The 113,255-nt window shown below is 64.5% G+C and carries 97 protein-coding genes and 1 tRNA gene (1 of these 98 running past the window's edge); 55 read left to right on the top strand and 43 right to left on the bottom strand.

Going from position 1 to position 113,255, the window contains the following annotated elements; genetic code table 11:
* On the top strand, positions 1 to 423 hold the 3' end of the coding sequence (locus JJ918_RS09140; protein WP_291886150.1) for a mechanosensitive ion channel domain-containing protein. It extends 921 nt beyond the left edge of the window; the window shows 423 of its 1,344 coding nt (coding positions 922-1,344); the start codon falls outside the window, past its left edge; the stop codon is at positions 421 to 423.
* Between the two features lie 6 nt (positions 424 to 429).
* On the opposite strand, the gene JJ918_RS09135 is transcribed toward JJ918_RS09140, so the two are convergent.
* On the bottom strand, positions 430 to 1,338 hold the full coding sequence (locus tag JJ918_RS09135; RefSeq protein WP_291886149.1) for a lipase family protein: 909 nt from the start codon (positions 1,336 to 1,338) through the stop codon (positions 430 to 432).
* Positions 1,339 to 1,736: 398 nt separating this feature from the next.
* Between JJ918_RS09135 and JJ918_RS09130 the strand changes: the two genes are divergently transcribed.
* The 6 genes from JJ918_RS09130 to JJ918_RS09105 are packed head-to-tail and all read left to right on the top strand — an operon-like array spanning position 1,737 to position 4,685.
* The gene (locus JJ918_RS09130; RefSeq protein WP_291886146.1) at positions 1,737 to 2,093 is read left to right on the top strand and encodes a helix-turn-helix transcriptional regulator; all 357 of its coding nucleotides are present in this window, start codon (positions 1,737 to 1,739) and stop codon (positions 2,091 to 2,093) included.
* A complete protein-coding gene (locus JJ918_RS09125; RefSeq protein ID WP_291886143.1) occupies positions 2,077 to 2,595 on the top strand; it encodes an SRPBCC family protein in 519 nt (172 codons plus the stop codon). The genes JJ918_RS09130 and JJ918_RS09125 overlap by 17 nt, the downstream gene beginning before the upstream one ends.
* Positions 2,592 to 3,062: an SRPBCC domain-containing protein gene (locus tag JJ918_RS09120; RefSeq protein WP_291886141.1), complete on the top strand. Its 471-nt coding sequence runs from the start codon at positions 2,592 to 2,594 to the stop codon at positions 3,060 to 3,062. The genes JJ918_RS09125 and JJ918_RS09120 overlap by 4 nt, the downstream gene beginning before the upstream one ends.
* The gene (locus JJ918_RS09115) at positions 3,059 to 3,550 is read left to right on the top strand and encodes an SRPBCC domain-containing protein (protein ID WP_291886139.1); all 492 of its coding nucleotides are present in this window, start codon (positions 3,059 to 3,061) and stop codon (positions 3,548 to 3,550) included. The genes JJ918_RS09120 and JJ918_RS09115 overlap by 4 nt, the downstream gene beginning before the upstream one ends.
* Entirely contained in the window at positions 3,547 to 4,023 is a 477-nt protein-coding gene (locus JJ918_RS09110; protein ID WP_291886137.1) for an SRPBCC family protein, read from the top strand. Before JJ918_RS09115 ends, JJ918_RS09110 begins: the two co-directional genes overlap by 4 nt.
* Before the next feature lie 2 nt (positions 4,024 to 4,025).
* On the top strand, positions 4,026 to 4,685 hold the full coding sequence (locus JJ918_RS09105) for a YceI family protein (protein ID WP_291886134.1): 660 nt from the start codon (positions 4,026 to 4,028) through the stop codon (positions 4,683 to 4,685).
* Between the two features lie 7 nt (positions 4,686 to 4,692).
* Here the strand turns inward: JJ918_RS09105 and JJ918_RS09100 are convergent, their stop codons facing one another.
* Positions 4,693 to 5,649, bottom strand: a complete 957-nt coding sequence (locus JJ918_RS09100) for a 2-oxoglutarate and iron-dependent oxygenase domain-containing protein (protein ID WP_291886130.1) — start codon at positions 5,647 to 5,649, stop codon at positions 4,693 to 4,695.
* Positions 5,650 to 5,807: 158 nt separating this feature from the next.
* Here JJ918_RS09100 and JJ918_RS09095 point away from each other — a divergent pair, with 158 nt between their 5' ends.
* The 3 genes from JJ918_RS09095 (at position 5,808) to JJ918_RS09085 (ending at position 8,674) form a co-directional block, all read left to right on the top strand.
* Positions 5,808 to 6,533 carry a glutathione S-transferase N-terminal domain-containing protein gene (locus tag JJ918_RS09095; protein ID WP_291886129.1) on the top strand — a complete coding sequence of 242 codons (726 nt, stop codon included), beginning with the start codon at positions 5,808 to 5,810 and terminating at the stop codon, positions 6,531 to 6,533.
* A 104-nt stretch (positions 6,534 to 6,637) separates the two neighbouring features.
* Entirely contained in the window at positions 6,638 to 8,236 is a 1,599-nt protein-coding gene (locus JJ918_RS09090; protein ID WP_291886126.1) for a hypothetical protein, read from the top strand.
* Between the two features lie 165 nt (positions 8,237 to 8,401).
* Positions 8,402 to 8,674, top strand: coding sequence for a hypothetical protein (locus tag JJ918_RS09085; protein ID WP_271185406.1), 273 nt, complete (start codon positions 8,402 to 8,404; stop codon positions 8,672 to 8,674).
* 316 nt (positions 8,675 to 8,990) lie between these two features.
* Here JJ918_RS09085 and JJ918_RS09080 read toward each other — a convergent pair whose 3' ends face one another.
* Entirely contained in the window at positions 8,991 to 9,728 is a 738-nt protein-coding gene (locus JJ918_RS09080; RefSeq protein ID WP_291886123.1) for a polysaccharide biosynthesis/export family protein, read from the bottom strand.
* A gap of 87 nt (positions 9,729 to 9,815) precedes the next feature.
* On the opposite strand from JJ918_RS09080, the gene JJ918_RS09075 reads away from it, so the two are divergent.
* The 5 genes from JJ918_RS09075 (at position 9,816) to JJ918_RS09055 (ending at position 15,143) form a co-directional block, all read left to right on the top strand.
* Positions 9,816 to 11,321, top strand: coding sequence for a hypothetical protein (locus tag JJ918_RS09075; RefSeq protein WP_291886120.1), 1,506 nt, complete (start codon positions 9,816 to 9,818; stop codon positions 11,319 to 11,321).
* A 59-nt stretch (positions 11,322 to 11,380) separates the two neighbouring features.
* On the top strand, positions 11,381 to 12,013 hold the full coding sequence (locus JJ918_RS09070; protein WP_291886117.1) for a hypothetical protein: 633 nt from the start codon (positions 11,381 to 11,383) through the stop codon (positions 12,011 to 12,013).
* Complete coding sequence (locus JJ918_RS09065) at positions 12,010 to 13,284, top strand: O-antigen ligase (protein WP_291886113.1); 1,275 nt, start codon at positions 12,010 to 12,012, stop codon at positions 13,282 to 13,284. The genes JJ918_RS09070 and JJ918_RS09065 overlap by 4 nt, the downstream gene beginning before the upstream one ends.
* A gap of 315 nt (positions 13,285 to 13,599) precedes the next feature.
* Positions 13,600 to 13,902 (top strand): helix-turn-helix transcriptional regulator, encoded by a 303-nt coding sequence (locus JJ918_RS09060; protein WP_291886111.1) that lies wholly within the window; start codon positions 13,600 to 13,602, stop codon positions 13,900 to 13,902.
* A complete protein-coding gene (locus JJ918_RS09055; protein WP_291886109.1) occupies positions 13,899 to 15,143 on the top strand; it encodes a type II toxin-antitoxin system HipA family toxin in 1,245 nt (414 codons plus the stop codon). The genes JJ918_RS09060 and JJ918_RS09055 overlap by 4 nt, the downstream gene beginning before the upstream one ends.
* Before the next feature lie 199 nt (positions 15,144 to 15,342).
* Here JJ918_RS09055 and JJ918_RS09050 read toward each other — a convergent pair whose 3' ends face one another.
* From JJ918_RS09050 to JJ918_RS09035, 4 genes are read right to left on the bottom strand one after another with little or no spacing between them, the layout of a single operon-like run.
* The gene (locus JJ918_RS09050; RefSeq protein ID WP_291886104.1) at positions 15,343 to 16,254 is read right to left on the bottom strand and encodes a glycosyltransferase family 2 protein; all 912 of its coding nucleotides are present in this window, start codon (positions 16,252 to 16,254) and stop codon (positions 15,343 to 15,345) included.
* Positions 16,251 to 17,018, bottom strand: a complete 768-nt coding sequence (locus JJ918_RS09045; RefSeq protein ID WP_291886102.1) for a polysaccharide deacetylase family protein — start codon at positions 17,016 to 17,018, stop codon at positions 16,251 to 16,253. The genes JJ918_RS09050 and JJ918_RS09045 overlap by 4 nt, the downstream gene beginning before the upstream one ends.
* The gene (locus JJ918_RS09040; protein WP_291886099.1) at positions 17,015 to 17,956 is read right to left on the bottom strand and encodes a glycosyltransferase family A protein; all 942 of its coding nucleotides are present in this window, start codon (positions 17,954 to 17,956) and stop codon (positions 17,015 to 17,017) included. The genes JJ918_RS09045 and JJ918_RS09040 overlap by 4 nt, the downstream gene beginning before the upstream one ends.
* Entirely contained in the window at positions 17,953 to 19,410 is a 1,458-nt protein-coding gene (locus JJ918_RS09035; protein ID WP_291886096.1) for a lipopolysaccharide biosynthesis protein, read from the bottom strand. Before JJ918_RS09035 ends, JJ918_RS09040 begins: the two co-directional genes overlap by 4 nt.
* 138 nt (positions 19,411 to 19,548) lie before the next feature.
* Between JJ918_RS09035 and JJ918_RS09030 the strand changes: the two genes are divergently transcribed.
* Complete coding sequence (locus JJ918_RS09030; RefSeq protein ID WP_291886094.1) at positions 19,549 to 20,628, top strand: GNAT family N-acetyltransferase; 1,080 nt, start codon at positions 19,549 to 19,551, stop codon at positions 20,626 to 20,628.
* Between the two features lie 357 nt (positions 20,629 to 20,985).
* Here the strand turns inward: JJ918_RS09030 and JJ918_RS09025 are convergent, their stop codons facing one another.
* Positions 20,986 to 22,518 (bottom strand): exopolysaccharide biosynthesis polyprenyl glycosylphosphotransferase, encoded by a 1,533-nt coding sequence (locus tag JJ918_RS09025; protein ID WP_291886092.1) that lies wholly within the window; start codon positions 22,516 to 22,518, stop codon positions 20,986 to 20,988.
* 208 nt (positions 22,519 to 22,726) lie between these two features.
* Between JJ918_RS09025 and JJ918_RS09020 the strand changes: the two genes are divergently transcribed.
* Positions 22,727 to 24,337, top strand: a complete 1,611-nt coding sequence (locus tag JJ918_RS09020; RefSeq protein WP_291886089.1) for a SulP family inorganic anion transporter — start codon at positions 22,727 to 22,729, stop codon at positions 24,335 to 24,337.
* A 237-nt stretch (positions 24,338 to 24,574) separates the two neighbouring features.
* Here JJ918_RS09020 and JJ918_RS09015 read toward each other — a convergent pair whose 3' ends face one another.
* Positions 24,575 to 24,901 (bottom strand): GIY-YIG nuclease family protein, encoded by a 327-nt coding sequence (locus JJ918_RS09015; RefSeq protein ID WP_291886086.1) that lies wholly within the window; start codon positions 24,899 to 24,901, stop codon positions 24,575 to 24,577.
* 350 nt (positions 24,902 to 25,251) lie between these two features.
* Between JJ918_RS09015 and JJ918_RS09010 the strand changes: the two genes are divergently transcribed.
* A complete protein-coding gene (locus JJ918_RS09010) occupies positions 25,252 to 28,443 on the top strand; it encodes an amidohydrolase family protein (protein ID WP_291886085.1) in 3,192 nt (1,063 codons plus the stop codon).
* A 57-nt stretch (positions 28,444 to 28,500) separates the two neighbouring features.
* On the opposite strand, the gene JJ918_RS09005 is transcribed toward JJ918_RS09010, so the two are convergent.
* The 6 genes from JJ918_RS09005 to JJ918_RS08980 form a co-directional block, all read right to left on the bottom strand.
* On the bottom strand, positions 28,501 to 29,235 hold the full coding sequence (locus JJ918_RS09005; protein ID WP_291886083.1) for a carbonic anhydrase: 735 nt from the start codon (positions 29,233 to 29,235) through the stop codon (positions 28,501 to 28,503).
* A 308-nt stretch (positions 29,236 to 29,543) separates the two neighbouring features.
* Complete coding sequence (locus tag JJ918_RS09000; protein ID WP_291886081.1) at positions 29,544 to 30,170, bottom strand: glutathione S-transferase; 627 nt, start codon at positions 30,168 to 30,170, stop codon at positions 29,544 to 29,546.
* The gene (locus tag JJ918_RS08995; protein WP_291886079.1) at positions 30,167 to 31,090 is read right to left on the bottom strand and encodes a rhodanese-related sulfurtransferase; all 924 of its coding nucleotides are present in this window, start codon (positions 31,088 to 31,090) and stop codon (positions 30,167 to 30,169) included. Before JJ918_RS08995 ends, JJ918_RS09000 begins: the two co-directional genes overlap by 4 nt.
* A 91-nt stretch (positions 31,091 to 31,181) precedes the next feature.
* The gene (locus JJ918_RS08990) at positions 31,182 to 32,858 is read right to left on the bottom strand and encodes an ATP-binding protein (protein WP_291886077.1); all 1,677 of its coding nucleotides are present in this window, start codon (positions 32,856 to 32,858) and stop codon (positions 31,182 to 31,184) included.
* Entirely contained in the window at positions 32,855 to 33,250 is a 396-nt protein-coding gene (locus JJ918_RS08985) for a hypothetical protein (protein ID WP_291886074.1), read from the bottom strand. The genes JJ918_RS08990 and JJ918_RS08985 overlap by 4 nt, the downstream gene beginning before the upstream one ends.
* Before the next feature lie 226 nt (positions 33,251 to 33,476).
* Entirely contained in the window at positions 33,477 to 34,373 is an 897-nt protein-coding gene (locus tag JJ918_RS08980) for a hypothetical protein (RefSeq protein WP_291886071.1), read from the bottom strand.
* Between the two features lie 98 nt (positions 34,374 to 34,471).
* Here JJ918_RS08980 and JJ918_RS08975 point away from each other — a divergent pair, with 98 nt between their 5' ends.
* Positions 34,472 to 35,131: a Fe2+-dependent dioxygenase gene (locus JJ918_RS08975; protein WP_291886069.1), complete on the top strand. Its 660-nt coding sequence runs from the start codon at positions 34,472 to 34,474 to the stop codon at positions 35,129 to 35,131.
* Positions 35,132 to 35,278: 147 nt separating this feature from the next.
* Here the strand turns inward: JJ918_RS08975 and JJ918_RS08970 are convergent, their stop codons facing one another.
* From JJ918_RS08970 to JJ918_RS08955, 4 genes are all read right to left on the bottom strand, one after another.
* Positions 35,279 to 35,575 (bottom strand): GNAT family N-acetyltransferase, encoded by a 297-nt coding sequence (locus tag JJ918_RS08970; RefSeq protein WP_367277683.1) that lies wholly within the window; start codon positions 35,573 to 35,575, stop codon positions 35,279 to 35,281.
* Positions 35,576 to 35,597: 22 nt separating this feature from the next.
* Complete coding sequence (locus JJ918_RS08965) at positions 35,598 to 35,750, bottom strand: hypothetical protein (protein ID WP_291886065.1); 153 nt, start codon at positions 35,748 to 35,750, stop codon at positions 35,598 to 35,600.
* A 165-nt stretch (positions 35,751 to 35,915) separates the two neighbouring features.
* The gene (locus JJ918_RS08960) at positions 35,916 to 39,647 is read right to left on the bottom strand and encodes an autotransporter domain-containing protein (protein ID WP_291886062.1); all 3,732 of its coding nucleotides are present in this window, start codon (positions 39,645 to 39,647) and stop codon (positions 35,916 to 35,918) included.
* Between the two features lie 102 nt (positions 39,648 to 39,749).
* Positions 39,750 to 41,120: a sensor histidine kinase KdpD gene (locus tag JJ918_RS08955; protein ID WP_291886059.1), complete on the bottom strand. Its 1,371-nt coding sequence runs from the start codon at positions 41,118 to 41,120 to the stop codon at positions 39,750 to 39,752.
* A 94-nt stretch (positions 41,121 to 41,214) separates the two neighbouring features.
* Here JJ918_RS08955 and JJ918_RS08950 point away from each other — a divergent pair, with 94 nt between their 5' ends.
* Complete coding sequence (locus JJ918_RS08950) at positions 41,215 to 41,853, top strand: response regulator transcription factor (RefSeq protein ID WP_291886057.1); 639 nt, start codon at positions 41,215 to 41,217, stop codon at positions 41,851 to 41,853.
* On the opposite strand, the gene JJ918_RS08945 is transcribed toward JJ918_RS08950, so the two are convergent.
* The 4 genes from JJ918_RS08945 to JJ918_RS08930 all read right to left on the bottom strand — a co-directional run bounded on the left by JJ918_RS08945 (position 41,844) and on the right by JJ918_RS08930 (position 46,212).
* Complete coding sequence (locus JJ918_RS08945) at positions 41,844 to 42,638, bottom strand: metallophosphoesterase (RefSeq protein WP_291886055.1); 795 nt, start codon at positions 42,636 to 42,638, stop codon at positions 41,844 to 41,846. The two genes, JJ918_RS08950 and JJ918_RS08945, sit on opposite strands and share 10 nt — an antisense overlap.
* Positions 42,635 to 43,486 carry a diacylglycerol kinase family protein gene (locus tag JJ918_RS08940; RefSeq protein ID WP_291886053.1) on the bottom strand — a complete coding sequence of 284 codons (852 nt, stop codon included), beginning with the start codon at positions 43,484 to 43,486 and terminating at the stop codon, positions 42,635 to 42,637. Before JJ918_RS08940 ends, JJ918_RS08945 begins: the two co-directional genes overlap by 4 nt.
* Positions 43,487 to 43,617: 131 nt before the next feature.
* On the bottom strand, positions 43,618 to 45,699 hold the full coding sequence (locus JJ918_RS08935) for an amidohydrolase family protein (protein ID WP_291886050.1): 2,082 nt from the start codon (positions 45,697 to 45,699) through the stop codon (positions 43,618 to 43,620).
* A gap of 171 nt (positions 45,700 to 45,870) precedes the next feature.
* On the bottom strand, positions 45,871 to 46,212 hold the full coding sequence (locus tag JJ918_RS08930; protein ID WP_291886046.1) for a UrcA family protein: 342 nt from the start codon (positions 46,210 to 46,212) through the stop codon (positions 45,871 to 45,873).
* 259 nt (positions 46,213 to 46,471) lie between these two features.
* Between JJ918_RS08930 and JJ918_RS08925 the strand changes: the two genes are divergently transcribed.
* On the top strand, positions 46,472 to 48,322 hold the full coding sequence (locus tag JJ918_RS08925) for a winged helix-turn-helix domain-containing protein (RefSeq protein ID WP_291886043.1): 1,851 nt from the start codon (positions 46,472 to 46,474) through the stop codon (positions 48,320 to 48,322).
* An 8-nt stretch (positions 48,323 to 48,330) separates the two neighbouring features.
* Here the strand turns inward: JJ918_RS08925 and JJ918_RS08920 are convergent, their stop codons facing one another.
* Positions 48,331 to 49,386: an SMP-30/gluconolactonase/LRE family protein gene (locus tag JJ918_RS08920; protein WP_291886040.1), complete on the bottom strand. Its 1,056-nt coding sequence runs from the start codon at positions 49,384 to 49,386 to the stop codon at positions 48,331 to 48,333.
* 64 nt (positions 49,387 to 49,450) lie between these two features.
* Positions 49,451 to 50,575 carry a class I SAM-dependent RNA methyltransferase gene (locus JJ918_RS08915; protein WP_291886037.1) on the bottom strand — a complete coding sequence of 375 codons (1,125 nt, stop codon included), beginning with the start codon at positions 50,573 to 50,575 and terminating at the stop codon, positions 49,451 to 49,453.
* A 243-nt stretch (positions 50,576 to 50,818) separates the two neighbouring features.
* Between JJ918_RS08915 and egtB the strand changes: the two genes are divergently transcribed.
* The 3 genes from egtB (at position 50,819) to JJ918_RS08900 (ending at position 53,625) form a co-directional block, all read left to right on the top strand.
* The gene (gene egtB / locus JJ918_RS08910) at positions 50,819 to 52,096 is read left to right on the top strand and encodes an ergothioneine biosynthesis protein EgtB (protein ID WP_291886034.1); all 1,278 of its coding nucleotides are present in this window, start codon (positions 50,819 to 50,821) and stop codon (positions 52,094 to 52,096) included.
* Positions 52,097 to 52,150: 54 nt separating this feature from the next.
* Entirely contained in the window at positions 52,151 to 53,062 is a 912-nt protein-coding gene (egtD, locus tag JJ918_RS08905) for an L-histidine N(alpha)-methyltransferase (RefSeq protein WP_291886031.1), read from the top strand.
* A 134-nt stretch (positions 53,063 to 53,196) separates the two neighbouring features.
* Positions 53,197 to 53,625 (top strand): CBS domain-containing protein, encoded by a 429-nt coding sequence (locus JJ918_RS08900; RefSeq protein WP_291886029.1) that lies wholly within the window; start codon positions 53,197 to 53,199, stop codon positions 53,623 to 53,625.
* Positions 53,626 to 53,657: 32 nt separating this feature from the next.
* On the opposite strand, the gene JJ918_RS08895 is transcribed toward JJ918_RS08900, so the two are convergent.
* Positions 53,658 to 53,831, bottom strand: a complete 174-nt coding sequence (locus JJ918_RS08895) for a hypothetical protein (RefSeq protein WP_291886025.1) — start codon at positions 53,829 to 53,831, stop codon at positions 53,658 to 53,660.
* Positions 53,832 to 54,072: 241 nt separating this feature from the next.
* Between JJ918_RS08895 and JJ918_RS08890 the strand changes: the two genes are divergently transcribed.
* The 6 genes from JJ918_RS08890 to JJ918_RS08865 all read left to right on the top strand — a co-directional run bounded on the left by JJ918_RS08890 (position 54,073) and on the right by JJ918_RS08865 (position 63,576).
* Entirely contained in the window at positions 54,073 to 54,495 is a 423-nt protein-coding gene (locus tag JJ918_RS08890) for a hypothetical protein (RefSeq protein WP_291886022.1), read from the top strand.
* Between the two features lie 70 nt (positions 54,496 to 54,565).
* Positions 54,566 to 55,255, top strand: a complete 690-nt coding sequence (locus JJ918_RS08885) for a hypothetical protein (protein ID WP_291886019.1) — start codon at positions 54,566 to 54,568, stop codon at positions 55,253 to 55,255.
* A gap of 149 nt (positions 55,256 to 55,404) precedes the next feature.
* The gene (locus tag JJ918_RS08880) at positions 55,405 to 57,420 is read left to right on the top strand and encodes a class I SAM-dependent DNA methyltransferase (RefSeq protein WP_291886016.1); all 2,016 of its coding nucleotides are present in this window, start codon (positions 55,405 to 55,407) and stop codon (positions 57,418 to 57,420) included.
* A 110-nt stretch (positions 57,421 to 57,530) separates the two neighbouring features.
* Entirely contained in the window at positions 57,531 to 58,727 is a 1,197-nt protein-coding gene (locus JJ918_RS08875; RefSeq protein ID WP_291886013.1) for a hypothetical protein, read from the top strand.
* A complete protein-coding gene (locus tag JJ918_RS08870; protein WP_291886010.1) occupies positions 58,724 to 60,574 on the top strand; it encodes a DUF262 domain-containing protein in 1,851 nt (616 codons plus the stop codon). The genes JJ918_RS08875 and JJ918_RS08870 overlap by 4 nt, the downstream gene beginning before the upstream one ends.
* On the top strand, positions 60,571 to 63,576 hold the full coding sequence (locus JJ918_RS08865) for a type I restriction endonuclease (protein ID WP_291886008.1): 3,006 nt from the start codon (positions 60,571 to 60,573) through the stop codon (positions 63,574 to 63,576). Before JJ918_RS08870 ends, JJ918_RS08865 begins: the two co-directional genes overlap by 4 nt.
* On the opposite strand, the gene JJ918_RS08860 is transcribed toward JJ918_RS08865, so the two are convergent.
* The 4 genes from JJ918_RS08860 to JJ918_RS08845 form a co-directional block, all read right to left on the bottom strand.
* Positions 63,573 to 65,300 carry a site-specific integrase gene (locus JJ918_RS08860; RefSeq protein WP_291886005.1) on the bottom strand — a complete coding sequence of 576 codons (1,728 nt, stop codon included), beginning with the start codon at positions 65,298 to 65,300 and terminating at the stop codon, positions 63,573 to 63,575. The genes JJ918_RS08865 and JJ918_RS08860 overlap by 4 nt on opposite strands.
* A gap of 88 nt (positions 65,301 to 65,388) precedes the next feature.
* Positions 65,389 to 65,479 (bottom strand) — tRNA-Ser (locus JJ918_RS08855).
* 180 nt (positions 65,480 to 65,659) lie between these two features.
* Positions 65,660 to 66,880 (bottom strand): acyl-CoA dehydrogenase, encoded by a 1,221-nt coding sequence (locus JJ918_RS08850; RefSeq protein ID WP_291886000.1) that lies wholly within the window; start codon positions 66,878 to 66,880, stop codon positions 65,660 to 65,662.
* Positions 66,877 to 67,686, bottom strand: coding sequence for an enoyl-CoA hydratase-related protein (locus tag JJ918_RS08845; RefSeq protein ID WP_291885997.1), 810 nt, complete (start codon positions 67,684 to 67,686; stop codon positions 66,877 to 66,879). The genes JJ918_RS08850 and JJ918_RS08845 overlap by 4 nt, the downstream gene beginning before the upstream one ends.
* Positions 67,687 to 67,830: 144 nt before the next feature.
* Between JJ918_RS08845 and JJ918_RS08840 the strand changes: the two genes are divergently transcribed.
* A complete protein-coding gene (locus tag JJ918_RS08840) occupies positions 67,831 to 69,291 on the top strand; it encodes a sodium/proline symporter (protein WP_291885994.1) in 1,461 nt (486 codons plus the stop codon).
* A 19-nt stretch (positions 69,292 to 69,310) separates the two neighbouring features.
* Here JJ918_RS08840 and JJ918_RS08835 read toward each other — a convergent pair whose 3' ends face one another.
* Positions 69,311 to 70,537 (bottom strand): type ISP restriction/modification enzyme, encoded by a 1,227-nt coding sequence (locus tag JJ918_RS08835; protein WP_291885991.1) that lies wholly within the window; start codon positions 70,535 to 70,537, stop codon positions 69,311 to 69,313.
* 208 nt (positions 70,538 to 70,745) lie between these two features.
* Here JJ918_RS08835 and JJ918_RS08830 point away from each other — a divergent pair, with 208 nt between their 5' ends.
* Complete coding sequence (locus tag JJ918_RS08830; RefSeq protein WP_291885988.1) at positions 70,746 to 71,006, top strand: hypothetical protein; 261 nt, start codon at positions 70,746 to 70,748, stop codon at positions 71,004 to 71,006.
* Between the two features lie 41 nt (positions 71,007 to 71,047).
* Here the strand turns inward: JJ918_RS08830 and JJ918_RS08825 are convergent, their stop codons facing one another.
* Positions 71,048 to 72,625 (bottom strand): N-6 DNA methylase, encoded by a 1,578-nt coding sequence (locus JJ918_RS08825; protein WP_291885985.1) that lies wholly within the window; start codon positions 72,623 to 72,625, stop codon positions 71,048 to 71,050.
* Positions 72,626 to 72,723: 98 nt separating this feature from the next.
* Between JJ918_RS08825 and JJ918_RS08820 the strand changes: the two genes are divergently transcribed.
* Genes JJ918_RS08820 through ccmI form a run of 5 tightly spaced genes read left to right on the top strand, consistent with a single transcriptional unit; the run spans position 72,724 to position 76,869 of the window.
* Positions 72,724 to 72,981, top strand: a complete 258-nt coding sequence (locus tag JJ918_RS08820) for a hypothetical protein (protein WP_291885982.1) — start codon at positions 72,724 to 72,726, stop codon at positions 72,979 to 72,981.
* A 60-nt stretch (positions 72,982 to 73,041) separates the two neighbouring features.
* Positions 73,042 to 75,030 (top strand): heme lyase CcmF/NrfE family subunit, encoded by a 1,989-nt coding sequence (locus tag JJ918_RS08815; protein ID WP_291885979.1) that lies wholly within the window; start codon positions 73,042 to 73,044, stop codon positions 75,028 to 75,030.
* On the top strand, positions 75,027 to 75,569 hold the full coding sequence (locus tag JJ918_RS08810) for a DsbE family thiol:disulfide interchange protein (protein ID WP_291885976.1): 543 nt from the start codon (positions 75,027 to 75,029) through the stop codon (positions 75,567 to 75,569). Before JJ918_RS08815 ends, JJ918_RS08810 begins: the two co-directional genes overlap by 4 nt.
* Positions 75,566 to 76,039, top strand: coding sequence for a cytochrome c-type biogenesis protein (locus tag JJ918_RS08805; protein ID WP_291885973.1), 474 nt, complete (start codon positions 75,566 to 75,568; stop codon positions 76,037 to 76,039). The genes JJ918_RS08810 and JJ918_RS08805 overlap by 4 nt, the downstream gene beginning before the upstream one ends.
* Positions 76,036 to 76,869 carry a c-type cytochrome biogenesis protein CcmI gene (gene ccmI / locus JJ918_RS08800; RefSeq protein WP_291885970.1) on the top strand — a complete coding sequence of 278 codons (834 nt, stop codon included), beginning with the start codon at positions 76,036 to 76,038 and terminating at the stop codon, positions 76,867 to 76,869. Before JJ918_RS08805 ends, ccmI begins: the two co-directional genes overlap by 4 nt.
* Here ccmI and JJ918_RS08795 read toward each other — a convergent pair.
* A complete protein-coding gene (locus JJ918_RS08795) occupies positions 76,866 to 77,117 on the bottom strand; it encodes a hypothetical protein (protein ID WP_291885967.1) in 252 nt (83 codons plus the stop codon). The genes ccmI and JJ918_RS08795 overlap by 4 nt on opposite strands.
* A gap of 258 nt (positions 77,118 to 77,375) precedes the next feature.
* Between JJ918_RS08795 and JJ918_RS08790 the strand changes: the two genes are divergently transcribed.
* From JJ918_RS08790 to JJ918_RS08740, 11 genes are all read left to right on the top strand, one after another.
* On the top strand, positions 77,376 to 78,977 hold the full coding sequence (locus JJ918_RS08790; protein ID WP_291885965.1) for an ATP-binding protein: 1,602 nt from the start codon (positions 77,376 to 77,378) through the stop codon (positions 78,975 to 78,977).
* Between the two features lie 107 nt (positions 78,978 to 79,084).
* A complete protein-coding gene (locus tag JJ918_RS08785; RefSeq protein WP_291885962.1) occupies positions 79,085 to 79,993 on the top strand; it encodes an acyl-CoA desaturase in 909 nt (302 codons plus the stop codon).
* A 206-nt stretch (positions 79,994 to 80,199) separates the two neighbouring features.
* Positions 80,200 to 81,366, top strand: coding sequence for an acyl-CoA dehydrogenase family protein (locus JJ918_RS08780; protein ID WP_291885959.1), 1,167 nt, complete (start codon positions 80,200 to 80,202; stop codon positions 81,364 to 81,366).
* 26 nt (positions 81,367 to 81,392) lie between these two features.
* Positions 81,393 to 82,532 carry an acyl-CoA dehydrogenase family protein gene (locus JJ918_RS08775; protein ID WP_291885957.1) on the top strand — a complete coding sequence of 380 codons (1,140 nt, stop codon included), beginning with the start codon at positions 81,393 to 81,395 and terminating at the stop codon, positions 82,530 to 82,532.
* Between the two features lie 23 nt (positions 82,533 to 82,555).
* Complete coding sequence (locus JJ918_RS08770; RefSeq protein WP_271185460.1) at positions 82,556 to 83,350, top strand: SDR family oxidoreductase; 795 nt, start codon at positions 82,556 to 82,558, stop codon at positions 83,348 to 83,350.
* Positions 83,351 to 83,398: 48 nt separating this feature from the next.
* Positions 83,399 to 84,637: an acyl-CoA dehydrogenase family protein gene (locus JJ918_RS08765; RefSeq protein WP_367277682.1), complete on the top strand. Its 1,239-nt coding sequence runs from the start codon at positions 83,399 to 83,401 to the stop codon at positions 84,635 to 84,637.
* Between the two features lie 2 nt (positions 84,638 to 84,639).
* The gene (locus JJ918_RS08760) at positions 84,640 to 86,352 is read left to right on the top strand and encodes a class I adenylate-forming enzyme family protein (RefSeq protein WP_291885950.1); all 1,713 of its coding nucleotides are present in this window, start codon (positions 84,640 to 84,642) and stop codon (positions 86,350 to 86,352) included.
* Positions 86,352 to 86,813 carry a MaoC family dehydratase gene (locus tag JJ918_RS08755; protein ID WP_291885947.1) on the top strand — a complete coding sequence of 154 codons (462 nt, stop codon included), beginning with the start codon at positions 86,352 to 86,354 and terminating at the stop codon, positions 86,811 to 86,813. Before JJ918_RS08760 ends, JJ918_RS08755 begins: the two co-directional genes overlap by 1 nt.
* Positions 86,814 to 86,843: 30 nt before the next feature.
* Positions 86,844 to 87,764, top strand: a complete 921-nt coding sequence (locus tag JJ918_RS08750) for an SDR family NAD(P)-dependent oxidoreductase (protein ID WP_291885944.1) — start codon at positions 86,844 to 86,846, stop codon at positions 87,762 to 87,764.
* A 37-nt stretch (positions 87,765 to 87,801) separates the two neighbouring features.
* A complete protein-coding gene (locus JJ918_RS08745; RefSeq protein ID WP_291885941.1) occupies positions 87,802 to 88,776 on the top strand; it encodes an NADPH:quinone oxidoreductase family protein in 975 nt (324 codons plus the stop codon).
* Positions 88,777 to 88,871: 95 nt separating this feature from the next.
* Positions 88,872 to 90,245 (top strand): M28 family metallopeptidase, encoded by a 1,374-nt coding sequence (locus JJ918_RS08740; RefSeq protein WP_291885937.1) that lies wholly within the window; start codon positions 88,872 to 88,874, stop codon positions 90,243 to 90,245.
* An 82-nt stretch (positions 90,246 to 90,327) separates the two neighbouring features.
* Here JJ918_RS08740 and JJ918_RS08735 read toward each other — a convergent pair whose 3' ends face one another.
* The 4 genes from JJ918_RS08735 to JJ918_RS08720 form a co-directional block, all read right to left on the bottom strand.
* Positions 90,328 to 90,639, bottom strand: a complete 312-nt coding sequence (locus JJ918_RS08735) for a hypothetical protein (RefSeq protein WP_291885934.1) — start codon at positions 90,637 to 90,639, stop codon at positions 90,328 to 90,330.
* 130 nt (positions 90,640 to 90,769) lie between these two features.
* Positions 90,770 to 91,900 (bottom strand): SO2930 family diheme c-type cytochrome, encoded by a 1,131-nt coding sequence (locus JJ918_RS08730; RefSeq protein WP_291885931.1) that lies wholly within the window; start codon positions 91,898 to 91,900, stop codon positions 90,770 to 90,772.
* 7 nt (positions 91,901 to 91,907) lie between these two features.
* On the bottom strand, positions 91,908 to 93,146 hold the full coding sequence (locus tag JJ918_RS08725; protein WP_291885929.1) for a parallel beta-helix domain-containing protein: 1,239 nt from the start codon (positions 93,144 to 93,146) through the stop codon (positions 91,908 to 91,910).
* Positions 93,147 to 93,234: 88 nt separating this feature from the next.
* Positions 93,235 to 93,699, bottom strand: coding sequence for a helix-turn-helix domain-containing protein (locus JJ918_RS08720; protein WP_291885926.1), 465 nt, complete (start codon positions 93,697 to 93,699; stop codon positions 93,235 to 93,237).
* Between the two features lie 335 nt (positions 93,700 to 94,034).
* Here JJ918_RS08720 and JJ918_RS08715 point away from each other — a divergent pair, with 335 nt between their 5' ends.
* The 4 genes from JJ918_RS08715 to JJ918_RS08700 all read left to right on the top strand — a co-directional run bounded on the left by JJ918_RS08715 (position 94,035) and on the right by JJ918_RS08700 (position 99,693).
* Positions 94,035 to 94,910 (top strand): bile acid:sodium symporter family protein, encoded by an 876-nt coding sequence (locus tag JJ918_RS08715; protein WP_291885923.1) that lies wholly within the window; start codon positions 94,035 to 94,037, stop codon positions 94,908 to 94,910.
* A 24-nt stretch (positions 94,911 to 94,934) separates the two neighbouring features.
* Positions 94,935 to 96,707: an amidohydrolase family protein gene (locus JJ918_RS08710; protein WP_291885921.1), complete on the top strand. Its 1,773-nt coding sequence runs from the start codon at positions 94,935 to 94,937 to the stop codon at positions 96,705 to 96,707.
* Between the two features lie 98 nt (positions 96,708 to 96,805).
* The gene (locus tag JJ918_RS08705) at positions 96,806 to 98,530 is read left to right on the top strand and encodes a serine hydrolase (protein ID WP_291885920.1); all 1,725 of its coding nucleotides are present in this window, start codon (positions 96,806 to 96,808) and stop codon (positions 98,528 to 98,530) included.
* 89 nt (positions 98,531 to 98,619) lie between these two features.
* Complete coding sequence (locus JJ918_RS08700) at positions 98,620 to 99,693, top strand: CNNM domain-containing protein (RefSeq protein WP_291885917.1); 1,074 nt, start codon at positions 98,620 to 98,622, stop codon at positions 99,691 to 99,693.
* On the opposite strand, the gene JJ918_RS08695 is transcribed toward JJ918_RS08700, so the two are convergent.
* The 6 genes from JJ918_RS08695 to JJ918_RS08670 form a co-directional block, all read right to left on the bottom strand.
* Entirely contained in the window at positions 99,690 to 100,469 is a 780-nt protein-coding gene (locus tag JJ918_RS08695; RefSeq protein ID WP_291885915.1) for an isocitrate lyase/phosphoenolpyruvate mutase family protein, read from the bottom strand. The two genes, JJ918_RS08700 and JJ918_RS08695, sit on opposite strands and share 4 nt — an antisense overlap.
* Positions 100,470 to 100,556: 87 nt before the next feature.
* Complete coding sequence (locus JJ918_RS08690) at positions 100,557 to 102,713, bottom strand: beta-propeller domain-containing protein (protein ID WP_291885912.1); 2,157 nt, start codon at positions 102,711 to 102,713, stop codon at positions 100,557 to 100,559.
* 34 nt (positions 102,714 to 102,747) lie between these two features.
* A complete protein-coding gene (locus JJ918_RS08685) occupies positions 102,748 to 103,506 on the bottom strand; it encodes an SDR family NAD(P)-dependent oxidoreductase (protein WP_271185476.1) in 759 nt (252 codons plus the stop codon).
* Between the two features lie 232 nt (positions 103,507 to 103,738).
* Positions 103,739 to 105,160, bottom strand: a complete 1,422-nt coding sequence (locus JJ918_RS08680; protein ID WP_291885906.1) for a coniferyl aldehyde dehydrogenase — start codon at positions 105,158 to 105,160, stop codon at positions 103,739 to 103,741.
* Positions 105,161 to 105,192: 32 nt separating this feature from the next.
* A complete protein-coding gene (locus JJ918_RS08675; protein WP_291885904.1) occupies positions 105,193 to 106,797 on the bottom strand; it encodes a GMC family oxidoreductase in 1,605 nt (534 codons plus the stop codon).
* Positions 106,790 to 108,064 (bottom strand): serine hydrolase, encoded by a 1,275-nt coding sequence (locus tag JJ918_RS08670; RefSeq protein ID WP_291885901.1) that lies wholly within the window; start codon positions 108,062 to 108,064, stop codon positions 106,790 to 106,792. Before JJ918_RS08670 ends, JJ918_RS08675 begins: the two co-directional genes overlap by 8 nt.
* A gap of 251 nt (positions 108,065 to 108,315) precedes the next feature.
* Between JJ918_RS08670 and JJ918_RS08665 the strand changes: the two genes are divergently transcribed.
* From JJ918_RS08665 to JJ918_RS08655, 3 genes are all read left to right on the top strand, one after another.
* Positions 108,316 to 111,015, top strand: a complete 2,700-nt coding sequence (locus tag JJ918_RS08665; RefSeq protein ID WP_291885898.1) for a TonB-dependent receptor — start codon at positions 108,316 to 108,318, stop codon at positions 111,013 to 111,015.
* Positions 111,016 to 111,296: 281 nt separating this feature from the next.
* Positions 111,297 to 111,713: a hypothetical protein gene (locus tag JJ918_RS08660; RefSeq protein WP_291885896.1), complete on the top strand. Its 417-nt coding sequence runs from the start codon at positions 111,297 to 111,299 to the stop codon at positions 111,711 to 111,713.
* Between the two features lie 3 nt (positions 111,714 to 111,716).
* Entirely contained in the window at positions 111,717 to 112,658 is a 942-nt protein-coding gene (locus tag JJ918_RS08655) for a sterol desaturase family protein (RefSeq protein WP_291885894.1), read from the top strand.
* The last annotated feature ends 597 nt before the right edge of the window (positions 112,659 to 113,255 follow it).

The raw sequence follows: 113,255 nt of genomic DNA, 5'->3' as shown, positions 1-113,255 counted from the left end.
CGCTATGTCTCCATGCGCACGCGCGACGGCACCGAGCACCTCATCCCGAACGAGCACTTCATCGCCAATGGCGTGATCAACTGGTCCAAATCCGACCGGGTGGTGCGCCAGCACGCCCCCTTCGGCGTGTCCTACGGGACTGTGGACATGGAGAAGGTGCAGCAGCTTGCCATCGCCGCCGCCCAGACCGTTGACCGTGTCGTGCCGGACAAGACGCCGGTCTGCAATCTGATGGAGTTCGGCGACAGCTCGGTCAATTTCGACCTGCGCTTCTGGATCTCCGACCCGCAGAACGGGCTCTCCAATGTCCGCAGCGATGTCTACATGGCGATCTGGAAGAGCTTCCACGAGCACGGCATCGAATTCCCCTTCCCGCAGATGGATGTCCACGTGAAGGAAATGCCCGGCCCGTCCGACACCTGATCCGCCTCAGCAGATGCAGGTGCAATAGCGGCCGGACGCGGAATGGGCCTCCGCGATCTCGCGGAAGTCGCCCGCATCGATCGCCTGCCAGAGCGCGGCCCAGGCGTCGTTCTCGGCCTTCGTGCCATACTCGATCAGACAATCGGGACCGATATAGCGCAGGATGCCGACCGGCTTGTAGAGATTGTCTGACGCACTATTGCCGGGCTCCGGCCAGGCTTCCGGCGCCATCTGCACCGCTTCGCCACGCTCGCGCCGCTCGGCGCTGGCGGCCAGCGTCAGGGCCGGCCACCAGGGCAGGAAGGGGACGATGTCGTACTCATTCTGGTAGCGCACGGTGAAGGGACGCAGGCCCAGCGCATCATAATTGCTCTGGAAGGTCGCATCGCAGGTCATCGGCGCGGCGAAGCAGCAGTTCTGCACCAGCATGTGCGGGTGTTCGGACTTGATCAGCGAGGTCGCCAGGAAGGTCATCGCGGCGCCCTTGGAGTGACCGGTAACCAGAATGCCGCGCTTGCCGGTCAGGTCGATGGCGTCGATCGCGGCCTTGGCCATGGGCCAGATGCTGAGCATGCCGGTGGCAAAACCAGTCTCCACGCGCCCGAAGACACGTCCGCCAATTGTCCAGTCGGTCGGGCCGGCTTCGAAATCCTGCAACCAGTCTCGGATCCACGCCCACAGATCGCCCTTGAAGGGTGGCAGCGTGCCGCGCAGCGCGAGCACAACCCAGTCATCCGAGGTTTCCGCGACGAAGCCGGCATTGATGTGCTCGGGCCCGTTCACGAAGACGGTGGGCTTGGTGCCCGGCTTCAGGCCGAGCTTTGCGAGGTTGGGATTGGCGGGATCGAGCGCCCCGCTCTTGATCGCATAACAGGCGATCGAGGCATTGATCAGCCGGCATTCGAGCGTGGCCATGACGTCCTCCCTGGCAGTCGAATGGGCCGTCAGTATCCATGGGGAGAGGGAGGGCGAGTGTGCGCGTCATCACACTTTGTCTGGCCGGACAAAAAGAGGACGCGGACGAGAGTCCGCGTCCTTCAGTTTGCTGAGTGGCGGCGGGCCGGGTCAGTCCGAAATGGCTCGCCGCCGGCGCAAAACCGGTCAGATCCGTCGCGTCTTGTCGCTGATTCCAGACTACGTCCGCCTGCGCGCGAAAGATAATCAATTGAAACTATGGAAATTATCGAGGCGAGTAATATCGCACCCGCGAGATCACAGGCTGTTTTCGTTTTGGATCAGTCGGTTGGGGGAAAGTTAGGCGAATATATAAGTTTTGGGTTGACGGCGCGGCTTGTCGCTGAAAACCTAGGCATATGCCTAACTATCAGACGCATCTCGATTCCACCTTTCATGCCCTGGCGGACCCGACCCGCCGGGCCGTTATCGCCCGTCTTATCGAGGGGCCGGCCTCGGTGTCCGAGCTTGCCGAACCGTTCGAAATGGCTCTGCCGTCCCTGATGCAGCACCTCAAAGTGCTGGAGACGGGCGGGCTGATCCGCACGCAGAAGACCGGACGGGTGAGGACCTGCCGGCTGGAAACCGCGCGTCTGGGCGAGGCACAGGACTGGCTGTCGAAGCAGAAAGCGCTGTGGGAGACCCGGCTCGACCGGCTCGACGCCTATCTCAGGGACATGGCTGCAAAGGAAACCCCCGATGACCCGCAAACGTGACTGGGCCCGCTTCAACCCCGAAACCGACCTGGCCATCGATCGCCGTATCGATGCGCCCGTCGATCTGGTCTGGTCGGCCTGGACCGATCCGGAACGCCTGAAGCAATGGTGGGTGCCGCGCCCCTGGACGACGCCGGAGGTCGAGATGGACCTGCGTCCGGGCGGCATGTTCCGCACCGTGATGCAATCGCCCGAAAGCGAGCGCTTCGACAATGCCGGCATCTTCGTCGCGGTCGAGCCGAAAGCCTGGATTGCCTGGACCAGCGCGCTGCTGCCGGGCTACCGGCCGGCGGGCGATGCCGAGCATTGCGGCGGCATTCACATGACCGCCGGGATTGAATTCAGGCCGGACGGTGCGGGAACGCATTACATCGCCACGGTGTTGCACCCGGACAGGGCGTCCCGCGAACGCCATGAAGCCATGGGCTTCCATGATGGCTGGGGCACCGTGATCGAGCAGCTCGTCGAGATCGTGACGGCGATGAAGGCAGATGCCAGATGACTGACCGGATCACCCATGAACGCTTCACGCTGGAGCGGCGCTACGACGCCACGCCGGCGCAGATATTCGCGGCCTGGAAGGACGTGGAGGGGCGGACACAGTGGCAAAAGCCGGCGGACCATCTTCATCTCGTCTATGACGCGGATGATTTCCGGGTTGGCGGCTGCGACATCAGCCGCTGCTGGGCCGATGGCGATGCCAACGCCTATGAGGCGGTGGTCGTCTACCAGGACATTGTGCCGGACCGCCGCATCATCATGTCCGAGACCGTCAGCCTTGCAGGGCGCAACCTGTCCTCCGCGCTGGCGACGGTCGAGATCGATCCGGACGGGGCCGGCGCCCGCATGCGCCTGACGCTGCAGATCGCGGCGGAGACCGGTTCGGACATCTTCGCGGGCTATCGCGAGGGCTGGGGCGCCCTGCTGGAAAACCTCGTTTCACACCTGACGCGGGAGACCATCCCATGACAGACCAACCGAGCATCACGGAAACGCGACATCTGGAAGCCGATCCGGAGGACGTATTCCGCGCCTGGCTCGATCCGGAACTGGCCCGCCTCTGGCTCTTCGTCCGCTCGGGCCGTCCGGCCGAACGGTGCGAGATCGATGCCCGTGACGGCGGACGCTTTGTGATCCTCGACCGGCGCGATGACGGCGATGCCTATTTTGTCGGCATTTATGAAGAGATCGATCCGCCGCACCGTCTGATCTTCCGTTTCGCAACCGGGCGCAGCGCGGACATCGACCCGGCCGAGGGTGGCCGTGTGACGGTGACCGTCGTGCCGGAAAAGACCGGCGCCAGCCTGACCCTCGTCCAGGACATACCGCCTGCCTATGCCGAATACGCCGACCGGATGCGCGACGGCTGGAAGACCCTGCTCGCCGCTCTGGCCTCGCATCTGGGTGTGTGGGTGGAGAAGCCCGACACCAAACCCTTCAGGGGAGATATTGCATGACCGACCGCCGCGTCGACCACGACACGTTCACGCTCAGCCGGCGCTATGAGTTTCCGCCGCGCACGGTCTTTGCCGCCTGGGCAGAGCCGGCCGCCAAACGCCGCTGGTTCGCCGAGACCGAAGGCTTCACCGAAATCGAGCACGCGCTCGACTTCCGCGTCGGCGGTCTGGAGAGCGCCTCCGGGCGCGCGCCTGACGGTGGACGCTTCACCTATGATGCCGTGATCCATGACATCGAAGAGGGTGCGCGGATCATCCTGGCCTATCGCATGACGATGGACGGCACACCGATCTCGGTCTCGCTGGCGACGGTCACGTTCGAGGCGGACAAGGACGGCACCAGGCTGACCTATGTCGAGCAGGACGCCTTCCTCGACGGTCTCGACAATGCCGGTCCGCGCCGTGAGGGTGTCGCCTGGCAGCTGGAACAATTGGCGCTGGAACTCGCCGAAACCCGCGAAGGGGTACACTGACCATGAAGTCTCTTTTCAAAGCCCTTGGCGCAGCCGCCCTGATGACCGCCCCGGTCCTGGCCCAGGATATCGCGCCGCCGCCGATGGATCCGCCGCCGGCCGGTGCCTACCGGCTCGACACGGCCCATGGCAGCCTCATCGTCCATGTCGACCATATGGGCTTCTCGCGCTACCCGGTCCGCTTCACGCGCTTCGATGTCGAGATGGAGTTCGATCCGCAGGCGCCGGAGACGATGTCCGTGACGGCCGAGATCGACCCGGCTTCGCTGGAAACCCATTATCCGCTCGACGATGTGGATTTCGACGCCGAACTGACCGGTGCGCAATGGCTCGATGTCGAGAACCATCCGGTTATCCGCTTCGTGTCGAGCGATGTGACGCTGACCGGGGAGAATACGGCGCAGGTGGCCGGCACGCTCACCCTGATGGGCATCGAGCAGCCGCTGACACTCGATGTCACCTATAATGGCGGCTATGCCGGCATGGTGCCCTACGACCCGCAGGCCCGGATCGGGTTTTCGGCGACAGCTGCATTCGACCGTTCCGCTTTCGGCCTTGTCTACGGCATCCCGGCCGAAGGCTCCTCGTTCGGCGTGGCCGACCGGGTGACGGTGAATATCGAGGCCGAACTTCTGGGTCCGCCGCTCGAGGCGGCAGATTAGAAGCGTCCTATTTCAAAAGACCGATCTCGCGCAGGCGCTGGTTGAGATAATCGTTGGCGCGGATCGGTTCGAGATACTTGTCCGGATTGTCCGGTCCGGCACAGCCGGGCAGGGTCTCGATCATGTAGTCCGGCCGGTAGTGCAGGAAGAAGGGCAAGGAATAGCGCGAGAATTCCGTGCGCGCACCGGCCGGATTGATCACGCGGTGCTGGGTCGAGGGCAGGATGTCATTGGTCGAGCGGGCCAGCATGTCGCCCATATTCACAACGAGACAGCCCGGCGGCGGGTTCATGTCGACCCATTCGCCCGAGCGCGTCTTTACCTGCAGGCCCGGTTCCTCGGCGCCCAGCAGCAGGGTGATCGTGTTGATATCGCCATGGGCTTCCGCGCGGATCGAACCGCCCGGATCGCCGGTCACCGGCGGATAGTGAAGCAGACGCATCACCGAATTGCCGTCCTTCACCGTGTCGTCGAAGAAGGTTTCTTCCAGGCCCAGATCGAGTGCGATGGCGCGCAGCACTTTCACACCCATCGCGTCGAAGGCGGCATAGAGACCGTGCACGGTCTCCTGCCAGCCGGCAATCTCGCCGGGGACGAGGTTCGGCGCCATGTCGGCTTCATAGGGGTGACCGGCAGGCAGGTCGCGGCCGACATGCCAGAATTCCTTCAGGTCGACATGCTTGGCGTCCTTGGCGATCTCCTTGCCGAAGGGCGTATAGCCGCGTGCACCGCCACCGCCCTCGACGAAGTATTTCATCTTGGTCGCTTCCGGCAGGGCAAAGAATTCGGCGGCCTTGGCGTAGGCGCCGGCGATCAGGGCCTCGTCCAAACCGTGGTCGGAAATGGCGGCGAAACCGTATTCCCGGAAGCTGCGGCCCAGTTCGCGGGCAAAGCGTGCCTTGTCGGTCTCCAGCAGGGTCATCGAGACCGGCGGGAAGCGGGACAGGATATCTTGATCGGGCATGGTTCGGCCTGTTGTCTGTTCGCGCCGACAGATACGGCTTTGGCCGTGTCCTGCCAAGCGCCCGAAGGTCGCACACGCGGCCGTGATTGCAGCATCCCCTTGAACGGGTGACGTCGGGGGCCAATCTGGCAGGGACCGGATTTTTTGAGGAGAGCGCCATGACGGCCCCGATCGAACTCTATTACTGGCCCACGCCGAACGGGTGGAAAGTGTCCATCGCGCTCGAGGAGATGGGCCTGCCCTACGAACTCAAGCCGGTGAATATCGGTGTGGGCGAGCAGTTCGAGCCGGCCTTCCTGAAGATCAGCCCCAATAACCGCATGCCGGCGATCGTCGACCCGGACGGACCAGGCGGCCAGCCGATCTCCGTCTTCGAGAGTGCGGCCATCCTGCAATATCTCGGCCGCAAGACCGGCCAGTTCTATCCTGCCGACGAACGCGCCCGCGTCGAGGTCGAGCAATGGCTGTTCTGGCAGATGGGCGGTCTCGGTCCGATGGCCGGCCAGGCGCACCATTTCCGCTCCTATGCGCAGAAGATCGAGCCGGACGAGAGCAAGCTGGAATACGGCAAGCAGCGTTATACCAATGAGGTGAACCGGCTCTACGGCGTTCTGGAACGGGCCCTCTCCGACGGGCGCGACTATATCGCCGGCGAGTATTCGATTGCCGACATGGCGATCTGGCCGTGGATCCTGCCGGAAGGGCAGGGCCAGAATCTCGACGACTTCCCGAAGCTGAAAGCCTGGGTCGAGCGCGTCGGCGCGCGTCCGGCGGTGAAAGCAGGCCGGGCCGTCGGCAATGATCTGCGCAGCAATCTGGCCGATGACAGCGAACAGATGAAGAAGGCGCGCGCCGTGCTGTTCGGGCAGACGGCGAAGACCTGACCGCATCCTGCTCCGCTGTTGCCGCGATTTCTCGCGTCTGACGTGCAAGGCCTTGCCAGGCGCGCCCCGAACCGGAAGATTGCGGCCGGGATCAAGGGGGCGTCATGGCGGAGACCGTCCATGCGGATACGGATCGTGCGGAGCCGCGCCGGCGGCCGGACGCCGAAGCCTATTGGCGCAGCGGCTTGACCCATGCCGAAGCCACCCGCCGCGAACGCGCGGAAACCTGGCGCGAGGAAACCCGCTCGCCCTGGGAGGCCTCGCCGCCGGGACTGGTCGTGTGGCTGGTGTGGCGGGCGCTCTACAAGGGTTTCCAGCCGGTCTGGCTGATCCTCTCTCTTCTGGCCGCGGGCTGGTTCGGCGGGCAGTGGCTGATCGCCCGTGGCGATCTCGACCCGGCGCCGGCGGATGAGAGCGTATCCGGCCGCCTGCCTGTTGCGATCGCGTCCGCAGTTCCGCCGGGCATGGATGCGCGGGCGTTCTGGGAAGAGCGTCTCGATGCGGCGCTTGACGGCGACCGGCGCCGGCGGGCGGATATCGACCGTTTCCGCGCCTGGGCTGCGCTCGGGCCCGATCTGATAGGCCGCGATCGTCTGGCGCTCGAGCATCTTGCCGGCGATGGCAATACCACTGCACTGGACGCGCAATTGCGCGCCGGCCCGCCCTGGGAGCGCCAGGCCCTGATGGACCGCGCCCTTGCCGACAGGCTGGCTGCGGGGCGTGCGGCCGGGCTGGAACCGCCGGAGCTGATCCTGGCCCCCGAGCGCCTGCGTCAGCGTCATGAGCGGGCACTCTTCCTCTGGTCGATTGCCGATACCAGCGCCCGGGCCTTTTTCCAGGGCCGTGCCCGCGGCGAGTTCGAAATGCGCAGCCTGCCGGGCCTGGTTTCGGACGACGTGGCGGGAGACACGCGGCTTTACGGCGGTGTGCGCCACTTTGTCATTCAGGCCTGCGCGCATCGTGCGGCGGCCTTCGAGGGCTGTGATGCGGCCATTATTCCGGATGCGCCGGCCGATATGCTCGCATTCTCGCTTGCGGCGATCGAGGCGGGACTGGTCCAGCTGCAGATCTCGCCGAGCGTTGCGATGCCGGGTGCGGAAGTCCTGCAGGCGGCCAGCCGGGCCGGGCGGCTGACGGAAGGTTTCCGGACAGCGCTCGAGGCCGATCTGGCTGCGGTGCTTTCGTCCGGCGAGGCGCTGGTGGCATTGAGCGCGACAGGCCTGCGGGCGGATATCGCCTTTGCGGCGCCGGACCAGACGGCCCTGCTGCTGCGCGGCGGGATCGATGCCCGTACGCGTGAGGGGGCCGGGGGCCTGTCGGAAATGCTGAGGGATATCGCAGCGATCCGGGCGCAGACCTCGCCGGCGGTCGCGATCCGGCTGCTGGACGGGCTGGCGGGGCCGGACGATGTCCGGCGCTTGCGCGGGCTGGTGGATGTGGCGGGAGACCGGTCGCTTGCCGTGCGGGAATTACTGGGTCCCAGGGCACTGGAAGCGGCGGAGCCGGCGATACCGGCACCGGTTGTCGAGAGTGCGGACCAGGACCGTCTGAAACGCAACGCCATGCTTGCCCTGATCTCCGCAGCTGTCGTGGTGCTGTTAACCCTGGTGCGGCTGGCGACCCCCCGCAGAATCCGCCTGGGGGCGCGTACAAACCTTGCCGATGCGTGGATGTCGCGTTTAACGCTTGGTAGGAAAACCTAACGCGCGTAAGTATTTAAGGCGTATTTTTCCTGATTTCCCTTAACCTTAAAGCAATCCTCTTTGCGCAAAGTCGCCTCATGTTCGAAGGCATTCGGACAGGATGGTGAAGCGGGTGACACGCCAAGAAAGGCCGCGCCCGCGTGTTGTAAAAAGGGAAGAAGACCCATGGCTTTCACGGACGTAGAAACGGCCCAGGCCCACCAGGCAGCTTTCGCCGACCCGACCGGCGAGGATCTCTGCAAGCTCGGCATCCTGTATTCCACGGGACAGGGCGGCGAGATCGATTATGTCGAAGCTCACAAATGGTTCAATCTGGCAGCCCTGATGGGTTCGGAGCCGGCGAAGTATTATCGCCAGGAAATCTCCGACCAGATGTCGACCATCGAAGTCGCCGCGGCCCAGCGCGCTGCGCGCGAGTGGCTCTCGACCCGCCACTAGGCCGATAATCCGCACCAGACTGTCCACGCCGCCGGCGGGTATGATATACTCGCCGGCAGGGTGATCGCAGTCCTGTGCCCGGCGGAGCGTGTGTCTCCGTCCAACGTGCTGCGAAGGCGGTGCGTAGCGGTGACTTTGCTCACCCGTAACGGCCTCATAAGCGCAACATTGGCGTAACGCAAAGTGGCATTCGCGGGCCTGTGCGGTGTTTGCCGCAGGCGCTATCGCGGGTGATTGCGCGATGCACATAACGGTGCCGTCCCGGTGTCTCGAGGGCCCCGTTTTCCCGACATTCAGGCAGCGTGATAGCCGCGGATCAGTTGTTTGTGATCGCGTCGGCGATCGCGAAGCTCATCGCCTGGTCGAGCGGGACAATCCCCATCACATATTGTTCGACGAAGAGATTGACCTCGGCGACGGTCGAGCGCGGCACGAAGATGATGTCGTGACGCCGGATCTGAATAGTGTCGGCGCCCTGGCGCGCACGCAGCGCGTCGTGCAGGTTCACCGTGCGCATCATCATGTCGCCGCCGGGCGCGCGCCGCAGCACCACGACATCGCCGCGCGCGGCCGTGTTCTGGAAACCGCCCGCCAGCATCACCGCTTCCAGCGCGCCGATCGGACCGGTCATCTCGACCAGGCCCGGTGCATTCACTTCGCCGCCGACGATGATGTTCTGCGGACCCAGGCCGGCACGGCGCACTTCCACCATCGGATTGACGAGCACGTTCTGCGCATAGGCGCGGGCGATCGTGTCGCCGATCTCGCGATCGGTGCGTCCGGCGACCATGAGGTCGGAAATCAGGGGCAGGGCGACGCGACCGTCCGGACCGATCTCGACCGTGCGGGAGAGTTCCGGTGCGGAATGTACGATCACTTCGAAACTGTCGCCGGGATAGAAACGGTAGGCCGGATCGGTCTCCTGCCAGGCCGCAAAGCGCGGTTCGCCCCAGGCTGCGGCAGGCGCGGTATCGGCGCCATGGCTGGCGCAGCCGGTGAGCCCGGGCAGGGTCATCAGGGCCGCCAGGCAGAGGCCGGTCTTGATCGCGCGCATGAAATACTCTCCGCAAGCGTGTCCGGAGCGGATAGTCGGCCGCGTTGGATAACAAATTTTTAAGCGCAATCCGGCTCATATGCACGCATGACTCGCGCGTCCCACTTTTCCGGTCCCCAGCCGGCTCCGGCCGGCGGTCCGGCGGCTTCCGGCCGCCGGGAGCTGGACCTGTTCGACGTGGTGGCCCTGGCCTGGGCCGAGCGCGGCTTCATTGCCATCGTTTTTGCGGTGATTTTCACCCTCGGCGTCGCGGGTGCGATGCTGACGCTGAAGACCAGCTATGTCGCGGAATCGCGCTTTCTCGTCCTGCTGAACGAAGACCCGACACCGGCCGCGGCCGGCTGGGGTGACGGTTTCATGCTGAACCAGGTCATGCAGTCGGAAAGCGAGCTGTTGAGTTCCGAAGCGGTGCGCCGGATCGCGCTGGACAGCCTGGGTGCGGAAACGGTACTGGGCGAAGCGGTCGACGGCGATGCCAGCGGCGCGGCGATGAAAGTGCTGCGCGGCGGTTTCGGCGTGTCGCGCGAACCGAACTCCTCGGCCCTCAATGCCAGTTTCGAAAGCCATGATCCGGAACGCGCCGCGCTGATCCTCAATGCGATTGTCGACGCCTATCTGGCCTATCGCGAGGAAGTGCTGATCGAGACCGGTGTGACCGGTCTGGGCGTGCGCCGCCAGCAGGCCGATGTGGCAGTGCTGGAAACGCGCGCCGCGCTGGATGCTTTCCTGGACGAGCACGGCCTGTCGAATTTCGACACCGAACAACAGACTTCGCAGACCCTTGTCGGCAATCTGGCCGAACGCCTGAACGGTGCCCGGGCCGACCGCGATGCGGCGCAGGCCGGTGCCGCGGCGCTGCGCCAGCGGCTCGACCAGATCCCCGAGCAGATCGAGCTTTATGTCGAGAACGGTGTTTCCGGACGCCTGCTCGACCTGCGCGCCGAACGCGCCAGCCTGCTGTCGCGCTACCAGCCGGGTGCGCCGGCGGTGAGCGCGGTGGAGCGCGAGATTGCCGCGCTGGAAGCCTTTGTCGCCAGTGGTGCCGCAGCCAGCGAAGGCCAGCGCCGCTCCGGGGCCAATCCGGTGCGCCAGGAACTGGAATCGGAACTAGCCCGGCGCGAGGCGGATGCCCGCTCCCAGGCCGTTCTGGCCGGATCGCTGGAAACGCAATTGCGCGATGTGCGCAGCGATGTGGAACGCCTGCGCGGTCTGGAAACCGAATATACGCGCCTGGCCCAGAACGTCTCTGCCGCCGAAGAGGCGGCCGCCGCGATTGCCGCGCTGGAAGCGACGGCCGAAGCGCGCCGGGCTCCGGCTGTCGGTGCGGCCGATGCGGTGCGCGTGATCGACCGGGCCTCGCCGCCGCTGGAAGGCTCGTCGATGAAGAAGCTGGCACTGGTCGCCTCGGCCGTGCTGGCCATGGGCGTGGCGCTCTTCCTGGGCCTGCTGCGCGGTTACTGGCGCACCTATGTCGCCGCCGGTGCGCTGCGCCGTCCGCGCGAAACGCGCCGGCCGCAGGATGTGCCCGAGCCGGCGAACGATCCCTATGGCGGCCTGCCGGTGCTGGCGCGCATCGCCGATCGCTCTGCGTAAGCGGGACGTTAACCACGCGGCGGGCAATCTGGCGCGACACGAATGATTCCAGGCCCGTCATGAATCTCACCCAGGACCTCTCAACCCTGATCGACCAGCTCGAGCCGATTGCCCGGCCCGGCGGGGAAGGGCGTGTTCTCATGGTGATGGGCGCCAGCCGCGGCGCCGGTGCCTCGACGGTGGCGCGCGAGCTGGCCCGCCTGGCCGCGCGGCGCTCGCATCGCGGTGTCTGGCTGTATGATCTCGATTTTGCCGGCAATACCCAGGCCGAGGCAGCGCGGGTGCAGGGACCGGTCTTCGATGCCCGTTTCGGACGGGAGCCCTTCTGGCGGATCGAGGCCGGCGAGGCTCAGGCCCGGATTGTCGCCCGCGAGTCGGTGGCCCCCAATCTTTTCGTCACCCAGATGCAGGCCCGCCGCGACACGGTGAAACAGGTCCTTCTCGGACCGGCGCCGGACTACTGGAAAGCCGTGCGCCGCTCGATCGATCTGGCGATCGTCGATGCGCCGGGAAACAGCCGCGCGCCGCTCTCGCTGGTGGGCGATCTGGACGGGGTGATCCTGGTGGCCGACGCACGCCTGTCGCGCACGGACGGCATCATGGCCCGGCGCCAGGCGATCGAGGCTCGCGGCGGCGTGGTCGCCGGCATCATCGTCAACCGCGCGGACGGGCAGGCCCGGAGCGCGGCATGAGCTTGGCACCGGCCCGCGATATCGCACCGGAACCGGCGCTGATCACGGCCTGGCGCAATGCGCCGGGCTTTTCCTTTTTACGGGCCCTCGAAGGCTCGGCGACGGTTGTCTGCCTCTATCTTTTCTCGACCGCGCTGATCGGGCCGGTGTTTGCCGATCCGGCCGATCCGGAAAGCTCGGCCATCCTGCGGCTGATCTGGCTGCCGGTCTATGCGCTCACCCTGGCGCTGTGCGCCCTGCGGCCCGGTGCCGTGCTGGGCACGCTGGCCAATAATGTCCTGCTTTTAGGCCTGGTCTCGCTGACCGCCGTCTCGGTGATCTGGTCGATCGACCCGGACACCACGCTGCGCCGCTCCTTCGCCCTGATCATGTCGACCCTGTTCGGCTTCTGGATGGCCTCGCGCTGGACCTGGCGCGAAATGATCCTGCTGATCGCCTCGGCCTTCGGCCTGATCGCCGTGTCGAGTGCCGTCATGGCCGTCGCCGTCCCTTCGATCGGGATCGATCATGCGGTGCATGCCGGCGCCTGGAAGGGCGTGTTCTGGGAGAAGAACACGCTGGGCGGCATGATGGCGCTGGGTGCGGTGAGTGCCTATGCGGCGCTGCGCGCCGATCCGGACCGCCGCTGGATCTGGGCCGGCATGGCCTTGCTGTGCACGGCGCTGGTCCTCCTCTCGACCTCGAAAACGGCGCTCCTGTCCTGGACGCTCGGCACGGGCGGGGCGATCGGCATCATGGCCTGCCGCCAGGGTTTCGGCTTTGCCACCCTGGTGCTCTTCCTGGGACTGACGGGCGGCATCATGCTGGGCATGATCCTGCTGATCGCGCCGGTGGAATTCCTGGAAATGCTGGGCCGCGACGCCACGCTGACCGGCCGGACCGATATCTGGGCCATCCTGATCGAGGAGGTCTGGCGCCGTCCCTGGACGGGCTATGGCTATCGTGCCTTCTGGACGGTGGAGAACGGGCCGGTCTACTGGGTCCGCGCCGGCACGAGCTGGCCGGTGCCGACGGCCCATAACGGCCTCCTGGAAATTGCGCTGGCGCTGGGCATTCCCGGTGTCGTTCTGATGCTGACCGTCTATCTGCGCTCGCTGATCCGCGCCGCCGGCACGATCTTTTCGCAACGCCCCGAGACCTACTGGGTGCTCGCCCAGTTCGCCATCATGGGCCTGGCCTCGATCTCGGAAAGCAATCTGATGAACCAGAATTCGCTCAGCTGGATCCTGTTCACGGCGGGCGCCGCGAAACTGGCGCAGGGCTCGCGATAGGGGTCTCGCGGCTTGGATTTCCCCGGCGAGGCTTTGATTTCCATCGCAAGCGCCGCTTTCCCCTCACAAGCGCCACTTTCCCCGGCCCTGTGCCGGGGCCTGGCATCAGGAGACAGGTTTGCTCCGGGTTTTCGGCGTTTCCGGGAAACTCAACCAGGCCCCGGAATTCGCTTCGCTCCTCCGGGGAAAGTGGGAGTGGGGCTCCTCCGGGGAAAGTAGGGGGAGCAGGGGAAAGCAAACCGGGAGAAACACTCGCAAATCAAGTGATATTATGGTATCAAATATTCCGGAATTATCTCAGTAACTGATATCATAATGTCATTTAAACTCTCAACGCCGCAGGAAGTGTCGGCAACGCTTGGGCAGCGGCTTCGGGCGCGGCGGCTTGATGCGGATCTGACGCAGGACGGTCTGGCGGCGCGCAGCGGGGTTCCGGTGGCCACCCTGCGCAAGTTCGAACGCACGGGCGAGATCGCCTTCGTCTCCTTTATCCGGCTCGCCATGGCGCTGGGCGATGAAGCCGCGCTGGACGGGCTGCTGGCCGGGCGTCAGCGCTATGGATCGTTGCACGATGTGCTGGAGCCGCCGCGGCGGCCGCAGCGGGGACGGCGCACGTGAAGATCGCGCCGGGCACGCCGCTTGAAGTCACGCTGCAATGGGATGACCGCACAGCCATGCCGGTCGGACGGCTGGCCTATCGCGACGGCCAGGCCTGGCTGGAATATACGCCGGATTTTCTCGCATCCGGCCTGCAATTATCGCCGCTGCATCACCAGGCCGGCCTTGGGCTGGAAACCGCCTGGAAGCGGGACGTCTTCGAGGGGCTTCACGGCATGTTTGCCGACAGCCTGCCGGACGGGTGGGGGCGGCTCCTGGTCGACCGGCGCGCACGGCAGCTGGGTTTCGAGCCGTCGCAGCTGACACCGCTGGACCGTCTGGCCTGTGTCGGGCGCCGCGGGGTCGGTGCGCTGACCTATGCCCCGGCCATGGATGTGTGGGATGGCGCGGAAGGAGCGCTCGACCTGGATCGTCTGGCGGCGGATGCAGCGCGGGTTCTGGCTGGCGAGGCGGGGGCGGTGATTGCCGCGCTCGGCCAGGCCGGCGGTTCACCGGCGGGCGCGCGGCCCAAGGCCCTGATCGCGCTCAATGCGGCAGGCGAGGCCCGGCACGGGTCCGACGCGATCCCCGAAGGGTATGACGGCTATCTGGTGAAGTTTCCCGGCCGCGACGATCCGGCCGATATTGCCGCCATCGAATATGCCTATGCACTTATGGCCCGGGCGGCCGGCGTGATCATGCCCGATGTCCGCCTGATCGAAGGCCCGGGCGAGGTCCGCTATTTTGCCACGCGGCGCTTCGACCGGGAGGGCGATGCGCGTCTGCACGTGCATTCGGCCTGTGGTCTTCTGTATTCCGATTTTCGCCTGCCGGCGCTGGATTATCGCGAGCTGATCCGCCTGGCGCGCGCCGTCACCCGCGACCGGCGCGAGGCGATCGCCATGTACCGGCTGGCCGTATTCAATGTGCTGGCCCGCAATCGTGACGATCACGCCAAACAGTTCAGCTTCCTGATGGACCGCGACGGGCGCTGGAGCCTCGCCCCGGCCTATGACCTGGTGTTCACGGACGGGCCGGGTGGCGAGCATTCGACCAGTGTTCTCGGACATGGCCGCGATATCGGCCGGGAGACACTTGTGCGCCTCGGGGCCGAAGCCGATCTGGACGCTGCCGGCGCATGTGAGGTGATCGATACGGTCAGCGCAGCGGTCGCAGACTGGGCGCGTTTTGCGGCGGATGCCGGTGTTTCGCGGGCATCGCTCGCGCGGATTGCAGACGGGCTGGCGGCCGTGCGGGTCTAGGCGGGAAAGTTGGTTGCGTGTGCCGCCCCCGTCGCAAGCGCCGCTTTCTCATCACAAGCGCCGCTTTCCCATCACACACACCGCTTTCCCCGGCCTTGTGCCGGGGCCTGGCATCAGAAGACGGGCTTGTCCCGGGTTTTCAGCGGAAACTCAACCAGACCCCGGAATTCGCTTCGCTCCTCCGGGGAAAATGGGGCGCCTACCCCTCAATCTGGCCGTAAAACCGCGGTTCGAAGGCTTCGATCCAGAGGAATTTTCCGGCGCCCTGGACACAGCGGTCGAGGAATTCGGCGGCGCGGCGGGGCATGGCGAGGCTGGTGAGGCCGGCGAGCGAGCCGTAGACCAGTGTCTGGGCGAGGCCCACACCCATCCAGAACACGATGCCCGGCCAGTTCATGCGCTCGCCGCGGCTGCACGACTGGGTCGCGCCCTGTCCGAAGGCGAAGGAGCGCGCCAGGAGGTAGCGCCAGCCGGTGCGCGTGGCATCGACAGTTTCGATACCGACCGCCTTCGCCGACCAGGCGAAGCGGGCACCCTGGCGGGCCAGCAGGGCGAAGAAGACATCATCCTCGCCGCCCGAGGCATTCATGCGCGGATCGAAGGGCCGGTCGGCAATCTCGAACGCGTCACGGTCAATGAGGGAATTGCCGCAGCCGAACGGCTTGTCCAGGCGGCAGTCCTGCGCCGGGCCGACGCGGGAATAGAGCCGGTGTGCCAGATCGGCGCGGATGCCGGAGACGTCGAGCGCTTCGCCGCGCAGCGGTCCGAACACGACGCTGGCGTCGAGCGTGCGGGCGGTGTCGAGCAGGGCTTCCAGCCAGCCGACCGAGGCGATCTCGTCATCGTCGAGGAAGGCGATATAGCGGCCGGTCGCGGCGGCAAAACCGGCATTGCGGGCATTCGACACACCCGGTTGCGGCTCGTGGATATAGACCACCTCGCAGCGTGCGATGGCTTTCGCGGTCGCGGCGACCCGCGCGGCGCTGCCGGCCGGGTCATTGTCGACGATCACCAGCTGGTCGGGCTGGTGCGACTGGGCCAGAACGCTTTCCACGGCATGCCGCAGGCCTTCGGGCCGGCGGAAGGTCGGGATGATGACGGATACACTCATTCTTCTCTCCCCATAAGGCGCGCCGCTTCGGCCATGGTCATGACCTGTGCGCCGGACGCCTCAACCGCCTCGCACACCCGTTCGAACTGGGCCGGGGTGCAGCCCCACTGCGTCGGCGCGTCCTGGATGTCGTGGGCGTAGTAGATCAGCCAGCCGGGATGATCCGGCAGCGTGCCGGCGGCCTCGATGGCGCGGGCAATGCCGGCCTCGCCGCCGTCCAGCGGTACGGAGGCGAGCAGGCCGCGATCCACCGTGCCGCGATTGATGCCGGCGCGGATGCCGCGCAGCGTGGTGAAACGGTCGCCCAGCGCCAGTTTGGCAGCCGGTGTCGCCTCGCCATAGGCGAAGGCAAAGGATGTGATCTCGGCTTCGTGGCCCATCGCGGCCAGGGCGCGGGCATTGCGCTCGACATCGGCGACCAGTGCGCGGTCGGAAACGGCGGAGGCGTCGAGATGGCCATAGGTGTGGCAGGCGATCTCGTGACCGTCTGCCGTCAGCCGGGCGAGATCGCCGGCATCGAACATGGCGCCGTGATGGGTCTCGCCGCCGGCATAGCCGGCCGAGGCGTAATAGGTGCCGCGCCAGCCATGACGTTCCAGCACGGCCGCGCCGGTCGTGGCGGCCGATTTGGGGAAATCGTCGAAGGTGAAGGTGACGATGGCGTGGTCGAGATCGATCCGCATCGGCTGGCGGGCCGCAAAGCGGACCCAGCGGCGGTTCAGGGCGGCACCGAGGCCGGAGCCGGGTGTGTAGGGCGCGTTCATGACAGGGCCTCCGCGGTCCAGCTGGCGCGCCACAGTTTGAGGGCCGTCGTGCGCAGCTTCATCGGCAGGACAGGGCTGCGGGTGATCATCGACCAGATGCCGCGCAGGGCCGCCTGGCCGGGAATACGGGCCAGCGTGCGCGCCGCACGGGCGCCGGGCAGTCCGGCCAGTTCGGGATGACGGTCGAGCAGGCGGCGGTAGTTCACGGCGCCGGCCCGGAATTTCGCCAGCAGGGCCGCCGGCGATTGCAGACCGCCATGCCAAGCCGGATTGTCGACATGTACCAGGGTGAACTCGCGGGCGGCCATGACCGCCCAGTCGACATCCTCGAATCCCCAGCCGGTAAAGCCCGTATCGAAGGGGACGGCTTTCATCACATCGGCTCGCACCAGGATGTTGGACGAGCAGAAGGCAGTCGGACCGGTGACATTGCGCTCCTCGGCACCATGCTCCTCGCACGAACGGGTGAGTGCGGCGTGCAGTTCCAGTTCGCGCTCGGACGGCCAGTCGGTGGCGTGACCGCCATAGGCGGCGTCGAACCCGCCGCGGGCGGCCAGGGCGCGATAGGTCTGCAGGAAGGCGGGACCGCCCGGACGCATGTCGGCGTCCAGAAAGACCAGCCACTCGCCGCGGGCCTGTTCTGCCAGCAGGTTGCGGCCTTCCGAGCGGCCGCGATTGCGGGTCGAGGTCAAAAGGCGCGCCGGGGTTTCCAGGCTGGCGAGCAGCAGGGACAGCGCGGCATTGAGTTCGCGGTCGGGCTCGCCATCATCATAGAGCACGATCTCGACATCGCCGGCCGCCTGGCCTTCCAGCGCCCGCACCAGACCGCCCGGATTGTCGCCATAGAAGGGCACCAGAACCGACATGGAAATCCGGTCGGCGGCCTGGCTGGCCGCATTGGCATATTCGCGCAGGGAAGTGTCGGCCATCATGGTCATGTCGTCGCCCCCGCCGGCTTGATCAGTGCGCGGGCATCGCGCAGCCATTGCCGGCATCCGGCAATATCGAACACATAGGCTGAGATCGCGTAAACGACTGCGCCAATTGCTGCTTTTACGGCCAGTGTCTGCCAGGCCTCGGGCAGGCCGGGCACGGCCAGCACGGCGGCAGCCATGATCGCGGTGGCGCTGCCGGCCTTGATCCATTCGGCCCAGGGCAGGGGCAGGGCGAAATGCCTGCGGCCCGTCACCACGCACACCACCAGTGCCAGCGCATAGACCAGAACCGTCGCCAGCGCGGCGCCGGTCAGGCCGAACGCCGGGATGAAGACGAGGTTGAGACCCAGATTGAGAATGGCCGAGGCGCTCATGATCGCCGCCATCACGCCGGTGCGGCGGGTGAGGGTGAAGGCCTCGTGGAAATAATAGGTCATCATGCCGTTCATCAGACCCGACAGGGCGATCCAGGGCAGGATGCGGGCGGCTTCCTCGCGCAGCGCCTCGCCGACCAGCACGCCGGTCAGCGGCTGTGCGACCAGGGCGAGCCCGGCGGCGGCAGGGAAGGCGATCAGGCCCATCAGTCCGGCGGCCTGTCCCGCGACGGCCTGGGCGGCGGCCTTGCCGTCCTGTTCCAGGGCGCGGATCGTCATCGGCCACACGGCCGCGCCGAACCAGATGAAGATGATGTCCAGCAGGCGGTCGGCGAGGCCGTAGCCGGCGGCATACATGCCGACCGCGCCCTGGCCGAGAAAGCCGGCGATCAGGAAACGGTCGCCCACCGAGAGCAGGTGTTCGAAGATCAGGGACAGCGTCACCGGCAGGCCGTAGGCGGCATAGGCCGCAACGCGCACATTCTGGCGCTTGCCGCCGCGGGCACGGTTCAGCATCACCGGCAGGTCGAAGACCAGCATCACGCCGGCGGCCACGGCCAGGCCGATGAAAATGCCGGCAGCGCCCAGATCCGTCGTCAGGATCAGGCCGACACCGATCATGAAGCCGAGCATGAGATAGCTCGCTTCCAGGGCGGAGAAGCGGCGCACATCGCCCTGGGCGCGATGGGTCTCCATGCCGATCTGCATCGCGGCACGCAGAAGGAGAGCGACGACCGCGAAGGCGAGTGCCGTTTTGAGCCGCGCGTCCAGCGGCAGGATCTGGACCAGGCCGATCAGCACCGTGCCCGCGACCAGCGCGATCAGGGCATAGACGGCATAGGCCGTCATCAGGTGTTCGCGCATCCGGCCGCGGCGTTCGGCGCGCGCATGAAAGCGTGCGACAGCGGCTTCCAGCCAGGTGAAAATCAGGATGTGGGTCAAGGACATGGCGGCCAGTGCCAGGGCGTAGCTGCCATAATCTTCCGGCGCCATCAGCCGCGTGAAGACGGCGACGCTGCCAAAGCCCACAAGACCCTGTGCGGCCTGTACCGGCAGATAACCCAGAAGATACCGTCCAAGCATGAAACGCTCCACTCGCCCTTGAGGCGAACCATGCAAGCGCGATGCCGCGCGGGAGGCGACCGGCATCAGGAATCTTCATGTCCTGATAAGGGGTTCGACCTAGTGTTGCAGCGGGGACAATGACGCAGGCTCATCACCATGGATGTGGCACTGAAAAAACCCAGTGATCTCGCTGCCGACGAGCGCGAGGCCTGGGCCGAATTCGTTGCAAATGACGCGGCGCTGGCCAGCCCGTATTTCGCGCTCGACTTTGCCGAATGCTGCGAGGAAGTGCGCGCGGATACGCGGGTGGTCACGGTGCGCGAAAACGGCGTGCCGGTGGGCTTCCTGCCGCTGCACACGGGCAGGTTCGGCTTTGCCCGTCCGCTCGCCGGACCGCTGGGCGATGTGCATGGCGTGATCGGCGAGCCGGGCCGCCCGGTCGATCTGATGGCCTGGCTGAAGGGCGCGGGCATCCCGATCTTCCTGTTCCACAGCGCGCTTGCCAGCCAGCCGGCCTTCCGGCCGCACGCGCTGGGCTATGATGGCGGCTGGATCATCGATGTCTCGGACGGGTTCGACGCCTGGCACGAGAACCGCCGCTCGATCAATTCCAAGATCGTGCGCAATATCCGCACGCGGTTCCGCCGTCTGGAAGAGGCCGAGGGCGGCCATCGCTTCACCATGCACGACACGCGTCCTGAAGCCATGGCGCAGATGCTGGCCTGGAAGCGCGCGCAATACTCCGAGAGCGGCGTGTTCGACGTCTTCTCGGTCGCCTGGACCCGCAAACTGCTCGAAGCGGTGCTGCGCCGGCGCAGCGATACATTCTGGGGCGTTTGCTCCAGCCTGGAAATCGACGGCAGGTTCGCCGCCGTCCATGTCGGCATGGCGAGCGAGCGGCTGGTGCAATACTGGTTCCCCGCCTATGACCGCGATCTCGGTGCGATCAGCCCTGGCCTCGTGCTGATGGTGGAAAGCGCCCGCCGCGCTGCCGAAGCCGGCCAGAAAGGCGTCGATCTCGGCCCCGGCCAGTTTGCCTTCAAGAAGGATCTGGCGACCTGCCAGGTCGGTCTCGCCGGCGGCTATTGCGCACCGGCCGGCTGGGCCGCCGCCGCCCGCAAGACCGTACTCGACACCTCCGACTGGGCCCACCCGGAACGCACCGGACAGGTGGCCCGCCTGACGGGGAAGGCCATGCGCAAGCTGAACCGGTTGACCGGGTTTTACGGGGTTTGATCCCCGCATTTTCCCAATCACACCACTTTCCTCAGGTTGAACAACAGTCTTGGCAAGTGGGGCAAGATTGTTCGTCTCCCCACGCCGTCATCCTGACGAAAGTCAGGACCCAGACCGCGTAGCGGAATTCGGGCGTTTGAAGCTCAGAAACGGGCCAGCAGGCAAGCACGACGAACGCACGTTCGCGACCGCCCAGCCTTGTGAACTGGGCCCTGACTTTCGTCAGGGTGACGGAGACGGTTGTGGCGTTGTGCCCCTAGTCGTCCTGCACGCTCGACAGTATTTCCCCCGGCCCCGGAATTCGCTTCGCTCCTCCGGGGAAAGCAGAGGGGAGGATCCGGGGAAAGCGGCGCTGCGCTACCGGATATTCACCTTGTCGCCCAGGAGCGCCGGCAGGGTGCGGAGCATGATCCAGAGGTCGAACCAGAAGTTGGCGCGGGCGATGTATTCCAGGTCCAGGCGGACGCGTTCGCGGGCGGCTTCGGGGGAATGCAGCGGACCGCGCGAGCCGTTGATCTGGGCCCAGCCGGTAATGCCCGGCTTCACGCGGTGGCGGTGGGCGTATTCGGCCACCAGTTTGGAGGTTTCCGTCCCGCCGGTGCGCATGCCCGGCGCGTGCGGACGCGGACCGACCAGCGACATCGAACCGGCGACGACATTCCACAGCTGCGGCAGCTCGTCGAGCGAGGTCTTGCGCAGGAAACCGCCAATACGGGTGACACGCGGATCGTCGAATTCGACCTGACGCACCGGGCCGTCCTGGCTGCGGGGATCGTGACGCATGGTGCGGAATTTCAGCACTTCGATCGGACGGCCATTGAAGCCCTCGCGGGTCTGGCGGAACAGGATGGGGCCGGGGCTGTCCAGCTTCACCGCCAGCGCGATCAGCGCCATCACGGGCAGGGCAAACAGCGACATGACGAGGCTGAAGGCGAGGTCGGTGATGCGCTTGAGCACAAGGTGGCCGAGGCGCTCCTCGACACCGTTCATGCGGGCAGCCTGCACGCCGACGATATCGTCGAGCGAGGTTTCGGCCGGATCGAAACTGTCCAGGTCCAGCAGCAGGCAGACCGAATGCGGCAGGGCGCGCAGCTTGGCGAGCAGCATCTGCACGCGCTGTTCGGCCTTGGGCGACACGGTCAGGATGATGCGGTCGACCTCGTGCAGCAGCGGCCAGGAGAACAGGTCGTCGGTCGAGCCGAGATAGGGCGCGCCGGCGAGGGCGGCCGGGCTGCGCGACTTGCGGTCGTCGAACACGCCGACGACATTCACCGTGCCGGACCCGGCATTGGCGGCGATCAGCTTGCGGGCATTCGGCGTGGCGCCGACCAGCACGACATTGCGCGCCAGGCGGCCGGCGCGAGCCCAGTGACCGATGAAGACGGCATAGATGATGTGCAGGACGGTCAGTGCGCCGACACCGGTCATGGCGAACAGGGCCACCAGTTCGGTCGCGCGCGGTGCGGTGACGAGGGCGAGCGCGGTGATGGCCGATCCGGCCAGGCCCGTCGCGATAAAGGCGCGGGCGACGCGGTAGAGGCCGACCTCGCGCGGTTCGATCCGGTAGACGCCGCTGAGCATCAGGAGCGCCGGAGCCAGCACGGTAAAGGCGACGACCGGCAGGAGTTCGCCGGCGGCGACTTCGGTCACGCGTCCGCCGGACATGGCGTAGGCGCCAGCCGCGGCGACGATCACGGTGACGAAAATGTCGAGGGATTGCAGGATATGGCTCAGCGCCTTGCGGTTCACGCGGTGCTGCGGCGCGCGGGCCTGGGCCTTCAGCTGGGCACGGGTCAGCGACGCCGTGTCGGCGATGGCGGGCCGGATCGGCTCGGACGTATCATTGGCAGGGCCGGTGCCGGACGGCTTGGCAACGCTCGAATAATCCACGTCAAATCCCCTTCGTTCCGGATCAGGATGCGCAGATCGGGACAAATATTTCGTTGAGGAGCGTGGTTAATGCGACCTTGACGATCATTTTTCATCGTCGATGCGTTGCAAGGGTGGCCATCTGCTGCGTTGCAGCATAAGAGGCGGCATCGCGACATCCTGCCGCGGGACCTGCATGATGCGGTTTCGCCGAACAACGGACCCAGCCATGATCCGCACCTCTCTTGCCGCCTTCACGGAACGTCTGGCCGCGTCTGTCGGCGACCGGGGCACCCTGCCGCCGCTGACCCCGTCGCGCATCCGGATCGAGCTGCTGGCGGGCCTGACCGTGGCGCTGGCTCTGGTGCCCGAAGCGGTGGCCTTTGCCTTCGTGGCCGGTGTGCCGCCGCTGGCCGGGCTTTATGCCGCCTTCATCGTCGGCCTGATCACGGCCCTGTTCGGTGGCCGCCGCGGCATGATCTCCGGCGCCACCGGCGCGCTGGCGGTGGTGATGGTGCATCTCGTGGCCGAACACGGGATCGAATACCTGTTCGCCACCGTGGTGCTGATGGGGGTCATCCAGATCACGGCCGGCGTGCTGAAGCTGGGCAAGTTCATCCGAATGGTGCCGCACCCGGTGATGCTGGGCTTCGTCAATGGCTTGGCCATCGTGATCTTCCTCGCCCAGCTGGAACAGTCCAAAGTGGTCAATGAGGCCGGCGAGCATGTCTGGATGACTGGCTGGCCGCTGCTCCTGACCCTGGGCCTGGTGGCCCTGACCATGGCGCTGATCTGGGTGGTCCCGAAGGTGACGAAAGTGGTTCCGGCGCCGCTGGTGGCTATCGGTGTGGTCGCAGCGCTGGTGATCGGTTTCGGCCTGCCGGTGCCGCGCGTCGGCGATCTCGCCTCGATCGAGGGCGGCCTGCCGCAATTCCACATCCCCATGGTGCCGCTGAGCCTGGAGACGCTGCAGATCATCCTGCCCTACGCCTTCATCCTGTCGGCGATCGGCCTGATCGAGAGCCTCCTGACCCTCAACCTGGTCGGTGAGATCACCGGCCGCCGCGGCGGGGCGTCCCAGGAATGCGTCGCCCAGGGCGTCGCCAATCTGGTGACCGGCTTCTTCGGCGGCATGGGCGGCTGCGCCATGATCGGCCAGTCGATGATCAATGTGAAATCCGGCGGCCGGCTGCGCCTGGCCGGCGTGTCGGCCGCTCTGTTCCTGCTGGCCTTCATCCTCGTCGGCTCCAGCCTGATCGAGCAGATCCCGCTGGCCGCGCTGGTGGGCGTGATGTTCATGGTGGTGATCGGCACTTTCGCCTGGCAGAGCCTGAGCATCCTGACCCGCATCCCGCGCTCGGACGCTTTCGTCATCATCCTGGTCACCGGCGTGACGGTCTATGCCGACCTCGCCGTGGCCGTGATCGTCGGCGTGATCGTGTCGGCCCTGGTCTATGCCTGGAAGGCCGCTTCGCATATTCACGCGCGCCAGGTGGCGGGTGAGGAGGGCCAGATGGTCTACCAGGTGGAAGGACCGCTCTTCTTCGGCTCGACAGCCAGCTTCATGGAATTGTTCGACATCGAGAATGATCCCGACCGCGTGGTGGTCGACTTTGCCGACAGCCGGGTGGTCGACCAGTCGGCCCTGCAGGCGCTGGAAGACCTGGCGGCGAAATACGAGGCTGCCGGCAAACAGCTGGAACTGCGCCATCTCAGCCGCGACTGCCACCGTCTCCTCTCCCGCGCCGGCCAGCTGATGGTCGACAGCGACGACGACCCCGCCTACGGGCTGGCCGTCGATTACCAGGTGAAGCTGGGCCGCCTTGGCGGTTCGCACTGAGGGCGAGAGGGCGCGCTGCTGCTTTCTTCCCCAGCACACACACCACTTTCCCCGGCCCTGTGCCGGGGCCTGGCATAAAGAGGCGTGCCTGGCTTGGAGCTAAACCCGGAAACTCAACCGGGCCCCGGAATTCGCTTCGCTCCTCCGGGGAAAGCGGAGAGGTGGCTCCTCCGGGGAGGGGAGTTTGAGTGAAAACCACACATCACTTCCCCCGGCCTTGTGCCGGGGTCTGACATTTCAGCGCGGCGAAAACGGGATGACATCATCCTCGACGAGTTCGAACCAGAGATCCTTCCAGCCCGGATTGCCGGCTTCGATCAGGTTGAATTTCCACTCGCGCCGGTAGCGTTTGAGTTGTCGCTCGCGCGCCCAGGCGGCCTGCCAGCCCTCATGCCATTCGTAGTAGACCAGATTGCGGATCTTGTACTTGCGCGTATGGCCCGCCATGGCTCCCGTGCGATGCTGTTCGACACGTCCCACCAAGCATGTGGTGCGGCCGACATAGAGTGCGCCGCGCGGCCGGCTGGCCATGATGTAGACCGCTTCGGGGTGGTTGAATGTCATGGTGGCTCTGTTGTGTAAATGCTATTTTAAGTAGTATTTTGACGTATGCTAGGCCCCGGCACAAGGCCGGGGAAAGTGGAACCTGGATTAGCTCCATCACTTTCCCCGGAGGAGCGGAGCGAATTCCGGGGTCTGGTGAAGGTGATCCCTGGAACGCTGGCGGTTTGGCTTCGTGACGGGGCTTTTCACCGTGCAAATCACCCATCGCATGCCAGGCCCCGGAACAGGTCCGGGGAAACAAGAACAGCAGGAAGTCCCCCCCAATCCCCAACCTCACAGAACGGTAAGTTTGTCGCCACGTTGGGGGCGACCTATGCTCCGCCCCGGAGACACATATTGGGGAGGGGTATATGACCCGATTTATTGCAGTACTGGCTGCATCGACCATTCTGGCAAGCGCGCCGGGCCTGGCTTTCCAGGATAGCGACGACGCGGAATGGGATGTTGCCAATCCGCCGCTGCCGACACGCTCGATTCCCATCGAGGTGAGCGAGGGCAGCTGGATGTCGCTGGACGTCAGCCCGGACGGGCAGACCATCGCCTTCGACATGCTGGGCGATATCTACACCATGCCGGTCACCGGCGGCGTCGCGACGAATATCTCTTCCGGCCTGCCCTGGGAGTACCAGCCGCGCTTTTCGCCGGACGGCAGCCGGATCGCCTTCACCTCGGACCGCGGCGGCGGCGACAATATCTGGATCATGAATGCGGACGGGTCCGATGCCCGCCAGCTGACGGATGAGAGCTTCCGCCTCTTGAACAATCCGACCTGGCACCCGTCGGGCCGCTATATCGCGGCGCGCAAGCACTTCACGACCCAGCGTTCGGCCGGTACGGGCGAGATCTGGATGTATCACGTGCTGGGCGGAAACGGCGTGCAGCTGGTCGAGCGTCCCAACGAGAATTTCCAGAAGGAGCTGGGCGAACCGATCTTCTCGCCCGATGGCCGCTACGTCTATTACACGCAGAATGTGACCCCGGGTAATACCTTCATCTACGCCCAGGATTCCAACACCGAATTGTTCAATATCCGCCGCTACGACCTGGAGACGGGCGAGATCGACACGATTGTCGAGGGCGCCGGCGGTGCCGTGCGTCCGGCGCCGTCGCCGGATGGCCGCTACATGGCCTTCATCCGCCGCGACCGCATCCAGTCCGGCCTCTATATCAAGGATCTGCGCTCGGGCGAGGAACGCCGTCTGGTCGAGACGGTCGACCAGGACATGCAGGAAACCTGGGGCGTGACCGGCATGTATCCGAACATGGACTGGATGCCGGACAGCAGCGCCATCGTGTACTGGGCTGACGGCACGTTCCATTCGGTGGATGTGGCGTCCGGCGCGGTGACGGACATTGCCTTTGAAGTCTCTGACACGCGCGATGTGATCGATCCGCCGCGGCCGCAGGTCGAGGTGGCGCCCGACACCTTCACCACGCGCATGCCGCGCTTTGCCACGGCCTCGCCGGATGGCAGCCAGATCGTGTTCGAGAGCCTGGGCGTCTTGTGGGTGCGCGATGCGGCCGGCGGCGAACCGCGCCGCCTGACCCGCGCCGATGCCGGCGAGCGCCGCGAGATCACACCGACCTGGTCGCCGGACGGGCGCACCATCGCCTTTGTCGCCTGGGACGACGCGGAGCTTGGTTCGATCCGCACCGTGTCCGCCCGCGGCGGCCGCGAGCGCACGGTGACTTCCGAGCCGGGACATTACGCCAATCCGCGCTTCTCGCCGGACGGCTCGACCCTGGTGTTCGAAAAGAATGGCGGCGGTTATCTGACCGCGCCGGAATGGTCGGAAACGACGGGTATCTACCGCGTGCCGGCCGCTGGCGGCGAGATGAGCGAAGTGACCGATGGCGGTTCCCTGCCGCACTTCGGTGCTTCGAACGAGCGCATCTACTTCACCCGCGGCGGCGATGGCGCCAGCCTCGTCTCGGTCGATCTCAACGGCCATGAGGAACGCACCCACATCACCGGCGAGATGATCACCGAATACCAGGTCGCCCCCGATGGTGCCCATGTGGCCTTCCGCCAGAATTACGATGTGTTCGTGATGCCGCTGCCGCCGGGACCGCAATCCGTGTCGGGCGGGTCGAACGGTTCGGCCCTGCCGACGGTGGAAGTGTCGGGCAATGGCGCGACCTATTTCCACTGGAGCGAGGGCGGCACGCATCTCAACTGGTCGATGGGACCGGAATTCTTCTCCGTGCCGCTGGCGGATTTCCGCCCGGATCCGGCACGCGAGACCGAATACACGCCGCCGGAAAGCGGTGTGAGCCTGGCCATGACGGCCACGGCCGACCGGCCCTCGGGTGTGACGGCGATCGCCGGCGCCCGCATCATCACCATGGCCGGTGAGGATGGCGGTGTCATCGAAGCGGGCAATATCATCATCGAAGGCAACCGGATCGTCGCTGTCGGCGCCGATGTCGAGGTGCCCGAAGGCGCCCGCGTGGTGAATGCCAACGGCATGACGATCACGCCGGGCTTCATCGACGCCCACGCGCACGGGCCGCAGGGCACGGGCGATCTGGTGCCGGAGCAGAACTGGTCGGCCATTGCACACCTGGCGCTGGGCGTGACCACGATCCACGACCCGTCCAGCCGGGCGAGCCATATCTTCACCGCCTCGGAATACCAGCGCACCGGCACCTATCTTGCCCCGCGCATCTATTCCACCGGCGAGATCGTCTACGGTGCCCGTGCGCCGTCGGTCTATGCGGAGATCAATTCGATCGGGGATGCGCGCGAGCACGTCTTCCGCCTGGCATCCCAGGGGGCCCACTCGATCAAGAACTACAACCAGCCGCGGCGTGACCAGCGCCAGCAGGTCGTCGCTGCAGCCATCGAGGCCGGGCTGGAAGTGGTCGCCGAGGGCGGTTCCAACTACCACATGGACATGGCCATGGTGGCGGACGGCAATACCTCGATCGAACACAATCTGCCGCTCTCGATGATCTATGAGGACGTGCTGCAGATGTATTCCCAGACCGAGGTCGCCTACACGCCGACGCTGACGGTGACCTATGGCGGTCTGGCCGGCGATCCCTACTGGCGCCAGGCGATGAATGTCTGGGAGCACCCGATCCTGTCGCGGCATGCGCCGCCGCGCCAGCTGCAGGCCTCCTCGGTACGCCGCACGACGGCCCCGGAAGAGGACTTCGTCGATGACGACAATGCCCGCACGGCCCACATGCTGTTCGAGCGTGGCGTCGATGTGTCCATCGGTGCCCATGGTCAGCAGGAAGGCCTGGCAGCTCACTGGGAGATGTGGTCCTTCGCCCGCGGCGGTTTCAGCCCGCTCGAGGCGCTGATGACGGCGACGGTCATGCCGGCCCGCCATCTCGGCTTCGACAATGATCTCGGCACGATCGAGGAAGGCAAGCTGGCCGACCTCGTCTTCCTGCGGGCAAACCCGCTGGAGGATATCGGCAATACCGACGAGATCGAATACGTGATGCTCAATGGCCGTCTCTACGAGGCGGAGACGATGAACGAGCTGGTCACGGGCGATCGCCAGCGCCAGCCCTATTTCTGGGAATAGGCACCTTCCGGCCCTGAAAAGAGAAAGCCCCGGACCTTCAAGGTCCGGGGCTTTTTGCTAACCGCCGACCTGGAGGACGTGGCGGCGGTTGAGCGGCAGGGCGGGACGGTAGGAGTGCGGGTGCCGGCCTTCGAACCAGGCGATCTGGGCAGCACTTGCGGTGACGGCATGACGGAAGACCGTCCAGGTGACGACCTCGCTGCACGGCGGCGTGGTCAGCGATCCGGCATAGCGCCAGGCGCTGCGGTCGACGGGCAGGAATTCACCGAGATGGATCGAGGCGGCGACACCGCCCGAACCACCGGCCTGCGGATTGACGGCCCAGACCGAGCCGAGGCTCGCCAGCGGCGCGCCGGCCTCGATCATCACGCCGATCACGGCGAGACCGCCCGCGCTGTCGGCATGGACGAAGTGGACTTCCATCGGCGCATGGCGGCCATTGATCGTGTGTTCGCTGGCGGCGTGGAAGTGGAACTGGACGAGGGCGTATTCATGACCGGCAATGGTCAGGCTGGCGCCCGGCTCGACATTCACCTGGATGGTATGGCCATTATCGACCACCGTACCCGGAATGGTTTCCGGCCAGTCGATCGCCATGGATTGCAGGCTCAGCCCGCTGGACGTGCCCAGATCGATGGGCGATTGCTGCTGGCCGGCGGAACAGGCGCCCCAGCTCTCGGACAGTTCGCCCCAGTGATCGGGACCTTCATGCCCCTCATAGGCCCAGTGCTGGGCCTGGGCGGAAGGAAGGATTGCAAGGCCGAAACCGGCTGCCAGAAGTGTTTTGCGCAAGGGAAACTCCCGGGAAAGACGACAGGGGTGCGGCCGCGCGGGGCGCGGTGCAGATGCCGGCATCCTTCGCGTGCGGCGGTTAAGAACACCCCTCCGCCCGATCATAAAAAATCCCCGGAAGCGCGGGCTTCCGGGGATCTTTCAGTCGCCATGGCGTGCGGCTGGGGGGTGGAGGGGCGCAGAATGCTGCGCCTGCACAATCCGTCAGGACCGATACAGAATATTTCGGTTCGATGACAGCGATTCGCTAGCCCCAAACCCGTTTTAACGATTTGTGTTGCGCGGAATCCGCAATTCGGCTTTTCCGGTCACGCCGCCGGATCGTCCGGTGTCCAGAGCGGGTGCTTGATCATCACGGCGGCAAAGCGGGGCGAGGCGAGGTGATCGTCCAGCCAGCGCGACACGCCGGACAGGCCCAGCCCGTCAAAGGCCTCGCGGTCCGTATGGGCGAACTGGCGCACGAAGGGGAAGATCGCGGCATCGGCCAGCGACATGCGCGCACCGAACAGCTGCCCGTCATCAGACAGCCGCACGTCCAGCTCTGCCAGGAAGGCACTGCCGGCCTGGAAATGCTCGGCCGGGTCGGTGTCGTGGCGGGTGGCGTATTTGTAGCGGTCGAGATGGTGTTTGAAATCGCCATCGCAGCGCGCGATCAGCGGTGTCATGGCGTCGCCGGGGGCGAGCCAGTCTTCCGGATCGTGCTGCGCCAGCGCCCAGTGTGCGACGTCGAGACTTTCCTCCAGCACGCGCCCGTCCGGCAGGACAAGTACCGGCACAGTGCCCTTCGGGGAGGCGTCCAGCATGGCCTGCGGCTTGTCGCGCAGCAGGATCTCGCGATGCTCGACGGCGATATCGGCCGCGTGCAGGGCGAGCCGCGCCCGCATCGCATAGGGGCAGCGGCGGAAGGAATAGAGGATGGGCGCGCCGGCGCTCATTCCGCGTCCGTGCGGCGCCCGACATGGCGCTCGCCGCGGGTTTCGGCAATCTGCTCCTGGCGATGACGTTCGGCATAGCGCGCCTGCTGGTCCTGCGACCGCGCATCATGGCAGTGCGGACAGCTCACACCGTCGACATAGAGCGGCGATTTGAGATCCTCCGGCGCCAGCGGTTCGCGGCAGCCATGGCAGGTATCGTGCGTGCCCTGCGCAAGACCGTGACCGACAGCGATACGGCGGTCGAAGACGAAACACTCGCCCTGCCACAGGCTGTCGGCGGGATCGACGGTCTCGAGATATTTCAGGATACCGCCCTTGAGGTGGAAGACTTCGTCAATGCCCTGCGCCTTGACGAAGGCGGTCGCCTTCTCGCAGCGGATACCGCCGGTGCAATACATGGCGATACGGGTATTCGGGCGCTCGGCCCGGAACTGGCGGAACCAGTCGGGAAAGTCACGGAAGCTGGCCGTGTGCGGGTTCACGGCACCGTCGAACTGGCCGATCCGCACCTCGTAATCATTGCGGGTATCGATGGTGACGACGTCGGGCGCGCGGATGAGATCATTCCAGTCTTCCGGCTCGACATATGTGCCCACACCATCCACCGGGTCGATGTCGGGCACGCCCATGGTGACGATCTCGCGCTTCAGCCGCACTTTGAGACGCAGGAAGGGCTGTTCGTCGGCCCAGCTCTCCTTGTGCTCGAGACCGGCGCAGCCCGGCAGCGCGCGCAGCCCGTCCAGCACGGTGCGCAGTCCGGCTTCCGGCCCGGCAATCGTGCCATTGATGCCTTCGCGCGCCAGCAGCAGCGTGCCGGTGACACCGTTTTCGGCGCACAGCGACTTCAGGCGGGCCTGCAGGGCGGGGCCGGCGTGCAGCGGGACAAATTTGTAGAGCGCAGCGATCAGGTAGCGGGACATGGCGTTTCGGTATCCGGGTTTCGCCCGCTCTATATCAGTCTGCAGGCCTCCGCGTCAGCGGCGTGGCTGCACATGCCGGGCGCCGGCCGGTTCAGCGATCGTTGGAGATGGCGGCGCGCGGCGCTTCGGCGCTGGGAATGTGCAGGAAGAAATGACTGCCCACGCCGGGCTCCGATTCCACCCAGATCCGGCCGCCATGCAGGTCGGCGACACGTTTGCACAGCGCCAGGCCGATCCCGGAACCCTCGATTTCGTCGGCACCGTGCAGGCGTTCGAAGACGCGGAAGATGCGCTCGAAATATTTCGGTTCGATCCCCATGCCATTGTCCGACACGCAGAGGGTGGTCCCGTACTGATCGGTGCGCGCCGTGACATCGATCCGCAGCGGCCGGTCGGCGCGATACTTGATGGCATTCGAGACGAGATTCTGCAGCGCCCGCGTCAGCAGGAAACGGTCGGCCTCGACCGGCGCATCGACCTGCCAGCGCAGCTGGCCGCCGCACTCCTCGACCGTCGCGGCGAGCAATTCGTCGATCTCGCTGCGCAGGGTCTCCGGCGGGATCGGTTCGGCATTGACCTGCGCCATGTCGGCCTTGGTGTAGGACAGCAGGTCCTGGACCAGGCGCTGGGCCCGGTCGGCACCGCGATTTATCCGCTGCAGCATCTGCTGGCTGCGGTCGTCCAGGTCGATCTGGCGTTCGACGAGCAGGGAGGACATGCCCTTCATCGCGCGCAGGGGCGCCTGCAGGTCGTGCGAGGCATGGGCGGCAAAGCGCGCCAGCTCCTCGTTCTTGGCTTCGATGACGGCCTGGCTGCGGCGCAGTTCGGCGGTTTTCAGATCGACCTGCCGGCGGATCTCGGCGGTCCGCCGCGCATCCTTGAGCGACAGCGTGCCGATTGCCGCTGTGGCGAACAGGCAGAAGGCCAGCACCAGCCAGGGCAGGGGACCGAACTGGAGCAGGTAGGTGCGCCGCGGCACGATGGCGATATCGACCACATCGAACGGCGCGTCGCCCGTCCAGTGCAGGGCGTAGGGCGCCGTGTCGAGCACGGAGATGACGCCCATCATGGCCGGCGTGGTCCGGGCCCGCAGGTCGACATTGCGGGCGAGGGCAAATTGCGGACTGCCGTCATGGAGGCTGGAAATCACCCAGGCCGGATCGGATCGCAATTCGGTCGGCTGCACCAAGGCGTCGAAATCCGAGGTGACATAGGCGTAGGCATAGGGCCCGGACGAAAGCGGGGCGACAAGCACGAAAGGCACCTCGCCGGGCGCGGCGGCGGGCAGGGGCAGGAGGACGAGGGTCTGCGGTGCCGGGCCGCGTTCCAGCATATAGGCGATGGCGCGCTGGACCTGACGCGCCGTGCCGGCGTCGATGGCATGAAGGGCCGCGTCCCGGGAGACCAGTCCGAGATCGCGCACGGGCGGTGTTGCCACTTCGCCATCGGCGACTCCGAATATCTCGATCACGGTCTGCGGTGCCAGCCCGGCATCGACAGCGTTGGCCAGCTCGGTCAGCTCGGCCTCGATCGCGGTGAAGCCTGTCTCGATTTCTGCAATGCGCGCCGCGGCGTGATTGCGGAATTCGCGCTCCTTGGCCCGGCTGTGCCCCAGAAGGGTGGCAAAGAAGAGCGCGAGGGAGACGATGACCCCGAACAGGATGATAGCAACCGGCGTGCGATAGGCTTCCAGCAGGCCGCTGAGCGTTTCATAGCGCGCTCCGTCTGGCTGAGTGCTGCTGGCTGTATCGGGCCGGGTGAGGTTCATGCGCTGTCCATATCGTCTTCAGCAGCCAGACGGGTGAAGCGGTCGATAAGGACCGGCAGCAGGGGCAGCATCAGCACGGCGGTGGCGACCGAGGCTGCTGCCGTGAGCAGTTTCAGGGCGCCTTCGACATAGTAGAGCGGATGCCACAGCACGACGATGTTCATGAGGTGATTGATGCCGCAGAACAGGATGAAGATCCCGAACATCACGAAGGCCCAGCGGAAGGGGATGGGCCGGTTCAGCCGCCGCAGGAACAGCACGATGACGATCGGAATGGAGAAATAGGCCAAGGCGATCGCCAGGTCGGCAATCACATGCATGCCCACCAGTTCCGGCCGCCACAGGTAGCACATGCCATGGGGCATGAAATTGTTGACGTCGAAATAGTCCATGATCGTTCAGCCCCCAACATGCTGGCATGTGGAACGCCACCACGCGGAATTATGTTCCGTTTCCGCAACTTAAGCGGCGAATAATAAATGAATACCCTCAAACTATTTGCCGGAATTCAACGAAAAGGCCCGGCAGCACGGGCTGCCGGGCCTTCGCTCGGATCGACTTTACGGCGCGTCGCGCCGGCAAAGCGTGATTTGGATCACGCTCTTGCGATATATCCAATCAGGGCAGGGTGTTAACCGTTTCCTTCGCTGCAGCAACAGCGCTGACGAGTGCGCCGGCATCGCCCTCGAGCGTGTCGGGGCGCAGGGCTGTCGGGAAGGCGGCGTTCAGCTGGTCGACAAGGCCGGCAAAGGCGCCCGCCAGCGCCGGATTGGCGGTGGCAATCACGTCGATATGGCTGGCCGCATAGCGCTCGGCGCCCTTCGCAAAGCCATAGCCGTCCAGATAGGCTTCACCTGCCGCCGCATCGCTGGCGGCAACGCGGTATTGCAGCGCGCCGCGCTCGAGCAGGTCGGCCAGCACGCGGGCATGGACCTCGGCTTCGGACGCATCGCTTTCCGGTGCGAACTCGGCGGCATTGTCGATGGCGACCAGCACGTCGTTGACGCGGGCGACAATCTCGTCTTCGCCGGCGCCGGAATAGGGGGCCACCGAAGCGTCGGTCATCGTGTCGCCGAACATCGGCGCGCCGAGATTTTCGAGAACGGGTTCGAAGTCGATATAGATCTCGTTGATCGGGTGGGCGAACATTTCCGCGCCCGCCGTGCGGTCGCCGGCCCGGTAGGCGTCGATGCCGGCCAGATAGTGGGCCCGCATGACTTCCAGCGCGATCATGTAGACGACGGGGTCGCTTTCCGCAGCCGCCGGATCGATGCCGAACTCGCCGCCGCCGGAACCGCCTTCACCTTCGCCTTCGCCTTCCGACCAGCCGCCGGCCGGCGCCGCCGGCTCGGCCGCATGATCGGCTGCGGCACTGGTGTCGTGCTGCTCGGCCTGGCTCTGCGGCACTTCGTCCGCTGGTGTGTCGCTGGCCGGCTCGCTACACCCGGCCAGACCGCCCAGCAGGGCGGCCGTGCCGACCGTGGTCCAGATTCGCGTACGGCGCTTGATACCCATAAGCATTCCCCTTGCCTTGTTGTCGGGACGTCTTGCCCGACCCTGATAGACCGCCTAAACCCATTTTCGGTAAATGACAATTAGTCGCAGGTAATTTCATGCTCTTGTGTCTGCAGAATGTGTGCCCCGCCGAGACCGTCGATCAGCTCCGTCAGCTGGCGGGAGAAAGCGATTACGCCGATGGCCGCAAGACGGCCGGCTGGGCGGCGCGCGAAGTGAAGCGCAATGAGCAGGTCGAGGCCGGCCCGCGCATCGACACGATCCGCAATCTGGTGCGCAAGGCGTTGATGGCACACCCGCTTTTCGTCTCCTTCGCCCAGCCCAAATCGATCACGCGCATGCTGGTCTCGCGCTATACGCAAGGCATGGAATACGGGCTGCATGTCGACGATGCGCTGATGGGCGGCCGCCGTGCCGACCTCTCCTTCACGCTCTTCCTGTCCGAGCCGGACAGTTATGAAGGCGGCGAGCTGGTGATGGAAAGCGTCGATGGCGAGACCGAGATCAAGCTGGCGCCGGGCGAGGTGGTGGTCTACCCGACCGCGGCGCTGCACCGGGTGGCGCCGGTGACAAGCGGCGAGCGGATCGCCGTAGTCGGCTGGGTGCGCAGCCTGGTGCGCCGTCCCGACCAGCGCGAAATCCTGTTCGATCTCGACCGCGCCTGCCGGGCCCTGTTCGAACGTGACGGCAAGACTGCCGAACTCGACCTCCTGCTGAAGAGCAAGGCCAACCTCCTGCGCCAGTGGGCGGAGGATTAGAGGCGGAGGCTTCGTGACCCCCTTCTCCCCGGGGAGAAGGGGCCTGGAGAGCGGATGAGGGGGAAACCCCGGTCAGGGCCTTTGGGAGAAGACGGTGTCGTCCCCCTCTCCCTCGATCCCTCTCCCGAGGGAGAGGAGGTGCAAGCGTTAGCGCTTCATGCCCTCGATCACGTCGTCCCAGTCGGGATGGCGTTCAGCCTGGGCTTTCAGGAAGGGGCAGAGCGGCACGATGGTGAAGCCCTTTTCGCGCGCTTGCGCCACGATATGGCGGGCCAGCGCCGAGCCGACACCCATGCCCTTCAGACTGTCCGGCACGCCGGTATGATCGACGATGATCCGCTTCGGGCTGATGCGGCTGAAGGTCATCTCGCCGGTATCCGCCTGTCCGGCGACATGGGCGACATAGCGGCCCTTTGAGCCGTCTTCCTCAAGCGTGATTTCGATATCCATCTGCACGTCTCCCGTGTCAGCTCATAACCGGTTTCGCCAGGGCCGTTTCCTGCATGTCCGGCGCCGACCGCACGGTCAGCTGCCCGGACGAGGTCGCGCTCGTGGCAAAAAGCAGGCTGATCGTCAGCCCGAGAATGGCAAGTGACAAGACTAATCCCGTCCAGCGCATGGCGCCCTCCTGTTCGTGGCGCCGATATAGGCAGAGCCGGGCAGGCCGATTAGGGGGATAATCGGAACAAATGTCCCGCGTCCAGGGCGATAATCCCGCCGCCCACGAAAAAGCACGGCCCGGCAATGCCGGACCGTGCTCCGTCTGTCCGCGAGGGCGTCGCGGTCAGAAACGCCAGTTGATCGCCAGGCTGAGGGCTGTGTCCTCATCCGTGTCGCGGCCGAAATCGCTGCGCGCGCGGGCCGAGATCGCGACCCGGTCGGAGGCGTCGATATCGACCCCCAGGGCCAGCGAGGCGAAGCCGTCATCATGATGGCCGTCCAGCACGGCAAAGCCGGCCGAGGGCGCGCCGGCGAGGCTGGCACTCGTCTGGCCGTCGCCTTCGGAGAGATCCTGTTCCCAGGTCAGCTGGCCGAAGAGCCGGGTCTTGCCGCCGCTGGCGAAACGGCCGCCGGCGCCCAGCAGGGTCCGGCCGTTTTCACGCGCCGCCAGCGTGGCGTTGAACACGCCCGCACCGGTCTCGCTGTAGCCGTCGATATCGGTATTGCCGTGACGCAGGCGCAGGACCGGGCCGAAGACGGCCGCGCCCTCGATCAGGTCGGCACCGATGTCGAAGCCGGCATCGAACTGGTTCGCGTCCGTCGAGGCGGTGGCCCGCATCTCGGCCGCGCCCAGCAGGATCGAGCGGGTGAGATCGTAGTCGAGCCGGCTGGCACCGATATAGGCGCTGCCATAGAGCCGCGATCCGGCATAGCCGGCATAGGCGGCCAGCGACACGGACTCGCCCTGCACATGGGTCGTCGCGCTGTGGGCGGAATAGTCCGAGAAACCGGCATTGGCGCCGATCAGCCAGTTTTCGGCCGGTTCGAAATCGATCCCGGCGACGATGTGATGGCTTTCCAGATCCGTGGTGCCATTGGGCAGGTCGGTCTCGCCCCAGCCGCCTTCGACGGAGACATAAACGCCGGTGCGGTCATTGATCCGGTCCATCCGGCCGGAACTTGCTGCCCGGGTGGCCGCCTGCAGGGCCGAGAGCACTTCGATGCTGCCGGCATTGGCCGAGGCGAGCTGGACCGGGCTGCTGCCGGTGCCGGCCATGTCCATTCCGCCGCCATGACGGCCTTCGGCGAACAGCGCCATGCGGCTGGCGATCACGTCACCCATGGCCCGCGACAGGCCTTCACCCATCCGGTTCATGGCGAAAGTGTCGCCCGGATTGGCGGTCTGCAGCGCGGTGCGCAGCGCGTCCTCGCTGGGCATGTAGTCCAGCGTGTTGACGAGATCGGCGAAGTCTCCGCTCGGCGCATCGTCGCCGGCGGCGGCGTCGAGCGCCGTGGCCAGCGAGCGCTGCTGGTCGGTCTGGGCGAACTCGGCATAGGCGCGGGCGTCGACCTGGAGGTAGGCCGAGTTTGCGGTCTGGCCGAGTGACAGCGACAGCATCGGGGATATCTGCGGGTCGGCAACGGTGAGATCGCCGAGTGTCAGACCGCCTTCCGCCTCCAGGAAGGTGAAGCGGCTGTTGCGGGCGAGCGGGGCGTTGCCGCGCAGGAAGAGCGAGACCTCGCCGGCGACATTCGCAGAGCCGAGCACATGGAGATAATCGGTCGCCGTGCCGTCGGTGGAGACAACGAAGAGGACATCGTCTGCCAGGTAATCGCCCTCGATGATCAGGGATCCGCCGGGCGTTTCCTCGTCGAGGCTGTAGCCGGGCAGCAGCGTGCCGCCGAGCTGGTAGACCCCGAAGGGCGCATAGATGATGCCGTCGCCCATCACCGTGCTGTCGGCGATCAGCAGTTCCAGCGTGTCCAGGATGCCGCCGACATAGAGCTCGCTGTCGGCAATGAAGGTCGAGCCGGAGGCGTCGTAGAGCACGCCGTTCGAGAAGATCGAGGTATAGCCGCCGAACTGGTTGAAGGAGGCGGTGTCGAAAATCCCGTCAATGCCGATCGAGCCGCCCTCGACCATGGTGCCGAGATAGTCGAAGAAGAGGCCGGTCTCGGTCACCCAGAGCGATCCGCCGGTCTGGTGCAGCCAGTCGGTGGCGAGCTCGCCGGCGATGCGTACCGCTGCGCCGGTCAGGTTCATGCCGCCGGAATAATAGGGCGAGAAGTCGGTATAGCTGCCGGTCTCGGCGATATCGAACAGACCGCCATGCAGTTCCAGCGCCTGGCCGATGACATCGCCCTCGATACGGACTTCACCGCCGGTCATGCCGATCCCGGTATCCAGCGCCAGCTGGCCGCCATCCTCGACGATCAGGGTTGCGCCCTCGAAGACATAGACCGCATCGACATATTCGTCCTGGGCGACCCGAGTCGTGCCGGGCGCGTCCAGATAGACCTCGTAGATTTCCGGCACGATGTATTCGTCAGTGACGACGGTCGTACCCGGCTCGGCGCGGTCGTTCTCCGGTATATCGCCATACTCCCAGTGCGCGGCGTCGTGCCAGTAGCCGTCGCCGGCCAGGGCATGGCGTTCGATGAAGGGATCCAGCCCCTCGATCCAGTCGATATAATCGGCGACCGGGATATAGGCGACCCAGGTGCCATACCCGCCCAGCGGTCCATAAGGGTTATTGCCGTTGGAAACGATACCGATCTGGATCAGGCCGTTGGCCGTGTCGGCAAAGAGCGGGCCGCCGCTGTCGCCCTGGGCCGAGGAGACCTCGCCATCGATCGCACCGCCGCCCAGCAGGTTGATCCCGCCGGGACCGTCGAAATCGACGAACAGGAAATTGCCGGGCTCGCCGGACAGGATGGGCGGCAGGGGCTCGCCGATCTCGTTGAAGAAATCGCCCCAGGTGCCGATCAAGTCGAGCGTGTTGACGCCATAGCGCCGGCGCCCGTCGATCGAGAGCTGACCGGTCTCGCCTGTGCCGAAACTACCATAGCCTGCGAGCACGATACGGCTGCCGGCCGTGGTGTTGGCACCGTCCGAGCCCTCCAGCGTGACCGGATCGGCGGCCAGCGAGGCGGTATCCAGCGTGATCACGGCGACATCGGCGCCGAACGTGTCGGGATCATAGCTCTCGTGCACCGTGACGCTCATCGCGCCGAAATAGCCGGTCTGTCCCTCCGGATCGAAGGAGACTTCGACCCGCGTGACATCGCCGCTGGCGAAGCAGTGGGCGGCGGCCAGGACCTGGCGGCGATTGATCAGCGTGCCGGTGCACACCGAGGCACCGGTCGTCGTCTCGACGGTGATCAGCACCACGTTGGAGAACTGGTTTTCCGTGTCGACAATGCCGTCGATCGTGGTGTCCGGTCCGGCAATGATGTGCGGCGCGACGGGCATGTCGCGGGCGAAGGCGAGGGGGCTGCGGGCCTCTGTGCCGGCGCCGGCCCCGCTGGCCGCCGACGCTGCATCGGGATCGGCCACGCATTTGAACCAGTTCCAGGGCAGAAGGCAGGCCGGAGGGAGGTTGCCGCCGCGGCCGCCATCATCCAGCATGAAGCGTGACCCTGTCTGCTCGCTCTCGGCGCTCTGGCGGTTGGCGCGATCCCAGGGCGCGCGGCCGGGCGTCAGCTCGCCGTATTCATTGCGGTTGCAGAAGCTGAGCGGCTGGTTGCGCAGGCTGCCTCGCGCTTCCGGCTCGGCCGAGGAAAAGGTGGAATAGCTTTGTGACAGGCACACGCCATGGGCGTCGCCATAGCCCTCCGGCACCACCCAGTAGAATTCCATCCAGATCCGGCGCTCGGGCTGCCAGGTGGTGTAGACGATGGTACCGCCTTCCGGCAGCGTTCCCCGGGCGATGGGGCCGTCATCGCCCGGATCGCCGTCTGTGTCGGCCAGGGCCGGCGCCATGAAGGCCAGACCGGCACAGGTAGCCAGAAGCGTGTTGCGGAATGTGTCGGTCAGCGACCGGCTGGCGGTCCAAAGGCGTGTGTTGCGCGGCATGATTTCCCCCTGCGTCAGGCGGGAGGATGCTTAGCCGGTGCACCGGACCGGTAGAATTCGACGATTATCGTAGACGGCCGGATTTCCTGTCCCGGCCGGTCGCTATGACCGGGCTGTCCGGCGTGCCGGACAGGTCAGGACAGCCATCACGCCATGCCCCGCCCGCGATGCGACACGCAGCTTCAGACCGCCATGCTCGGCCAGGCGGAAAACGATTTCCAGCCCCAGGCCGGAGCGCTTTCCGCTGCTCTTTTCACCGGCTTCTGGCGGCGCACCGCGCGCGGTCAGTTCGGTGTCCCCGGCGGGCAGGCCCTTGCCATTGTCGGCGATAATGAGGTCGACGGTCTCGCCCCGGCGCCGCGCACCGATCACGATCCGGTCGCCGCCGGAATGGGCGATGGCGTTGGACACCAGATTGGCCAGGATGTGTTCGACAATGCCCGGATCGGCGTGGATATGGGCGCTCGAGCGGGCGGCGGTCAGCGCAATCGCCTTGTTCGAGGCAATCTCGCCGAAGGCCGAGACCAGCGTGCCGGCCAGCCGGGAGACCGGCAGGCGATCCGGGCTGACCGTACGCTTGCGTGCATCCAGGTGCGCCACTTCCAGGATTGAGGAGATCATGCGCGAGACATTGCGCGTGACCATCTGCTGGCTGCGGCTGACATCGAGGGCCGCGCCTGTGTCGCCACGCTCGAGGAGTTCCGTCAGGCGGGCCGCATTGAGGTCGAGGGCGAAGACCGGCTGACGGATGTCATGCCCCGTGGCGGCCAGCAGGAAGGTGGTGAATTCGTGCGCCCGTTCGGCGGCCTCCTTGGCCTCTTCATAGCGCCGCATGATGAAGTAGCGCCGCCGCGCTCGGATCGACAGCATGATCGCCATCACCCAGCCGAAGGCACAGCACGACACCATCATCACCGACTGGCCGATCATCGGATGTTCGGCGGCGTCCCACCACATCACGGTCAGGGTGAGATAGCTCACGGCATAGCCGGTGGCCGAGATCATGATCGCCCATGGGAAATAGGCGAGCGCGACGCCCAGTATGATGATGTGCAGCGACATCCAGAAACTGGTGAAGACCAGCACGTCGGAAATACCGTCCGGTGTGGTTTCTACGGCAGGGTAGGCGCAGGCGACCAGGGCTGCGGCAATCGTCGAGGTAATGATCCAGGCAAAGACAAGCCGGCCGGCCCAGCCCTGCGGGTTTTGCGGCGCTGCGATCAGCATCCAGCCGCCAACGGTGACACCGAGAATGCCGGCCACGATCCGGCTGGTGATCGTCGTCGCGAAACGGTCCGTGCCCTGCAGGTAGGACAGGTCGATACTGGTCGAGATCAGCCAGGCGAGCGAGAAGGCGAGCAGGGTGATGCCGGCCTGCAGCCGGATTCCGCTCCAGCTTTCGGCCAGGAAGGCCTGTTCGAGCGCGGCGTCGGAAAAACGTCCGTCGATCCGGCGAATCTGCGGATAATCCATACTTTTCCAGACGCTAACGGTGTACAGTGATCCCCTGCGTGAATGTGTACCGGTCGATGACGCGGGCTGGCAAGCGGGGATACAGGCCAACACCATGAGCAAGGTGGAAAATTCCAGGCGCGTCGTGGTGGTCGACGACCACGCCATCGTGCGCGAGGCGGTCGGCGGCACGATCGCCATGCAGGCGGGCTATGAGCTCGCCGGCTCTGCCGAGGACGGCGAGAGCGCCATTGCCCTTCTCCTGGAACAACAGCCCGATGTCGCCGTCGTGGATTTCGCCCTGCCGGACATGACGGGGCTGGAAGTGATCGAACGTGTGCGCGACGCCGGCTCGGACACGCGATTCCTGTTGCTGACGGGCTCTCACATGGACGAGCGCGAGCGCGCGGCCCTGGCCGCCGTCGCGGACGGTTTCATGCACAAGGAAGCGGGGCGGGACAGCCTGCTGGCCGCGATCGACGCCGTGGCCGAAACGCCGCCGCACCGGCCCCTGAAACGTCAGCCTGATGCTGACGAGGAGGAGGGCGGCGTGCTCAGGGCCGGAAGCCTCACCGTGCGCGAACGGGACGTCCTGCGCGAGATCGCGCGGGGACATTCCGTCGACACGATTGCGGACAATCTGGCGGTCCGTGTCTCCACCGTCCGCAAGCACCGCGAGAACATCATGGCCAAGCTCGGGCTCAATTCCACGGCCCAGCTGGTGCGCGCCGCGATGCAGATCGGTCAGTACTGACCCTCACGCCGGGGCAGGACCCGGCTGTCCCGGACGATAAAGGCGGGCCGGTCTTCGTCCGCGATGTGATGCGTGACGCGGATCGTGTCTGCAGAAATGTCGAGCACGTTGAAGCCGGCCGGCTCGCCGCGCGTGCGGCGCGAAAATGTCGTGCCCGCGCCGACGAACCAGCAGGTGTGTGACGGCCCCTCGGCAGGCAGGGCAAAGGTCTCGTGCAGATGGCCGGTCAGAACCAGGTCGCAATGTTCGGCAATCGTGGTGACCGACGTGCCGGCCCGCGCGGTGCGGGCCCGGCCGCGATTGCCGCCGGGCGCCAGGATGGGGTGATGGCAGGTGAGGACGCGGAGATCGGCATCCCGCTCTGCCAGCAGGTCGAGCGCCCGTCCCAGGCTGGGCTGCCCGATGCGGCCCAGCGACCAGTCCGGCTGCCATTGCGCCCGCCGGGCCGTGCGCAGGCCCTCGATATGCAGTGGCCCGTCTTCCAGGCTGGATGTCATGTGCCGGCCCACCGAGCGTTCATAGCGCCGCCAGGGCGTCGTGAAACGCCTGTGCAGGGCGCGCGAGGGCACATCGTGATTGCCGGGAATGCCGACAACCGGCGGGTCGAGACGGCCAAGGAAGCGGGCGGCAGCGTCGAACTCGCTCTTGCGGCCGCTCTGGGTGAAGTCCCCGGCCGCGATAACGGCATCGGGCCGGGATGCATTGCACAGGTCGACGAAGGCGTCGACCAGATCTCTGTCCTCGGCACCGAAATGAAGGTCGGCGATTTGGAAAAGCTTGGTCATTCTGTCCAGTTCAGGAAGCGGATAGGGGTGTCGGAGCGCGAGATAGTGAGGTTGCGCGGCATGAAGACGGGTTCCCCGTCCAGCATCAGGGCCAGCGGCTTGCGGGACCGGGCCTCGATGCACCCTGTCCGGCCGGCCACCCCGGGGCGTTCGCCGTCATGAATGTCGGTCAGCAGGGTCAGGCCGGCCCAGGCGACATCGCCGATATGGCGCCAGTGAACGGCCACATAGGCCATGTCCTCGGCTTCACCGTCGAGGTCGACATAGATGCCGCTGGCGCGCTTGCGGTCGCGGTCGTCCCCGTCCAGCCAGTAATGGATACGGGGTTTGAACGCGTGGCGGGCTGCCGCCGCTATGCGGCGCGACAGGGAGGGCAGGGGCGGAACGCCGTCTGCCTCGCGCACCATTTCGCGGGCCCGGGCAACCGTTGACGGGAAACCCAGTGCGGCGGCGACCAGGAAAATCTCCTCTCCGGCCAGTCCGGGCCGGAACGGCTTGACCTGCGTGTCGTCGACCGTGTCGAGCATTTCGCTTGCGCTGCGGTGGCCGTAGAGCCGGTGGACCAGCATGTTGGCCGTGCCCAGCGGCAGCGGCAGCAGCGGGCATTTCGCGCCATTGCGGTGCGCCATGCAGGCGACCGCCTGGATGGTGCCGTCACCGCCGGCGATGGCGATCCCGTCGAACCCCTGCGAATCCGCATCGCGGATACGGGCCTCCACATCGTCCTCGCCGAACTCCCAGACCGTGTCGATCGCCGGGTGCGCTGTCAGTTCTTCGGCCAACGCATCGGTATCGCCGCGTACGAAACGCCCCGAGGTCCGGTTGATCACCAGTGCCAGCTTCGCCATCTACGTCCTCCTGAACAGGTAACGCAGATATAGGGCGAGCGTTCCCGCACACTGCAGGTTGCAGGCGTTACTGGCGATGGGATGACCGTGCAGACCTCTCCCCAAGGCGGACAGAGGTCCCGGCTGCCCGGTCAGTTCGGAACGGCCACGCCGGGCAGTTCGGTAAAGGGTTCGATGCCGAATTCCGGATAGATTTCGGTCGGGTAGTAGAATGTGCCATCGGACGAGACAAGCGAGATCGTCTTGATGTCGGCGAGGTCCTCGACCGGATTTCCGGGCACCAGGAAGAAGTCGGCCCGCATGCCCGGCGCGATCGAGCCGAGCCGGCCGGCAACGCCCAGATAATCGGCCATGCCATGGCTGGCCCAGGCGAGGATCTCGGCCGGGGTCATGCCGGCTGACTGGTAGAGTTCCAGCTCGCGATGATAGGCGAAGGCGCCGCCCAGATCGGTGCCGGGCACCATGAAGATGCCGCGCTCGTGCATCATGCGGATGGTTTCCTGGACCTGGTCGAAGGCGCCGGCGTAATTGGCGTCGTCCTCGGGCGTCGCGATATCGGCCCAGGCACTGCGGGCCGAGCGCTGCACGCCCACCGGCATATGGTCGATATAGTCCACCGTGCCCGGCGAGACCTGGCCATTGCGCGACAGCAGCAGGGCTTCGTGGATGGCCAAGGTGGGATCGATCGCCACACCGCGCTCCGCCATCGCATCCAGCGTCGACTGCACCGGCGCGCTCTGCAGGTCGAGGGCGGGCAGGCGGCGCAGGGCCGTCAGGCGCAGCAGGGTGCGGGTGTCCTCGCCGTCCTCCAGCACCCAGCCCAGCATGAGCTGGTTGATATGGGTCAGCTCGTCATAACCGGCCGCGATCATGGCGTCGGCATTGGTGAAGGCCGGGACATGGCCGGAGACGCGCAGCCCGTTGGCGTGGGCCGTCTCGATCATCGCCGGCACCCAGTCCGGATTGATGGAGTTGTAGATCTTGATCTGGATGAAGTCGCCGGCCTCGGCATAGGTCTCGACGGCGGCGACGGCTTCCGCCTCGCTCTCGACGATGATGCCATTATTGGAATTGTACTGGCTGCGGCCTTCGATGAAGCCGGAACGGAAGATGCGCGGACCCGCGATCTCGCCGGCCCGGATGCGCTCGATCAGTTCGCCCAGGACTTCATTGTCATTGCCCATGTCGCGGATCGAGGTGACGCCGGCAGCGATATTGAGAATCGCGTCGTCCTCGCCGACATGGCCGTGCATCTCGAACAGGCCTGGCACCAGCGTGCCGCCATTGCCGTCGATGATCACCTCGCCGTCGACAGGTTCGGCATCGATCGCCTCGATGGCGGCAATCGTGTCGTCGACCACTACGACGGAGACCGGCTCGCCGAGAGTCGCGTTCACCGAATCGAAGACCCGCACATTGCGGATCCGCACCGGCGCGCCGTAATTGTGGGCAAAGCGCGACTGCATGTCTTCATAGCGCTGGGCACCGTAGTCCGTCGCGCGCTGGCGCAGGCGTTCGTCCTCGCCCTCGAACCCTTCGGCCAGCACCGAGAAGCGCGGGCTGATGACGCCGAAGAAGGCCCGGCCGTCCATCAGGAAATAGGTCGGGTCGAGCGAGGTGCCGGACAGGGCATAGCTGGTCACCGTGCGCGTATCCGTGCCGTCGGAGACGTCCAGCGTTTCCATTTCGGCCAGGCGCAGCGTGCCGCCGGGGATGGCCGGCAGCGACATGTCCTCGCTGTCCATCAGGGCGCGGGCAGCGATGGCGAGCCAGTAGGGGCTGGCATTCTGGGGCACGTAGAAAGCCGGCTCCGCCGGGATCGCCTGGTCGGAGCCGGTCGTGTCGGTCCAGCGGGCCTCGCTGTCGGCGTATTCGAAGCTTTCATCGACCGGATTGCCGAAGGTCGTGGCGCCTTCGATCGTCCAGTTCAGCGGCATGCCGGCGCCGTCCAGCGTGATCTCTTCGGCCAGCGTCGGTCCGCGGCCATTATTGCGGTACTCGTAGTCCAGCGAATAGCTGTCGCCGGACGGGGTAACCTCCAGCGCGCCGATCGCCGTTCCGCCGACCATGACGGTGAAGCGGGTGGCTTCGGCGGTCTGCGCGGCCGTTCCGGCTGTCTCTGTCGTCGCGGTCTCTGTGTCCGATGCCGGGCTGCAGGCAAACAGCGCTGCAGCGAACAGGACCGGCAGCGCCGGCCGAAGTGTCAGTGTCATGGCTTTCCCCGAATGTCTCTTTCCCATCCGGGTTAGCACCGAAAGCCGAGCCTGTCTGCTACCGGCTTGTGGACAATGAAGAACCGCCTGTGCGCGGCCATGGCCCGCAGCACAGGCGGTCGGGACGCCGCCGTGGAGGGATTCCGCGCGGCGTCCGGCTGGCCCGCGCGGTCAGTGACGATCCGCGCTCGCGAGTTGCACCGCGCGATCATTGCGGTGCAGGGCCAGAAGGCGGGGGTCGCCAAGGGCGGAGACGACGCGATCGAGCTCGGCCTGGTGACAATTGTCAGCAGCGCGGACGCGCGGCAGCGACATGCGGCGTGTCGAGTCGCAGGCAGCGGCGACTTCACGCTCAAGACGGCGCAGGACCGCGCGGCGGCCGGCATCCGTGCTCAGCTCGTAGCTCTGGACGACATAGTCCCGGCCGGCCTGGCCGCGCTCGGACTGTTGGGCCTGTACCGCCGTGCCGGAGAGCAGGATGGCGGCGAGGGCGAGGCTGGTTGTGCGGATCATCACGATCTCCCGTTGCTGGTGATGCCGGGACATCTCGCCGGATTGCGGCTGTCGGGTCCTGACGCTTTCCCGACGGAAACAACCTTTGCGATCACGGTTGGAGAAAACTTCGTTCCTGAAAGGATTTGGGGGCAGAAAAAATTGGACCGATCGGCGGTTCGGGAGGTTTTCGTCAGGTTTTTTGATCCGATCGGCCCTAGCTCTTGCGCCGTTCCTGGACAAATCTGTCGGCCCGATACGAGAATTCGGAAGGTGGGGGATGACCGAGCGGCCTGCGCCGATACAAGTGCCATTCCGGCTGGGCGGGATTCTGGTGGATCCCGGTCGTGGCACACTGACCCGCGGCGAGATGAACCGCCGGATGGAACCCCGCGTGATGGACGTGTTGTGCACACTGGCCGCGCGCGCCGGTGAAGGGGTTCGCCGCGAGGCCCTGCTCGACACCGTCTGGGGCGATATCATCGGTAATGACGAAGCCCTGACGCGAGCGGTCTCGCGCCTGCGCTCGGAGTTGCGGGCTTTCGGCAGCGATGCCCTGGTCGAGACCCTGCCCAAGCGCGGCTATCGCCTGACCTGCGCAGTGGTGGAACTGGAGGCGACGGGCGAGACGCCGCAGCCCGCCCGCCCTGGCCAGTCTGGCTCCGGACCGTCACGCTTTGGCCGGGCCTGGGTATGGGGCGCGGGCCTGACCGTACTCGCTGCCCTTTTCCTCGCCTGGCCGAGGCCGGGGCTGATCGAGGGTGCCGTCGCACTGCGGTTCGACCTGCCGGGCGAAACGGGGCATGAGCTCGACCGGGCCTTCCGGGCGCTGAATGTCGATCGCGCCGTATTCGCAGTCACGCCGTCCCGGTCGGAATTCGTGGCGTCGGTCGTGCCTGCAGGCGAGGCCGCGAATGCCGGTCAGGACGGGCCGCTGAGCGTAAATCTGACGGACCGGCAGAGCGGCACTGTGCTGCTGACCCAGCCGTTCGAGCGGGATGGCCGGGCGGCCGCCGATCTGGTTCGTCATATCGCCATGGTGCTGACCGCTGATCTGCGCTGTCTGGGCGAATTGCGCAGCCTTGCCGAACCCGGAGTTGGGGCGGATACAGGCGTTGTCAGCCAGTTCCTTGCCCTGTGTGCTTTGGTGCGAACGGGCGGACAGATTGTCCAGCCGCAAACGCTGACGGCGGACCTGCTGGAACAATACCCGGACAGCGCCTTCATGCATGGTCTGCATGCCGTGGCGCTGATGTCGCGTCCCGAGCAGCATTTCTTTGCCCAGGCGGATTCGCGCGCCGGGCAGGTCGCAGAGGCGGCGAACGGGTTGATCGATACCGCGCGCAGGCTTGATCCCGATGCCCCTGTTCTGGCCTATGCTGAAGCACTCTCATCGATGTATGGCAGCAGCCGGGCACAGCAGGTCGCGGTGTTCGCGACACTGCCCCGTTCCAGCTGGCTCGGTCTGCAGGTGCAGAACCGCTATTTCGACATCCTGCGGCAGACCGGGCAGGAACTCGAGGCCTTCAGGCTGGCCGAGGATCTTGAAGCGATCTGGCCGGTGCATTTCCAGACCTCCGCCTTTATGGCGCTGGCCCTTGTCCAGCGCGGGCTGGCGTCCGAGGCGGTTGCCTTCATCGAGCAGAAAAGCCGCCTGTTTCCCGACGCCCGCCGGCTGCAGGGACTCGCCATGGTCGCCCAGCTGCACTACGGCGATCCGGACGCTGCGATAGAGATCGTTCAGACCGTGCTGCCGCCGGAGGCTCACCCGTGTGCCCTGGCCTATCTGTCAGCCCGGCGGGACGGTGTTCCCGTCTCCGAGCGCGTCGATCTGGACGGATGCGACAATATCGACACCACACAGGTCGCGCGCATGCATGCCGTGACGCAGGACTGGGCGCAGGCACTGGAGAATATCGCGCTGTTCGATGCGCGCGCGTCCCAGCTCGCCGTCGTCCTGCACTATCCCGAGTTCGATCCGCTGTGGGCCGAAGCCGCGATGTGGGAGCGGGCGGATGCGTTCGGCCTGGTCGATTTCTGGCAGGCAACCGGCACGCGCCCGGATGTGTGCCGGCGGCCCAACATGGTCGCGGTCTGCGAACGCGAGATCGTCTCCCGCATCGCCCACTGATCCCGCTGTTACTCGTGATCGCCCGGCACCGGAAACACCGTGATCCCGTCGCGTGCGAGACCGGCTGTCCAGAGTTCGCCATTCCAGACGAGCGCCGTCGTGATGCCGTCGGCGCCGTCGTCCGGGCCGCGCAGGGCGAGCGCCGGGCGGCCATCGGTGTCGACGGCGATGGCCATGGGCGGACGCGCGGGCAGGGGTGGCGGACCCGCCAGCTGGATCCAGCGCCAGGCCAGGCGTTTGACGAAGGGGCGCGGATGCAGGGCTTCCAGATCCATGGCGCGCGGCGAGGGCATGGCGGCCCAGACCAGCCCGCTCTCGCGATCGAATTCCAGATTGTCCGGATAGCCCGGCAGGCCCTCGATCAGGACCGACATCTCTGCGGTATCCGGATCGAGCTGCCAGATGCGGCCGGTCCAGGTCTCGTTGAGATAGACCAGGCCCGTCTCGGGGTCATGATCGACACCATTGATGAAGCCGAGGCCGGCGGCCAGTTCCTCATAGGCGCCGGAACCGGTGACCAGCAGGACGCGGCCGGTCTGGTCGCCCTCGAAGAAGGACGCCATGTGGTCGCCATAACCGTGACGCAGCGAGGCGTCGGTCATCACGATACGCCCGTCTTCCAGCACGGTGAGGTCGTCGGGAAAGACCAGCGGGCCATCCGGCGCCGGTGCCAGCCAGGTCTGCCAGCCGCCCTCGGTCTGACGCAGCAGGCCCAGCCGCGCATCCGCGACAAACAGCGTGCCGTCAGGGGCGAAGGCCAGACCGAGCGGGCGTCCGCCGGTCTCGGCTACCATTTCCCAGTCGCCGGAAGGGCCGCGCGCCATGATCCGCCCGTCGGCGAGGCTGGCATAGAGACGGCCGTCAGGACCGGGCTCCAGATCTTCGGCGCCATGCAGGTCGTTGCGTTCCTGGCGCAGCGGTGCTGTCTCGGTCTCGAACCGGGCTTCCAGGGCTGGGTCGGGCTGTGGCGGCTCGAAATGCATCGCATTGAGCGAGCCCGGACCCCAGGCGGCCAGACCGGTGATGGCAGCCAGTATGACTGCGATGATGATGGCAAAGCGCATGCGCCCCTCCCGTTTTGCAGGGCAGATTATCCGCCAAGGCCGGGGGCAGGGAAGATGGTCGCGACTATTTAAGCGTGCCGGTCGTGTAGAGACGCACTTTCAGTCCGCCATGATCCACCGGCCGCCTGGGCGGCCCGAAGGGCAGGCGTGTGGCGCGCGCCAGCGCAGGATCGGTCGTGATCAGGCCGACCCGCCAACCGGAAAACCGGCTGCGCAGGACCTGGCCGAGCGTGCCGTGCAGGGTCACGAGCGCCGCCTTCTTGCCGATGCGGCCGCCATAGGGCGGATTGACGATCACCAGACCGGGTGGGCCGTCCGGGCGTTGCAGGTCGGCGACCGGGCATTGAGAGAAGGCCGTCCAGCCATCAACCCCGGCGCGGGCGGCGTTGGCCGTGGCCATGCGGATCGCACCGGCATCGCGGTCGGAGCCGGTAAAGCGCAGGCTGCCGGGCGGGGATGCTGCGGCCACGGCCTGCGATTTCATTGCGTCCCACGCAGCAGGATCGAACGTGGCCAATCGTTCGAAGGCAAACTCACGTGAACGCCCGGCCGGCAGACCGGCCGCGATCTCGGCGGCCTCGATCACGAACGTGCCCGAGCCGCACATCGGATCGAGTACCGCTTCCTGTCCGTCATAGCCGCACTCGCGCAGGAAGAGGGCGGCCAGTGTCTCGCGCATCGGTGCCTTGGCGACGGCTTCCTTCTGACCGCGGCGGTGCAGGAGTTCGCCGGACGTGTCGACGCTGAGCGTGCAGACATTGTCCTCGATGCGCACCCGCACGCAGACCGGCGCCGTGTCCTCGACCGTCACGCCGAAGCTTTCGCGCAGCGCGGTCTCGACCCGCTGGGCCGCCGCGCCTGCATGATAGATTTTCGAGCGGCGGCAGCTGGCCTCGACACGCACCGGTACGTCCTTGCGCAGGACCCGGCCCCAGTCGAACTTGCGCGACAGCTTGTCCAGCTGCGCCAGGTGGACGACGCGAAAAGCCCCGATGCGGGCCAGGATACGGCTGGCACCGCGCACGACGAGATTGGCCCGCCAGACATCCGGCCAACCGCCCTGCAGGGTGACGCCGCCCGGTGAGGCCGTGGCCCCGGCAAAGCCGCCAGCGTCCAGCTCGGCCGCGAGGGCGGTTTCCAGACCGGGGGCGGTCGCCAGAAATATCTCGAAAGTCTCGTCCGTGCTCATGCTATCTGTTTAGCGGCGTTCATGGGCGGGCGCGACGCTGCCGTGCGGTGGACGCGGAACCGGAACCTCCTGACACCGTTGTGACGGGACAGTCCGGACAAGGCCCGCTTTGCGGGAGGTTGCGGTTGCACGCCGCGACTTCACCTGTTTGTGTAGACCGATCCCGGCATCGCGGCCTGCAAGGGGGTGGATATCCCTCCGGCGCTCCGCTATGCGGACGCAACGAGCGCGACGGAGCAGGCGATGGCACACGACATCTCCGAGACGATCGAAGACCGTATCCAGGCCCTCCGGCCGGTTGTCGGCGAGACCGGTGAACCGGCCTTGGCCAGGACGCCGGAGGCCGGTGGCGTGATCGACCTGTTTGCCCGCGTGCGCGAGCGGACGATGGCGCTTGCCGCACCGCTGAGCGATGCCGATGCGACGGTCCAGTCGATGCCCGATGCCAGTCCGGCGAAATGGCATCTGGCGCATACAAGCTGGTTCTTCGAGGCGTTTGTGATCGCCCCGGAGCTCGGCGAGGCCGCGCGGTTCGACGCGGACTATGCCTTCCTGTTCAATTCCTATTACGACGCGGTGGGCGAGCGGCATGCCCGGCCGCATCGCGGCCTGCTGACCCGGCCCACGCTGGAGGCGGTGCTCGCGTATCGCCGGCATGTCGACCGGCACATGCACGCGCTGCTGTCGGCCGGTAATGCCCGGGCGCTGGAGATGCTGGAACTGGGCCTGGCCCATGAGGAACAGCATCAGGAACTCTTCCTGACCGACATTCTCCACCTGTTTGCCCAGAACCCGTTGAAGCCGGTTTACGACGCAGATGCACCGCAGCCGCGGACTGTCGCGGGCGAGACGCAGTGGGTGGCGTTCGAGGGCGGGCTGGCTGCAATCGGCAGCGATGCGGACGGCTTCCACTATGATTGCGAAGGTCCGGTGCACGAGGCCCGCCTTTACCCGTTCGAACTGGCCAGCCGTGTGGTGACCAATCGTGAGTGGCTCGAATTCATCGCCGATGGCGGCTATGCGCGCCCGGCCTTCTGGATGTCGGACGGGTTTGCGCAATGCCAGGCCGAAGGCTGGCAGGCGCCGCTTTACTGGTTCTCCAAACCGGACGGCTGGCACACGATGACGCTGCGCGGTGCACAGCCGGTCGATCCCGATGCGCCGGTCTGTCATGTCTCCCACTATGAAGCCGACGCCTTCGCGCGCTGGGCCGGGGCCCGCCTGCCGACCGAGCAGGAATGGGAGCATGCGGCGCGGACGGCGGTGCCGGGCGCGCTGGACGGGCTCTATGCCGATGTCTGGGAATGGACGTCCAGCGCCTTTGCGGCCTATCCCGGCTATCGCCCGCCGGACGGCGCGATCGGCGAATACAACGGCAAATTCATGAGCGGCACGATGGTGTTGCGCGGTGCCTCCTGCGTCACGGCCGAGGGCCATGCGCGCCCCGGTTACCGCAATTTCTTTCACCCGGCGAAACGCTGGCAGTTCTCGGGCCTCCGGCTGGCCCGCGACACACGCTGACGCGGCCGGCCATCCCGTCTTCCCTTTTCATCCAGAACCCCAAGCGGAGAAATCATGCTGGACGATGTTCTCGAAGGCCTTTCCGGCCGCCAGAAAACGCTGCCCTCGCGCCTGCTCTACGATGCGCGCGGCTCGGATCTGTTCGAGGACATCACGGCGTTGCCGGAATATTATCCCACACGCACCGAGACCGCGATCCTCAACGCTGCAGCGCCTGATCTGTCGCGGCGGATCGGCGAGGGGGCCGTCTTGGTCGAGTACGGAGCCGGAGCCTCGGTGAAGACGCGGATCCTGCTCGACGCCCTTGAGGCGCTGGCCGGCTATGTGCCGATCGACGTGTCCGACGACATGCTGGCCAAGACGAAACCGCTGCTGCAGCAGGATTATCCCGAACTGCCCATCCATCCTGTCGTGGGCAATTTCCTGGTGCCGCCCCCGCTGCCGGACATCGACCCGCGGGCGCGCCGTGTCGGCTTTTTCCCCGGCTCAACCATCGGCAATCTCGACGATGCCGATATCGAGACCTTCCTGGCCGGGGCCGCCGAGGAACTGGGGCCGGACGGGCTTCTGGTGCTCGGCGTCGATCTGAAGAAAAGCCCCGACATCCTGATCCCGGCCTATGACGACGCCCAGGGTGTGACCGCAGACTTCAACCTCAACCTCCTGGTCCGCCTCAACCGCGAGCTGGGCGCAGATTTCGACCTGGACAATTTCCGCCACGAAGCCCGCTGGAACGAGGCGGAGAGCCGGATGGAGATGCATCTCGTCAGCCTTGCCGACCAGGGCGTGACCATATGCGGCAAGCGCTTCGATTTCGCCGCCGGCGAAACCATCCACACGGAAAACTCCCGCAAGTTCGACCCGGCGCAGATCGAGCGTCTGCTGGCGGCCAGCCCGTGGCGCGTTGCCGAGAATTATCGCGATGCGAGTGACCTCTTCTCGGTGCTGCTGCTGGAAAGGCGCTGACGGGCGGCTGTCCGACTGCCGGGAAGCCGGAACGATTGCCCGTGCGGTGCCGTTGCATTCATGCCGGAGCGCTTCAGAGCGGCCGCAAACCGTCCGCCTCGTTCCACCCGGCTCCGGCAATGAAGGAGCCAGCTATGAAAATCTCGGAATGCATGAGCCGTACGGTCGACGTGTCCTCGCCCGAGGAGCCGATCTCCGCCATCGCGACGCGGATGCGGCAGCTCGACAGCGGCGTCATCCCGCTCGGCGAGAATGATCGCCTGGTCGGCGTGATCACCGATCGCGATATCGCCGTGCGCGCCGTGGCCGCAGGCCGCGGACCGGATACGCCGGCCCGCGAAGCAATGAGCCCGGAAATTCTCTACTGCTATGAAGACGATGCGCTGGAGAGCGTCGCCAGCAACATGGCCGAGCAGAAGGTGCGCCGTCTGCTTGTCGTCGACAGCGACAAGCGTCTGGTTGGTATCGTCTCGCTGGGTGATATCGCCCGGGCCGACGGCCGGGCCGGCGAAGCCGCATTTCGCGCGGTCAGCGAACAGGGCGGGCTGCACAGCCAGCAGTGACACGGCGGTTGCGCGGCAGGTGTCGCGCCCGGTCAGCCGGTCCGCGATGCCAGTGTGGCGATGGCGATGACAAGCACGACCGCCCCCAGCCCGCCGAAAAACACCCATCTCTGCCAGGGTTTGCGCAGGTTGATCTCTGCCTGCCGCACATCCTGTGCAGAATGGGTGTTGCGCTTGCGATCAGAGGATTTCGGGTCGTCCGGCATTGCGTTTCTCCACCGGAATCAACGCCGACACGTCGACGTGGTTCCAGTTACGGACGCTGAGCCGACCGACCATTCCGCCGTGTGAGCGACCTGAGAGATAGGTGACGGAACGTACCGGACACATGGGTAACACTTTTGGTTTTGCGCCGGGGGTGTTGATGCCGTGGAAGGAGAGTTCGGTTATGGACGAACGTCTGCGTTTTGTGGCGCGCCTGCTTGAGGGCGAGCGTATGAGCGATGTGTGCCGGGGTTCGACTACCCGAGAAAAGGGCTGAAGCGCGTTTTCAATGCGTTGCTCTATGCAGCCAGTCCGCTGCGGACATGGCCGAAAGACACGATCGATATGTTTCGCGACCCCGAGACCGGTGAGGCTCCGAAATGGAAGGAAGTTCGTTCGGCCGTTCGAGATCGACACGACGTAATCGCTCCATTCATGGAAACCGGAGCGGGGCTCGAACTGATGCGAACCGAGAGCGATATCCTTCTAGGCGTGCTTGAGCGCCTTATGGCCCAGGGTGTCACGGCTTTGCCGATACATGACGCAATCTTGGTTGCAGAAGGGTGTGAAGGACAGGCTCGGGAGGCGATGGAGGCCTCCTTCCTCGAACATACGGGGAATAGGGCCAAGGTCACCGTAAGCCACTCTTCGGTTTATGATTTCTAGGAATAATTGATCAGGATTTTGGCCTACAAGGAGGAACCCTATAGTGGGCCTCGTAAGGGGGGAGCTGGAGATGTCGTCACGACAACAAGCCCGCCGGGCCGACATCGCCCGTCGTCTGTCGAGTCCAGCGTCTGAACTCTCTCGCTGCATCGTCCTTGAATGCAGCAACCCGACCCGCGCGGCTGCAGGTGAAGGGTTTGACCGGCGTCTGTGTCGTCGTCATGCCGAGCAATATGCGGTGCATGGAAGCCCTTATCGCAAGTCCTACACGGCCGCAGCGCTGAAGCCCCATCGGGACAAGGCGCGGACCTGGCTTCGCGAGAATGATGATCATCCGGCTGTGAAGGCCGCGAGGAAACGCGTCCGGATACTCTACCGCTCTGCGGGGCCGCAGGTGGAAGCTTTTCGCCTGAAAGGACTGGGGCCGAAGGAACGGGCTCGCAAGGCCTGGGCGCGTCTGAGAGAGGCGGGTGTTGCGCCCGACCGTGTCCTTGAAGCCTGGCTTGCGCTTGCCTTCGCGACAGCTGCAGACCCGGAGGCCGACACCCGGCCGGAATTCCAGCGGGTCCAGGCCGCCAAGCTGATCCATCGCCTCGCGTCCGGTACGCACAAGCAGTGGGTTGTCGATACCGGAAAAGGACAGACCCGCATCGAGCGGCTCGACGTCTACCCCCGATCGCGTGGCAAGGTGCTGCGGTATCTTGGTGAGGACATCGCGCGGGCGTGCGAGACGCTTCTTGATGTCGCATCGGTGGCCTGACGACAGCTTCTGACACCTGGGTATGATGAGTATCACACCGGTGGCGGGCCTGTCGGGCTATCCACTGGATAATCAAGACGTTGAAGCGGGCGCGGATTGCCTTTGGCGGGCAGATCGGGTTTGCTCAACTTAAAGAGTGCGGGGCGGGGATGACACCAACACCATCGAATGTGCAGAGCCTGGCGAATTTCGCCTGGTCGATCGCGGAACTGCTGCGCGGTGATTTCAAGCGGTCCGAATACGGCAAGGTGGTGCTGCCCTTCGTCGTGCTGCGGCGCCTGGACCTGATCCTGGAGCCGACCAAGGAGGCTGTTCTCTCGGCCGCTGCGAACCTGCCTGAGGACATTGATGACGAGACCCGGCGCATGATGCTGCTCGGTGCCGTCGGCAGCGACATCAAGGTCTACAACACCTCGCGTTTCACCTTCGCCAAGCTGAAGCAGCAGGACGCCGGCCAGCTCCACGAGAACCTGATCGACTACATCATGGGCTTCTCGCCGGATGTGCAGGACGTCTTCCTTGAGAAATTCCTCTTCACCGACCAGCTCAAGCGCCTCAAGGATGCCGGGCTGCTCTGGAAGGTGTTCGAGCGCTTCACCGAGATCGACCTTCACCCCTCGAAGATTTCCAGTCTGGAGATGGGCTATCTGTTCGAGGAGCTGATCCGCCGCTTTTCGGAAATCTCCAACGAGACGGCCGGGGAACACTTCACCCCGCGCGAGGTGATCCGGCTGATTGTCGACCTCCTGGTCGAGCCGGACAGGGACGGCCTTCAGAGGGAAGGCGTCATCCGCCAAGTCTATGACCCGGCGTGCGGCACGGGCGGCATGCTGGCGCTGACCGAGGAAGCGCTCAAGGCGATCAATGACAAGATGCGGGTCGAGCTGTTCGGTCAGGAGCTGAACGGCGAGTCCTTCGCCATCTGCCGGTCGGATATGCTGGTCACCGGCCACGATCCCGAGCAGATCGCCTATGGCAATACGCTCACCCAGGATGCCCACAAGGGGCGCCAGTTCCACTACATGTTGTCTAACCCGCCCTATGGCGTGGACTGGAAGAAGTACAAGGAAGATATCGAGACCGAGCGCGACGAGATGGGCGAGGAGGGCCGGTTCGGTGCGGGCACGCCGCGTGTATCGGACGGCCAGCTCCTCTTCCTGCAGCACATGATCTCCAAGATGCGGCCGGACGAGGCCGGCTCGCGGCTGGGCATCGTCATGAACGGCTCGCCGCTCTTCACTGGCGGGGCGGGGTCGGGCGAGAGCGAGATTCGGCGCTGGATGCTGGAGAATGACTGGGTCGAGGCGATCATCGCCCTGCCGACCGATCTTTTCTACAATACCGGCATCCAGACCTATGTCTGGATCCTCACAAATCGCAAGAGCGCAGCCCGTCGCGGAAAGGTGCAGCTGATCGATGCCTCCGGCGAGCGCTTCTGGCGCTCCATGCGCAAATCGCTGGGCTCGAAACGGCGGGAAATCCCCGACGAGGCCCGTGAAGAGATTGTCGGCCTCTACACCGCGTTTGATAAGGCGGACGAGAAGGTCTCCAAGGTCTTCGACACGACCGATTTCGGCTATCGCGAAATCCGGGTGGAGCGGCCGTTGAAGCTGGCCTTCGAGGTGACCGATGCGCGGATCGAGGCGCTGAAAGCCGAGCGGGCCTTTGCCAAATTGGAGGAAGCCGAGCAGGACAGGGCCATCCTCGCCCTGCGCTGTCTGCCCGCCCAGCGCTGGACCGCGCGGCCGGCCTTCGAAAAGGCCCTGGCGGCCGCTCTGAAGGGCCAGGACGTGAAGCTTGCCGCGCCCGTGAAGAAGGCGGTGCTGTCGGCTCTCTGCGAACGTGACGAGGAGGCCGAGGTCTGTCGGGACAAGAAAGGCCAGCCGGAGCCGGACAGCGATCTGCGCGATACCGAACTCGTCCCCCTGGGCGAGGCTTGGGAGACTTACGTTGAACGCGAGGTCAAACCCTTCGTGCCCGACGCCTGGGTGGATGAAAGCCACACGGACGCCAAGGATGGCGAAGTCGGCCGGGTCGGCTACGAGATCAATTTCAACCGGTATTTCTACGAATACGTCCCGCCGCGCCCGTTGGAGGAGATCGACAAGGAGTTAAAGGCGCTGGAGGCGGAGATTGCCGGGCTTCTTAAGGAGGTCGCGGCGTGACCCCAATGACGCTCCAAGAACGGGTTCATGGTGCTCGATGCCCATCTTCTTGGCAGCTTGGGAAGCTGCATCAGACACTGAAGGTGCGCCGTAAGAATAAGAATGACGGGATGAAGGAGCGCAACCTTCTCTCGTTGAGCTATGGGCGTATCAAAAGGAAGGACATCAACACCGCTGATGGTCTGCTGCCCGAAAGCTTCGAGACCTATCAGGTCGTCGAGCCGGGCGACATCGTGATGCGCCTAACCGACCTTCAGAACGACAAGCGAAGCCTCCGCCAAGGTCTTGTGCAAGAGCGCGGCATCGTCACGTCTGCTTACGACGCTCTACATGTGTCACGTGACGATGACGCCCGCTTCTGGGCGTATGCGTTGCTCGCGCTAGACATGGCCAAATATTACTACTCGCTCGGTGGAGGGGTGAGGCAGTCCATCAAGTTCACGGACTTTCCGAACGATTGGATCGCCAAGCCCGACCTCGACACCCAGAAGGCCATCGCGGACTTCCTCGACAAGGAAACCGCCCGGATCGACCAGCTGATCGAGAAGAAACAGCGCCTGGTGGAGCTGTTGGGGGAGCGGGAAAAGTCTGTGCCGAGCGACCTCATCCCGAGCGGCAGAATGGTCCTCCAGGGCCTCTTGGGTCAGTCGGTTGGAAACGACCAGCAGCTGGAGAGAACGCCGATCAAGACACTTTTCCGGCTCGCGAAGCGCCAAGGTTTCCAAGAGAAGACTATACTGTCGGTTTATCGCGAGCATGGTGTAGTCGTTCGCAACTCTCGCGATGACAACATCAACAAGGTGCCGATGGATGTGTCGAGCTATCAGCTTGTCGAGCCAGGAGACCTGGTAATCAACAAGATGAAAGCCTGGCAGGGTTCGCTTGGCATTTCTGACCACGAAGGCATCACCAGTCCCGACTATGTCGTGATGGTGCCTACGCGACGGATGCAAAATCGATATATCAACCATCTCCTCCGAGCGCGGCCTATGCCTGATTTCTACCGCGCGATCTCGAATGGCATCCGGCCCGATCAATGGCGGCTAGAAGTTGACCGCTTTCTCGCGACGTCGATCTATCTGCCAAGCTCTAATGAGCAAGAGAGCATCGCTGACGAGATTGATCGTCTTATCGCGTCGCACCGGAGCCTGGCGGACCATGTTCAAGTCTCCATCGACCGCCTCAAGGAATACCGCTCGGCGCTCATCACAGCCGCCGTCACAGGCCAGATCGACGTGACCCGCTGGGGCCGGACCGGCGAGGGCAACAAGCGCCTCGATCAGATCCAGGAGGAGATGGCGGGATGAGAGAGATCGTCGGTAGGGCGAAGACAGTCCGTGAAATGCTCAACGGAGCGAAGTACTCGATCGATTACTATCAGCGCGAGTACAAGTGGGGTGAGAAACAGGTCACGGATCTTGTGAATGACCTGGCTGCGAAGTTCCTAGAAGAGTTTGATCCAAGCCATGATCGCCAGAAAATTAGCGATTATCCGCACTACTTCCTCGGATCTGTCATCATCAGCAAGAAGTCGGATGGGAGCTTTATCGTTGATGGGCAGCAGCGACTGACTAGCCTCACCCTACTTCTGATTCTGCTTCACAATTTGCAGAAGCGGTTGGGTGAGGACGACCGCGTTGCTGTCAGCGATCTCATCTTCTCGGTGAAGTACGGGCAGAAGTCATTCAACCTCGACGTCGCTGAGCGAACGCCATGCCTGGAGGCTCTATTTAAAGAAGAAAACTTTGACATTTCCGAAGCCCCTGAAGCGGTCCGAAACCTCTATGAGCGTTACCAAGATATTGCGAGCGCTTTTCCAGCAGAACTGAGTGACGACGCGTTGCCATTTTTTGCGGATTGGCTTCTTGAGAATGTGCACCTTGTAGAAATTACTGCTTATTCCGACGACGATGCCTACACGATCTTCGAGACGATGAATGATCGCGGCTTGTCGTTGCGCCCAACGGACATGCTGAAGGGCTATCTTCTTGCCAATATTGAGGTATCGGATCGAGCCTCTACGAATGAGCGTTGGAAAGAACGAATTCGTGCGTTTGAAGACCGGGGCAAGGATGTCGACTCCGAATTTTTCAAGGCGTGGCTGCGGAGTCAGTACGCCCAGAAGATTCGAGAGAGAAAGAAAGGCGCAAAGCAAGAAGACTTTGACCGCATCGGAACAGAGTATCATCGATGGGTTCGCGATGCCCGAAATCAGATTGAGCTTAATCGACCGGCCGATTTCAAACGATTCTTAGAGCAAGACTTTGAGTTCTATTCGAAGCATTATCTTCAATTGCTCGAAGCTGCACGTGGGCAAGTTGAGGGCCTTGAGCACGTTTATTACAACTCGCTGAGCGGCTTCACGCAGCAATTCCAGCTCTTGTTGGCTCCGCTCAGGGTCACTGACTCGCCCGATGAGATAGATCGCAAGATTCGCGTCACGGCGATGTATGTCGACATTCTTTTGACATGGCGGCAATGGAACTTCCGACGGATATCGTACTCAACAATGCAGTACGCGATGTTTTTGGTTATGCGGGACATTCGCGGTTTGGACACGCACTCTCTCGCTGAGGTCCTGGTTGAAAAGCTTCGCGCTGAAGAAGAGAATTTTGACGACAATCACTATGGTTGGGACGGCGTTGGACTGTATTTGCACCAACAAAACCGTAAGTTCATTCATCAGTTTCTCGCTCGCATCACAGACTACATGGAGACCCAATCGGGCATGACTTCACGCTTCGACGAGTTTATGGGTTATCGGAATGTGAAGTATGAAGTAGAGCACATCTGGGCTGACAAATATGAGCGCCACACAGATGAGTTCGATCATGAATCAGACTTCAGAGACACTCGAAACAGGCTTGGCGGACTGCTCCTTCTTCCCAAGCCTTTCAATGCGAGCTACGGCGCTCTTCCGTACGCCGAAAAGCTCCCGCATTACGCGTCGCAGAATCTACTCGCCAGATCACTCCATTCGGGTTGCTACGATCACAACCCCGGTTTCGTGAACTTCAAGGCGCGCGAAAAGCTGTCGTTCGAGCCTGTTGAGACTTTCACCCGAAAGAGTATCGACGAGCGAGGCGAGTTGTACCGGAAAATCGCCAAGCACGTATGGAGACCCGAGGCACTGTTTGAGGTGGCGCAGCAATGAACACGCTCTCAGCCTCCTCCCTCCACCGCGAAATTGCCGTCCAGGAGCACTTCGTCGAGCAGCTGGTCGCCCACCAGGGCTATCGCGAGCGCCGCCCCGAGCATCATGACAAGCCGCTGGCGCTGGATATCGAGCTGGTCGTTGAGTTTCTGCAGACATCCCAGCCGGAGGCCTGGGCTGCGCTGGAAGCCCAGTATCCCGGCTCGGCCCAACGCACCCTGATCGAGCATCTCGCGAAGATGCTCAAGCGGACCGGTACGCTGGACGTGTTGCGTCAGGGAATCCGGCTGGTGCCGAACATCCGCTTCCAGCTCTGCGCCTTCAAACCCGCTTCGTCGATCAATCCGGACCTCGTGCGGCTCTATGAGGCCAATATCCTGTCGGTGATACAGGAGGTCGAGTATTCCACCCGGCATAGCAACCGGATCGATACCGTCCTGTATGTGAACGGCATTCCGGTTGCGACCCTGGAATTCAAGAACACGCTGACGAACACGAACTACAAGGCGGCCGAGAAGCAATACAAGCGCGACCGCTCACCCGTCGGAGAGCCGTTGCTCACCTTTCAGCGCGGGGCTCTGGTCCATTTCGCGCTCGACCAGGACTATGTCTCCATGGCCACACGGCTGGCCAATGGGCAGACCTATTTTCTGCCCTTCAACCGGGGGCGCGACGGCGGGGCGGGCAATCCGGACGTGACCCTGCCGGACGGGACCGACGAGTTTCGCATCGCCTATCTCTACCGGGACCTGCCCGAGGGGCGGGCGATCTTTTCGCGCGAGGTGCTGCTCGACATCATCGGCCGCTTCATCCACCTCAATGATGACGGCGTGATGATCTTCCCGCGCTTCCAGCAGCTGGATGCGGTGCGCAAGCTGATGACGCACGCCCGCGAGCATGGATGCGGCCAGAACTACCTGATCCAGCATTCGGCCGGCTCGGGCAAGTCGAACACGATCGGTTGGACGGCGCACCAGGCTGTGAAGCTTCATACCGAGGACGACCGGTCGATCTTCGATACGGCGATCATTCTCACGGACCGGCGCGTCCTAGATCGGCAGCTTCAGAAGACGGTGACCGAGCTGGAGCAGACCCCCGGCGTTGTCCGGGCGATCGACGGCACCTCACGCCAGCTCAAGGAGGCGCTGGAAGCCGGGGCCAAGATCATTGTCTCGACCATCCAGAAGTTCGGAACTGATCATCTCGCGGCGCTCTCGGCCCAGGCGCACAAGCGCTTTGCGGTCATCATGGACGAGGCGCACAGCTCGCAGTCCGGCAAGGCGGCAGAGGCGGTCTCGAAAGCGTTGACGGCGAGCGAGGTGGAGGATGCGGGCGGCTCGCTGGAAGACATTATCCTGGCCCAGCAGAACGAACGCGGACCGCAGGAGAACATCTCCTACTTCGCCTTCACCGCGACACCGCGCAATGTGACGCTGGAGCGCTTCGGGCACACGGGTGAGGATGGCAAGCCGCATCCCTTCCATCTCTATTCCATGCGCCAGGCGATCGAAGAGGGCTTCATCCTCGACGTGCTGAAGAACTACTCGACCTACAAGGCCTACTACGAGCTGGAAAAGACGATCGAGGACGATCCGCGCTTCGAGGGCACGAAGGCCCAGCGAAAGGTCGCCAAGTTCGCCCACCTCAACGACGACGCCATCGACAAGAAGGTCGAGGTGATGGTCGAGCACTTCCGCCGTCACGTGATGCACGAGCTGGGCGGCGAGGCGAAGGCGATGGTTGTCACGGCCAGCCGGGAAGCGGCTCTGAAATACTATCGCGGGATGGAGCGGTATCTGGCGTCCAAGAACTATTCCGAGATGGGTGTCCTGGTCGCCTTCTCCGGCGCATTGCCGGACGGGGCTGGCGGCGAGGTCACCGAGCCCGATCTCAACGGGTTCGCCGAGACCGAACTGACCCGGAAGTTCGACGGCGAGGGCTATCATCTCCTCATCGTCGCCGAGAAGTACCAGACCGGTTTCGACCAGCCCAAGCTGTGCGCCATGTATGTCGACCGCAAGCTTGCGGGGCTCCAGGCCGTGCAGACGCTGTCACGGCTCAACCGGACCAAGACCGGCAAGGACAAGACCTTCATTCTCGACTTCCAGAATTCGATCGAGGACATCCAGGAGGCCTTCAAGCCCTTCTTCGAGACCACGACGCTGGAAGAGCGGTCGGACCCCAACCAGATCTACGAGCTGGAACAGAAGATCATCGGGTACGGCTTCATCGACCGGGCCGAGATCGACCGCTTCTGCGAGACCTATTTCAAACCCGAAGGCGTCACCACTCACGACCGCCCCACCCTGGAGGCGATCGTCCGCAATGCCGTCGACCGGTGGAGCGCCGAAGATGATGAAGGGCGCCGTGAGGAGTTCCGGCAGCTGCTCAAGAGCTACCAGCGCTTCTATGTCTTCCTGGCGCAGATCATGGCGCTCGAAGACAGTGGGCTGGAAAAGCTCTACGTCTACGCGACATGGCTGGACCGGAAGCTTCCCGACCGCGAACAGCCCGCCGATCCGGACATTTCCGACGACATGCTCAGGCTGGTTGCGTTCAAGGTTGAGCAAAAGGACGAGGGCAGTGCCTCTCTGACAGCCGGCGAACGAACTGAGCTGAAACCGATCAGCGAGTTCGCCGCCAAACCCTTCACCGAGAGGGAGGCCAAAACCCTCCAGGAGATCATCGACGCGTTCAACGAGCGTTATGGGGGCAACTTCTCGGAAGATGATTATCGGCGTTTCGTCGCCGCGTCGGAAAAGGTGATGGAAGACCCGGCGATGCTGGCGACTCTGAGGAACAATCCGCCGGACGTGTCTCGGGGTACATATGAACGGGCAGTCTATCCCGAGATCATTCGTGCCTTTCAGCGCGACAACGATATGAAGAGCATCATCCTCACCGATGCCGAAGCGCGATCGCGGGTGTTCGACTGGCTGTTCTCGATTGCCCTGCGTCACGCGAATGAAGGGCGCTCGGAAAACCGCGGCGAGCAGCCTTAGCTTCTTTTCGGAGAGAGATGGCTCAGATCGAGGCCGTCATAGCAAATCTGGTTCATCGCACCGGCGAGTGTCTCAAGGTTATACCCGTGGCCATATCGTCCCGCCATGCCAGGCTCTGTGTGTCCCTGTATGGCGTCGATGATGGCGATCGGAACGCCGCTATTCCGCCCGGCGTCCTTGAACGAGTGCCGGAAGCTGTGAAAGGCGTTCTTGGGCTTCTTCACACCCGCCGATTTAAGGAAGCGACCGAAACGCTTTGAGAACGGGGAGGAATAGTAGCCATCTTCCCCAAGCGGCAGATCCGGGAACAGGCGTTCCTCGCCAGCCTCCTTCTGTGCCTCTACGAAGTCCATGAATCCAAGGTCACGCAACGCCGCGTGAAGCGGGACTTTCCGCTTTGCTGCTGGGTTCTTCAGTTTCTTGTTTGGTCCAACAAGATTGTTGTCGAAGTAAGCGATGCCGTTCTCGCTACAGATATCTGCGACCCGAAGCTGGATGATCTCGTTCAACCGCATCCCGCTGAAAAGGGCGACAAGGGGCACCCAGAAGTGCCCGGAGGTCCTTGGAACGGTATCTCCCGGCTGGGCGTAGGACCGGATGGATTTGCAGCCCGTAAAGAGAGGCGCCGCGAATATCCGCTCCAGCTCCGATATGGAGAATGGATCGCGTTCTTCCCTGGCTGACTTACTGATGTCGACTTTCAGGCCTCTAAAGAGATTGCCCGGGGCCTCGTCATATTGTTTTTCCGCCCATATCCAGAAAGAGCCGACAAAGCCCAGTATCTTGTTGATGTTCCGGTCTGACATGGGCGCCAAGCCTTCCTTCCGGGCCTTCTCGGAGGCTTTCTCGAAGCTCAAACCTTTCAGCGCATCGAACTTGGTCCAGTTTGCCGGAAGGTGGACAAGGACGCCCTTGAATTTCCGCGCATCGGCTTTCTTGAAGGTGTCGATGGGGCGGTCGCCCACCAGCTCCAGAAACCGATCGATCCAAGCTCGGTGAGCGTCCGCTGTTTTTTTGTCCCATGCGCTACGAGACTTCTCATCCAACCATTCGCGAATGACCGTGGAGAGTTTGGGGGCAGAGCCAGAATTGATCGATGGCGCGGCTTTGGGGGTATCGACCACGTCACCCGCGTTGCGGCGCTTCTTAGCATCAGCTGCTTCGATTGAGGCTGCTTGTAGCGCTCGGGCAAGCTTTGGCCAGCTCGGAGAATCCTTGGCGAGCTTCAGGTCGATGCCTTCCCAAGACAGAACTTCTTCAGCCTCGTCCAGATGAAAAGCGTGGACCTTGCCGCGAGCCCGACGCTGCCGGTTTGCATCATCGACTGTTGCGTCGAGTTCGGCGTATTCTTCAAAGCTCAAAGCTGGGGCATCCGGAAGCGGCTCGTCGTCATCATAAAAGCCTTCCAGCCGGGTTTCTTCGTCCTCTTCAAGCAAATGCCGATAGTAGACCTCGCGAATATCCGCGATTTGATTGTCCGTAAGTTCTTGAAGCGCCTGTGCCTTAGCTTGCTGGAGCATCTTCCGATGGTCGTCGAATAGGCGGTCGACTCGCGCCGCCTCAATGCGCACCCGCCGCTTGGCTTCCTCGAAATCCGTTGTCCGGAGCGAAGATTTTTCTTCCGTCTTCGGATACGTCGCTTTGATATCTTTGGGGATTGCCGCGCGGTGATAGTACGTCGCTACACGGCGATGTAGTCGGGGATGTCCGGGCACTGATTCCATGCTCCACTGTACCAGTCCATTGAACCAGCTAGAAGCAATCACCCTGCAATATCAGTAAGATATTGATTTCTATCCGCCATGAAAGGAGTGGCGGAGAGGATGGGATTCGAACCCACGATACGCTTTTGACGTATACTCCCTTAGCAGGGGAGCGCCTTCGACCACTCGGCCACCTCTCCACGTGCCGGTTTAAAGGGCGCGGAGCGGGGCATCAAGTGCGAGGTGCGGCTGGTGTGCATCCCAGTACATCTGGTCGCGCGGCTTTTAAGCCTTCGCGGTTTGCGGCTCGCACGTGGACGGGTAACTGGCCCCCCGCTTAAGGACCCAGTCTTGGCGCTGCGAGCCGCGGTGTCGCGCGATCAGAAAAACGCCTGCAGCCCGGTCTGTGCGCGGCCGAGGATGAGGGCGTGGACGTCGTGGGCGCCTTCATAGGTGTTGACCGTTTCCAGGTTCACCATGTGGCGGATCACCTGGTATTCCTCGGAAATCCCGTTGCCGCCATGCATGTCGCGGGACATGCGGGCGATATCCAGCGCCTTGCCGCAATTATTGCGTTTGACGATGGAGATCATCTCCGGCGCAGCCGCAGCTTCGTCCATCAGCCGGCCGACGCGCAGGCTGGCCTGCAGGCCGAGCGAGATCTCGGTCATCATGTCGGCGAGCTTTTTCTGGTAGAGCTGGGTCTGGGCGAGGGGGCGGTTGAACTGCTTGCGGTCCAGTCCGTATTGCCGCGCCGCGTGCCAGCAGAATTCCGCCGAACCCATGGCGCCCCAGGAAATGCCGTAGCGGGCGCGGTTGAGACAGCCGAACGGACCTTTCAGGCCGGAGACATGCGGCAGCAGCGCATCTTCACCGACTTCCACGCCGTCCATGACAATCTCGCCGGTGATCGAGGCGCGCAGGGAAATCTTGCCGCCGATCTTGGGGGCGGAGAGACCCTTCATGCCCTTGTCGAGCACGAAGCCGCGGATCTTGCCGTCATGGGCTTCCGATTTGGCCCAGACAACGAAAACGTCGGCGATCGGCGAATTGGAAATCCAGGTCTTCGAGCCGGTGAGGCGATAGCCGCCCTCGATCTTTTCCGCCCGGGTCTTCATGCCGGCCGGGTCGGACCCGGCATCCGGCTCGGTCAGGCCGAAACAGCCGATCCATTCGCCGGAGGCGAGCTTGGGCAGGTATTTCTGACGCTGTTCTTCCGAGCCATAGGCGTAGATCGGATACATCACCAGCGAGGACTGGACCGACATCATCGAGCGATAGCCCGAATCGACCCGCTCGATCTCGCGCGCCACCAGGCCGTAGGCGACATAGCCCAGACCGGCGCCGCCATATTCTTCCGGCAGGGTGCAGCCCAGAAGGCCCTGTTCGCCCATCTCGCGGAAGATGGCCGGGTCGGTCTTTTCTTCGCGGAAAGCCTCGATGACGCGCGGCTGGAGTTTTTCCTGGGCGTAGGCGTGTGCCGTGTCGCGCACCAGGCGTTCTTCCTCGGTCAGCTGATCGTCGAGGCGGAACGGGTCCTGCCAGTCGAAACCGGCCAGATCGGGTGCATCCTTGGCCTTGATGGCGGGTCTGTCAGTCATCGCTCGTCCGTCCCCTTGTGGATGTCGGCTCCTCCTTGCGAGAAGTCCGGTTTTCGCTTGTCGAGGAAGGCGCGATAGCCCTCCTTGAAATCCGCACTGGTAAAGGCGTTGGCGAACCAGGCGCGGGTTTCGTCCGTGTCATGGTCCTGGCCTTCCAGGACGCGTGAAATTATCTTCTTGGTGTATGTCGCCGACAGGGGCGACATGTCCAGAAGACGCGTGCAGTAGGCGCGCGTTTCCGGCTCCAGCCGCGCCGGTTCGAAGTGGCGGTCGAGAAGTCCGGCGCGCTCCGCCTCGGCCGCATCGAGCTGGCGCGCGGAAAACAGCATGTCCTTCGCCATCGATCCGCCGACCGCGTCGACGAGCCGCTTGGTGTCGTTGAACGGGTAGAGCAGCCCCATCTTGGCGGGGGTGATGGCGATGCGCGCCGTGTCGTCGGCAAAGCGCAGATCGCAGGCCAGCGCCAGGCCGCAGCCGCCGCCGATGCAGGAGCCGCGGATCATCGCGATGGTGGGATGGGGAAAATCGGCCAGCGCATCGAGGGCGCGGGCGATGCTGGCCGAATAGGCCTCGCCGCGCTCGCGGGTGGCGTAGATTTCCTCGAACTCGGAGATATCGGCGCCGGAGGCAAAATGGTCGCCCTGGCCGCGCACGATCAGCACGCGGCAGCGCTCGGCGAGCGTATCGAGCAGGTCCGGCAGACCGGCCCACATGGCTTCGGTAAAGGCGTTGCGCTTGCCCGGGCGGTTGAGCACGAGTTCGGCGATATCGCCATCATGCCGGATCAGGAGCGGTTCGGTTTCCATCGGGCCTGTTGCAGTCGATAAGGAGCGCCGCCGTCCGGCGGCTTTGTACTGGCTTGCAAACCAGCTTAAACCGGCTCACGGGGGAGTTGAAATGTGCGGGCTGCATTTTGCGCGAGCGCCGCACATCTTGCCGGGGAGGGCAGGATGAACGGGGATAATCTGATCGTTCTGGCGACGCTGGTCGCCTACAAGCTGGTCCTGGTGGGCGTCGGGGTCTGGGCCTCGCGGCGCAATCGCACCGAAGGCGATTTCTTCCTGGCAAGCCAGGGGCTGGGCGCCTGGGTGGCGGGCCTGTCCTATGCCGCCTCGACATCCTCGGCCTGGGTGCTGCTGGGCTTTTCCGGCTTCGTCTATGCCAACGGGCTCTCCGCGCTGTGGATGGTGCCGGGCATCTGGGGCGGCTATGTCGCCGTCTGGCTGTTCTTCGGCCGCCGCTTGCGGGCGGAAACCGCCGAGCGCGGCCATGTCACGCCGACGGACTTCCTGACCGCCGGGCTGGCGGATCGTTCACGCGCGCTGATCGGTATACTGGCATCGGTCTTCATCCTGTTCTGCTTCATCTTCTACATCGCGGCCCAGTTCGGCGCTGCAGCGGCGGCGTTCGAGACCCAGTTCGGCCTGGGTATCACCGAATCCGTCCTGATCGGCGCGGCCATCGTCCTGCTCTACTCGCTGCTCGGCGGTTTCTGGGCGGTCAGTGTCACCGACATGCTGCAGGGTGCGCTGATGGCCGTGGTCGCGGTGGCGCTGCCCGTGACGGCGCTCATCGCCGCGGGCGGTTTCGGCGGCATCGCCGATGCGCTCTCGGCCACCGCTCCGGAAGGCTATCTCGACACCACCGGCGGCCAGGCCGGTTTCGTGCTGATCGGATTTGTCCTCGGCGTGTGGGGCGTGGGCGTCAATGCGATGGGCCAGCCGCAACTGATCTCGCGCCTGATGGCTGTGAAGGACGAGGGTGCGCGCATGCGCGGCTTCACCATTGCCATTGTCTGGGCGGTCGCGGTGTTCACCGGCATGACGATACTGGGCCTGGCCGGACGGGCCATTGTCGGCGGGGCAGCCGATGGCGAGGCCCTGTTCTATACGCTGGCAGACCAGCTCCTGCCGCCGGTTCTGGCCGGGCTCGTCATCGCGGCCGTCCTGTCGGCGGTGATGTCGACGGTCGACTCGATCCTGCTCTCGGCCTCCGCAGCCGTCTCGCACGACATGCGCCTCTCGCGGCGCTTTGCCGGCAAGGAAGTTCTGGTCTCGCGCATCGTCATGGCCGTGATCGCCGGTGTCGCGGTGTGGATGACGCTGAGCCTGCCCGCGACGATCTTTGCCCGTGTGCTCTTCGCCTGGTCGGCCCTGGGCGCGGCCTTCGGGCCGATCATCGTGGTGCGGGTTCTGGGCCTGGAACCGAAAGCCTGGGCCATCGGAACGGCGATGTGCCTCGGCTTCGGCCTGACGGTGTTCTTCAACGCGCTGGGCATGGTGGACGCGCAGAGCCTGTCGGGGGTGATGGCGACGCTGGGCGAGTGGGCGAGGGCGCCGGGGGACCCGGCGGAACGGATGCTGCCCTGGGCGCCGGCGCTCCTGGTGCTGTGGCTGGGGCGGGGGAGATAGTGGTCGAATCCTTCGCTTCTCAGGAGGGGACTTCCGCGATCACTCCAGCTTCTCGAAGCCGATCCGTCGTCAAGGTCGGGCCGGAAACGATCCGTTTCAATAGTTCAGCCTGTTGCGGCTCCAGTGCGACCAGACGCCCAAGAATGTGAAGCACATTGACAAGTTCGCTGGTGTATTCGGCCAGCCAAGCCTCGGGCTGGATTCTGCCGAGCGGGGAGGGTGGCCGGCGATCGCCGATCACCGGGCGTTCGCGATCCCGGCGCCGGTAGCTGAACCAGTGCTGGATCACGGGAACACCGGAGATTTCGTATGTCCACATGGCCGGACTGACATTGTCGATATAACCGTCTCCGACGTGAAGCCGGCGCGTGTCGCCATTGTAGGAGATGTCCTGCGGAAAACGCTCGGGACTGTCCGGAATGGTGCCGTCCTTGGAGACGACGGGGCCATATTCCGGCATGCGCGGCGCACCGGCGGGCCGGCCCGCCGCAGGATCGGCAAAGCGGTCGCCGAATGTGTGCAGCCAGACAATCTCGCGGCCGAGCCTGACGGCCTGAGCGAACAGGTCCGCGTCGACGGTCAAAGGAATGCGCAGGCCCGGCTGTTTGAGATCCTTGGCAAAACGGGCCGTATAGTCCGGATGCGCCGCGACCGCGGCGATATAGGCGAAGAGGTCTTCCGGTGTGACTTCAAAACCCAGGGGCGCAGACAATTCGGCGATGATGCCCGGTGCGAAATTGTGGGTCTTGGACTCGCTGTCCGCCCACAGCGGAAAGACGCGGCCGCCGCGACCATTATAGTGATGCAGGTCAGGGATGAGGCTTGTGATCGCCAGAGCTGGGCCGCCTGTTGGTGTTCTGTCGTGAGGTGCCGTTGCATATATCTGCCGCGGCGAGTTTGTCGCCCAAAGGTTCGGATTGGCCTGATTGATCAAGCGAGCATCGGGAATGATCCATTGGCGGTCGAAAGATCGAAATCCATACCGCTGCGGCACGTTCATCGGCCCTTTGTCATTGGCCACTGACAGCGCGGCGTGGCGGTGTCCGGTGAGCCCCTCCTTCACCACCTTGTTCAGATGCTTGTCGCCGGGTTTGCCACCACGCAGGTGCGGATGGAACAGCATTTCCTTCTTGTTCGGATCGGTCTCCGCCTGGAGCCGTTTCCACCGGGCTTCCAGCGATTGGGTGTCCGGAGCGATCACCCAGGTCCGGCCCGGCATGACGCCCGATCCGTCGTAGTCGAACAATTGGTCCAGTGCAGGATAGCCGGCCCATTCCGCCGACCTCCGGGGCAGGAAGGGCGCTCGCCAATCCGATGGGCAATCGGTCCAGCTATCGTCGTGCAGAGACGTTCCCGCGAGTGCCTCGAACTTCTCGGCCCGGCCGGCCTCTGGAAGGGAGCGAAAGTGGACGCGGGCCGGCGTGCTTTCGCCGGTCCCGGGGCGGCGCGCCGCCATGACGATGCAGACCGGCTGCTGGACGCCCTGGAATATCCGGCTGCCGATCGGTGGCTGGTGCCCTTCGGGCGTACAGTCGATTACCCAGATATCGCTGGCCTGCCGGCGCAGCTCGCTGCGCATCTTCTTAAAGCCGGGACCGTTAAGGAAGCCCGCGACGGTGATGAAGCTGACGATTCCCGTACCGCCGGGATGGTGGCCCGGCATCGACGAGGCTGCGTCGCCAAAGACTTTCCACGCGGCCCAGCGCCAGAAATAGATATAGAGATTGCGAAGGTGTTTGGCGTGCTCTCCGACGGCTCAATCCGGCGGCGGTTGCCAATCGGCCAGCGGCCCGGCCTCGCCACGCGCACCATTCTCGACCCATCCGCCGCGGCCTCGCGCCTTTTCTTTGTAGGGCGGATTGCCAATGACGACCGTGATCGATTCCTCCCGCTTGATCCGGTTGGCTTCTTTGCGGGAGTCGGCGATCGGCTGGAGGATGGTGGGAATATAGTGGGTTTCCTCATTGGGATCGCCCAAAGTATCGGCGACAAAAAGGCGCAGATCGACATCCAGCGCGTCCTGCGTGCTGGTCCCGGTGAGTTCGGCGATTTCTGCGAGGAGACGCAGCTGGGCAACCGCAAAGGGTCCGAATTGCAGTTCGAAACCGATCAGGCGCGCAAGCGCGGCCTTGACCGCCGCAGGAACCTGGCCCGGCCCGGTTTCCACCTCCTCGATCTGCGCGATCTGGCGCAGAACGGACAGCAGGAAGGTGCCGGTACCCGCCGCCGGATCGGCGATGGTAACTTCGGGAGAGGCCAGACCCCGCGGCAGATCAAAAAGGTCGGAACCCCGCAGCGCCTCGTCGGTCAGGCGCACCATCGCGTTCACCACTTCAGGTGGCGTGTAGTAGGATCCGGTCTGCTTTCGCAGTGTATTGTCGTAGACCGCAAGGAACTCCTCGTAAAAGTAGAGCCATGCCTCCGGTTCGCCCTTGCTGATCGTATCCCAGTGAACGACGTCGAGAACGCGAACCAGCGTTTTCAGAGACGTCTTGAGCTGGCTGTCTTCGTCGCTGTCGGCCACGAGAAGGCCGAGCGCCGCTCCGATCAGCGTGTTCGTCTTGCGTAGCGACCGAGCGACCGCATCAAGGTTGTCTGTCAGTTCGATCTTGCGCGCTCGGGCCATGAGGAGCCCGAAGGTCACGGCCTGGGCATAGCCATCAGCAAACTGCGCATTGTCCGCATCGGGAAAGAGCAGCTGCCGCCAATCTTCCCTGAGCGCCTGCAGGTTGGATTCGCCCCGCTCCAGTTGTTCCGTGACCTCATCGCGCAGCAGGCGACACAGCCGCGCGGTCATGTCGGCCAGCTGTCTGGGCCGCTTCGGCGCAACGGGCTGCCAACCATAGAAGTCGGTGAGAAGGCCGACGAGGGCATCGGGCGCCGTCAGCGCCGCACCTGCAGTTTCGATATCGCCGTCGAAGAGGACAATTTCACGCTCGCGCTTGCCATTGCGCCAAAGGCTCAACCCGTTTCCATCGGTATAGATCAGGTTCGGCAGCGATTGGAGTTTGCGCCATTGGGCCTTGTCGTGAGCGTCGGTGAATTTTCTGGGATCGCACCCTTTGCCGGGTGCTTTCACTTCGATAAAGCCGACCAGCGCACCGCGGCACGTCACGGCGTAGTCCGGCCGTGTCTTGATGTCGGCCAGCGACGTCTCACCGACGAGTACGCTGTCCTGCGCCATCGGACCGACAAGCGAGGCCAGATCTGCGAAAAGCGTTTCAAGCGGTGCGCGCAGCTGATCTTCCGGGCCGCCCGATACCGCCGGATTGTTCAGCTTGGCTTTCGCGTTGGCGCCGAACCGGGAAATGGCTTGTTCGAATGCCGTTGGCATGCCGCGTTCAAATCCCTCAAAAACGGGTGCATATCATCTATGTGCAACCGTAAACAAATGAAGTCGGCCGACAAGCGAATCGGCGCATAATCTCGACCATGGCACAATTTGATCTCTTTGCAGGTACCGACATCGTTCAGCGGCCCGCCCGTCCGAGCGAAGAGGAGATTCGAATTCGGGTCGAGGGCATCCTGAACGCACTGAGGCAGGCAACACAGTTGCCGTGGACGGACGAAGAGTTGAGATTCCAGCGCACGGTCGTGCCGCAGATGACGAACTGGCTTCCGTCGGAAGAGGCCGACGCGTTGCGTACGGAGTTCCTTTCTCATCTGGAACGGCTTTCGGAACAAGAATAGCCGCCCCCTGCGACACCCGTGCACCTTGACCTTTTGCCATTCCCGTAACACCTCCCCGGCATGATTGCTGAACTCGGGCAGTTTGCCCTGATCCTGGCCTTTGCGGTGGCGCTGGCCCAATCCGTCCTGACTTTCATCGGGCTGCGCACCGCAGACCCGGCCATTCACGGTTTCGCGCGCGCCGGATCGATCGCGCAATTCGTGCTGATGCTGACGGCCTTTGCCTGTCTGACGGTGCTGTTTGCCGTGTCGGACTTTTCCGTCCTGGTGGTCGCCGAGAACTCGCACACCGACAAGCCCTTCCTCTACAAGCTGACCGGTGTGTGGGGGAATCATGAAGGCTCGATGCTGCTCTGGGGCCTGATCCTGACGGCCTACACGGCGGCTCTGGCCCTGTCGGCGAAACCGGTCGAGGCGCGGCTGGTCTCGCTGACCTTTGCCGTCCAGTCGCTGGTGACGGCGGCGTTCACGGCCTTTCTGTTGTTCACCTCCAACCCGTTCGCGCGGCTCTGGCCGTCTCCGATGAACGGGCAGGATCTCAACCCGCTGCTGCAGGACCCCGGTCTCGCCTCGCACCCGCCCATGCTCTACGCCGGCTATGTCGGCTTCTCGATCACTTTCTCCTTCGCCGTGGCGGCGCTGATCGAAGGGCGGGTCGATGCGCGCTGGGCGCGGATCGTGCGGCCCTGGGCGCTGGCGGCCTGGAGCTTCCTGACGGTCGGTATCGCACTGGGTGCGGCCTGGGCCTATTACGAGCTGGGCTGGGGCGGCTGGTGGGCCTGGGACCCGGTCGAGAACGCCTCGCTGATGCCCTGGCTGGCCGGCACGGCCTTCATCCACTCGCTGCGCGTGATGGAAAAGCGCGACACGCTGAAAGCCTGGACGATCCTGCTGGCGCTGATGACGTTTTCCCTGTCGCTGGCCGGGACCTTCCTGGTGCGCTCCGGCGTGCTGACCTCGGTCCACGCCTTCGCGGTCGACCCGGAACGCGGCGTCTTCATCCTAGGCATATTGATCGCGGTGATCGGCGGGTCGCTGGCGCTTTACGGGTTGCGGGCCTCGCACCTCAAGCCGACCGGCGTGTTCTCCGAAGTCAGCCGCGAAAGCACGCTGCTGATCAATAATCTCTTCATCGGTGCGGCCTGCGCGCTGGTCTTTTTCGGCACCTTCTATCCGCTCTTCATCACGACGGTTTCCGACGAAACGATCACCGTCGGTGCGCCCTTCTTCAACGCGACGTTCAACCCGATGATGGGCGTGTTGTTCATCCTGGTTCCGGTGTCGGGCATGCTGGCCTGGAAGCGCGGCAAGCTGAAACCGGTGCTGCGCAAGCTGATGCCGGCCCTGGTCGCAGCCCTGGCGGCGGGCGTGCTGGCGCTGTGGATCGCCGACCGCACCCGGATCGCCGGCGCGCTGGGCACGGCGCTGGCCATGTGGGTGGGGATTGGCGTGCTGATCGATATCGCCCAGCGTCTCAAGCTCGGCGATATCCCGCTGAAAGCCTCGCTGTCCCGGGCGATGAACCTGCCGCTGGGTATCTGGGGCATGGCGGTGGCGCATTTCGGTCTCGCCATCACGGTCTTTGCGATTACCGGCGTCAGCGCCTGGAAGCAGGAGACGAGCGCCTTCCTGATGCCGGGGCAGAGCCTGCAGATCGCCGGCTATACGGTCGAGCTCGACGATGTCCGACGCTTTGACGGTGCCAATTATGTGGCCGAGGAGGGGCGTTTTGCCATCTCCCGCGGGCAGCGCGATCTGGGCGAGCTGGTGGCCGAGCGCCGCTTCTATCCGGTGCGCCAGATGTCGACGACCGAGAGCGCGATCCGCACGCGCGGCACTGGCGATCTCTACATCTCCTTCGGCGAGCCCTCGCGTGAGCGCGGCTGGCCGGTGCATGTCTATATCTACCCCTTCGCGATGTGGCTGTGGATCGGCTCGGCGATCCTGACCCTGGGCGGTGTGCTGTCGATTGCCGATCGCGGCCGGCGATCCCTGACCGCACGAAAGACAGCGGACACGACCGATGCTGCGCGGGAGGTGACGTCATGAACCGGCTTTTCCTTTTCCTGCCGCTCGCCCTGTTCGCCGTGATGGCGGCCTATTTCGCTCTCGGGCTGCGCGAGAATCCGGGCGAGATCCCGTCCCAGCTGATCGATCGCGAACTGCCGGCCTTCGACCTGCCGCCGATCCAGGGGCACGTGACCGGACTGGCAAGTGCGGACCTGGCGGGCGAGGTGAGCCTGCTGAACGTATTCGGTTCCTGGTGTCCGCCCTGTGCGATTGAGCACCCGATGCTGATGCAGATCAGCCGTTCGGGCGTGGTGCCGATCTATGGCATCGACTGGAAGGACCCGCCGGGCGCCGGCACGCGCTGGCTCGAGCGTAACGGCAATCCCTACGTCCGCATCGGCAATGATGCCGAGGGCCGCGTGGCGATCGATCTGGGGATCACGGGCGCGCCGGAAACCTTCATCATCGACCGGGCCGGGCGCGTGCGCTACCGCCATGTCGGGGTGATCACGGAAGAGGTCTGGGACCGCACATTGCTGCCGCTGGTCGAACACCTGCAGGCGGAGGACATGCCATGAGGCAGATACTTGCCGCCATGCTCGCCGGACTGATGCTGGCCGGCAGCGCCCTTGCCTCGCCGGGGCCGGAAGAGCGTATGGAAGACGCCCAGCTGGAAGCCCGCGCGCGGGCGCTCTACGACCAGCTGCGCTGCGTCGTCTGCCAGAGCCAGAGCATCGACGATTCCAACGCGCCGCTCGCCGCCGATCTGCGTGCCGTTGTGCGCGAGCGTCTGCTGGCGGGTGACAGCGACGCCGAGGTGAAGGCCTATCTGCGGGACCGCTATGGCGATTATGTGCTGATGCTGCCGCCGGTGCAGGGCAATACGATCGCACTCTGGCTGTTCCCCCTCGTGGTGCTTGCTGGCGGCGGGATTGCCATCCTTGTCTTTGTGCGCGGCCAGCGCCGGGCGTTGGTGGCCGGTGACGATACGGGCGAGGGCGATGAGGCCCGTGCCCGCGCCCTCTCCGACGAGGAGGGCCTGTCATGATCTGGTTGCTCATTGCCGTGATCGCCACCCTGGTGGCGCTGGGCCTGATCCTGCCGGTCATGCGGCGCGAGACGGCGGATGCCGCGTCCGGGCTGAGCGTGTTTTCCGGCCAGCGCGAGGAGTTGCGCCGCGATGTGGATCTCGGCCTGATTGAGCCCGGCGAAGCGCGTGCTGCAGAGCTCGACATCCGCCGCCGCGAGCAGGCCGCGCTGGAGCGTTCCGGCGAGGTGGCGGCCAAGCCGAGCCCGCGGCTGCGTCTGGCGATCATCATTGCCAGCATGATTACCGTCATGGGGGCGGTGCTGATCTATATGCAGATCGGGTCGCCACAGCTCACAGGCCGGGCTGCGCCCGCGCCGATGGCGGACATTCCGGACGAGATGCAGGCCGTGCTGGATGAAGTCGATGCGCTCGCCGCCGACCTGATGGCCAATCCGGACGATCCGCGCGGCTGGGCAGTGCTGGGCCAGGCCTATCTCACGCTCGGACGGTTCGACGAAGCCGCGATTGCCTTCGAGAATGCGATCAACGGGGCTCCGGACAGCGCCTATCTGTTCGCATCCTTGGGCCAGGCTTATCTGTTTGCCGAAGGCGGCGAGATGTCACCGCGGGCACGCGAGGCGTTTTCGCGGGCGCTCGACATCGATCCGCAGGATGTCCGCGCACGCTTTTTCCTGGCCGAGGCGCTTTATCAGGATGGCGCGCGGGACGACGCCATCCAGGCATGGCAGACGATGCTGGACGAAGCGCCGGAAGACGCAGGCTACCGGTCAATGCTGGAAACGCGGATCCGGGAAGCGCAGGACGCGGCGGCGGCTGACGCCAACTAGCTGACGTCCCGTCCCGTATCGTCCTGGTTCAACCAGACATCCCGATCGGGGTGATCGCTCCGGGCAGGGCGGTCGTCTTCGCTGCGAGCCCATTTGACGAACAGGGCCAGTTGCCGCTCGGCTTCGAGGTAGACGTGATCCGGCACCGTTGTGCGCGCCGCGACATCGTCGCGCACGGATTGCGGAAAGCTCAGCGCCATCGCAGCGGCGCCGACAGTTCCGGCCAGAAGCAGCAATCCACCTTTCATATCGTCCCCCACAGGAATCGAACAAAGAGTATCCTTACGAAAACGTAAGAATGACGGCGGGTCTATCCCGAGAAACGATAAATCGAACAAATAACAACGAATTCCCGTCTCATCCCGCATCCGGTATGCAGACGCGACCGTTGGCCACACGCGGTCTAATAAAGCATCACTCCACACCGCTTCTGTTTTCGTGCTCGTTTGCTATCGTGTTGACGGGCAAGGATGTACGGCGGGTCCCGGATCTGTCGGGATAGTGTGATGGCAGAGTTCAAGACGGGCGTGCCGGCCGAGGCGCTTGCGCGAGCGCAGGCGCTGGTTCTGGCGCTGGTAAAAGACAGTGCGGATGCCGGCCGGGATCACGATCTGGCCGTTCGGCGCCTGTTGTCGCGCATTGTCGATTATTTCGGCGTTCAGGCCGGCTTTGTCAGCGAGATTTTCAACGGGATTGCAACGGTCGAGACGGTCGCGGGCGAGGCTGGCGAGATAGCCGCGGGCGCTACCGTGCCGATTGCCGGCGCGCCGTGCGAGCAATCCATGCAAAGCGACCGGCCCGTCGTGCTGATGCGGCCGGACGACGAAGCCGTGCTGGCGCGCCTGCCGGTTGATGGCTTGGCGACCTATATCGGAGCGCGCCTGCTGGCGGGCGGCCGGGTGCACGGAACGGTCTGCCTGGTCTCCCCTGAAATGCGCGCTGGCGGGTGCAGCGCGGTCGAACTGGGCGTGTTCGAGACGGCCGTGGCGCTGATCGGCCAGCATGTCGCGTTGCGGCGGGCAGACGAGCGGTATGATCTGGCCATGCGGGGCTCGAATGCCGGCTTCTGGTATCTCGACGTGCGGCGAGGCGAGGTGACCCTGTCGCCGCGCTTTCTCGAGATCATGGGGCTGGACGTCGCCATGACAAGCATCTCCCTGGACAGTTTCCTCTCCTATGTTCACCCGGACGACGAGGCGGCCGTGCAGGCCGCGATCGTGCGGCATTTCTCGGAGCCCGTGCCGTTTGATGTCGAACACCGCATGAATCGGCCGGACGGTCGCAGCGTCTGGGTGCATGCGCATGGCGATTCGCTGCGCGGGGCCGACGGGCGGCCGGTCCGGTTGGCGGGCTCGGCCCATGACATCACGGATCGCCGTGCCGCCGAGGAGATGGCCGCCGCGCATGCCGAGGCCCTGAAAGCCTCGAATGCCGAGCTGGAGCGCTTCGCCTATGTGGCTTCGCACGATCTCCAGGAACCCCTGCGCAAGGTTCGTGCTTTCGGTGATCTTCTGCATCGCGACTATTCCGACCGGCTCGATGCGCGCGGCCACAAACTGCTCGACACGATGATCGACGGGGCAGGGCGGATGCAAAAGCTGATCCAGGATCTGCTGAGCTATTCGCGGTCGGCCCATGTCGCGATGTCCCGGCAGGCACTGGACATGGAAAAGCTGGTTCTGGACGTGGCCAGCGATTTCGAGCTCGCGCTGGCCGAAACCGGTGGCACGATCTGCTGGGACCTGCCGGGCCGGCTGGTGGCCGATCCGGTGCTGATGCGTCAGCTTCTCGCCAACCTCATCGGCAATGCGGTGAAGTACCGCGACCCGAAACGGCCACAGCGGATCGAGTTGTCGCTGGTGAATGACGAGGCCGGGAATGCTGTTCTCAGCGTTCGCGACAATGGCATCGGGTTTCCGCCCGAGCACGCAACGCGCATTTTCGAGGTGTTCACCCGTTTGCATTCACGGGGCGATTATCCCGGCACGGGGGTCGGTCTGGCCCTTTGCCAGCGTATCGTCGAGCGTCATGGCGGACACATCTGGGCCGAGGGGCGGCCGGGCGAGGGCGCAGCCTTTCACGTCCATCTGCCGGCCACGGAGCAATAATTGAAAACCGCACTGCGGCCATTCCGAGATTGACCCGGCGCGCTGCAATGCAGACATTCCTCGCGACGAGTCCCTCCGGGGGCCCCATTTATCGATGAGTAGACCCCATGAATCTTGACCAGCGGATCCTTTCGCGTTCCGAGGCCATCCTGAAATCCTGGCGTACCCTGAACTGGGCCAGCGCCTTTTCCGCCTTCATCTATCCCGCGCTCGGCGTGGCGATGATGATCACCATGGTCGCGCTCGGCCTGGCGCTGAACGGGCTGACCCTGCACTGGTGGTATGCCCCGATCTGTCTGGCCGTGATCGGCCTGTCGATCTTCGTGTGCAATCAGGGCATCGGTCCGCTGCACCGGATCTGGCAGCACCGCGCCGGCGAGATCAAATGGCCGGCCCAGGTGATCATCATGTTCAACTGCATCCTGGCGATGCAGGGCTCCCTGAAGGACTGGGTGAACTACCACTCCCAGCACCACCGTTTTGCCGACAAGCCTGGCGATCCGCACAATCCGCTGGAAAGCAAGGCCTGGGCCTGGGTCGGCTGGATCCTGTGGCGCGACGAGAAGGACCTCGCCCGCCCGATGCCGCTTTGGCTCAAGGAAAACGCCGTCGTGCGCTTTGCCGACCGTTTCCACATCACCCTGTCGCTGGTGATGCACCTGATCATTCCCGCGATCATCTATCTCATCGTGGCGCTGAGCGGCGGTTCGCTGATTCTTACCGCTCTGCTGCATGCCAGCGCCGTGATCGGCCGCGCGATCCAGTTCCACGCCACAACGCTGGGCGTGAACGTCTATGGCCACATGAAGACGCCGAAATGGGTCGACTATCTGCTGGCGCTGCTGACCGGCGGCGAAGCGCTGCACGATCATCACCATGAGTTCCCGCAGTCCGCGCTGCACCTGCCGCGCAAGGGCATCTGGAACCGGATTGTCGACTATAACGGCACCATGCTTCTGGTCCTGCACCGGCTCGGGCTGGCCAAGAATCTGCAGATTGCACCGCAGTTTGCCTAGAGCGGTATCCTGTCGCTGAACGGAAGCCCCGGCCACACGGCCGGGGCTTTTTCGTATCCGGTTTCGCAGCTGCGTCGGATCTGGCCTGCGACCAATTTTCCCCTGAAATCGCCGCACAGCCCCATGGACGCCTTGCTGCAAGGGCGCTAACGTCTTCGCAAGTGCATCATACCGAATGCTCGAAAATGATCGATAAAGGGGAGAGCATGGCCGATCTAGACGCCTTCCGTGCCGATGTGAGGGATTGGCTCGAAGCCAATTGTCCCGAGGAAATGCGCCAGCCCATCCAGGACGAGGAAGATGTCGTCTGGGGCGGCAAGACGTTCAACTTCACCGAACCGCAAAAACTGTGGCTCGACCGGATGGCCGAAAAAGGCTGGACGGTTCCCGAATGGCCTGTGGAATATGGCGGGGGCGGTCTCGACAAGGCACATGCCAAGGTGCTGCGCGAGGAAATGCGCAAGATCGGCGCCCGTGCACCGGTCCAGTCTTTCGGAATCTGGATGCTCGGGCCGGCGCTTCTGAAGTACGGCACGCACGAGCAGAAGCTGGAACACCTGCCGAAGATCGCCCGCGGCGAGATCCGCTGGGCGCAGGGCTATTCCGAGCCGAATGCCGGTTCCGACCTCGCAGCGCTGATGACCAAGTGCGAGGACAAGGGCGACCATTATCTGGTCAACGGCCAGAAGATCTGGACCTCCTATGCCGACAAGGCCGACTGGATTTTCGTGCTGGTGAGGACCGATTTCCAGGCGCCCAAGCATGAAGGCATTTCCTTCATTCTGGTCGACATGGACCAGCCGGGCGTGACGACCAAACCGATCAAGCTGATCTCCGGCAAGTCGCCCTTCTGCGAGACCTTCTTCGACGATGCGCGGGCCGAGAAGCACAATCTGGTCGGCGAGCTGAACAAGGGCTGGACGGTCGCCAAATATCTCCTGACCCATGAGCGCGAGATGATCGGCGGCATGGGCTCCGGCGCGATGCGCCCGATGGGCGATGTCGCGGTGCAGCAGATCGGGCTGAACGAGCAGGGCATGCTGGCCGATCCGATCCTGCGCGCCGATGTGGTGCGGGCCGAGATCGACGGGCTCGCCTTCATGTCGACTATGGAACGCGTGGCCGACGAGGCCAAGGCGGGGCAGGGCGTCGGCGCCAATTCCTCGATGCTGAAATACTATGGCACCGAGCTGAACAAGCGCCGCATGGAGCTGATGATGGACAGCGCCGGTTCGTCCGGCCTGGAGTGGGATGCCGATGAGGATGTGGCCCGCATGTGGTTGCGCTCCAAGGGCAATTCCATCGAGGGCGGCACGTCGGAAGTGCAGCTCAACATCATCGCCAAGCGCATTCTCGAACTGCCGTCTGCTTGAGCCGGGCACCCAAGGAGTAAAACATCATGGCCATGGTGCTGAATGAAGAAGCCGGCATGCTGAAGGATGCCGCCCGGGGTTATCTCTCGACGAGTGCGCCGGTGAGTCAGCTGCGCAAACTGCGCGACAGCGGCTCGGAAGACGGATTTGACCGCAAGACCTGGGCCGACATGGCGGAAATGGGCTGGACCAGCGTGCTGGTGCCCGAAGCGCATGGCGGTGTGGAAATGGGTCATGTCGCGGCCGGCGTGATCGCCGAGGAAATGGGCCGTACGCTGACGGCGTCGCCCTATATCTCGACCGCCATCATGGGCGCGACGGCGCTGTCGCGTTTCGGATCGGACGGTCAGAAATCGGAATGGCTGCCGCGGATCGCGGCCGGCGAGGCGATCACCGCGCTCGCCGCCGACGAAGGCCGCAAGCACAATCCGTCCAGCGTGGCGGTGTCGGCCGAGCGTTCGGGCAATGGCTTCAAGCTGAACGGTCGCAAGACCTTCGTCGCCGAAGGTCATGTCGCTGACATGCTGATCGTGTCCGCCCGGACCGGTGGCAGCGAAAACGAGGCCGAGGGCATCACGCTCTTCCTGGTGCCGCGGGATGCCGCCGGTGTCACGGTGGAGCGCAAGGATACGGTCGACAGCCGTCATGCCGCCGACATCGTGCTCGACAATGTCGAAGTGACGGCCGACGCCGTTCTGGGCGAGGTCGACAATGGTCTGGGCGCGCTGGAAGCGGTTCTGGACGCGGGCCGGGCCGGCCTGTCGGCCGAGATGTCGGGCTCTGCCCAGCAATGCCTCGACAGCACGGTCGGCTATCTGAAGGAGCGCAAGCAGTTCGGCCAGATCATCGGCACCTTCCAGGCTCTGCAGCACCGCGCGGCGCACCTTTATTCCGAGGTCGAGCTGGGCAAGTCGATCGTGCTGAAAGCCCTGCAGACGCTCGATGCCGCGCCGGATCATGCGGCGATGATGGTCAGCGCGGCCAAGGCCAAGCTCGGCCAGGTCGCCCAGCTTGCCGCGCGTGAAGGCGTGCAGATGCATGGTGGTATGGGCATGACCGATGAATTCGACATCGGCTTCTACATGAAACGGGTCCGCGTGGCGGAGGCGCTCTACGGTGACGCCAATTACCACGCTGACAAGTTCGCCCGCATGCGGAAGTATTGAGGCCGGTCCACCGGGAGGACAAGATGGACTACACGAACAAGGTTGTCGCGATCACCGGTGGTGCGCGCGGCATCGGCCTCGCCATGGCGCAAGCCTTTCACGCCCGCGGCGCGAAGATCGCCCTGGCCGACCTTCAGGGCGCTGAAGAGGCGGCCCAGGCCTTCGGCGGGATCGGCGCGACGGTGGATGTGACCAAGGAAGCCGATATCGCGGCCTTTCTCGACCGCACCGAAGCCGAGCTCGGCCCGGTCGATATCTATGTCTCCAATGCCGGCATCCTGCGCGCCGATGCCCCCAGCTGGGATGCGGCAGGCGCGTCGGACAAGGACTGGCTGGACAGTTTCGAGGTCAATGTGATGGGCGCCGTGCGCGGTGCGCGCCAGGTCTGGCCGCGCATGAAGCCGCGCGGCGGCGGGGTGTTCATCCTGGTCGCTTCAGCGGCCGGTCTGCTCGCCCAGATCGGGGCCTCCTCCTACACCGCCAGCAAGCATGCCGCGGTCTCCTTCGCGGAGAGCCTGGCGATCACCCATGGCGATGACGGGTTGCAGGTCGTGTGCGTCTGCCCGCAGGCGGTCCGCACGGCCATGCTGGGTGAGAATTCCTCCGATGGCGGTATCGCCGGTGCCGATGGCGTGGTCGAGCCTTCCGATGTGGCGGCCGAAGCGATCGCGGCGATCGAGGAGAAGCGTTTTCTCGCCCTGCCGCACGCCAGTGTCGCCGGCTATGAGGCGGCTCGCGCGACCCAGCGTGACCGCTGGCTCGGCGGGATGCGGAAATTCCGCCGGATGATGGTTGCCGAGCGCGGCCGGCCGGTCTGACAATTCAACGAGAAACGACAACAGCTAGGACGATAAAGGGGAGTAATGATGGATCTGGGTATGACGGAGCGGGTACGTCCGCTGGTGGAACAGGTTCGCGCCATGGTGCGCGACGAGGTGATGCCGCTGGAAGCGGAGTATCACGCGGAGATCGGCAAGGCGGGTGACCGGTTCGCCTTTACGGACCGTCAGACCGAGATCCTGGAAAGCCTCAAGGCGAAGGCGCGCGAGCGCGGCCTGTGGAATTTCTGGCTGACCGGGTCCGACCGCGGCTACGGCCTCAGCACCGTTGAATATGCCTATCTTGCCGAGGAAATGGGCTGGTCCCACCTGGCCGCGGAAACCTTCAACTGCTCCGCGCCGGACACCGGCAATATGGAAGTCATCGAGCGCTACGGGAATGCCGAGCAGAAGAAGAAATGGCTGGAGCCGCTGCTCGAGGGCAAGATCCGCTCGGCCTATCTGATGACCGAGCCGGACGTCGCCTCCTCTGACGCCACCAATATCGCCTTCAAGGCCGAGCTGGATGGCGATGAGTGGGTGCTCAATGGCGAGAAATACTGGGCTTCCGGTGCCGGCGATCCGCGCTGTTCAATCTATGTCCTGATGACCAAGACCGAGGGTGATGATGCCCCGCGTCACGGCCGCCATTCGCAATTCCTCGTCGAGGCCGGCCTGCCGGGTATCGAGATCCTGCGTCCGATGACCGTGTTCGGCCATGACGATGCCCCGCACGGCCATATGCATATCAAGTTCACCAATGTTCGCGTGCCCAAGGATGCGCTGATCCTCGGCCGCGGCCGCGGTTTCGAGATCTCCCAGGGCCGCCTCGGGCCGGGCCGTATCCACCACTGCATGCGGGCTATCGGCCAGGCCGAGCGGGCGCTGGAACTCCTGTGCCGCCGCTCGGTTTCGCGCACGGCCTTCGGCCAGCCGCTGGCCAAGCTCGGCGCCAATCGCGACATCATTGCCGAACGCCGCATGGCGATCGAACAGGCACGCCTCCTGTGCCTCAAGGCGGCCTGGATGATGGACCAGGGCGACCCGCGCGCGGCTGCGCCCTGGATCTCCCAGATCAAGGTGATCGCACCGCGTGTCGCTCTGGATACCGTGGACGAGGCCATGCAGATGCATGGTGGTACGGGTATCTCCCAGGACACGCCGCTGGCCATGATGTTCACCGGCCTGCGCACGCTGCGCTTCGCTGACGGACCGGATGCTGTGCACCGCATGGTCATCGCCCGCAAGGAACTCAAGCGCTACGTCAACGAAACCCTGGAGGGCTGATCATGGCTCAGCGCAAGCAGGCGCCGGCCCGCGCGCAGCTGGAAGCGATTGCCCGCCAGATCACCCAGGCCGAGGAAGTCCTCAATGTTGGCGAAGCCGAGATTCTCGGTGTTCGCCAGCCGGCCTATGTGAATGCACCGGGCGATTTGCGCTTTCTGTTGATGAAGGCGATGGAGCACGCCGAGAAGGAAGGCGTGATCTTCGAGGATCAGCGCTGGACTTTCGGTGAACTGGTCGGCCGCTCCGTGGCCTTTGCCAACGCGCTGATCCAGCGTCACGGCGTGACACCCGGCACACGCATCGCCCTGGCGATGCGCAACTCGCCGGAATGGATGGCGGCCTTTCTCGGCATCATCGCCGCCGGCGGCGTCGTGGTGCCGCTCAATGGCTGGTGGACCAGCGAGGAGATGGGTTTCGGCCTGTCCGATTGCGGCGCCAGGATCGTCATCGCCGGTGCCCGGCAGATCGAGCGCTTGCGGCCCCACCAGGCGAGCCTGGGGCTCACCCTGATCTCCGGCCGCGGCGAGCTCGAGGATGTCGCCGACACGTTCGACGCCATGGTCGCAGCCTGTGCGGGACAAGAACCGCCGGCCATCGCCATCGATCCGGACAGCGATTTCGCCATCTTCTACACGTCGGGATCAACAGGCTCGCCCAAGGGCGCCGTGCTCACCCATCGCGGTGCGGTGACGACGATCCTGTCCTTTGCGCTCCTCGGCGCATCCCTGCGTCTGGCCAATAATGACGAGGACTTCACCGAAGGCGATCCGGGCGTGCTGGTTTGCCTGCCGCTCTTCCACTGCACCGGCTCGCATGCCGTTTTCCTGCTGTCGCTTTTCTCCGGCCGCAAGATGGTGCTGATGCGTAAATGGGATGCGGGTGAAGCAGTCGAGATCATCCAGCGCGAGAAGCTCACCGACATGGTGGGCGTGCCGACCATGTCGCACGAGCTGACACTGGAGGCCGAGCGCCGCGGCGTCACGCTGGACACGCTGCAGGGCATGGGCACGGGCGGTGCCAAACGTCCCGAGGCGCATGTCGAGAAGATCAACCAGGTCTTCCCCAAAGCCTGGTCGTCGTCCGGCTATGGTCTCACCGAGACCAATGCACTGGGCACATATAACGGCTATTCCGAATACCAGGCCAAGCCGGGCTCCTGCGGCCTGCCGCTGCCGGCCGTCACCTTCATCAAGACGGTCGACGAAGCCGGCAACGAGACCCCGGCCGGTGAGCCGGGCGAGGTGTGGATCAAGTCGCCGGCGGTGTTCCGCGGCTATCTCAACCAGCCGGAAGCGACCGCGGCCGTGCTGACCGAGGACCGCTGGTTCAAGACCGGCGATGTCGGGATTATCGACGAGGACGGTTTCCTGTTCATCGTCGACCGCATCAAGGACATGGTGATCCGCGGCGGTGAGAACGTCTCCTGCCTCGAGGTCGAGGGCGCGCTGGCCAAGCATCCGGACATTCTGGAAGCGGCCGTCATCGGTATTCCCGACGAGCGTCTGGGCGAACGCGTCGGCGCGGCGCTCCTGCTGCGTGACGGGGCGGAGCTTTCCGACCAGGACATCATCGACTTCCTGAAACCGCACCTGGCGGCTTTCAAGCTGCCGGATCGCATCTGGCGCATGGACGGACCGTTGCCGCGCGGCGGCACGAGCAAGATCGACAAGCCGGGCCTGCGCAAAATGCTGCTGAAAGACGAGGAGACTGCCTGATGCCGGTAATCAAGGCCGACACGCTGAAGGACCATATCGGACAGGAAATCGGCGTGTCCGACTGGATCGAGATCGACCAGTCGCGCATCGATGTCTTCGCCGATGTGACCGAAGACCATCAATTCATCCATATCGACCCGGAGCGCGCGGCGAAGGAAACGCCGTTCGGCGGCACGATCGCCCACGGCTTCCTGTCGCTGTCCATGCTGTCCGCGCTCGCCGCCAACACGACGCTGGTGCTCGACGGTATCGCGATGGGCATCAATTACGGCTTCGACAAGGTGCGCTTCCTCCAGCCGGTGCGGGCCGGAAAGAAGATCCGCGGCCGTTTCGTCCTGGAAGACGCCACCGAGCGCAATCCGGGGCAATGGATGCTGAAATACGCCGTCACCGTCGAGATCGAGGGTGAGGACAAGCCAGCCCTGATGGCGCACTGGCTGACCCTGCAGATCGTCGGCTGATCCGGACACGTTCAAGAGAAGAGACTGGTTATGAGTGAGATTCGTTACGACGGCCGCGTGGCCATTGTCACCGGCGCCGGCCTGGGGCTGGGCCGTTGCCACGCGATGGCGCTGGCGGCACGCGGTGCCAAAGTGGTGGTCAATGATCTGGGCGGTTCCGTGGATGGCACGGGCACCGGTTCGGCTGCGGAAGACGTGGCCAACGAGATCCGCGCTGCGGGCGGCGAGGCCATCTCGCACACCGCCAATGTCACCAAGGCCGACGAAGTCGCCGATATGGTCAAACAGGCCATGGACACCTGGGGCCGGGTCGACGTGCTGGTGAACAATGCCGGCATCCTGCGCGACAAGTCCTTCGCCAAGATGGACATTTCGGACTTCCAGACCGTGGTCGACGTGCACCTGATGGGCTCCGTCGTCTGCACCAAGGCGGTCTGGGACATCATGCGCGAGCAGAATTACGGCCGTATCGCGATGACCTCGTCCTCGTCCGGCCTCTACGGCAATTTCGGCCAGTCCAATTACGGCGCCGCCAAGATGGCTGTTGTGGGTTTCATGAACACGCTGCATCTGGAAGGCCAGAAGTACGACATCCGCGTCAACTGCCTGGCCCCGACTGCGGCGACGCGGATGACGGAAGGCCTGCTGCCGCCGGCCGCGCTCGAGCTGATGAAGCCGGACACCGTCTCGACGGGCCTCGTCTACCTCGTGTCCGAAGACGGTCCCTCGCGCACCATCCTGTGCGCCGGCGCCGGCGGTTTTGCCGCGACGAAAATCTACGAGACCGACGGCATCTATCTGCCGCCCGAAGAACTGACGCCGGAGAATGTCGCGGCGCAGTTCGATGCCATCAAGGATCCCGCCGCCCAGAAGGAATTCCAGGCCGGCGGTGAGCAGACGATCAAATTCCTGACCAAGGCGGCCGCCCATCACGGCGTGAAGCTCGGTTAGGTTTCAAACCCACACGAACAGTCCGGGGAGGACATCCATGAAAGCGCTCCTGTGCCGCGAATTCGGACCCGAAGCGAACATGAAGGTCGAGGAGATCGACGCGCCGGAACTCAAGCCGGGCCATGTCCTGGTCGATGTAAAGGCGGGCGGTCTCAACTTCCCGGACCTGTTGTGTGTGCGGGGTCAGTACCAGTTCAAGCCGGAACTGCCCTTCGTTCCCGGTACGGAAGGTGCTGGCGTGATCCGCGGGCTGGGCGAGGGCGTTGACGGTTTCACGGTCGGCGACCGCGTGATGTTCAATACGCCGACGGGCGCCTTTGCGGCCGAGGCCGTGCTGCCGGCGCCCGCCCTGACGAAGATCCCCGACAGCATGCCGTTCGAGGCTGCTGCAGGCCTGACCATCGTCTACGGCACCTCCTATCACGCGCTGAAACAGCGGGCCGAGCTGAAGCCGGGCCAGACCCTTCTCGTGCTCGGCGCTGCCGGCGGTGTCGGCCTGGCGACGGTGGAGCTGGGCAAGGCGATGGGCGCGAAGGTGATCGCGGCGGCCTCGTCGGACGAGAAGCTGGCCGTGTGCAAGGAGCACGGCGCGGACGAGCTGATCAATTACTCCACCGAGGACCTGAAGGTCCGCATCAAGGAACTGACCGGCGGCAAGGGTGTGGACGTGATCTACGATCCGGTCGGCGGCGAATACACCGAAGCAGCCTTCCGCGGCATCGCCTTCGGCGGCAAGCATCTGGTGATCGGTTTTGCGGCCGGCGACATCCCGAAACTCCCGCTCAACCTGCCGCTTCTGAAAGTGGCCAGCGTGGTCGGCGTGTTCTGGGGCGCCTGGGCCGGGGCGCTGCCGCAGGAGCACCGCAAGAACATGCAGGAGCTCTTCGACATGTTCGAAGCGGGCAAGATCAAGCCCTATGTGGCGGGCACCTACAAGCTCGAGGACTTCCTCGACGCCTTCAACTCGCTCTCCGGCCGCAAGGCGATCGGCAAGGTGGTGCTGGTTCCCTAGGGAAAGGCACGATTTTGCTCAACATGCTCCCCAGTTCGCTTGACCCGCGCGGCATCGCCGCCACACTGATGGCAAGACGAATTGGGGAGTCTCTCATGCGTAATCTGACGACCGCTGCTGCTGCGGCGGCGCTCCTGTCCATGCCGGTCCTGGCCCAGGAGCACGCGCCGCCGGCTGAAGTCCTCGCCGTCCACGATTATGTTGCGGCGGTCTCTGCCGACCGGATCGGGCAGGATATCCAGACGCTGGTGGATTTCGGCACGCGCCACACCCTGTCTGAAACCGAAAGCGACACGCGCGGTATCGGTGCCGCCCGCCGCTGGATCCATGACGAGTTCGAGCGCATCTCGGCCGAGTGCGGCGGCTGCCTCGAGGTGATGTATGTCTCCGACACGATTTCCGGCGAGCGGCGCATTCCCGAACCGACCGAGGTCGTCTCCGTGATCGCCATCCAGCGCGGCACGCTGGATCCGGACCGTTTCGTGATGATGTCCGGCGATATCGACAGCCGGGTCTCCGATCCGCTGGACGGGACATCCGACAGCCCCGGTGCCAATGACAATGCGTCCGGCATGGCCGGTGTCATCGAGGCGGCGCGCGTCCTGTCACAGCACGAGTTTGCCGGTTCGATCATCTATGCGGGCCTGTCCGGTGAAGAGCAGGGCCTGTTCGGCGGGCAGATCGTTGCGGCCCATGCGCTGGAGCAGGGCTGGCGCATCAAGGGTGTGCTGAACAATGACATGATCTCCAACATCGCCGGGATCAACGGCGTGATCGACAATACGACGGCGCGGGTCTTCTCCGAAGGGACGCGTTATGTGGAGACCGAGGAAGAGGCGCGACAGCGCCGCTTTACCGGTGGCGAGGTCGACAGCCCGTCACGCAATCTGGCGCGTTTCGTCGATCGCACGGCCGACCAGTACATCCCCAATCTCGACGTGATGATGGTCTACCGGCTCGACCGGTTCGGCCGCGGCGGGCATCACCGCCCCTTCAACGAGGCGGGCATGCCCGGCGTGCGGATCATGGAGACGAACGAGCACTATGACCGCCAGCACCAGGATCTGCGCACCGAGGACGGTCGCGTCTATGGCGATACGATGGATGGTGTGGATGCGGGTCATGCTGCCAAGCTGACCGCGCTGAACGTCGCGGTGATGGCCCAGATGGCCGGCGCGCCGCCTTTTCCGGCGAATGTCGAGATCGAGGGAGCTGTGCAGCCCTCGACGACGCTGCGCTGGGATATGGCAGAGGGTGAGGCCGCCGGAAACCTGGCCGGCTATCGCGTCCATTGGCGCCTGACCGACCAGCCGCAATGGCAATGGAGCCGGTTTGTCGGCCGGGTGGGCGAGTACACGCTCGAGAACGTCGTGATCGACAATTATTATTTCGGCGTCAGCGCTGTTGCGACGGATGGTTCGGAAACCCCGGTCGTCTTCCCGGGGCCGGCCGGGAGCTTCGGCGAGTAGCGCGCCGTCGCGACCGGGATTTGAGCAAAAAGAAGGGGCGCCCGGCTGGAGCGCCCCTTCTGCTTTCCGGTGCCGCGCGAGCCTATTCGCGTGCGACGATGGTGTAGGTCACCGTTTCGCCGGTCGCGGCATTCTCGCCTTCCCAGCTGGCGCCGAGTTCGAGATTTTCCTGGATCGGCGCACAGCCGTGTTCGCCGGTCGAACGCTCGACGCACACTTCATTGCCGCGGATCTCCCAGGTGCCTTCGATACCGATATTGGACGTGTAGGTGCCGTCGGCATTGAAATAGGTGATGTAGCTGCCCTGGGCGGTCGACACCTGAAGCGCGTTCTCGACCAGCATGTCGGCCGGTGCGGCTTGCAGGGCAAGGGCGGCGATGGTTGTCAGAAGCATGGATGATCTCCCCGTTGATGGCGCGCCTTGCTGGATTGTCCGGCTATCGTGACGCGCCAGCCGGGACGTTAACCTTGTGGCTCGCCTCTCTCAATATGCCGGTTCGCGAAATTCGCGTGACAGGCGAAGATCAGCCGCGCGCCTGGCAATCCGCGTCCAGTTCCGAAATCCATTGCCGGATCAGGGCAATGCCTTCTTCGTGCCGGATTGCGCGCCCCAGTTCGGGCATCATCGCGCCGGGGTCATTCGTCTCCATTCGATAGAGAAGTATGGATTCCTCCGGCTCGCCTGGCATGATCCCGAAGCGCCGTCCGCCCGTGCCGCCGCCTGCCGCGATCGGCAGTTTGCACAGACCCAGATTGGGGCCGGTGGGGGCGTCGTGCTGCAGGTGCAGGCCCGACGTGTCGGCGGGACCGGACGGGTTGTGACAATGCGCGCAATTGATGTCGAGATAGTCGCGTGCGCGCGCATCCAGCGGAGCGGTGGTGTCGAGATAGTTGACCGCGCGCGGTGTCGTCTCCGCCCCCGGCCAGTCGCCCAGATAACCGGCCGCGTGGAGGCGTTCCAGCTGGTTCTGTGTACCGCCGGCATAGGCATAGTCGCGATTGATGTGGCGCGGCGCGGGGCCGATCGGCTGGATCTGCCGCGTCGTATTGTTCACCGCGTGACAGCCGGCACACTGATTGGCGTTCGGTACCGCGTAGGCAAAGTCCTGCTCGCGGCCGTCTGCATCGCTGGCCGTCAGGCGGATGATCTCGCCCGCCCGGCGCAGCTCGGCATCGGTCTGGTCGGCATTCCACACATAGGGCAGGGCAACCCAGCCGCTTTCGCGATGAACGAGAATGCGCGTCTCCACCAGGCGTATCCCGGCAAGATCAAGACCGTCCGGCCGCCATCCGGGCGCGGTTTCCAGCGTGCTGCGAACCTCTTCCGGCGTACCGGTCCGCGGATAGTAGAAGGTCTTGGTGATGACGGTGCCGACCGGAAAGTCCAGCACGTCGTTCTCGCGATAGGTCGCGCTGACGCCCTCGGGCATCCAGACCGTGCGCTGCTTGTGGGCGTAGTCGGAAAACAGCGGCGTGTTGAGATCATAGGGCACGACCCCGTCACTCAGGACAAGCGAGCGCCCGTCCGACGCCATCATGCCCCATTCGCTCAAAAGGGCCGGATTGCCCGTCTCGATGAATTGCGGCGTGGCGGCCTCCCGTCTGCCGCAGGCGGCGGTCAGGAGGGCCAGGGCCAGTACACTGAAACGCAGCATGGAGCGCCTATTCGGCCAGCGCCAGTTCGACCGCCGGCAGGGGCGGCAGGGAACAGCGGTGATTGTCGGTCACGACAGCCGGGTTTTCATACCCGTTCGGACCGTCGGCATTGACGATTTCCGCCTCACCATTGTCCAGACAAATACGGCGGTCGTCGGGCATCGTACCATCGACCATCTTGTCCGCATCGTAATAGCCGTCCCACAGAACGTCCGGCAGGCGTCCCAGCGGTCCGGCGACCAGGATTTTCAGGCCCTGCAGATCCAGCCCGTCGGGATTGTCGCCACCGCCGGAGAAGGTGTTGCCGTGGATGTGGATGCCTTCGGGATAGGGATCGAAATCCTGCTGGACGGCATAATCCGAATACCCCGTCGAATGCAGCGACGACACGATGATGTTGGCCGTGCGGTTGTCGGCGATCGTGTTGTTGAAGATCTCCACCTCGTCATTGGAATTGATGACGATGCCGGACCCGGCCGGGATCGAGGCGACCGGCGTGCCTTCATGGCCGAAATTGCCGGTATTGTTGGCGAAGACGTGATTGTCGTAGACGCGCGTTCGATAACCCGGCTGCGGCAGGTTGGGCATGTTGAAGACGAGAATGCCGCCGGTGTTTTCCGTGGCGACATTGTCGTAGACGTCCGCACCGATCGTATTCTCGATCTCGATACCGGCGACATTCCGCTCGGCGCGATTGCGGCGCACCACGACATTGCGCGACTGGCCGACATAGATGCCGGCATCGGCGGCGCCGATGGCGATGGAGTCCTCGACCAGGACATTCGTGGTCTGTACCGGATAGATACCGTAGGCGCCGTTGCGCGTGTCCGGACCATTGGTCCATTCCACCCGCAGGCCGCGGATGACGATGTTCTCGCCCTCATTCACCTTCAGCCCGTCGCCCACCGTGTCCTCGATGGCGAGGTTCTCGATGGTGAAGTCGCTGGCCGTCACGAGGAGGCCTTCAGCGCCCTGGGACTGGTTCTGGAAGGACAGGATGGTGCGGTCGGCGCCCTGGCCCCGGATGGTGACACCGTCGACCGTCAGGCTGAGCGAGCGGTCAAAGGCGAACACGCCCTCGGGGATCTCGATCACATCGCCGGGCTGCGCATCGATCAGCTGTTCGATCAGCTGGTTCTGGTAATCGCGGTCAGCGGTCGTGATATCGCGTTCCGGCTGGCCGCCACAGGCAGTCAGCGTCAACGCTGCAGCGCCGGCAATCGCGGCAAAAGCGAGTCGATTCATGTCTTGTGTCCCCTCCCTGACATGACGGCAGTTTTGCCGTCAGACTAGGAGTGAACAATGTTCATGTCGATTCAAAAACCGGAGGGGATTATCCCGCTTCGCGCATCTTGCCGGACTTGTCACGGGTGGCGACATCGCGATGGGTGACTTCCTCGCCGCGATGATTGGCAACCTGGATCGGAGCCAGCGGATCGCCGGTGCGCGTATCGTACATCTCGACGGGGGCGTCCGCTTCGCCGTAGATCCACTTGTCGCCCCACTGCTGCATCGCCATGAGGATCGGGAAAAGCGCCTCGCCGCGCTCGGTCAGCACGTATTCCTGCCGCTGCCCGCGCACGCCGACTTCCTCGCGCACCATGATGCCGTTCTCGACCAGCTTGTTCAGCCGGTCGGTGAGGATGTTCTTGGCGATGCCGGTGCTTTCATGGAAATCGCTGAAGCGTCGCGCACCCTTCATCGCGTCGCGGACAATCAGCAGTGTCCACCAGTCGCCCACCTGATTCAGGGTTTGCGCAATTGCGCACGACATCTCGTCGAAACGTTTCCGGCCCATTTCCGGTCCCCCAAACTCCGGACCGCTGCCCAAAGCGGTCCTCCCAAAACGCAAAAATCGGAATGGCGACTCCTGTTCTGGAGACTCATTCCCGCCCGAAAACACGGCCGCCGGTTGCGTTCCCGGCTGGATTCGCGCCGTGTTTGGCGGCGGAGAATACAGATTTGGTGGAGTTTTGCGACCCTTTGCAGGCCAATGACAATTGGTCGCAACTCGCCTAGGCTGGCTCGGTAAACACTGTTCAAAGTCTAAATTATTGTTTTTACGGGGAAATCGTGACCGGCGCAGAAATAGATTCTTTTCGGGTCATAGTTGATGACCAAACGCGGCTGGCGATGGCCTTTATCCTCATGGGGATGATGTTCACCGTCGCGCTGGCGTTGAACATCGAGGATTTCCGCGCCGTACGGCAGCAGCCTGTACGCGTGATCGGCGGGGTTATCGTCCAGATCCTCGGCCTGCCGCTTCTCACCCTCGGCCTCGTGCTGATTCTGGCGCCGCCGGCCAGTATCGCGCTGGGCATGTTCGTCGTGGCGGCATGTCCGGGCGGCAATGTCTCCAACCTGCTGACCCATTTCGCGCGGGGCAACACCGCCTATTCGGTCTCGCTGACGACCATTTCCAGCGTCTCGGCTGCCCTGGCGACGCCGGTGTCGATCCTGTTCTGGTCGTCGGTCTACGGGCCCACCGCACAGCTGGTGCAGCAGCTCGAGATCTCGCCCATGCCCTTCGTGACCCAGACCGTGACCCTGCTGGCCGTGCCGCTGGCGGCCGGCATGCTGGTGGCGGCGCGCTGGCCTCGGATTGCCGCCCGTATCCGCGCTGTCCTGATGCCGCTATCGCTGGCCGGGATCGGCGTTCTGATCGTCGTCGGCGTGGTGCAGAACTGGACGATCATCCTCGCCATCGGGGCAATCATCATTCCCATCGCCCTGATCCACAACGCGTCGGCCTTCGGTCTCGGTGCGCTGAGCGGCCGGTTGCTGCGTCTGGACGCGCCCAGCCGGCGCTCCCTGACCTTCGAGGTCGGGATCCAGAATTCCGGTCTCGGCCTGATCATCCTGCTCAGCCAGTTTGACGGGCTGGGCGGCGCGGCCGCGATCACTGGCATGTGGAGCATCTGGCACCTCATTGCCGGTACCGGTCTGATCGGCTTGTACCGCGGCCTCGATTGGCTGAAAATCGCGCGGGAGACGAAAACGGCCCCGTAAGAGGGCGAAACCGGGAGGTCTGACATGTATGATCTGAAGATCACGGGCGGCATGATCCATGATGGCTCGGGGGGCGAGGGGCGTGTTGCCGACATCGCCGTCAAGGACGGGCGCATCGCCGCCATCGGCACCGATCTGGGCGAAGCGAAGCGGACGCTGGATGCCAGCGGCCGGATCGTCACGCCGGGCTTTATCGATATCCACACCCATTATGACGGCCAGGCCAGCTGGGACGAGGAGCTGCGTCCCTCCATCGATCATGGCGTGACGACCGCGGTGATGGGTAATTGCGGCGTCGGCTTTGCCCCGGTGCGCGAAGCCGATCACGACAAGCTGATCAAGCTGATGGAAGGCGTCGAGGATATCCCCGGCACGGCGCTCTACGAGGGGCTGACCTGGGACTGGGAGAGCTTCCCGGAATACATGGACGCGCTGGCGAAGATGCCGCGCACCATCGATATTGCCGCCATGGTACCGCACGATCCGCTGCGGGTTTATGTCATGGGCGACCGCGCGGTGTTCTCCGAACCGGCCAATGATGACGACATCGCCGCCATGCGCCGGCTTACCCGCGAGGCGCTCGAAGCCGGTGCGATCGGCTTCGCGACGGGCCGCTCCGACGTGCACAAGACGGCCGACGGCGACTGGACGCCGTCCTCGGAGTCCACGCGTGACGAGCTGACCGGCATTGCCCGGGCCTTCGAGGGGCTTGATTTCGGTGTCGTGCAGGCGGTGTCCGATTTCAATCTCGAACGCGGCGAGCAGGATTTCGACGAGGAGTGGGATATCATCGCCGACTATGCCAAGGCATCGGGCCGGCCGTTTTCCTTCTCTCTCATGCAGCGCGATTTCGCGCCGGATCAGTGGAAGAAGCTGATCGGGCTGACCGAGAAGCTGAAGGGTGAGGGCGTGGATGCCCGCATGCAGGTGGCACCGCGTGCGATCGGCGTTTTCCTCGGCTTCAACTGCACCTTCCATCCCTTCATGGGCTATCCCAGCTACAAGACCATCGCGCACCTGCCGCTGGACCAGCGCGTCGCGAAGATGAAGGAGCCCGCCTTCAAGGCGCAGATCCTGTCGGAAAAGACCGACAAGCTGTCCGGGCCGGGCTCGTCCGTGCCACCGCTCGCCGATCTCCTGATGGAGCATATCGCGATGGTGGCCGAGAAATTCTTCCAGCTCGGCGATCCGCCGGACTACGAGCAGCCGCCGGAGCGCTCGCTCGCCGCGCGGGCCCGCGAAAAGGGCGTGCCGCTGATGGAGATGGTCTATGACACGCTGCTTGAGCGCGACGGCCAGGAACTGATCTACCTGCCGCTCTACAATTACACCGAGCTCAACTACGACAATGTGCTCGAGATGATGGAGCATCCCCAGGCGCTTTACGGCCTGTCCGACGGCGGCGCCCATGTCGGCACGGTGTGTGACGCGTCCATGCCGACCTACATGCTCACCCACTGGACGCGCGACCGCACACGCGGACGGCGTCTCACCCTGGAGAAGGTCGTGCGCATGCTGACCGGTGCCCAGGCCGACTATCTGGGCATGACCGATCGCGGCTATCTACGCGCGGGACTGAAGGCCGATATCAACATAATCGACCTCGACAATCTCCAGTCCGAACCGCCGCACATGGAGAAGGATCTGCCGGCCGGCGGTCAGCGCCTGTTGCAGGGCGCGCGCGGTTATGACGCGACGATCGTGTCCGGCGAGATCGTGATGGAGAAGGGCCGGCTCACCGGTGCGCGTCCCGGCACGCTCTACCGCGCCGGACAAACCGCCATCGCGGCAGAGTAGGATCGATCTCCTCGGATGTGAGCGAAATGTAATCCGCTGGTTTGCATCCGGGGGGCTTTTCTTCCGCATCGTGGTCGCGATGCCGGAGGGAGGGATCCATGATTACCGATATTGCAGGCGTGCTGCTGGGGGCAGCACTCGCGACCGCCACCCCACTTGACGATTTTCTCGATGCGATGGCGGAGGGCGGCCAGTTCGAAGGTGTGGTCAGGGTCGAGACTGCCAGCGCGCCGGTTTTCGAACGGGCCTTCGGCTATGCCGATGTGGAGGAAAGCAGGGCCAACACGCCGGACACCCGGTTTCACATCGCCTCGATCACCAAGACCTTCACCGCAACACTGGTCCTTCACGCGGCTGAAACCGGCGACCTGTCGCTGGACGACCCGCTTGTGCAATGGGTGCCGGAGCTGGATGCGGCGTCCTATGGCGATGTGACGCTGCGCCACCTGCTCGAACACACGGGCGGACTGATGCGCGATCATACCGAGGCACTCGGGGCCGGCGAGGACGGTCCGGAAGCCATGGTGCAGGCGCTCAATGCGGTGGGGCCGCAAACCCCGCCCGGCGCGCGCTACACCTATTCCAACACCGGCTACGCCCTGCTCGCACTGGTTCTCGAACGGGCGACGGGCCATACCTATTCCGCGCTTCTGGAAAACTGGATCGTGGTTCCGGCCGGTCTCGAGGCAACGACCTATGGCGTGCCCGAAAACCCCGCACTGATCGCGACAGGGGTCGACATGCCGGACCTTGTGACGCGCGTCCCGGTCGACGTGACAGACTTCCGCGGCGGCCTGCCCGGTGCCAGCGGCATTTTCACGACGGCCCATGATCTGGTGCGCTTCGGGCGTGCGCTGGAAGCCGGTGACCTGATCTCGCCCGCCAGCCTGGAGATCATGCTGGCGGGGATCCCGGCGGAAGGGTCCGACGGCGATGATGCCATGGGCTGGATGCGGGTCGGTCTGGGCGAGGACGCCATGGCCTGGGTCGCATCTGGCGCTTCAGATGGCTATCTCTCCGTGCTGATGATCGATAATCGCCCGGACGATCTGGTCGCTGCAGCCGTACAGAACAATTCCAGCGCCGGCCGTTCCGGCTCGCTCGCCCTGCTGCGCGGGCTGATCTATACGCGCATGCTCGACCGTCCCGGCGATGCGGCTGTGCCACCGTCACCGCTGGCGGAAGCATTCGCTGTTCTTGAGGACGAGGGTGTCGAGGCGGCCAGCGCTTATCTCGACACGCTGGACTGGAGCGATATGCCGGTCGCAAGTGCCGCGGCATCCCAAGCCCTGGGCGCACCCGATGGCGGGGTCGGCGAAACCGCCTATGCGTGGGCACCTGCAACGGCGGATGCCGGCGAAGAATGGCTTGAACTCGGCTTCGAGCCTCTGGCCGATGCACGCTATCTCGACATCCACTTCACCCAGATCCCCGACGCGTTGCAACAGGTCCGGATCGCGCCCGGCGACATTGTTCTCAATGCGCGCGGCGCGCAGCGGCGGACTTCGGATGACGGTGCGCCGGTCGTGCGTTTTGTGCTTCCGGAGGGCGTCCGGCCCGACACGGTGCGGGTGGAGCTGGAGACGGAGCAGACACCTGGCTGGCCGCAGATCGATGCGGCTGGTCTGGTTGACGCTGGTGGCGCTACGCACTGGGCGGTCGCGGCCGAGGCCAGCACCAGCGCTTTCATGAGCGGCGCGGTGTCGATGCACGACCTGCCGACACCGGACATTCTGGCCAAGCTGGCCCGGCGTCTGGACGAGAATGGTGAAGCCGTACGAGCGCGCAATGTTCGCGCCCTGCGCGAGCTGCGGATGCGGTAGGCCGGCCTTGCGGTAAGGCTCGGCATGGATCGCGAAACAGGCTAGACCGGTCGCGTATCCATGCTGCAGCTGCCCATGACGGCCCATAAATGACGCTTCTCCTGGCCTATCTGGCCCTCGCGCTTGTCGTGTCCTTCCTGTGTTCGATCTCCGAGGCCGTTCTGCTGTCGGTCCGGCCGGCGCATGTCGAGGCTTTGCGGCGCAAGAAACATCCCGCCAGCGAGGCCCTGCAGACCCTGCAGGCCAATCTCGACCGGCCGCTGGCCGCCATTCTGACGCTGAATACCGTTGCCCACACGGTCGGCGCCGCCGGTGTCGGTGCCCAGGCGATCGTGGTGTTCGGTAATGAATTCGTCGGCCTGACCTCGGCGATCCTGACGCTGTTGATCCTCGTCCTGTCGGAGATCATCCCCAAGACGCTGGGCGCTGTGCACTGGCAATCTCTGGCGCCGTCCGTCGGCCGGATGGTGCTCTGGCTGACCCGGCTGATGACGCCCTTTGTCTGGTTCTCCGAAAAGCTGACCGGCGTGATCGCGCGGTCCGGTGAAAGCGCCTTCACCTTCTCGCGCGACGAGATGCGCGCCATGGCCGAGATCGGCGCCCGCGAAGGCGTGCTCGACGACAAGGAGCTGGCGGTTGTCTCCAACCTGATGCGCCTGCACCGGCTCAAAGTGGAGGACATCATGACGCCGGCCTCGGTGATGGTCTCGGTCAATGGCAATGAGACAGTGCGCGCCTTCTTCGAGGCGCACGCCCAGACGCCGTTCTCGCGGCTGCCTGTGTTCGACGGCGCCGCGCATCATGTCAGCGGCTATGTCCTCAAGTCCGACCTGCTCCTGGCGCAGGCGCGCGACGAATTCGACCGGAACATTGCCGAGTTCAGCCGCGAGATCATCACCCTGCGCGACGATATCAGCGCCTCCGCCGCCTTCGATCGGCTGACCCGGTCGAAAGGGCATCTGGCTGTCGTGGTCGACGAGTTCGGCACGCTGCGCGGCCTGGTGACCATGGAAGACGTGGTCGAGACGCTGCTGGGCCTGGAAATCACCGACGAGGCCGACACGGTCGAGGACATGCAGATCCTCGCCCGCCAGCGCTGGCGCGACCGGATGACCGCCATGGGCCTCGACCCCGACTCGATGCCGGATGGCGGGCCGGGCTAGGCCGGGACCGGTGTTCCGATTGCTTCGGCTGCCGCCGTCTTGAGGGCGTCCATCATCGCCAGATAGGGGAAGGGGCCGTGACTGATGCGGGCCACGCCCAGGGCCGCGAGGCGTTCACGATCCGGCATGCCGGGCATCATCATCGCATTCACGGGCAGGGGCGATGCGGTGTAGATCTGCCCGATCAGGTCTTCCCGGGCCAGCCCCGGTACGAAGAACCCGCTCGCCCCGGCCTCGGCATAGGCCGCGGCGCGGGTCCCGGCTTCACCGATCAGGGCCGCCTGACGGTCCGCATCGCGTTCCTTCAGGAAGAGATCGGTCCGCGCATTGATGAAGAGCGGGATGCCGGCCTCGTCGGCGGCCTTGCGGATCGCGCGGATCCGGCCGGCCTGGACCTCGACGGGATGGATACCGTCGCCGCCGACAATCTGGTCCTCGAAATTGATGCCCACCGCGCCGGTCGCGATCAGGCGGGCCGTGTTGGCGGCCAGCGCGTCGGGCGCTTCGGCATAGCCGCCCTCGAAGTCGACGGTCACCGGCAGTTCGCTCGTCTCGACAATGCGCCGGGCGGTGGCCAGAAGGGCGTCGAGCGGCAGGGTCTGGGCATCCTTGTAGCCCTGGGCCGCGGCGGTGGACGCACTGCCGGTTGCCAACGCCTTGGCCCCGGCCTTTGCCACAGCCGCCGCCGAGCCGGCGTCCCAGATATTGTACAGCACCAGCGGCGTGCCCTTCACATGCAGCGCGGCAAAGCGGCGGGCGAGATCTCCCTGCGTCATGCGACAATCCTCCTCGAAATCGCAAGTTCCGGGTGGACATGTAGGAAACCGCAAAGCCCGCCGCTCGCGGAAAACGGACGCGAACGGTCAGTTCAATGCGGAGGACTCCGGGACCGGCAGACTGCCGTCCGGTTGTTGAACGTCCTGTGGAGCCGTCAGGTCGAGCCGTGCAACGGGTTTCAGCTGGTCCCCGAACAGACGGCCTTCAATGATGTCGGAACCGGACAGCGCAAAAATGCGGTCACCGGTGAAGATCGGGCGTGAATTGCCGTACCAGTCGACGCAGGAGACCTCACACACATACGCCTCGGCTTCGCCATCCCCCGACAGCTCGCCGAGCTGCGTGAACGCGCCATCGGTATTGAGTGCGAGGAAAGAGATGTCGGACTGCGTGCTGCGGAACCACCAGCGAAAGCGCGGAGGTACAATCGCAGTTGGCAATCCCAGCAGCGCGCTCCCGTCGGGCCGGACCGTTGCGTTGAATGCGTGTGAGCGCCCCTCGGTTTCGAACCGGTTGGCAAGCAGGATGGTGTCCGAGATGCGCGGCGTTTCAGCGAGTTCCAGCCTCGATAGATGGGTGCCTTCGGTGTGGACATAACCGGTCGCAATCAGGCCATCGCCGAGAACCTCCAGCCGCAACAGGCTGTGTGTCAGATCGAGCGTCATGACCGAGTCGGGCTCATCAAGGGGCAGGATGGCCAGGCGACCGGTCTTGAGGGGCAGGGAATCCTCGTGCGGAACATAGCTGTATCCGCCCCGCGACCAGCCATAGACGAGATGATCCGCTGTGAACCGGTTCTCCAGCCCGAACGGTGAGGGTATACCGGGCAGGCGCATATAGTCGCGCGGGGAGAGATGGCCCAAACGCTGGCCGAACCGGTGTTCGGGCATGTCGACGAATGCAAGGAAAGTCCGGGCATTCGGGTCGGCCCAGGCCTGCAAGCAGTGTGGATCTCGCCATGAGACAAGGGCCCGGAACCGGTCGCCGGCGCTGTCGAGCGCGAACTGGTCATTGGGCATGCCGGCGGCAGCCGCCACTTCCAGCCTTCCGGAGGCCAGCTCCATTCGGTACACGGCAGCGGGCAATACGTCCCGCGCGTCCGGGCTGTCCTTGGCTGCACACCGCTCGACCGCGGCTATGAATTGCTCGGGGTCGGTTTCGTCAAACCCCGGTGCCGACCAGAGATAGGCGTGTGCGGGCGAGACGTAGAACTCTGACTCTTCGCCGCCGATGAAGGCCGCGGTGTCACAATCCAGAAATGGCGCCCCCGCCGGGGCGTTGATCCGGCAGGAAGAAATCGTGTGCAGCACCGGCTGCAGTACGCTTTGCACAGGACGAAAGATATCCCGTGCGCCGAACATTTGCCGGATGGCCGATTGTTGGCGCTCCGGGGCGCTCTCCCAGCGGCGCATGACCGGCCATGGCTGATCCTCGGAGAAGTCGAGGTCGGCGATGTACAGCGGAACGTGGACTACAAGACGGCCATTGACGAGGCGTGTCGCATAATTGTCGACGTCGTAATAATCGTTCGATGAAATCTGGAATGCGTCCAGCCGGACGAAGCGGCCCTGCGCATCGAGATCGAGCAGGGTGATTTCGCTCGCATTGTCTTCATAGGAATAGCCCGTGACGATGATGCGATTGCCGCTGACGAGCATCTCGTCATACCAGATGTCGCGGTCGGGGTCGGTATAGACGTCGATCCGGTCGGCGAACGCGATCGGCATCCCGGCATTGCCGCGCAGGTCGACCGAAAACAGGCGGCCATCCTGCAAAACGACGAGGTGATCGCCGATCTGTTTGACGGTGTCGCCTTCGTCGACACCGGCCTCCTGACTATTGGTGATGACGGGATTGGGTGCCGCGATGCGCGAACCCGTAACAACGATCAGGTCCGCCTCGCACACTTCGTCCGGATCGCACGGTGCCGCGTCAGGCGCGAATTTCTGCTTGCTGCCATCCGGCAGATCCTCGGCCCACCAAACACCGCGGCGCTCGGCCTCGCGGCGCAAGGTGCGCAGATATCGGCGAAAGTCGCGTTCGCCCTCGAACCGGGTGAGGGTCTCGGAACGCAGGGCATCAAGACGCCGGTCTTCATAGGCATAGCGGCCAGCCTGGCTCCAGGCTGAAGAAGAAGCCAGCAGGAAAGCTGTAGCGATAGTGAGTGCCATCCACTGACGTTTCATCGCGCGCACCTCAGACCCTGAAGGTTCAACCTTGGATGACAGGGGGCGGCAGGACAACGCTTTTGTGAGCGTGCCGGGTATTGGCGCCGGCCTATCTCACATAGCTCGCGCCGTTGATGTCGATGCAGCTGCCGGTGGCGCTGCGGCAGGCGCCGGAGGCGAGGAAGGCGCACATGGCGGCGATTTCCTCGGGCTGGGCGAGATCGCCGATCGGGATCTCGGCCTTGGCGCGGGCCCGGTCGGCTTCGTGCTGCGGGCCCATGCGCGTGTCGATCCAGCCGGGGGCGAGGGCATAGGCATAGATGCCGTTGGCGCCCCATTGGCGGGCAATGGTTTTGGTAAGCGCGAGAACCGCACCTTTGGAAGCCGCATAGGCCATGTGATTGCGGTCTTCGCCGCGATAGCCTGCCCGGCTGGCGATATTGATGATGGATCCGCCGCCGCTGGCGGCCATTTCGGGAATGGCGGCGCGGCAGATATCCGCCATCGCCATCAGATTGACCTGCAGGGTCAGCGCCCAGACCGCTTCCCATTCCGCGTCGCTGGCGTCCAGCGGGCTGGCAGGGTGAATGCCGGCATTGTTGACGATGATGTCGAGCCGGCCCGAGGCGAGGTGCAGCGCGGCATCATAGAGTTCGCGTCCGCCGCCGGGACGCGACAGGTCGGCCTGGACAGCCCCGAGCGCGGCCGGTCCGATGTCCTGAACCGCCTTGTCGGCATCGGCCATATTGGCATTGCCGTGCAGCACGACTTCGGCGCCCTGGGCGGCAAACAGATGGGCGGCCGCAAGGCCGACGCCATGACTGGAGCCGGTGACAAGTGCGCGTTTTCCGGTGAGGGGAAGAGACATGGGCGGGCATCCTGCTGCGTGTGATTCCCGGGCAATTTACACCGGCCAGGGGTTGGCTGTCCGGTGTCGAAGTGCGTACGGGGTGCGCGGTAACCCATTCTCCCGAGGGGAGAAGGTGCCCGAAGGGCGGATGAGGGGGGAACCCCGGGGCCGGCGCTTCGATCACCAAAGACGGTGTCTTCCCCCTCTCCCTCGATCCCTCTCCCGGGGGAGAGGGAGGCCGTGGCTTGCACTACTTCATCTGCCGCTTGGCCACAGTCTCGAACATCTTGCCGTAGGGCGGGGCGAGGAGGCGGGAGGGGTGCCATTTGCCGGTCGAGAAGACCGAGCGTTCATGGGTGAAGGTGAGGAAGCCCGCTTCGCCATGATAGGCCCCCTGGCCCGAAGCGCCGACGCCGCCGAAGGGCAGGTCGGGCACAGACAGGTGCAGGAGATTGATATTGACGGCAGCACCGCCCGACATGGTCTCGTCGAGCACGCGCTGGGCCAGCGTCTTGTCGGTCGAGTAGACATAAAGCGCCAGCGGGTGGTCGCGGTCGCCGACAAAATCGATCGCCGCATCGAGCTCGCTATAGCCGACCATCGGCAGGACGGGCCCGAAAATCTCCTCGGTCATCACCGCGGCATCGACCGGCGGGTTGATCACCACGGTGGGCGGGATCTTGCGCGCAGCCTGTGCGGCCTGGGCGTCATGCTCCGGTTGCAGGATTTCGGCCCCGCCCTTGCGGGCTTCCTCGATCATCGCGTTGAGACGATCATAGTGCCGGTCCGAGACAATGGCCGTGTAGGCATCATCGCTCGAAGCATCGGGAAACTGGTGCGCGGCGACATTGATGATCGCTTCGCCCAGGTTGCGCTCCGATCCTTTCGGAGCCAGCACATAGTCCGGGGCCACACAGGTCTGCCCGGCATTGAACAGCTTGCCCCAGGCAATGGACTTGGCAGCAGCGTCCTGCGGATAGTCCGGTGTGACGATGGCCGGCGACTTGCCGCCCAGTTCCAGCGTCACGGGAACGAGGTTCTCGGCGGCGGCCTTGGCGACCAGACGGCCGACCTGGGTCGAGCCGGTGTAGAAGAGATGGTCGAATTTCAGCTTGGTGAAAGCCTCGCCCACTGCCGGGCCGCCGGTGATCACGGCGACATGGTCTTCCTCGAAAGCATCGGCCAGCAGGCGTTTCATCAGCTCGGCCGTGGCGGGCGTGTATTCGGACGGTTTGATCATCGCCCGGCAGCCCGCACCCAGTGCCGCCACGAGCGGGGCCATGGCCAGCTGGAAGGGATAGTTCCAGGGTGAGACGATGCCGGCGACGCCCTTGGGCTCGCGGCGGATTTCCGCCTTGCCCGGCAACAGCGTCATCGGCACGCCGACCTTGCGGGTCTTCGCCCATTTGGCGAGATGCTTTTTCGTGTGCTCGGCGTCCTGGATGACAAAGGCAATCTCGGCCAGCACGCTTTCCTCGCGCGCCCGGTTGCCGAAATCCTTCGAGATCGCCTCGGCGATCGCGTCGGGATTGTTGCGGCACAGATTGGCGATCCGCTCGAGGTCGGCCTTGCGCTTGTCGAGCGGCCGGTGCCGCTCCCCTCGAAAGGCCGTCTTCTGAGCTTCGAGGATCGCTTTCATGCGTTCGATCTGCTTGGCTTCGGCTTCGCTCATGTCAGCCTCCTTCGGCCGGTCGGTCAGTGTTGTCAGGCATTGTCTTCGGCGATCATCGCCGCGGCCCGGGTTGCGATCATGATGGTCGGCGCATTGGTATTGCCGCCGACAAGGCGGGGCATGACCGAAGCATCCACCACGCGCAGACCGTCGACGCCCTTCACGCGGCAGCGGCTGTCGGTCACGGCCAGATCGCCCGATCCCATCGCGCAGGTGGAAGTCGGGTGGTAGAGCGTCTCGGCCCGCGCACGCACATCGTCGCGCAAATCCGACATCGTGGCCACATGGGCTCCAGGATAGCGCTCGGCCTTGCGGTCATGGTCGAAGGCCGGCGCGTTGAGAATGTCGCGGACCTTGGCCAGCCCGTCCGTCATCACATCGAGATCCCATTCCTCCTCCAGATAATTGGGCTGGATGGCCGGATGGTCGTGGGGATCGGTCGATTTCAGCGTGATCTCGCCGCGGCTCTTGGGATAGAGCTGGCAGACATGCAGGGTGATGCCGTGGCCGCTGGTCTTCTCCATGCCGTGCGGGTTGGAGATGGCCGGGATGAAGACCAGTTGCAGGTCCGGCAGCTCGCCGGCATAGGCCGACTTGATGAAAGCCCCGCCCTGGACCGGGTTCACCGTGAATGGTCCGTCGCCGCGCAGCGCCCAGCGCAGCACCATGTACATGTGCTGGGGCAGGGAGCGCAGGGAATTGCCGATCGAGGTCGCGGACTTTGTCCAGACCTGTGCCGTCACATCGAGATGGTCCTGCAAATTCTTACCGACACCGGGCAGGTCGTGCTCGACCGAGACGCCCGCCTCGCGCAGCTCGTTGGCGGGACCGATGCCGGACAGGAGCAGGGTCTGGGGCGAGTTGATCGCGCCGCCGGACAGGATCACTTCCTTGCGCGCCGTGATGACAGTGGTCTCTCCGTCCAGATCGACTTCCACGCCGGTGGCGCGGCCGTTTTCCAGCACGACCCGCCGCACCATGGCGCCGGTGCGCACCGAGCAGTTCTCGCGCTCCAGCGCCGGACGCAGGAAGGCGTCGGCGGCGGAACAGCGCTTGCCGTTCTTCTGGGTGACCTGATAGGGACCGAACCCCTCCTGCGCCGGGCCGTTGAAGTCGGCATTGCGCTTGTATTGCAGCTGGTCGGCAGCCTTGAGGAAATCCTCGGTCAGCGGGTTGAGCGGGGCAATGTCCGACACCCAGAGCGGGCCGCCCGTACCATGCAGCTCGCTTTCGCCGCGGGTCTGGTGCTGCACCTCCCTGAAGGCGGGCAGGGCGTTCTTCCAGCCCCAGCCCTCGGCGCCATAGACCTGTTCCCACTCGTCGTAATTCTCCTTGGCGCCGCGCATGTAGTGCATGGCGTTGATCGAGGAGGAGCCGCCCAGCGTCTTGCCGCGCGGCCAGAGGAGTTTGCGGTCGTTGAGATGCTTCTGCGGCTCGGTCCAGTAGCCCCAGTTGAACTGCTCGCCGGTCACCGCGTATTGCAGCAGCATCGGCGTGCGGATGATCGGGCTGTTGTCGCTGCCGCCGGCCTCGAGCACGAGGACGCTGACACCGGGATCTCGCGACAGGCGTTCGGCGACCGTGCAGCCGGCCGAACCGGCGCCGCAGACGACATAGTCGAATTCCAGATCACTCATCGCCCGGCACCCCGGTCTCGGAAGCGTCTTCTTCTTCCGGTGCTTCCGGCAGGGCCGGCTGGTCGCCGTAGTGGGCGGCAAGGGCCCGCATCGCGGCAAGCGATTCAGCTGTGCGGCCGCCCCATTCCGTATCGGCGGCGGTGCGGGCGATCACGATATTGCGGCGCTCATCGACCCAGACATACTGGCCGTAGACACCGGCCATGAAGTATTCGCCGTCATAGCCCTCCGGTACCCAGAAGTGCAGGCCATAGCCGCGTTGGGCATAGACCGCGTCCGGACCGGGTTCCTGGAAATCGGCGTTCGGCCGCGTGGCCTGTTCCACCCAGCCTTCGGGCACAAGGCGCTCACCGTTCCAGACCCCGTCCTGCAGGTAGAACTGGCCGAAGCGCGCATAGTCCTCGAGCGTCGCGTTGAGGCAGCAATAGCCGATCGCCATGCCGCGCTCGCCGGGCACATTCTGGTTCCAGTAGGCCTCGCCGGTCATGCCGATCGGGCCCCAGATCTCCGCCTCGACGATATCGGCCAGCGGGGCGTTCCAGACGCCGCGCGCGACGGCCGAGAGCACCTGGGTGTTGGCCGAGACATAGTGGAGGTCTTCACCGGCCGGACGGTCACGCTCGACTTCGGCGACCATGGCGTCGATATCGCGGCCGAAGATGTTGGCGCCGAAGAACAGGCGGCGGATATCGGAATCCGGGGCGCCGTAATCCTCTTCGAAATCCACACCGGCCGACATCATCAGCAGGTGACGCAGCGTGGTCTGGCCATAATCCGTGCCGCCATATTGGGGGGCGAACATTTCGGCGGTCTGGTCGAGATTGGCGATACGGCCCTGATGGATCGCCATCGCGATCAGCGTGGCGACATAGCTCTTGCCGACCGACCAGGAGGTGTGACGGCTCTCCGGCGTCGAACCCATGAGGTATTGCTCGTGCACCACGGCGCCATTGTGCAGCACCATCAGACCGGTTGCGCGCGAGTCGGCGAGCCAGTCATCGACCGTCCGTTCGGCCCCGTTGAAGGTGTAGGCGACATTCGCCTGATCGGTTTCCCGCGGCAGCGGCGTTGCCGATTCGGACGGCTCTATCGTGCGATAGGGGAAAACCTCGTCCATGTGGCGAAACGTGTCCGGAAGATGCTCCGGCTGCGTCGCAGCCTGGATTTCGGCCGGCGAGTATTCGGACCAGGGCCGGAAAAACCAGCCAGCGGCGGCGAGGGCCAAAACGCCAACTATAGCGACCAACCCAATGATAAGTTTTTTCATTTGTCTCCCCAGTGACAGCCTTATGAACGCTGTTCACTCGGCAGCCTAAGCACAGTTGAGCGGCTTGAAAAGAGGTCGCGGAAAGGCTGTGTTTGAAAACGCCGGTGAGGATTACGTGCATCAATTCCGACAAGAATTTTGTGCAAATCCGAGAAACCGGCTGACAGCCGCCATGAGCGGTGTTCATATAACAAATGTGAAACGCGGATCGGTTGGCACATACAAACCGCGTGAAGAGGGGAGTTAATTCCATGAAAAAGCTGAACAAGGCGGCCGTTCTGGGCACGACCGCCATTCTGTCGGGCCTGATCGGTGCGTCCGGCGCACTGGCGCAGGTCGACGTCATCACCGTGACGGCACAAAAGCGCGAGCAGACGCTGCAGGAAGCGCCCGTCTCGGTTGCGGCCGTTACCGGCGAGCAGATCGAGCAGTCGCAGATCCGCGACGCGGCTGACCTGCAGACCCTGGTTCCGTCCCTGCGCGTGGCGGAGTTCGCCACGTCCACCAACACCGAATTCAACCTGCGCGGCATCGGTACGTCGAGCTTCAACCCCGGTCTGGAACCGTCGGTCGGTGTCTTCATCGACGGCGTCTATCGTCCGCGTTCCGGTTCGGCGATCAACGACCTGATCTCGATCGAACGTGTCGAGGTTATCCGCGGCCCGCAGTCCACCCTGTTCGGCCGCAACACGCCGGCCGGTGTGGTGTCGATCATCACCCAGCAGCCGGAATACGAGTTCGGCTATGTGGGCGAGCTGACGATCGGCAACAACAACACGCACATTGCGCGCGCCTCCGTCACCGGTCCGATCAACAGCACGATGGCGCTGCGCCTCGATGGCTCCATGCACCAGAGCGACGGCTATATCGACGTCGTTGACGGTCGCGATGCCAATAACCGTTCGCGCCACACCTTCCGCGGCCAGCTGCTGTGGAATCCGGGCGACAATACCGAGGTCCGCATCATTGCCGACTATGGCGGGATCGACGAGAATTGCTGTGCGGCCCCGTTCGCCTTCTACGACCCGATCGACCAGGCCGCGCTTGTCGGTCTCGGCGGTACGGCGGTTCCGGCCGATCCGGAAGGCGGCGACCGGATCGCGATCGACGGCGACCTGAACACCCAGCTGTCGACCAGTGGTATCTCGGCCGAGGTCAATCACGACTTCGAAGCCTTCACCTTCACCTCGATCACGGCGGTTCGCCGCTATGATGAAGACCAGCTGTTCGACGCCGACTTCTCGGATCTCGACCTGGTGAGCCTGCGTCATATCGAGAACCGTTATGACAGCTTCACCCAGGAGTTCCGGGTCACCTCGACCGGCGACAACTTCATGGACTGGATGGGCGGCGCTTTCTACTACAACAACCGCCTCCACTTCTCGAACTCCACGCCGTACGGCGCTGATGCCCGGAACTTCTTCGATGCGGCGTCTGCCGCCGATCCGACGGCCCAGCAGCTGATTTCGGCCTTCGGTCTGCCGCCGGGGTCTGGCGGTGTCGATCTGCTGGAATTCTTCCTGAACATGAACCAGGCAGCCGGTGTGGGGAATTTTGTCCCGCTCGCATCCGGCAATGCGGCTCTGCCGACGACGCCGGCTGAAGGCTTCATCGCGACGTCGCACGGCCTCATCCTGGAAGACTACCAGTATGACACGGAAGCCTGGTCGGTGTTCGGCCAGCTTGATTTCCACCTGACCGATCGCTTCACGCTGACGCTGGGCGGCCGCTACTCGGACGAGAGCAAGGAGATGGTGACCACCATCGACCAGCCCGATCCGATGTCGGCTTTCTCCTTCGTCGATCTGGCGCGCGATCTGCGCCTGGTCACGCCGACGACATGCGATCCGACGCTCTTCCCGATCATCGGCGGCGATGCGTGTGCCTATCTCGTGCCGGCGCTGTTGGCCCAGGCCGGTGTGCCGATCGACCCGACCCAGCCGCTGAGCGAAGCTCAGGCGCGCATGGCGGCGCTCAATCCGCTGCTGGGATTCTCGGCTTTCCAGAACTTCGAGCCGGTCAGCGCGGCGGATTTCCCGACCTCGCGTACCGACACGAACTTCTCGGGCAATATCATCCTGTCCTATGACGTGTCCGACACGCTGAACCTCTATGGTAGCTATGCCACCGGCTTCAAGCCGGGCGGGTTCAACGTCTCGACGAATGCGGCCTTCACCGGCGTGTTCGAGTTCGAGGAAGAGATCTCGCGCTCCTTCGAGATCGGCGCCAAGGGCTCGCTGTTCGACAACCGCATGGTTTATGCGATCGCCTATTTCAACCAGGAGATCGAGGACTTCCAGACGAACAACTTCGTCGGCAATGGCTTTGCGCTTGAAAACGCCGGTTCGATCGAAGTGTCGGGTATCGAATTCGAGGGCCAGTGGTCCCCGGTCGACAACCTGCTCTTCACGGGTGGTTTCACCTATCTGATCGACAGCAAGTACGGCGATTACGAGTTCGCGCCGTGCCCGGACACCTATGTTGACGGTTCCGGCGTGTGGGATGCCGGCGATCCGGACTTCGCCCTGTGCGAACCGGGCAATGAGCGGACCAATGATGCCGGTGTCACCGCGCTGTTCAACGATCTGACGGGCCGCGATCGTGGCAATTCGGAACTGGTCGGCTCGCTCACCGCGACCCTGACCACGCCGCTGAACAATGGCTGGGAAATCGACTGGCGCGGCGAGATGACCTACGTCTCTGAGTTCCAGCACACGACGTCGCAGGATCCGCGTCCGTTCGCGACCCAGGATGCGTTCACGCTGTACAACGCCTCGGTCACGATCGGGTCGGACAGCGACAGCTGGGCGGTGCAGTTCTGGGGCCGCAACATCTTCGACGAGGATTACACCAAGGGTGGCTTCCCGTCGGTGGGTTATCTGGGCGCCAGCTACAACGCCTATCCCGGTGATCCGCAGACCTATGGTGTGACGCTCCGCATCCGCGGCTAGTGAACAGGGTCTTTCCTCCCCGCGTCAGCGGGGAGGGGGACCGCGCCGGAGGCGTGGTGGAGGGGCCGCCGGAGCGAAGCGCAGGCGGAAGAAGGTCAGCGACAGATTCGACCGCCCTCCCGGCGCAGTGCGCCGGGCCCCTTCGACCCGCAGCTTCACTGCGGCCCACTTCCCCACGATGTGGGGAAGAAAGGTGGCGGCTAGTGAACATCGTTCAAAAATGACTTTGACGGCGGGCGAAGGCTGGTTAGCCTTCGCCCGTTGTTGTTTCGGAGAGCGTGATGCTGCTCATCGTTCTGGCCGGTTCCGTTCTCGGTATTACCGCCATGGTGGTGCTGAATATGTGGCTCGGCCTGTCCGAGCCCGCCCGGCTCCGCGATCTGGAAGATGCGGTGGCCCGGCTCGATACCGATTCCGTGGGATATGAGGCCGGCGAGGGCGGACTGGTGACGCCTGACGGTCTCAGTGCGCTCATACCGTCCCGCGACGGGCGCACCATCGGCCTGCTGGTCGCGCGCGGCAGCGATTTCGTCATTCGCTATCTCGGCCCGGGCAGTGTGCGCGCTGCTGAAACCGGTGCAGACGGCTCCCTGCTGCTGCGTCTCAACGATTTTGCCTTCGCGCCGGCCCGGCTGAGTTTCAGTTCGGCCGATGAGGCGCAATCCTGGGCCGACAGGCTCAACGCACTGAAGGGGTAAGCCATGGACGTGCCGGCTTTTGTGGAAAACTTCGATCCGATCTGGATCGCCATCCCGCTCTTCGTGATCGCGGTTTTCGCCGAGATGCTGTTTGCGCGAGCGACAGGCCGTGCCCGGTTCGAGGCGCGTGACAGTGCGGCCAGTCTTGTGATGGGGCTGGGAAACACTGTGTCGGCCGTGCTGTTCGGTACCGTGCTGGCGATCTGGTCCATGTTCGTCTACGAGCACCGGCTTTTCGATATCGGTTTTGCCTGGTGGGCCTGGATCCTGGCCTTCGTGCTGGACGACTTCGTCTATTACTGGTCGCACCGTTTTGCCCACACCGTGCGCTGGTTCTGGGCCGACCATGTGGTTCACCACTCCTCCCAGCACTACAATCTGACAACCGCGCTGCGCCAGCCCTGGCTCAACCCGCTGACGCTGAAATTCCTCTGGCTGGGCTCGGCGCTCATCCTGCTGGGCTTCCATCCGGCGATGATTGCCTTCGTCGGCTCGCTCAACCTGATCTACCAGTTCTGGATCCACACCGAGGCGATCAAGAAATGCCCGGCCTGGTTCGAGGCGGTGATGAACACGCCCTCGCACCATCGGGTCCACCACGCCACCAATCCGGTCTATCTCGACCGGAATTATGCCGGTGTCTTTATCGTCTGGGACAAGATGTTCGGCACATTCCAGCCCGAGCTGGAGAATGAGACATGCCGCTATGGCATCGTGAAAAACCTGGGCACCTACAACCCGCTGAAGATCAGCCTGCATGAATGGTGGGGCATTATCGACGACATGCGCCACGCCCGCTCGCTACGCGATGCCGCCCTGTATCTCCTCGCCCCGCCGGGCTGGTCGCCCGACGGTTCGCGCGCGACATCGAAACAGTTGCTGGCGAAATGGCAGGCCCGCCAGACCAGCCAGGCCGACCAGCCGCCCGCTGAGGCTGCGGAGTAGGGGGGCGCAAACCTCAACCCCCACCCTAAACACTCCCATTTTTCCCGGCTGAAAGCCCGGCGAAGGCCGGGCGGAGCGCCGGGATCTACGGGAAGCGCATCGCTTGAGACGACTTTCGGTCGGTCCCGGATCTGCGGCCTGCCTGCGCAGGCCTTCGTACGGGAAAAATAAGGCGGTTGGAAGAGAGAGTGAGAGTGCCGCAACAAGCACCGTCACCCTGACACCCGCTTTCGCGGGCGCTGGCTTCAGTCAGGGCCCAGTTCATAGAGCTGGGTGGTCGCGAATGCGCACTTATCCCGCACATCGCCGACATTCGATCTGAGCCCGCCTGGCAAAAATCTCCCTTTACCATCTGGGTCCTGACCTTCGTCAGGATGACGGAGTGTGGGGCCGGGGCCGCAAACTTATCCCCGCCCGCTCAACTGCGCGTATGCTCGTCAGCGGTTTCCGGGATGGGAGGCATGAGCTCAGTCCCTTGTGCCCGGGAGCGTGCGGAGCTCGTCCGCTCCTGGTGGGTGACAGCATCAGTCTCCGGCGTGGCCATCTGCGGGGACACCGGCACATAGCTCGACCGGCCCGTGCCTGCAGTTTTCGAGA

The organism is Maricaulis sp. (assembly GCF_017642925.1).
Lineage (GTDB): Bacteria > Pseudomonadota > Alphaproteobacteria > Caulobacterales > Maricaulaceae > Maricaulis.
The sequence above is the reverse complement of the archived record's forward strand: the minus strand, read 5'-3'. Positions and strand labels throughout refer to the sequence as shown.

What these genes read in the sequence shown, in the direction of transcription:
- JJ918_RS09080 (WP_291886123.1), bottom strand. Translation starts at nt 9,728, where the DNA reads ATGCGCGCGATCAAGACCGGCCTCTGCCTGGCGGCCCTGATGACCCTG.
- JJ918_RS08750 (WP_291885944.1), top strand. Translation starts at nt 86,844, where the DNA reads ATGAGTGAGATTCGTTACGACGGCCGCGTGGCCATTGTCACCGGCGCC.
- JJ918_RS08925 (WP_291886043.1), top strand. Translation starts at nt 46,472, where the DNA reads ATGACCGAGCGGCCTGCGCCGATACAAGTGCCATTCCGGCTGGGCGGG.
- JJ918_RS08700 (WP_291885917.1), top strand. Translation starts at nt 98,620, where the DNA reads ATGACGCTTCTCCTGGCCTATCTGGCCCTCGCGCTTGTCGTGTCCTTC.
- JJ918_RS08840 (WP_291885994.1), top strand. Translation starts at nt 67,831, where the DNA reads ATGAACGGGGATAATCTGATCGTTCTGGCGACGCTGGTCGCCTACAAG.
- JJ918_RS08870 (WP_291886010.1), top strand. Translation starts at nt 58,724, where the DNA reads ATGAGAGAGATCGTCGGTAGGGCGAAGACAGTCCGTGAAATGCTCAAC.
- JJ918_RS09090 (WP_291886126.1), top strand. Translation starts at nt 6,638, where the DNA reads ATGGCGGAGACCGTCCATGCGGATACGGATCGTGCGGAGCCGCGCCGG.
- JJ918_RS09110 (WP_291886137.1), top strand. Translation starts at nt 3,547, where the DNA reads ATGACCGACCGCCGCGTCGACCACGACACGTTCACGCTCAGCCGGCGC.
- JJ918_RS08945 (WP_291886055.1), bottom strand. Translation starts at nt 42,638, where the DNA reads ATGACCAAGCTTTTCCAAATCGCCGACCTTCATTTCGGTGCCGAGGAC.
- JJ918_RS08785 (WP_291885962.1), top strand. Translation starts at nt 79,085, where the DNA reads ATGAATCTTGACCAGCGGATCCTTTCGCGTTCCGAGGCCATCCTGAAA.
- JJ918_RS08965 (WP_291886065.1), bottom strand. Translation starts at nt 35,750, where the DNA reads ATGCGCTGGACGGGATTAGTCTTGTCACTTGCCATTCTCGGGCTGACG.
- JJ918_RS08825 (WP_291885985.1), bottom strand. Translation starts at nt 72,625, where the DNA reads ATGCCAACGGCATTCGAACAAGCCATTTCCCGGTTCGGCGCCAACGCG.
- JJ918_RS08950 (WP_291886057.1), top strand. Translation starts at nt 41,215, where the DNA reads ATGAGCAAGGTGGAAAATTCCAGGCGCGTCGTGGTGGTCGACGACCAC.
- JJ918_RS08995 (WP_291886079.1), bottom strand. Translation starts at nt 31,090, where the DNA reads ATGTCCCGCTACCTGATCGCTGCGCTCTACAAATTTGTCCCGCTGCAC.
- JJ918_RS08975 (WP_291886069.1), top strand. Translation starts at nt 34,472, where the DNA reads ATGCTCTTGTGTCTGCAGAATGTGTGCCCCGCCGAGACCGTCGATCAG.
- JJ918_RS08820 (WP_291885982.1), top strand. Translation starts at nt 72,724, where the DNA reads ATGGCACAATTTGATCTCTTTGCAGGTACCGACATCGTTCAGCGGCCC.
- JJ918_RS08880 (WP_291886016.1), top strand. Translation starts at nt 55,405, where the DNA reads ATGACACCAACACCATCGAATGTGCAGAGCCTGGCGAATTTCGCCTGG.
- JJ918_RS08985 (WP_291886074.1), bottom strand. Translation starts at nt 33,250, where the DNA reads ATGGACTATTTCGACGTCAACAATTTCATGCCCCATGGCATGTGCTAC.
- JJ918_RS09045 (WP_291886102.1), bottom strand. Translation starts at nt 17,018, where the DNA reads ATGAACGCGCCCTACACACCCGGCTCCGGCCTCGGTGCCGCCCTGAAC.
- JJ918_RS09030 (WP_291886094.1), top strand. Translation starts at nt 19,549, where the DNA reads ATGGATGTGGCACTGAAAAAACCCAGTGATCTCGCTGCCGACGAGCGC.
- JJ918_RS08980 (WP_291886071.1), bottom strand. Translation starts at nt 34,373, where the DNA reads ATGGGTATCAAGCGCCGTACGCGAATCTGGACCACGGTCGGCACGGCC.
- JJ918_RS08715 (WP_291885923.1), top strand. Translation starts at nt 94,035, where the DNA reads ATGGCCTTTATCCTCATGGGGATGATGTTCACCGTCGCGCTGGCGTTG.
- JJ918_RS09060 (WP_291886111.1), top strand. Translation starts at nt 13,600, where the DNA reads ATGTCATTTAAACTCTCAACGCCGCAGGAAGTGTCGGCAACGCTTGGG.
- JJ918_RS08695 (WP_291885915.1), bottom strand. Translation starts at nt 100,469, where the DNA reads ATGACGCAGGGAGATCTCGCCCGCCGCTTTGCCGCGCTGCATGTGAAG.
- JJ918_RS08725 (WP_291885929.1), bottom strand. Translation starts at nt 93,146, where the DNA reads ATGAATCGACTCGCTTTTGCCGCGATTGCCGGCGCTGCAGCGTTGACG.
- JJ918_RS08675 (WP_291885904.1), bottom strand. Translation starts at nt 106,797, where the DNA reads ATGAGTGATCTGGAATTCGACTATGTCGTCTGCGGCGCCGGTTCGGCC.
- JJ918_RS08795 (WP_291885967.1), bottom strand. Translation starts at nt 77,117, where the DNA reads ATGAAAGGTGGATTGCTGCTTCTGGCCGGAACTGTCGGCGCCGCTGCG.
- JJ918_RS09120 (WP_291886141.1), top strand. Translation starts at nt 2,592, where the DNA reads ATGACTGACCGGATCACCCATGAACGCTTCACGCTGGAGCGGCGCTAC.
- JJ918_RS08660 (WP_291885896.1), top strand. Translation starts at nt 111,297, where the DNA reads ATGCTGCTCATCGTTCTGGCCGGTTCCGTTCTCGGTATTACCGCCATG.
- JJ918_RS08860 (WP_291886005.1), bottom strand. Translation starts at nt 65,300, where the DNA reads ATGGAATCAGTGCCCGGACATCCCCGACTACATCGCCGTGTAGCGACG.
- JJ918_RS08755 (WP_291885947.1), top strand. Translation starts at nt 86,352, where the DNA reads ATGCCGGTAATCAAGGCCGACACGCTGAAGGACCATATCGGACAGGAA.
- JJ918_RS08740 (WP_291885937.1), top strand. Translation starts at nt 88,872, where the DNA reads ATGCGTAATCTGACGACCGCTGCTGCTGCGGCGGCGCTCCTGTCCATG.
- JJ918_RS08865 (WP_291886008.1), top strand. Translation starts at nt 60,571, where the DNA reads ATGAACACGCTCTCAGCCTCCTCCCTCCACCGCGAAATTGCCGTCCAG.
- JJ918_RS09070 (WP_291886117.1), top strand. Translation starts at nt 11,381, where the DNA reads ATGAATCTCACCCAGGACCTCTCAACCCTGATCGACCAGCTCGAGCCG.
- JJ918_RS09000 (WP_291886081.1), bottom strand. Translation starts at nt 30,170, where the DNA reads ATGAGCGCCGGCGCGCCCATCCTCTATTCCTTCCGCCGCTGCCCCTAT.
- JJ918_RS09035 (WP_291886096.1), bottom strand. Translation starts at nt 19,410, where the DNA reads ATGCTTGGACGGTATCTTCTGGGTTATCTGCCGGTACAGGCCGCACAG.
- JJ918_RS08830 (WP_291885988.1), top strand. Translation starts at nt 70,746, where the DNA reads ATGACGATGCAGACCGGCTGCTGGACGCCCTGGAATATCCGGCTGCCG.
- JJ918_RS09125 (WP_291886143.1), top strand. Translation starts at nt 2,077, where the DNA reads ATGACCCGCAAACGTGACTGGGCCCGCTTCAACCCCGAAACCGACCTG.
- JJ918_RS08780 (WP_291885959.1), top strand. Translation starts at nt 80,200, where the DNA reads ATGGCCGATCTAGACGCCTTCCGTGCCGATGTGAGGGATTGGCTCGAA.
- ccmI (WP_291885970.1), top strand. Translation starts at nt 76,036, where the DNA reads ATGATCTGGTTGCTCATTGCCGTGATCGCCACCCTGGTGGCGCTGGGC.
- JJ918_RS09135 (WP_291886149.1), bottom strand. Translation starts at nt 1,338, where the DNA reads ATGGCCACGCTCGAATGCCGGCTGATCAATGCCTCGATCGCCTGTTAT.
- JJ918_RS08745 (WP_291885941.1), top strand. Translation starts at nt 87,802, where the DNA reads ATGAAAGCGCTCCTGTGCCGCGAATTCGGACCCGAAGCGAACATGAAG.
- JJ918_RS08765 (WP_367277682.1), top strand. Translation starts at nt 83,399, where the DNA reads ATGGATCTGGGTATGACGGAGCGGGTACGTCCGCTGGTGGAACAGGTT.
- JJ918_RS08720 (WP_291885926.1), bottom strand. Translation starts at nt 93,699, where the DNA reads ATGGGCCGGAAACGTTTCGACGAGATGTCGTGCGCAATTGCGCAAACC.
- JJ918_RS09075 (WP_291886120.1), top strand. Translation starts at nt 9,816, where the DNA reads ATGACTCGCGCGTCCCACTTTTCCGGTCCCCAGCCGGCTCCGGCCGGC.
- JJ918_RS09040 (WP_291886099.1), bottom strand. Translation starts at nt 17,956, where the DNA reads ATGACCATGATGGCCGACACTTCCCTGCGCGAATATGCCAATGCGGCC.
- JJ918_RS08915 (WP_291886037.1), bottom strand. Translation starts at nt 50,575, where the DNA reads ATGAGCACGGACGAGACTTTCGAGATATTTCTGGCGACCGCCCCCGGT.
- JJ918_RS08735 (WP_291885934.1), bottom strand. Translation starts at nt 90,639, where the DNA reads ATGCTTCTGACAACCATCGCCGCCCTTGCCCTGCAAGCCGCACCGGCC.
- JJ918_RS08670 (WP_291885901.1), bottom strand. Translation starts at nt 108,064, where the DNA reads ATGAAAAAACTTATCATTGGGTTGGTCGCTATAGTTGGCGTTTTGGCC.
- JJ918_RS08710 (WP_291885921.1), top strand. Translation starts at nt 94,935, where the DNA reads ATGTATGATCTGAAGATCACGGGCGGCATGATCCATGATGGCTCGGGG.
- JJ918_RS08885 (WP_291886019.1), top strand. Translation starts at nt 54,566, where the DNA reads ATGTCGTCACGACAACAAGCCCGCCGGGCCGACATCGCCCGTCGTCTG.
- JJ918_RS09015 (WP_291886086.1), bottom strand. Translation starts at nt 24,901, where the DNA reads ATGACATTCAACCACCCCGAAGCGGTCTACATCATGGCCAGCCGGCCG.
- JJ918_RS09020 (WP_291886089.1), top strand. Translation starts at nt 22,727, where the DNA reads ATGATCCGCACCTCTCTTGCCGCCTTCACGGAACGTCTGGCCGCGTCT.
- JJ918_RS08940 (WP_291886053.1), bottom strand. Translation starts at nt 43,486, where the DNA reads ATGGCGAAGCTGGCACTGGTGATCAACCGGACCTCGGGGCGTTTCGTA.
- JJ918_RS08845 (WP_291885997.1), bottom strand. Translation starts at nt 67,686, where the DNA reads ATGGAAACCGAACCGCTCCTGATCCGGCATGATGGCGATATCGCCGAA.
- JJ918_RS09085 (WP_271185406.1), top strand. Translation starts at nt 8,402, where the DNA reads ATGGCTTTCACGGACGTAGAAACGGCCCAGGCCCACCAGGCAGCTTTC.
- JJ918_RS08805 (WP_291885973.1), top strand. Translation starts at nt 75,566, where the DNA reads ATGAGGCAGATACTTGCCGCCATGCTCGCCGGACTGATGCTGGCCGGC.
- egtD (WP_291886031.1), top strand. Translation starts at nt 52,151, where the DNA reads ATGCTGGACGATGTTCTCGAAGGCCTTTCCGGCCGCCAGAAAACGCTG.
- JJ918_RS08960 (WP_291886062.1), bottom strand. Translation starts at nt 39,647, where the DNA reads ATGCCGCGCAACACACGCCTTTGGACCGCCAGCCGGTCGCTGACCGAC.
- JJ918_RS08990 (WP_291886077.1), bottom strand. Translation starts at nt 32,858, where the DNA reads ATGAACCTCACCCGGCCCGATACAGCCAGCAGCACTCAGCCAGACGGA.
- JJ918_RS09115 (WP_291886139.1), top strand. Translation starts at nt 3,059, where the DNA reads ATGACAGACCAACCGAGCATCACGGAAACGCGACATCTGGAAGCCGAT.
- JJ918_RS08935 (WP_291886050.1), bottom strand. Translation starts at nt 45,699, where the DNA reads ATGACACTGACACTTCGGCCGGCGCTGCCGGTCCTGTTCGCTGCAGCG.
- JJ918_RS08770 (WP_271185460.1), top strand. Translation starts at nt 82,556, where the DNA reads ATGGACTACACGAACAAGGTTGTCGCGATCACCGGTGGTGCGCGCGGC.
- JJ918_RS08895 (WP_291886025.1), bottom strand. Translation starts at nt 53,831, where the DNA reads ATGCCGGACGACCCGAAATCCTCTGATCGCAAGCGCAACACCCATTCT.
- JJ918_RS08655 (WP_291885894.1), top strand. Translation starts at nt 111,717, where the DNA reads ATGGACGTGCCGGCTTTTGTGGAAAACTTCGATCCGATCTGGATCGCC.
- JJ918_RS08850 (WP_291886000.1), bottom strand. Translation starts at nt 66,880, where the DNA reads ATGACTGACAGACCCGCCATCAAGGCCAAGGATGCACCCGATCTGGCC.
- JJ918_RS08955 (WP_291886059.1), bottom strand. Translation starts at nt 41,120, where the DNA reads ATGGATTATCCGCAGATTCGCCGGATCGACGGACGTTTTTCCGACGCC.
- JJ918_RS08730 (WP_291885931.1), bottom strand. Translation starts at nt 91,900, where the DNA reads ATGCTGCGTTTCAGTGTACTGGCCCTGGCCCTCCTGACCGCCGCCTGC.
- JJ918_RS08900 (WP_291886029.1), top strand. Translation starts at nt 53,197, where the DNA reads ATGAAAATCTCGGAATGCATGAGCCGTACGGTCGACGTGTCCTCGCCC.
- JJ918_RS08810 (WP_291885976.1), top strand. Translation starts at nt 75,027, where the DNA reads ATGAACCGGCTTTTCCTTTTCCTGCCGCTCGCCCTGTTCGCCGTGATG.
- JJ918_RS08685 (WP_271185476.1), bottom strand. Translation starts at nt 103,506, where the DNA reads ATGTCTCTTCCCCTCACCGGAAAACGCGCACTTGTCACCGGCTCCAGT.
- JJ918_RS09050 (WP_291886104.1), bottom strand. Translation starts at nt 16,254, where the DNA reads ATGAGTGTATCCGTCATCATCCCGACCTTCCGCCGGCCCGAAGGCCTG.
- JJ918_RS08790 (WP_291885965.1), top strand. Translation starts at nt 77,376, where the DNA reads ATGGCAGAGTTCAAGACGGGCGTGCCGGCCGAGGCGCTTGCGCGAGCG.
- JJ918_RS08705 (WP_291885920.1), top strand. Translation starts at nt 96,806, where the DNA reads ATGATTACCGATATTGCAGGCGTGCTGCTGGGGGCAGCACTCGCGACC.
- egtB (WP_291886034.1), top strand. Translation starts at nt 50,819, where the DNA reads ATGGCACACGACATCTCCGAGACGATCGAAGACCGTATCCAGGCCCTC.
- JJ918_RS09130 (WP_291886146.1), top strand. Translation starts at nt 1,737, where the DNA reads ATGCCTAACTATCAGACGCATCTCGATTCCACCTTTCATGCCCTGGCG.
- JJ918_RS09105 (WP_291886134.1), top strand. Translation starts at nt 4,026, where the DNA reads ATGAAGTCTCTTTTCAAAGCCCTTGGCGCAGCCGCCCTGATGACCGCC.
- JJ918_RS08875 (WP_291886013.1), top strand. Translation starts at nt 57,531, where the DNA reads ATGAAGGAGCGCAACCTTCTCTCGTTGAGCTATGGGCGTATCAAAAGG.
- JJ918_RS08815 (WP_291885979.1), top strand. Translation starts at nt 73,042, where the DNA reads ATGATTGCTGAACTCGGGCAGTTTGCCCTGATCCTGGCCTTTGCGGTG.
- JJ918_RS08680 (WP_291885906.1), bottom strand. Translation starts at nt 105,160, where the DNA reads ATGAGCGAAGCCGAAGCCAAGCAGATCGAACGCATGAAAGCGATCCTC.
- JJ918_RS09065 (WP_291886113.1), top strand. Translation starts at nt 12,010, where the DNA reads ATGAGCTTGGCACCGGCCCGCGATATCGCACCGGAACCGGCGCTGATC.
- JJ918_RS09010 (WP_291886085.1), top strand. Translation starts at nt 25,252, where the DNA reads ATGACCCGATTTATTGCAGTACTGGCTGCATCGACCATTCTGGCAAGC.
- JJ918_RS09100 (WP_291886130.1), bottom strand. Translation starts at nt 5,649, where the DNA reads ATGCCCGATCAAGATATCCTGTCCCGCTTCCCGCCGGTCTCGATGACC.
- JJ918_RS09095 (WP_291886129.1), top strand. Translation starts at nt 5,808, where the DNA reads ATGACGGCCCCGATCGAACTCTATTACTGGCCCACGCCGAACGGGTGG.
- JJ918_RS08665 (WP_291885898.1), top strand. Translation starts at nt 108,316, where the DNA reads ATGAAAAAGCTGAACAAGGCGGCCGTTCTGGGCACGACCGCCATTCTG.
- JJ918_RS08920 (WP_291886040.1), bottom strand. Translation starts at nt 49,386, where the DNA reads ATGCGCTTTGCCATCATCATCGCAGTCATACTGGCTGCCATCACCGGT.
- JJ918_RS08760 (WP_291885950.1), top strand. Translation starts at nt 84,640, where the DNA reads ATGGCTCAGCGCAAGCAGGCGCCGGCCCGCGCGCAGCTGGAAGCGATT.
- JJ918_RS08930 (WP_291886046.1), bottom strand. Translation starts at nt 46,212, where the DNA reads ATGATCCGCACAACCAGCCTCGCCCTCGCCGCCATCCTGCTCTCCGGC.
- JJ918_RS08775 (WP_291885957.1), top strand. Translation starts at nt 81,393, where the DNA reads ATGGCCATGGTGCTGAATGAAGAAGCCGGCATGCTGAAGGATGCCGCC.